Below are 115,343 nucleotides of genomic sequence, written 5' to 3' on the forward strand. Positions count from 1 at the left end.
GTGATGCTGGCGGTATCCGGCACCGGGGCTGCCGCCCTGGCTTCGTGGCGTGGCTATGGGCTCGTCGTCGCATCGTGGCTCCTGTTTGGCGTCGGCCGTGTGCTCGGCCGAGGCTCTTCGGTGCGTGCCGAACTGCTCCGAGCGCTGCAGATTCCAACCCTGGGCGTAGCGATTGCCGCCGGGGCGGCCGGCGCGATTCAGGGGGTCAGATTTGGTTTCGGTGCCGACCCGATCCTGACCGGAGGTGTGCCGCTCGTTCTGCTCTGCTTCGGAATCGGCCTGGCCGGAGCACTGCCGGCGGCCCTCGGCGCGGGCGCCATCCGCAGGGTCGCGCCGGAGGGGTCGCGGTGGGCCCGCACTCGCTGGCTCTATGCGCCCCCGGCGGCGTTCGTCGCGGTCGCCACCTGGTCATCGATCGAGCGCGATTGGTTCACAATCTGGATGATGTGGGCTCTCATGCTCGCCTACCTCGTGACCGTCGTCGTCATCGCCTGGCGGCTGCGCACCCGAACAACGAGCCTGCCACCCGTGTGGTTCGTCTTCGCCATCGCGTTCGTCACGGCGATCGTGGCGTGGAGTCCGCGAGACCTGCGCGTCGAATGGTTCTCGCTGCCGCTTGGCCTCTTTCTGCTGGCGGCCGGCGCCATGGTGCTGAATGGTGCGCGAGCGGATGCCGCGCGCGTGCATCCAGTCGATGCCAGCACGAGAGGCACCATCAGTAGCTGGCCGGCCGGCTGGAACGGCTCCTGGCCCCTGCTCGCCCCCGGAATCGTGGCCCTTCTGTCGGCTTCGGTCACGGCCACCTTCACTGACCCGCAGACCTGGCGGGCGATCCTCGTGATCATCATTGCGCTCGTCGCAATTCTGATCGGCTCGAGTCGCAGGCTCGCGGCCCCGTTCCTGATCGGAATCATCGTGCTTCCGCTCGAAAACGTTCTCGTGTTCCTAGTGCAGATCGGTCGGGGGATCGAGTCGATGCCGTGGTGGATCACCCTGGCCGTCGTCGGTGCCGTGCTTCTTATCATCGCCGTCACCTATGAGCGACGTGCGGGTGAAGAAAACAGCATCACTGATCGATTACGGGACCTGCGCTAAGAGCTGGCGCAGCGACGCTCAGCCAGCAGAGCATGCGCCGATGGTCGGGGAGTAGGCGCGCCCGTCCCGCGACCGGCAGGCGCGGCATCCGCTTGCAGGCTGGGAGCGGGCTGTCAGCCAGCCATGACTTTTCCGGGCACTGGCTGATAACTCAGCGATGCCCGTCTACGAACCTGCCGGTGGTGCCAGAGTGGTCTCGGAGGCTCTGGATGAACTCGCTGCTCTCGGACATTAACCCGCTCGATCTCAACCTCATCGACGCACCCCTCCTCGCAGCGCTCTATGGCGTCACCGGTCTTGTACTGCTGCTCGTGTTGCTCGGTCCGACGGGCGTGCGTCGCGCGGTCATGACCGTCATCGGTGCCGTCGTCGGGGCAGCCGCCGGTTGGCTTCTGGCCTGGCTGGTCAGCGACGTCTGGGATCCCTGGGGCGTGTCGCTGTCGATCGGCACCCGGCTCTGGACCGAAGCACTGGGTGCCAGCGTCGCCATTGTGCTGCTGAATCTGCGCGGCCAGGTTCGGTGGCGACGCGTCGTCGCTATGTGCGCTCTGCCGCTCTGCCTGCTCAGCGCCGCGGCTGGGATCAACGCCGACGTCGGCCAATTTCCCACGCTACGAGTAGCTCTCGGTCTGGCTAGTTTTCCGCAGCTCGACCAGGCTCTGGCGACGGCTCGCAGCGACACTCTCGCGGCCGGTACGACGACCAGCACGGGCGACGGAATCGTCGGCACCGTCACCATCCCGGCGACGGTCTCCGGGTTCGCCGCACGACCCGCCCTGGTCTATCTTCCGCCCGCAGCGACGGCAACCAACCCGCCGGCGCTTCCCGTGGTCGAGATGCTGTCCGGCCAACCCGGCAGCCCGAGCGACGTGTTCACGGCCGGCGGCCTGGCCCGCATTCTCGACCGGTATGCCCAGGCGCACTCCGGCCTCGCCCCCATCGTCGTGGTTCCCGACCAGCTCGGCGCGCCCGACAACAATCCGATGTGCGTGGACTCGAAACTGGGCAACGCGGCCAGCTACCTCACCGTCGATGTTCCCACCTGGATCCGCGCGCACCTGCACGTGGTCGGCCAGCCCCTGGGCTGGACCATCGCCGGGTTCTCCCAGGGCGGTACGTGTTCAATTCAACTCGGCGCGGCGCACCCGCAGCTCTACGGTACGATTTTGGACATCGCGGGAGAGCTCGTTCCCAGCAACGGAAGCGAGGCGCACACGGTGGCAGCCGGTTTCGACGGCAGTGCCGCTTCGTATGCCGCGGCAGCACCATCAGCCATTCTCGCCGCCCACGCACCCTATGTCGATCTCGCCGCGATTTTTGTGGTCGGTGACAGTGACCTGCGCTTTCTGCCGAGGGTTCGCGCGGTAGCGGATGCTGCCCAGCGCGCCGGCGTCGACAGTCGCCTCTTCGAATCATCGGGCACAGCCCACGACTGGCACACCGTCGACTACGCATGGACCACGGCCCTGCCCATCATCGCCGCCCGAACGGGGCTGCTCGCTCCGCACGTGGTGGCGATGACACGATGACCGGCGAACGGATCGCGCACGAACCGGCCAAGCGCATCCGGGTGGACCTGGCCACGCGCCCATCGCGAACGCGCTCGGCCGTGACCTCCTTCCGCGGGTTGGCCGCGCAGCGGCCGTTCGCGGTCGCGTTCGCGATCGTCCTTCTGCTCGTCGCGCTGGTCAGCGGGGTGATTTCGGGGCCGTCGCGGGGCATCCGTCTCCTTTTCGGAACCGGCTACGAGTCGGTCATCGACCGCGGACACTGGTGGTCGCCGCTCACCTCGGTGTTCTTCGTCGACAACGGTGCCGAGTTGTTGTTGGCGCTGGCCGGTGCGCTGGTTCTGCTGGGATTCGCCGAACGACTGATGGGAACCCGGCGCACCGTCATCGCCTTTCTGATCACGTCGATTCTCGGTGCCGGAATCGGCCTCGGCGCCCAATACCTCGGCGTGGCCGGCGGCGAGATGTGGTCGCGCGGCGTGAGCGAGTTGTGGTCGATCGACCCCTTCACTCCCATGTTCGGCAGTGCCCTGGCGGCCAGTTACTTCGCCGGGCCGCTCTGGCGGCGGCGTATTCGGGTGCTCGGCCTGTCGACGGTACTCGTGCTCGTGCTGTATTCAGGCCAGCCCTCCGACCTCTACCGGATGCTGGCCGCGGTCGTCGGGCTCGGCGTCGGCTGGCTGTGGCGCCCGCCGCTGCGTGTCACGTCGTGGCGGCGCAGCTCCGACCACGAAACTCGCACGCTGCTGTCCGCCATCGTCGGCATGGTCGCGGTCGGACCGGTCATCACCATCTTCTCCGGTGCCCGGTTCGGTCTGCTCGCGCCGCTCGGTATGCTGCTCAGCCAGGACGTACCTACGGCCGGGGAGGTCGTCGACCGCTGTCTGCTGGGTGACGTGACCCGGCAGTGCGTGCAGGAACTCAGCCTTGAACGCATCGGCGGGGCCGGCCCGGTGCTGGTCAGCCTGCTGCCGTTACTCACCCTCGTCGTTGCCGCGTTCGGGCTGTCCCGCGGACGGCGGTTCGCCGCGTGGCTGGCGATCACCATCAACACCGGGCTGGCCCTGCTCGCCGCCTGGTATTACGGGCTGCTGCCGATGTCCGGGCAGGCCTACGTCTGGCAGTGGCAATCCGGCCGGTACTGGGAGGTCACGCTCATCCTCGTGGTGTCGGTGCTCGTGCCGCTCGCCGTTGCCCTCGTTATCCTCGGCCATCTGCGCCGTTTTCCGGTTGCCTCCCGCACCGGCGTGCGACGTCGGTTCGTGCTCGTGACTTTGGGTAGCCTCGCTGCACTCGCCGCGTTCTACATCGGCATCGGATGGCTGCTCCGCGACCATTTTCGCCCAGCCGTCACGCTGCTCGACCTGCTCGCGGACGTGCCGGAGCGCTTCATTCCGGTCGGGTTCCTGCGCCTGGAGCGGGTGTCTTTTCTTCCGGCCGACCCGCTTGCCACCGCCCTGTACGACGGTGTCGGTGCGGCATTCTGGATCGTTGTCTTCGTCGGGGCGATCCTCTGCCTGCGGAGCGCGTCGGTCGGCCCGACCGCCGACGCGCCGGAGCGGCTACGCACCCTGCTCGCCGACCACGGCGGCGGATCGCTCGGGTTCATGACGACCTGGACCGGTAATTCCCTCTGGTTCACCGCGAGTGGGCGTACGGCGATCGCCTATCGCGTGGTCAACGGCATCGCCATCACCACGTCGGAACCGGTCGGACCGCCCTCCGAGGCCGCTGAGGCCGTGGCCTTCTTTGCCCGCATGTGCGACGACCACGGTTGGGTGCCGGTGTTTTACAGCCTGCATGAGAGCTGGCACCCGGTCTTCAACGCGATGGGCTGGCACACCATGCAGGTGGGGGAGGAGACACTGCTCAATCCGAGCGTCTGGAACACCACCGGAAAGAAGTGGCAGGACATCCGCTCATCCGTCAATCGGGCCGACCGCGCCGGTGTGCGGGCGGTCTGGACCAGCTACCGGGCGCTGTCGCTGGCGCAGGCAGCGCAGATCGCCGAAATCTCGGAGCAGTGGGTTCAAGAGAAAGAACTCCCCGAACTGGGGTTCACCCTCGGCGGCCTCGACGAACTGCGCGACCCCGCCGTGCGGCTCATGCTCGCCGTCGACGATGCAGAGCGCGTGCACGCCGTCACCAGCTGGCTGCCGACCTACCACGCCGGTGAAATTGTGGGCTACACCCTCGACTTCATGCGGCGCCGCCCGGACAGCATCAACGGGGTGATGGAATTTCTGATCGCCCAAACGGCCGAGCGGATGCAGCAGAGTGCGCAGATCGAGTTTCTCAGCCTGTCCATAGCGCCGCTCGCCCCGGCTGCCGGGCCCCGGCCGGGCGGAGTGGCCGATCGACTGCTCGAATACCTCGGGCGCACGCTCGAACCGGTGTACGGGTTTCGGTCGCTGCTCGCGTTCAAACGTAAGTTCCAGCCGGAGTTCGCGCCCGTTTTCATGGCTTTTCCCGACCCGGTCGCACTGCCGGAGATCGGGTTGGCCCTGGCCCGTGCCTACCTGCCGAGTCTGTCGATGCGGGAGGTCGTCACCTTGATGCGCGGGCTGAGCCAGTAGCATCCGATGGCCGAGGCGGTGCCAGTAACGGTCGTATCAGCGCTGCCAAACGGTGCTAGCCTGAAAATGTGTTGAACGGTGCGCTCCTCCTTAGCTGCCGCGACGAGTCCTAATCTAAAGGCCTCCCTCGTCGCGGCGTTCGTCGTTGGCTGTACGACACCCACGAGGAAACAGGACCATGAAGAACAATCAGACCGCATCCACACTGCCGATCCACCGCTACCGCCCGTACCACGAGCAGTTCGCCGTTGACTTGCCCGACCGTACCTGGCCGAGCAAGCACATCACGGTTGCTCCGCGCTGGTGCGCGGTCGACCTGCGTGACGGCAACCAGTCGCTCATCGACCCGATGAGCCCCGAGCGCAAGCGCATCATGTTCGATCTGCTCGTGCGCATGGGCTACAAGGAGATCGAGGTGGGCTTTCCCTCGGCGAGCCAGACCGACTTCGACTTCGTGCGCAGCCTGATCGACGAGAACGCGATCCCCGATGACGTCACCATCCAGGTGTTGACCCAGGCCCGCGAGCACCTGATCAAGCGCACCTATGAGTCGATCACCGGTGCCAAGCAGGCCATTGTGCACCTCTATAATTCCACCAGCATCCTGCAGCGCGAGGTTGTCTTTCGCGAACAGAAGCAGGGCATCGTCGACCTGGCCCTGTACGGCGCGCGCCTCTGCAAGCAGATGGAGTCGACCATTCCCGGCACGACCATCTACTACGAGTACTCGCCGGAGAGCTTCACCGGCACCGAGCTCGACTTCGCCGTCGACATCACCAACCAGGTCGTCGAAATTCTGGAGCCCACTCCGGAGCGCAAGGTCATCGTCAACCTGCCGGCCACGGTCGAAATGGCCACGCCCAACGTGTACGCCGATTCCATTGAGTGGATGGGCCGTCACCTGACCCAGCGCGAGAATATTCTCATCTCCTTGCACCCGCACAACGACCGCGGAACCGCCATCGCCGCTGCCGAGCTCGGCTACCTGGCCGGTGCCGACCGCATCGAGGGCTGCCTGTTCGGTAACGGCGAGCGCACCGGCAACGTGGACCTCGTCGCGCTCGGCGTCAACCTGTTCACGCAGGGAATCGACCCGCAGATCGACTTCAGCAACATCGACGAGATCAAGCGCACCGCCGAGTACTGCAACCAGTTGCCGGTACCCGAACGCAACCCGTGGGCTGGCGACCTGGTCTTCACCGCGTTCAGCGGCTCGCACCAGGATGCCATCAAAAAGGGCTTCGAAGCAATGGATGCCGACGCCGCCAAGCAGGGCTGCACCGTCAACGACCTGGTCTGGGCCGTTCCCTACCTGCCGATCGACCCCAAGGACCTGGGTCGCAGCTACGAGGCCGTGATTCGGGTGAACTCGCAGTCGGGCAAGGGCGGCGTCGCCTACCTGCTCAAGACCGACCACGCCCTCGACCTGCCGCGCAAGCTGCAGATCGAATTCTCCGGCGTCGTGCAGGCCAAGACCGACGCCGAAGGTGGCGAGGTCACGAGCGAGCAGATCTGGGACATCTTCAACGATGAGTACCTGCCAGCGGCGATCAAGAACCCCGAATCCAAGTGGGGTCGGTTCGAACTGCACTCCACCCGTACCTCGAGCGATCTGACCGGCACGGTGGATCTCGCCGTCGAACTGCGCGACGGCGACACCGTGGCGCAGGCCACCGGGTCCGGCAACGGCCCGATCAACGCGTTCCTCGGAGTGATGGCGGAGCGTGGCATCGCCATCACCCTGTACGACTATGTCGAGCACGCGCTTTCCGCCGGTGGCGACGCGCAGGCGGCCGCCTACGTCGAGCTCGACGTGAACGGCAAGAGGTACTGGGGCGTCGGCATCGACGCGGACATCTCCACTGCCTCGCTGAAGTCGGTGGTGTCTGCGGTCAACCGGGGAATCCGGGCCGAGATCAGCGACCTGGAGCTGGCCGCCGTTTAGCAGCATCCACTTTTCGCACCAACACGAAAGCCCAGAACCGTCAGTTCGGTTCTGGGCTATCGTTGCACCATCCGGGTGCGGCCTGGTGTTGGTCTGTGCAGGGGTTAGTGTGATCGTTTGCCCTGATCAGGCCAGGGCGGGCAGGTGCATCGCGCGATCCGTGCTACGTGCACCGAGCAGGGCGCGGCAATCGTTGATCGCGTGGTCCAACAGGGTGTACAGCCGGGCGTCCGGGTCGGCAATGCAGGCCTCACCGATACCCTGCACCGCAACGCGAATAATCGTGTCGGCCGTGCGCGGAGTGAACTTGGTGTGCGACCAGGAATGCACACCCCCGATGAAGTCACGCGCCCAACGTTCGGCATCCGGTGCTTCATCGAGAGCGGCCCGAATGAGCGGGCGCATCCGCTCGGCCAACGCCAGATCAAGACCGGATGCGTTCCGCTCGCAGGTCAGCACGCCCACCGCGAGCGCGCGCTGGCGTTCCAGACTCGCCACTGGAAGCGCTTCGCACCCGGCGCGCAGGGCAACAGCAACCTCAACGCGCTTATCGGAACCGGTCAGCCCGATGACTGACGGAATCAGCAGTGCGAGCCGCGACCTGGCGTCGTCGGAACTGCAGTCATTGACCATGCGAGCAAGCGAGGCGAGCACCGGATGGGTGCAGGCGGGGTGGTCACTCCAGGACTCGCCGGCGAGGTAGGAGGCGAATTCCATGAAGCAGGCGCCGCTCTTCGGAGTGCGGTGTTTGCCGCGTGAAAGCACGGGCATAATGTCGGGCAGGCTGCCCTGGACTGGTTTCATGAAAACCTCCATACCACGGGGGACTAGGTGACCTTAAGTGTCCCCCCGTCCGGCCCGAAAAACCAGAGCCAAGGCAGACTAGTGACAAAATTTCAGGGCTAAATGAGCATCCGTTTTGTAGGGGAGGTCAGCCGTGACCGTACTTACAGCAACGGGGTGGGATAATTACCTGTGCCTGTCTACCGAGATGAAGCCGTGGTGCTGCGCACCCACAAGCTGGGTGAAGCCGACCGCATCGTCACCATGCTCACCCGAGCGCACGGCAAGGTGCGCGCTGTCGCCAAGGGCGTGCGGCGTACCGGGTCCAAATTCGGCGCCCGGCTCGAACCGTTCATGGTCGCCGACGTGCAGCTCTACGAGGGCCGAAGCCTCGACATCATCACCCAGGCAGAGTCGCTCGGCTCCTACGGCGCCCTGATCACCGCCGACTACGGCAGTTACACCGCCGCGAGCGTCATGGTCGAAACCGCCGACAAACTCACCGAATCAGAGGGGTCGCTGCAGCAGTACCTGCTGTTGGTCGGCGCCCTGCGATCGTTGTCCCGCCAGGAACACGGCTCCCACCTCACCCTCAACTCCTATCTCTTGCGCGCCGTGTCGATGGCAGGCTGGGCGCCGAGCTTTGAGGACTGTGCCCGCTGCGGCGCCCTCGGCGAACTCGGCATCGGGGGTCAACACAGTGCCATGGTCGTGCAGATGGGCGGCCTCGTCTGCGATGACTGCGCCCCTCCCGGTTCGCCCCGGCTCGACGCTGCGACGATCGCCCTGCTCAGCGCTCTGCTCACCGGCGACTGGGAACACGCGAGCGCGAGCCCCGAACGTACCCAAAGCCAGGCGGCCGGCGTCGTCGCCGCCTACACGCAGTGGCACCTGGGCCGCGGGCTTCGCTCGCTGGAACACGTCGCCCGATGATGGCGAGCCTCTTCGGCTTCAAGGGTGCCACTCACAAAGATTCCGTTCCATTCAAACCGCTCGACTGGACCGGCCTCTACCCGCCCGATCTGGCCCGCAAGGTCGTGCCTGAGCACGTCGCCGTCGTCATGGACGGCAACGGCCGCTGGGCCAATGGCCAGGGCCTCACCCGCATCGAGGGGCACAAAGCCGGCGAGGCCGCCCTGCTCGACGTCGTGGCCGGCGCCATCCAGATCGGCGTCAAACACCTCAGCGTCTACGCCTTCTCCACCGAGAACTGGAAGCGCTCGCCCGACGAGGTGCGTTTTCTCATGGGCTTCAACCGTGACGTCCTGCATCGCCGCCGCGATCAGCTCAACGAGTGGGGCGTGCGAATTCGGTGGGCGGGGCGCAAGCCGAAGCTGTGGGCATCCGTCATCAACGAACTGCAATTCGCCGAGAAGCTCACTGCTGGCAACGACGTACTCACCCTCACCATGTGCGTGAATTACGGCGGACGCACCGAAATAGCGGATGCCGTGCGCGCGCTGGCCGAGGACGTCGCCGCCGGCAGGCTGAAGCCGTCGGGCATCACCGAGAAGGCCATCGCGAAGCAGCTCTATGTGCCCGAACTCCCCGACGTAGACCTGTTCGTGCGCAGCTCGGGGGAGCAACGCACGAGCAACTTTCTGCTCTGGCAGAGCGCCTACGCCGAGATGGTCTTTCTCGACACCTTGTGGCCGGACTTCACCCGGGTCGACCTCTGGCGAGCAGTCGAACTGTTCGCCTCGCGCAACCGACGCTACGGCGGAGCGGTCGACGCCCCAACGTCCTGAATGCCGCCTGCCAATATTCCCTGCGGGGAATACACGAGCGCAGGGCCCCGTTGGCCCGAGTGTGACTGACACAACTACTACCGACATTTCTGCCCCCACGAGCTCCGACCCGATCAAGGTCGATATCTGGAGCGATGTGCAGTGCCCCTGGTGTTACATCGGCAAACGCAAGTTTGAAGCCGGAGCGGCCCTGTTCGACGGCGCCGTCGAGGTTGAGTACCACAGCTTCGAGCTCTCACCCGACACCCCAGTCGATTTTGTCGGAAACACGGTCGACTATCTCAGCCAACACAAGGGGATGCCGGCCGATCAGGTGAAGCAGATGCTCGCCAACGTCACCGAGATCGCCGCGAGCGTCGGCCTCGACTACGACTGGGACTCGGTGCACCAGACCAACACCGTCATCTCGCACGAATTGTTGCACTACGCCAAGGCGCACGGCCGCCAGCTCGACATGATGGAACGCCTGCTCAAGGCCTACTTCATCGACGGCCGCCATGTGGGCCGGGTCGAAGACCTCGCCGACCTGGCCGCGGAGATCGGACTCGACCGGGCCGACGTCGTGCGGTCACTGACCGCCCACGAGCACCTCGCCGCGGTCAAAGCGGACGTCGCGCAGGCCGGTGCCTACGGCATCCAGGGCGTTCCGTTCTTCGTCATCGACGGCCGCTACGGCATCTCGGGCGCGCAGGACCCGACGGCGTTCGCCCAGGCCCTCGACCAGGCTCGCGCCGACCGTTCGAAGGATGCTTCCACGAATACTTCCACCGGCGCTGCTTCCGCGTAGCAACGATACTCAGCCGCATCGCGTAGCCTGACGGGTAAGACTTTCACCGATCCACCTAATTGATTCAGGAGATAACTCATGACTGACACCATCGCCACCACGCCGCCCGTCTTCACCGACGCTGCCGGCCGTCCCACCATTGAGCTCCTGGGCGCCCCCGCTGCGACCGACGAGGCCGCCGGCTCCTGCTGCGGTGGCGGCTGCTGCAGCTAATTTGAACTCATTTCAACACGAACGCAGCTGCCGCAGGCCTGGTCACCAGGCGCGACAGCTGCGTTTCTGCGTGGGCTGCGGCATCCGTTCTGCCAACGATTCGAAGCATGCCTCGCTTTCTGGGAGAATTGACGCAACATGACCTTACCCACCCGCACTGTCGGCCCACCTGTCGACCAGGTGGCGCCGACCGGACCGCTGCGAATCGGTCCGCTCACCCTCGACGTGCCCGTGGTGCTCGCTCCGATGGCCGGCATCACCAATACGGCGTTCCGCAGGCTCTGCCGCGAATACGGCGCCGGACTGTTCGTCAGCGAAATGATCACCTCACGCGCGCTCGTTGAACGCAACGCCGAGACGATGCGGCTGATCACCCACCACGAGAGTGAAACCACCCGCTCCATTCAGCTCTACGGCGTTGACCCTAAGACCGTCTCCGAAGCGGTGACCATGCTCGTCTCCGAAGACCGCGCCGATCACATCGACCTCAACTTCGGCTGCCCGGTACCCAAAGTCACCCGTAAGGGCGGGGGAGCGGCCCTGCCGTGGAAGATCGGCCTGTTTCGTCAGATCGTCGAAGCCGCTGTCACCGCCGCCGGCGCGGTTCCGTTGACCGTGAAAATGCGCAAGGGCATCGACGCCGACCACCTCACCTACATCGAGGCCGGTAAGGCTGCCGCCGGAGCCGGCGTCGCCTCCATCGCGCTGCACGGGCGAACGGCTGCGGAGTTCTACTCCGGCCACGCCGACTGGTCGGCCATCGAGAAGCTCAAGAACGCCATCAGCGACGTACCGGTGCTCGGCAACGGCGACATTTGGTCAGCCGATGACGCCCTGCGCATGGTGCGCGAGACCGGATGCGACGGCGTCGTCGTCGGGCGCGGCTGTCTCGGCCGTCCGTGGCTGTTCGGGGATCTCGCCGCGGCCTTCCGCGGGCAGGAACTCAAGGCCGAACCCGGCCTCGGCCAGGTCATCAACGCGTTCCGCCGCCACGCCGAACTCCTCACCGAATACTTCGACAGCGAAGACCGCGCCTGCCGCGACATTCGCAAGCACGTTGCCTGGTACTTCAAGGGCTACCCGGTGGGCGGCGACCTGCGGGCCAGCCTGGCCATGGTGCAGACCCTCGCGCAGCTCGACGACCTGCTCGGCACCCTTGACGCCTCGTTGCCCTACCCGGGAGCAGATGTCGAGGGCCCGCGCGGTCGGGCGGGAACACCGAAGAAGCCGTCTCTGCCGGAGCACTGGCTCGAATCGCAGGATCTTTTCGGTGCGGAGCGAGTGAATTTGACCGAGGGCGAAGGGGACACCAGCGGTGGCTAACTCAAACGGATACAGCGAGAACGACGAGGCCCGTTGGTTTCCCGAAGAGCACTACTCCAGGCGCAGCGACTTTGCCCGCGACCGGGCACGCCTACTGCACTCGAGCGCTCTGCGCCGCCTTGCGGCCAAGACGCAGGTGCTCAGCCCCACGGCGGGGCTCGACTTTGCCCGCAACCGGCTGACTCACTCGCTCGAGGTCGCCCAGGTGGGGCGGGAGATCGCCTCGCGCCTGAACGTCGACCCCGACATCGTCGATACCGCCTGCCTGGCACACGACATCGGGCATCCGCCCTTTGGCCACAACGGTGAGAAGGCACTCAGCCTGTGGTCGGAAGACATCGGCGGGTTCGAGGGAAATGCTCAGACCCTGCGCCTGCTCACCAGGCTCGAGCCCAAGGTATTCGGGCCCGACGGTCACAGCTATGGCCTCAACCTCACCCGGGCGAGCCTCGACGCCAGCTGCAAGTACCCCTGGCCGGAGGGTTCCTCGGTCTATGACCCGAGCGGGCGTGCCAAGTTCGGGTTCTACCAGGACGACATTGCCGCGTTCGAGTGGCTGCGCGAGGGAGCCCCCGACCGCCAGCTCTGCATCGAAGCGCAGGTAATGGACCTCTCCGACGACATCGCCTACAGCGTGCACGACTTCGAGGATGCCATTGTCAACGGCTACGTCGACGTCGCGGCCCTGAGCAGCCGCACCGACCACGACGAACTCCTCGCGACCATGTCGGAATGGATCGGCGACGAAACCAGTGCAGACGACCTCGCGGCGGCGTTCAACCGGCTCGACTCGCTCGATGTCTGGATGGACTCGTGGACGGCCGGGCGCCGCGACCAGGGCCACCTCAAGAACCTCACGAGCCAGCTCATCGGTCGGTTCAGCGGTGCCGCCGTGCATGCCACCAAGGAGGCGCACCCGGGCGCGAACATGCTGCGCTTCGGGGCCAATGTAATCGTGCCCCGCGAGATCCAGGCCGAAATCGCGGTACTCAAGGGCATCGTCGCGGCCTTCGTCATGACCCGCAATACCCGCAAGCCCATTTACGTGCAGCAGCGTCAGGTGCTCACCCTGCTCGCCCAGACCCTGCACGACTCCGGTGACGAACACCTCGACCCCGGCTTCCGCGAGGACTGGCACGCTGCCGCCGACGATGCCGCCCGCAAGCGTGTCATCGTCGACCAGGTGGCAAGTCTGACCGACCAATCCGCCCTGGCCTGGTACGAGCGCCTGGTCCAGGGCTAGCCCCGCCCCCGCTCCGCCTTTACTGTGGACGGGGCCCGGGCCCCGTCCCTGGGCCCAGTTTATAAACTGGGCCCAGGGTCACAACATGGGCCCGGCGCCAAACTCGTTCTGGACTGTGGCGGAGACGGGATTTCCGCGGGGTGGCGAGTTTTGAGCGTTTGCGGGGGTCGCCGCACGCTCCTCGCGGTGGTCCCCGCAAATACTCAATGTCTGAGCGCGGAGCGGATGTCCCGTCCCTGCCGCCCATCTCAGGAACAGCCACATACAAGACCCACTGGTGAACGAAGCCTGTCAGACCGAGAAGATAGAATTCAGATATGGCTGGACTGATTCGACAAAGTGACATCGAAGAGGTCAAGGCCCGCACCAATATCGCCGACATCATCGGTGACTACGTCACCCTGAAGTCTGCCGGTGTCGGCTCGATGAAGGGTCTCTGCCCCTTCCACGACGAACGCAGCCCCAGCTTTCACGTGCGCCCGCAGGTCGGTTTCTACCACTGCTTCGGCTGCGGCGAGAGCGGCGACGTCTATTCCTTTCTGCAGAAGATGGACCATGTCAGCTTCAGCGAAGCCGTCGAACGCCTGGCCGGCCGGGTCGGCCTCGACCTGCACTACGAAGACGGCTCCGGCGCCGCCCCCGACCACGGCAACCGTGCCCGCCTGCTCGCTGCCAACCAGACGGCATCCGATTTCTTCATCGAACAGCTCGGCCGCGCCGGTGCCGAGGTCGGCCGGGCCTTCCTCGGCCAGCGCGGCTTCGACGCCGCAGCGGCAACCCGGTTCGGAGTCGGCTTCGCTCCGAAGAGCTGGGACGAACTGACCAACCACCTGCGCGGTCGAGGTTTCACCACCGACGAGCTCACCCTCGCCGGCCTGGTCTCGAGCCGCGAGGGATCCAGCGGCATCTACGACCGCTTTCGGGGCCGCCTGGTCTGGCCCATTCGCGACATCACCGGGCAGACCATCGGCTTCGGCGCCCGCAAACTGCTCGACGACGATAAAGGCCCGAAATACCTCAACACCCCGGAGTCGCCGGTGTACCACAAGGCCCAGGTGCTCTACGGACTCGACCTCGCCAAGCGTGACATTTCCCGCAGCCACCAGGTCGTCGTGGTCGAGGGCTACACCGACGTCATGGCCTGCCACCTGGCCGGCATCACCACGGCCGTCGCAACCTGCGGTACGTCGTTCGGCGTTGACCACATCAAGGTGCTGCGCCGCGTGCTCGGTGACGACTCGGGCGTCGGCGAGGTCGTCTTCACCTTCGACCCAGATGCCGCCGGTCAAAAAGCCGCCATGCGCGCCTTCAGCGAGGAACAGCGCTTCTCCGCCCAGACCTACGTGGCCGTGGGGCCGGAAGGCCTCGACCCCTGCGACCTGCGCCTGCAGCGCGGTGATGACGCCGTGCGTCGCCTGGTCGACTCGAAGAAGCCCATGTTCGAGTTCATGATTCGACAGATTCTCTCCCAGTACAACCTCGACACCGTCGAGGGCCGAACGGCCGCCCTGCGCGCCGCCGCCCCCGTCGTCGGCGAGATTCGCGACCCGGTGCTGCGACCCGGCTACACCCGGGAACTCTCCCGCATGCTCGGCGTCGACATGGGCGACGTCGCCAAAGCGGTGACGAATGCCCAGTCCGGCGCACGCGCATCGGCGAGCGGCGGGCCGAACGCGCCCCGGCACGGCGGCGTGATCGAAGTCGTGCCGGAACGTCCGTTCTCGCTGGTCGAACTGCCCACCGATCCGGTCACGAGGCTCGAACGCGACGGCCTCATGGCCATGCTGCAGCGACCCACGCTGATCGGCCGGGACATTCTCGACAGTGCGGTGCAGACCTCCTTCGCTAATACCTCCCTCGCGGTCGTTCGCGATGCGATTGCCGCGAGTCTGTCGCACTTCGAGGCGGCGGACTGGCTCGAGCGGGTCGTCGCCGAGGTGCCGGACGGTTTCAAGAACCTCGTGCAGGAACTCGCCATGGCGAACCTGCCCGAGCGCACTGAGAAAGACGTCGCCCGCTACGTGCGCGATATCACGATCGTGCTCATCGACAAGGACCTACTGAGGCTCAAAGCCGAATTACTCGGTCGCCTGCAGCGAGCGGATGCCGACGACACCGAGATGTACCGCACCCTCCAGCGTGAACTCGTGCGGGTCGAAGCCGAGCGCCGAGCCCTTCGCGACGAATAGCACACCCGCTGGCGCGCACACTCGAAGCAACATCTGAGCACTGAATTTCAGACTGCAACATATGAGCCCGACTTTGTTGCAGATATGTAAAGAAGCTGCGGCTGAGCGTGGCTACCTGCGAATTCTGTGCTAATTCTTACCTAACAGCAATGAAAAGTTATGCCCATTTTTTGGGTGTTCCGGTTCATGAGACTTCTACAGGAAGAGGACGACGGATATGACATCCGCATTCACTAACGGCAAGCGTGCTCTCGTTGCCACAACCGGACTCGCGGTCGCCGCACTGGTTCTTTCCGGGTGCGCTTCCGGCGGTAACACCACACCGGCGGCCACCGGCGGCCCGATCACGATCGGCACGACCGACAAGGTAACCACGCTCGACCCGGCCGGCTCCTATGACAACGGCTCTTTTTCGGTGCAGACCCAGGTCTTCCCATTCCTCATGAGCAGCAAATTCGGAACAGCGGATGTCGAACCCGACATCGCCGTCAGCGCCGAGTTCACAGCGCCCACGGAATACACCGTCACCCTCAAGCCCGACCTCAAATGGGCCAACGGCAACGCACTCACCGCCTCTGACGTCAAGTTCAGCTTCGACCGCCAGCTGGCGATCGCGGCCGATACCGGCCCGTCGTCGCTGCTCTACAACCTCGACAGCACTGCTGCTGTGGATGACACGACCGTCGTCTTCACGCTCAAAGCCGGGAACGACCAGATCTTCCCGCAAATTCTGTCCAGCCCCGCTGGCGTGATCGTGGATGAAGACTCCTTCTCCGCAACGGAGGTCACCTCCGACGATGACATCGTTGCCGCTGAGGCCTTTGCCGGCCAGTACGTGCTGACGAGCTACGACTTCAACAACCTCCTCTCCTACAAGGCGTACGAGGGCTACGAAGGTCTGCTTGGCGCTGCCAAGACGGATGTCATCAACGTCAAGTACTACACCGACGCTTCGAATCTGAAGCTCGACGTGCAGGAAGGCAACATCGACGTCGCATGGCGCAGCCTCTCCGCGACCGACATTGACGACCTGCGCGGCAACGACGCTGTCAAGGTCGTTGACGGCCCCGGTGGAGAAATCCGCTACATCACCTTCAACTTCAATACGCAGCCTTTCGGCACGACGACCGCTGACGCCGACCCGGCCAAGGCCCTCGCCGTTCGTGCCGCAGTCGCCGACGTTGTTGATCGCGCCGAGCTCGCCGATCAGGTCTACAAGGGCACCTACACCCCGCTGTACTCCTACGTTCCCGCCGGAATGACCGGTGCCACCGAATCGCTCAAGGGTCTCTACGGAGACGGCAAGGGCGGGCCGGACGTCGAAAAGGCCAAGGCTGACCTCGCCGCAGCCGGCGTGACCACGCCGATCGCACTCAACCTTCAGTACAACGCCGACCACTACGGCCCCGGTTCGAGCGACGAATATGCGCTGATCAAAGACCAGCTGGATGCCTCCGGCCTGTTCACGGTTAGCCTGCAGTCGACCGAGTGGGTGCAGTACTCCAAGGACCGCGTAGCAGACGTGTACCCCGCTTACCAGCTCGGCTGGTTCCCGGACTACTCCGACGCTGACAACTACCTGGCCCCGTTCTTCGCCGAGGGCAACTTCCTCAAGAACCACTACGACGACGCCGACGTTACTGCCCTGATCCAGAAGCAGGCCGTCACCACCGACGCCGCAGAGCGTACCGCGCTCATCGAGGAGATCCAGGACAAGGTTGCGGCGCAGCTCTCGACCGTGCCGCTTCTCCAGGGCGCCCAGGTTGCCGTCACCGGAACAGACATCACCGGGACCGGGGACACACTTGATGCCTCCTTCAAGTTCCGTTACGGCGCGCTGGCTAAGGGCTAGACCGTACAGCGACTAGAGTTTTCTCTAGTTTGATCACCGGGGGTGTTCAGCGACACGATCGCTGGATGCCCCCGATTCTTTTTGCAATTGTGAGGTAGTAATGACCACTGTGGCGATGAAGCCGCCCGTACCGGCGGCCGGGCGTGTTCCCAAGAAGAAATCCAGCCCGGGCGGTGGAATAGGCCGTTACCTTCTCATACGCTTCCTGCTCATCTTCCCCACCATTTTCATCCTGGTGTCGATGGTGTTCTGGCTCATGCGTACGACCGGAGACCCGATCACCGCCGCTCTCGGCGGCAAGCTCGGCCCGGATCAGCTTGCCGTACTCATTCACGAAGCCGGCTACGACCGACCGATTATTATTCAATACTTCGAATACCTCGGCCAGGTCTTCACCGGCAACTTCGGCACGACCATCAGCACGAATCGTCCCGTGTCTGAAGTCCTGCTCACCTACGGATCCGCGACGGCCGAGCTCGTGTTCTACGCACTCATCGTAGCCTTCATCGTCGGAATCCCACTCGGTATGGTCGCTGCGTACTGGCGCGACAAAGCACCGGATGCCTTTCTCCGCGTGTTCGCCATCCTCTGCTACGCCACCCCGGTATTTTTCGCCGGGTTACTTCTCAAGCTCGTCTTCGCGGTTTGGCTCAAGGCCTTACCCGTTGCCGGCCGAGCCACCGTCGGTTCCGAATTGCAGATGCAGTTTCTTCCGGACAAGACCGGTATCTATCTGATCGACGCAATCAAGACGGGCGATCCCGCCGTACTGGGTGACGTTCTGCTGCACGCCGTGCTTCCCGCGTTAGCGCTCGGACTCCTGACGGCCGGAGTGTTCCTGCGACTCGTGCGCACCAACGTCATCGGAACCCTCGGCACGGACTACGTCAATGCCGCTCGCTCCCGGGGAGTGAATGAATTCCGTCTGGTCAGCAAGCACGCCTATCGGCCCGCGCTGATTCCGATCATCACCGTCATCGGATTGCAGGTGGCGCTGTTGTTGGGCGGAGCCGTGCTGACCGAAACCACCTTCGAATGGAAGGGCCTGGGTTTCATGCTCATCGAATTCATCAAGGCCCGTGACTTCGTAGCGGTGCAGGGAATTGTTGCCCTTCTCGCCGTGATCGTGGCCCTGTCCAACTTCATCGTGGACATCATCGCCGCGCTCATCGACCCGCGAGTGAGGTACTGACCATGACAACGCTCACTGAAACCACCCACGCCCCCAAAGCGCCACTGTGGACACGACTGCCCGTCATACACCAGCTCCGGCAGAGCGTTGGGCTGCAACGAGGCATGCTCGTCGTCGGCCTCGTGATCACTGGAATCTTCATCCTGACCGCGATCTTCGCCCCGCTCCTGGCGCCTTACGGCTTTAGCCAGCTCCGCGATGCGAACGGAACGTTCGGCGCCCAGCAGTCACCGGGCGGCGCTCACTTTCTGGGCACCACCGTCGGTGGTTACGACGTGCTCTCCCGTGTCATCTGGGGGTCGCAGACCGCGATCACCGTGATGGTCATCGCTGTCGTGCTGTCGATTTTCGCCGGCGTGGGCCTGGGTCTCGTCTCCGGTTACTTCGGCGGCTGGCTCGACCGGGTACTCGTGGTCATCTGCGACGCCGTCTATGCCTTTCCGGCCCTGCTGCTCGCGATCGTCATGGGCATTGTCATCTCCGGTGGCCGATCCGGTCTGTGGGGCGGAATTTTCGCCGCCGCGATCTCGATCACCGTGGTCTTCATCCCGCAGTACTTCCGGGTGATTCGTGCTGAGACCGTGCGCATCAAGGCGGAAGCCTACGTGGAGTCGGCCCGCGTTCTCGGTGCCAGCAACGGGCGTATCATGTTTCGTCACGTACTGCGTAATGCCACCCGCACCCTGCCGCTGATCTTCACGCTCAATGCCTCTGAGGCACTCCTGACCCTCGCGGGACTCGGCTTCATCGGCTTCGGCATCGAACCGTCGTCGGCCGCCGAGTGGGGCTATGACCTGAACAAGTCACTGTCCGACGTGACCAGCGGCATCTGGTGGACGAGCCTGTTCCCAGGTCTGGCAATTGTTCTCGTGGTTCTCGGCATCACCCTCGTTGGTGAAAGCCTCAACGACCTCGCCGACCCGCGCCTGCGCAGTCGACGTGCTCCTGGCAAAACCGCCGGAGTCGTCGCCGCAACGAGCGTTGTTGCCGGTGGAACCCTGTCCGCCGGCCCCGGAGGAATCGAGGGGCTCGAACCCGACGCTCCAGCCGACAACCCGCACCCGAACGACGACCCATTTGAGGCCAAATAATGAGCGCTCAGTCCCTTCCCGACGTCGTTCGCATCGACAACCTCAATGTCACGTTTGCCACCGACGGTGGTGCCGTCAAAGCAGTCGACGGGGTGACCCTGCGGGTTGCTCCGGGCGAGATTCTCGCCATCGTGGGGGAGAGCGGCAGCGGCAAGAGCGTCACGGCCAAGACCATCCTCGGGTTGCTGCCAGAAACGGCAACCGCGCACGGTACCGTCATCCTCAGCAGCAAGGACGGTTCTGATTCCAACGACGTTCTCGCGGTGAGCAAGCAAAAGTTGCGCCAACTGCGGGGAACGGATGTTTCCATGGTGTTCCAGGAGCCGTCTACGGCCCTGAACCCCGTGTTCACCGTCGGTTGGCAGATCGCCGAGGGTATTCGCGCCCACGGTGAGTTCAGCCGCAAGGAAGCCCGCGCGAAGGCCATTGAGATTCTCGGTCGCGTCGGCATCCCCGACCCGCAGAGCCGTGTCGACTACTACCCGCACCAGTTCTCCGGCGGCCAGAAGCAGCGCGTGGTTATCGCCATGGCACTCGTGCTCGACCCTGGGCTGATCGTGGCCGACGAACCGACCACCGCGTTGGATGTGACGGTGCAGGCCGAGATCCTCGACCTGCTGCGCCGTTGCCGCGATGAATTCGGCACCGCCATCGTGCTCATCACGCACAACATGGGCGTCGTCGCTGACCTCGCCGACCGCGTCGTCGTCATGTACGAGGGCAAGATCGTGGAGGAAGCGCCTGTGCACGAACTCTTCTCAACACCGCGACACGACTACACCAAGCGACTGCTCGGCTCGGTGCCCCACGTCGGCCAGGGCACCATTCGCGCGACCCAGCGCGCTCTGTCCCGCGAACCCGGCTGGGCAGCCGAACCCCCGGTCGTCGTGGCCGACAACCTGAAGATCCAGTACCCGGGCCGGTTGGGGAAACCCGGTTTCACCGCCGTCGACGGCGTGAGTTTCGTCATCCGCTCTGGCGAAGTGCTCGGTCTGGTCGGCGAGAGCGGATCGGGCAAGACCACGATTGGCCGTGCCATGGCCGGACTCACCCGGGTGACTGATGGTTCCCTGAGTGTGCTCGGGCACGAGATGAACGGATTCAAGGAACGCGCCTTCAAGAAGGTGCGCAGCGACATCGGCTTCGTCTTTCAAGACCCGGCGTCAAGCTTCAACCCGCTTCTCACGATCGCCGAGTGCGTCGCCGAACCGCTCGTCGTGCACGGGCGCGCCGCCAACGCCGGGGCCGCCCGTAAGCGGGTCAACGAACTGCTCGAGGCGGTGCAGCTGCCGCGCGCCTACGGCGACCGATACCCGCACGAGCTCAGCGGTGGTCAGCGCCAGCGTGCCAGCCTCGCCCGCGGCCTCGCGCTGGAACCGAGTCTGCTGATCGCCGACGAGCCCACCAGCGCGCTCGACGTGTCGGTGCAGGCCAAGGTGCTCGAGCTCTTCGCCGAACTCCAGAGGGAGTTCGGCTTCGCAGCCCTGTTCATTAGCCACGACCTCGCGGTCGTCGACATTCTCGCCGACCGCATTGCCGTGCTGTATAAGGGGAAACTGGTCGAGGAAGGTACCGGTGCTGAGGTGCTCGGTGCCCCGAAGGATGCCTACACCCAGCGTCTCCTCGCCTCGCTGCCGGTTCCGGATCCGGCTGCCCAGGCGCTGCGCCGGAACGAACTCCGCATTCTGCGGGCGGCGGGATAGTCCGTATGAGGCATGGCGCGGTATCCGTTCCCCCAATCCAGACCAGCGATCTGACCATCGAATACCCACCCCACGGTGCCAGCCCGGCGTTTGTCGCGGTGCACGGGTTCACCCTGCGCATCGAGCCCGGTGAGGTGGTGGGGCTGCTCGGCGAGAGCGGTTCCGGCAAGAGCACCGTGGCCCGGGTGCTCTCCGGTAACGCTTTTGTGAGCGACGTGACCGGCATCCGTCCGCAGATCACCGGGGGAGACGCGACCGTGCTGGGGTTCGGCCTGCGCCGCATCAGCAAGCGCAAGCTGGCCCGGCTCACGTTCGGGGTCGGGCTGCTGGCCCAGGACGCTGCCGATACCCTGCCGTCGACCATGACGGTGGCCGAGATCGTCGCTGAGCCCGTGCTGGAACGCGATCGACGCTACAACCGTCGCGCCCTCGGCGCCCAGGTGGCCACCATGATCGACGCGGTGCGCCTGCCCCTGACGGTTCTAGGACAATACCCTTACGAGCTCTCCAGCGGCCAGCGACAGCGTGTGGCGCTGGCCCGTGCGCTCGTGTTCGGTCCGGCGCTGTTGATCGCTGATGAGCCCACAGCAGGCGTTGACGTACTGGTGCGCGACGCGGTTATCGACCTGATCAGCGAATTACAGCAGGAACGGTCGTTCTCGGCTCTCGTCATCAGTCACGACCTGGCTGTGCTGCAGCGGGTGGCCAACCGCATCGGTGTCATGCATCAGGGCGTGCTCGTCGGCCTCGGCACCATCGACGACGTCTTTCGAGACCCGTGGCATCCCTACGTGCGCGGACTAGCCGCCGCCCTGCAGCATCCCGCAAGCGCTGCAACCGACACTGCCGCAGCCACCGCCAGCGACGATGAAACGGATGCCGCAGCCGCGAGCTGATCGCCGGTTGCGACCGATCGCATCCGCTTGATGCGCGATCGGTCGCGGCCGGCCCGACACGCCCGACCGGCTTTTGGCGCGTCAGACTGCTCATTAGTTGCAAGCGGCCCACCTTTCGGGGGATGCAGGGCCTTTGAACTGGCAAATCGGGCACGTCAGAGCCGATCGGCAGTCGACGTGGTTTGGGACAGGCAAGAAACCTTGGTAAAGTAGCAACGCTGTTCAAGCATTCCTCGATAGCTCAATTGGCAGAGCAGCGCACTGTTAATGCGCAGGTTCTTGGTTCGAGTCCAAGTCGGGGAGCGAAAGGCCACTCAGGGCTCCACCCCGGGTGGCCTTTTTTGTCGGTTCGTTTTGTGCCGACAAAAAAGGTTCTTCCAATTTCGACAGTGCGCCGGGCTTGGCACACGAGACGGCGGTCAGCAGTGGATTTCTCGCAACTTCTGGTACCAGCACTCGGCGTACTCTCCGGGGCGCTGCTCGTGCTGTGGGCCATCTCGCTAATTCGCTCACGCCGGGTACTGTTCGACCGCAATGCCGCCGAACGCGTGCGCATCGAACTGGAGCTCTCGCTCGCCGAGCAGCAGGGACGCTTGGCCATCATCCGCGAGCTGCAGGATGGCGCCGTGCTCACCATCGCCCGCCTTATCACCCGCGCCGAGGGTGCCCGCTACACCGCCGAGAGCGACCCGTCGACGGCTGTGCGCGCTGCCACGGCGCTCGTCGATGACGGCCGGGTGGCTCTCGCCGACATGCGCCGCGTGCTGACCATCGTGCGCGAGGGCGAGACCGTCGGCGCGCTCCAGCCCGGCCCGCAGTCGACCCGTGACCTGTTTCGGGTGATGCGCGACGCCGGGCTCGTGGTGAGTTTCATCGAATCGGGCGAACGCTTCGCACTCAAGGCGGGCGCCGAGCTCGCAATCTTCCGCATTCTGCAGAGTGCCCTCTCCAACGCGCTCAAGCACGGCGGCGTCGGTACCGAAGCTCGCGTGTCGTTCACCTGGACCCGCGACGGCCTGCAGCTGCTCGTCGACGACGACGGCATCCGTGCTGCAGCCCGTCGGGACGGCAAGGATTCCGGCGAGCAAGCCGCACGCACCCCGTACACGATCGAGGACGACCTCAAAGCCCTCAGCGAGAGCATTGCCGGCCCCGGCATCACGCAGATGCGGGAGCGCGCCCAGCTGTTCGGCGGCGTGTTCAACGCCGGAACGGTGCCCGGTCTGGGTTTCTCGGTTTCGGCTGTGTTCCCGTCACTTCGCTTTCACAACGGCGTGCACGGCGTCGACCTCACCCGGTGACCCCGGGCACCCCTCCTCACCGTGCCTGCGACCCACCCCGACGACGAGACACGCCAGCAACGCCTGGCCGTTCGTGAAGGTCTGGCCGTGGGGCTCGCGACCGCTGCCTATGGGGTGTCGTTCGGTGCACTTTCGGTCGCCGCGGGGCTCGACATCTGGCAGACCAGTTTCATTAGCATCGTCATGTTCTCCGGGGGCTCGCAATTCGCCCTCATCGGCGTGCTCGCTGCCGGTGGGGTCGCCGCCGGCCCGGCAGCCATCGCGAGCGCAGCGCTGCTCGGTGTGCGCAACGGCATCTACGGCATGCGTACCGCACCGATCGTCGGCACCGGCCTCTGGAAACGCCTGGCCGCCGGGTGGATCACGATTGACGAATCAACCGCGGTCGCTCTCGCCCAGCCGACACCGCACAGCCGCCGGGTCGGCTTCTGGGTCACCGGCGTGGCGGTCTTCATAGGCTGGAACGCGACCACCCTGATCGGCGCACTGATCGGCGATGCCCTCGGCGATACCCGGGCATACGGGCTCGACGCTGCAGCAGCGGCCGCGTTCGTCGGCCTGCTCTGGCCCCGCCTCAAGCGGATGCAGGCGGTCGCGGTGGCCGTCGCGGCTGCGGTCGTCGCCGCCACGCTCACCCCCGTGCTCATGCCGGGTCTGCCCGTGCTGGTCGCCGCCCTCGTGGCGGTCGTGGTCGGACTGTTCAACTGGCTGGGCGGGCCGACCGTGCCCGGCTGGGCATCCGCTCGAACGAAGTTGCGCTCATGACCCTGTGGCAGATCATTATTGCGGCTTCCATCGCCGTGCTCGCGCTCAAGCTGGCCGGCTATCTCGTGCCGCCGGCCCTGTTGCAGAAGCCCACGCCGTCGCGCATCGCCGACCTGCTGACGGTGGCGCTGCTGGCGGCGCTGATTGCCGTGCAGACGCTCGGCAGCGGGCAGGCACTCACCGTGGACGCTCGCATTCCCGCCGTGATCGTGGCGGCCGGGCTGTTCGCGATCAAAACGCCGTTCATCGTGGTCGTGATCGTGGCGGCGCTGGTCGCCGCGGGGCTGCGCGCGCTGATCTAGCTAGCCCTCGAGGTCGTCGATGCCGGGGGTCCAGCTCAGGCCGGGCACGCCCCAACTCTTCTTGCGTTCGACCTTGGCCGCCATTTTCGCGTAGACGTGCTCCAGGCGATCCACATAGAGCGTGCCGTCGAGGTGGTCGTATTCGTGCTGGAAGATGCGGGCGAGCCAGCCATCAGCTCGAATCTCGAAGGGTTGCTGCTCGGCATCAACGGCCCGCAGAATGGCGGACTGGGATCGCTTCAGGGGAAAACGCTCGCCCGGAAATGACAGGCAGCCTTCGTCTTCGTCGACATCTTCGTCATCGACGGGCGCGGCCGACACCGGCGTGATCCACAGTTCGGGGTTGATCGCAACGCCGCGCCACGATACCTCGTCGTCGTCCTGGTAGCTGTAGGTGAAAATGCGTAGCCCAACCCCCACCTGAGTGGCGGCGAGACCGACCCCCGGCGCGGCATCCATCGTCTCGAACATGTCTCGAACCAATTCGCGCAAACTATCGTCGAAATCGACGACGGGAGCTGCGGGGGAGTGGAGAACGGGGTCACCTGAAATTACTATCGCGCGTACGGCCATTTCTCCAGAATATCGGCAAGCTTGTCGATAGGGTCATCAAGTGACCTCCGACCTAACCGATCTGGCGACAGAAATCGCTATCGATCCACGTCAGGCCATCGGAATTCCGCTGGCCTTGGTCGGTGCGGTTTTTCTCTCCCTCGGCGCTCAATTCCAGCACCGTGGCGTCACCAAAGTCGAGGCGCGCACCGAAGAGGTCACCGGCGGACTCAACGCACGCCAGCTGACCCTGCTGCTGGCTCGGCCGTCGTGGGTATTCGGTTCGCTCATGCTCGGCCTGGCCATCGTGTTCCAACTGACCAGCCTCGCCTTCGCCCCCATCATCGTCGTGCAGCCGCTCGGGGCAGTCGCCCTCGTGATCACCGCCGTGCTGAACGCGAGAGTCAGCAAAGTCAAACTCAATCGGGCCAGCATTATCGCCATCTCGATGTGCGTGGGCGGGGTCGGCCTGTTCGTCACCGTTGCCGCGTTCACCGCAGTCGACAAGCCGGTCACCGACCAAAACCTGGTGACCATCCTCTTCGTGCTAGCGGCCGTACTGCTGGCCTTTGGGCTCGCCTTTGGGTTTCTGCGCCGACGGTCCCAGGCGATCTTTTACATTCTCGGCGCCGGTGTGCTGTACGGATTCGTCGCCACCCTCGCAAAGGTCGTGATCAACCGCACCCAGCACGGCAACTTCGAGTGGCTGACCCTCACCTGTGTGCTCGGCCTGCTGTTGGCCGCAGCGCTCGGGGCCTACTTCGTGCAAAACGCCTACGCGTCCGGACCGCCCGATCTGGTCATTGCCGGGCTCACCGTCGTCGACCCGCTCGTCGCGGTGGGAATCGGAATCGTTGTGCTGGGTGAAGCCAGCCAAGCCCCACCCGCAGCCGCAATCGCCTTCGTCGTTGCCGGCGCGATCGCCATTTGGGGCGTCTTCCTGCTCGCGCGCTACCACCCACAACTCGATCGCTGACTTCCTGCGAATTTCGGCCGCCACGGTGCGGGGCGCCGCGCGGGTGGCACGGTTTAGAATAGGGTTCGAGTGCGCAGCGTCATTTCTTGCCGCGCGCACCCGAGATATCCTGCCGGACGATGATCCCCGGCCCAACAACGTAGGGACCACTCCACTTGTCAGATTCGACCGACTTGCTGAGCAGCCCGACTCCGGGCGATGCGCCCGAGAGCGCGACGGATGCGCCGACCGAGAAACCTCGGATTCGCGTGCTCATTGCGGCCGACACGTTTGCACCCGATGTGAACGGTGCGGCACGATTTGCCGAGCGGCTCGCTGCTGGCCTCGTCGCCCGCGGCCACGAAGTGCAGATTATGGCGCCGGCCGCGTCGCGCAAGCACGGCAGCTGGACTGAGATGCACGAGGGCCAGGCCATGGTGGTGCACCGCCTGCACAGCTGGCGCTGGTACCCGCACGACTGGCTGCGATTCGCCCTGCCTTGGCTGATTCGCGGCGAAAGCCGGCGCATTCTCGATTCGTTCCACCCCGATGTCGTGCACTTTCAGTCGCATATCAACGTGGGGCGTGGTGTGTCCATCGAGGCGGCGAAGCGCAACATCCGCTTGGTCGGCACCAACCACTTCATGCCGGAGAACATGGTGAAGTTCTCCCTCGTTCCGGTCGGTTTGCAGGATCGAGTCATCAAGGCTGCGTGGCGGGCAGCCCGCCGCACCTTCGGGCGCGCCGCAGCGGTCACGACTCCGACCCGCCGCGCCGCCCAGTTTCTTGAGAAATACACCGGCCTCACCGGGGTATACGCCATCTCCTGCGGGATCGATGCCGACAACTACGCACCGAATTTTGAGCCGCGCACCGAGAACCGCATCCTCTTCGTCGGTCGCGTCACCGGTGAGAAGCAGATCGACGTCCTACTTCAGGCTGCAGCGCTGCTGTCCGCCGATCTCGATGCTCAAATTGAAATCGTCGGCGGGGGCGATCAGAAACGCAACCTGGAGCACCTGGCCGACACCCTCGGCATCCGCTCGCGTGTCACGTTCACCGGTTACGTGACGGATGACGAGCTGCGCGCCGCCTATTCGCGCGCCACGGTGTTTGCCATGCCCTCTGTCGCCGAGCTGCAGAGTATCGCCACGATGGAGGCGATGGCCTCCGGACTGCCCATTGTCGCGGCGGATGCCATGGCGCTGCCGCACCTCGTGCACGATGAGGCGAACGGGTACCTATTCAAGCCGAGCGACGCGCAGGATCTGGCCGACAAGCTGACCGTGGTTCTCACCGCGCCGCCGGATCGCCTGGCGGAGCTCAAGCGAGAGTCACTCAAGCTCATTGCCGCGCACGACATCAAGCGAACGTTGAACACATTCGAATGCCTGTATCGTGGGGAGCCGGTGAGCGATCTGGTCCCCAATGGGGCCTCGTCGCAGTCGCCCGAGTAATATGTGTTGGTACAACCGTTGGTTGTGCCTTTTGGGGCGGTAGCTCAGCTGGTTAGAGCAGCGGACTCATAATCCGTCGGTCCCGGGTTCAAGTCCCGGCCGCCCTACTGTAAATTTGATCTGATCAGGGCTTCTTGTCTGTACCGAAAGGGCAAGACTTGACGCACTATCCGTATATTAACCGTTTATTCAAAAATTTCCGCCTTTTCCGGGTGTTCACAGAGAAGGTGCACGACCCAATTCGAGTCATCTGGAGTGACCTCGATTACCTATGGGTTATGGACAGCGAACGACACTTCGGGCTCGGTCTTGAGCCGGTTTTAACGACAAGCGAGCTCGCCGAATATCTCGGTGTGCAAGCGCAGGCAATCTACGACCTGCGTGCCGGCGGCCGTGGCCCCTCTGGAATTCGAGTCGGCCGAGAGATCCGCTACCGCGTTTCCGACGTGGTGCGATGGCTGGACGGCCTCCACGAGCCCGAACCATCCACCGCCCACGGGGACAGACGCTGATGGCCGGACGCCCTCGGCTCCCGATCAGCACGTTCGGTGCCATTACGACTCAACAGGTCAGTCTTGGGATTTTTCGCTCCGTGACTCGATTCCGCGACTGGGACGGTCAGACGCGCAAGGTGACCGCGACCGGCTCGAGTCGTAACGCCGCACAGGCAGCACTCAAGTCGGACCTAGCGGCGCGCCTACGAGCCGGCGGTAGCGGCGACTTGCTCACGGCGAGCTCACCATTCCTGGCGCTGGCTGCGGCCTGGATGGAGGACGTGATGCTCGACGTTGACCGCTCGCAGGGTACGAAAGACACCTACCTGCGCGTACTGGTCTTGCCCTTCTTCGAGAACTTCACGATTCGAGAAGTGACCGTTGGGAGGATCGAGCTCTTCCTGAGGCAGCAGCGAGCGCAGTCGTACCCGAGAGCGAAGCACTCCCGGACGCTGCTCGGTATGATCCTGGCCTTCGCGGTGCGGCGGGAGATCATTCCGCGCAATCCCATGAAAGAGACGTCGCGGATGAAGAAGCCCCCACACACTCCGAAGGCGCTCACGACAGAGCAGATCGCTGCGATTCGTCTCGCAGCGCGCGAATGGCGCACGGAGGACGGCCGAATGGGGCCGCGGTCCGACGGCCAGGTGCGAGACATCATCGAGGTGATGCTCGGCACCGCCACCCGCATCGGAGAGGCGCTCGCCATTCGCCAGTGCGACGTCGACCTGGACGCCGACCCGCCGCGGGTGCACATCAGCGGCACGCTCGTCGTGCACAACAAGGCCGGCGTGCACCGTCAGGAGCATCCCAAGACCCACGAGTCGAACCGCGTGATTGGCATGCCGCCTTTTGCGGTCGAGGTAATCCGCCAGCGTTTGGCACTGCTCGATCCGGAGGACGCGGAGCACCTGATCTTCTACTCGAGGGTGGGCACCCCACTCGCGCCATACAACGTCAGGCGCACGTTCCGGGAGATCCTCCGAAATGCCGGACTCGAGGGCCTGAACATCACGCCGCACTCCTTTCGCCGAACGGGCGCGACGTTGCTCGCCAACGAGCTGGGAATGCAGGCGGCGGCCGACATGCTCGGACACACCTCCACGTCGACGACGAAGGCGCACTATGCCGAGCCGGACCGTAGGGTGAAGTCGGAGCCGGCCGAGGTTATGCAGCGGTTGGCTCCGCCTTCATAACGTCATGATGTTGGCTGGCATCGGAGCGCAGCCTTTCAACGACCTTCTAATTGGTCGCACGGGCGGTGCAACCGCGGACACGAGTATCCTGCCGAAGTCTCAAGAACCCCCGATCTTCCTAAGCTAACGGGAATTGCTGACCGCGCGGAGCAGAGCTCGTAGAGCGAGTCTACCCCTGAACGCGGGGTATCCGACCCCATTGAAGATGACACCGGGTCGTAGGCGCGCCCGTAAACTGGGCCTGATCAAGTGAATGGACTTGCCGGGGGAATATTGACCATGTTTGAAGCACTCGATGATTCTGCGGGGGGTGCCCGTCCCCTCGACTTCTTGAAAACGGGGGACGTGACCGGTGCCCTAATCTCCGTCTTGCCCCTTGTGTCAGTCGTGACTCTTGTCGCGTTTTCACTCGTCCTAATCGTGGCTTTGCTCGTCCTCAGGCGACGGCGACTTGTGAGCGGGGCGAGTGAGGCGCTAGTGCAGCTCGATGACTTGAACTCGCGCTTTCGGCCGTCAATCATCACGTACTCTCCCATAGGCCTCAACTACAGGGTGTCGGTAGATTCCAAGACCAAGTTTGATCGATTTGATCTGTCTGCACTTATGAGTTCGAACGTCCTGGATGACGAATTGTGGATTGAGCAGGAGATCCGCTTGCGGATTGAGGCGACAAAATTGTTCGCCACCTACCGTCACGACTTCGAAGCGCTGGAGTACAGGCTCCTGGGCAGGAGCAGCGATCCGCGCGTTAGCGAGGAGCGATTCGCGGCGATCGAGCGGAAATTGTTTAATCATATGAAATTGAACTTTCCAACTCCGGCGGCAAACGTTGGCACGACGGTGAGGTACACGAGTCCCAAGGGGGAGAAGACCTATGCCCGTCGTCTCGAGTGGGATTTCGATCAACTTCGGCAGGGACTTGCGGCCGCTCAGGACACCTGATCGCGCCAGTCGACAACCGCAGCGTTGCGTCAGCGTGAGCGAACCCTGATGACTCCCGGACTCAGGACGAAAATCTTGAAACGCGATGGTTTTCGGTGCCGTATGTGCGGGGCGTCGGCGGCAGATGCGACATTGCACATCGATCACATCCTCCCGGTGAGTCTTGATGGCCGCACGGTAGTGGAGAATCTTCAAACTCTCTGCCAATCGTGCAACCTAGGTAAGGGCAACAGGTTCATCGGTTGAGGACTCGCAAGCCCGGCACGCACCACCAGCGAGAATAGACCCATGGCATCTGAGCTCGCTCGAATCATTCGATCCGTCGTCGACGGCACCACGGTCGATCCCGAGGAGATCCGGGTCGTCTTAGCCGGAGATGGCGAAGCGGCGATTGCATTGACCGATCTCGCGCTGCGGGTCGATGCCCTTCGCCAGCGAAGTGCCGAACTTCGCGGTGTGATGTCGTCAACGCGTGACCTTCTTGCCATCCCCGACGCCGACCTCATGCTTCAACGCATCGTCGACCGCGCTCACGAGCTTATGAAGGTCGACGTCACCTATCTTTCCGTCTACGAACCAGTCCGAGACGAGTTGTATGTGCGCGCGGCGACGGGCACGATTTCACCGCGATTCTTTGGAATGGTGGTGCCCGCAGGCGTCGGAGTTGCGAGCCTGGCCGTACGTACGCAGCACCCGCAATGGGTTGAAGACTATTCAACTCATACCGCTGTGCCGCACGACCCCACGATCGACGAGGTCGTCGGTGAGGAACAGCTGCGTGGGCTGCTCGGTGCGCCTCTGGTCGTTAAGGGCAAGGTTCTGGGCGTGCTCTTTGCGGCCACCCGTTCGCCGCACGCGTTTCGACTTGACGAGATCGCGCTCCTGTCCGCGTTCGCTGCACATGCGGCTCTAGTTCTACACCTCGCGCAACTGCTGCGGCAGGCGACGGATGCCACGGCTGAAGCCGCATCGCGTCAGAGAGAGGCCGAGTGGGCTGCGAGCTTGCACGGAGAGCTAACGCAACTCGTCGTGGATGGTCATGATTCGGAAGCCGTTGTGGGCGCGCTCACGGAGGCGCTCGGGCGTGACGTCACTCTTGTCTCCGATGGGGGAGTGTTGCGATCTGTGGAAAACGATCCGTTCGCTGATCCAATTTTGCGGGCTGCGGCCGCTGAGGCAGCGGTAAGCGGGCGCAGCGTCGTCATACCAACCGGGGGGATCGAACTCGTCGTCTCTATTATCGCCGCGACTTCGCGATCGGAATCCATGCTTATTGCGCGAGGTGAGCATCCGCTCACGCCGGTTGAACGTCGCACGGTGGAGCGGTCGGCACTCACGGCTGCGCTCGTCATGCTGCGCCGTAACGCCCTCGCCGATGCTGAGGAATGGGTGCGAGGCGAGGTTGCCACGGAAGTCCTGGAGGGGTCGGCAAATCGCGTTACGGGCCTGCGTCGTGCTGCTGCGCGTGGTTACCCGGTCGACCGATCGTGGGTGATGGTGGCCCTTCCTTGCGATCCTGACGAGCGTCCTCGCCTTCTCGCTCGCCTGCGTATTCGTACCGACTGGCTGGTGGCAACGGCTCCCCTCGGCGTCACAGTGCTGGCCCCCAGGCTGACCGTGCGGGAGGCTGAAGGAACCGAAGCGCTGGCGACGGCGCGAGAGGTTGGGGACTTCGCTGGTCCTGGATCGGGGTTGGTTGTTGCATCGGGTCGGGCATCGTTGGAAGAAGCGGCCGTCGCGGCTCCCGCGGTTTGGCAGACGGTCCAGCTCGCCCGCGGCCTTGGCCTCAACAGCGGCGTGATCGATGCGGCAACCCTGGCACCGTACAGTCTTCTTTTTGAAGGCGACGGCGGTCGAATCGCTGCATTCGTCGACAGCATGCTCGCGCCGGTAATCGCGTGGGACAGTACGCACGGTTCGGCCTTGCTGGACACCCTCGCGGTGCTGTTCGATGAGCGCTGGTCACTGGCCTCGGCAGCACGCACTTTGCACGTCCATCTGAATACTGTTAAGCAGCGGATGCAGCGCCTTCGCGCGCTCCTCGATGAGGACCCCGACCGACCCGAGGCACGGTTCCGACTGGAGCTGGCCGTGCGGATTGAGCGCGCCCGGCAAGTTGCCCGGCAGGCCTCAGAAAGCTGATTGGCCGCAGCCAAGACGGCTGCAAGTCATGAATTGGACATGAGCAAAGGGTGAAATATGTCTGATACGGACCTCGCCGGGGTTTTCGCCGGATGGTTAGCTTGCTGAATTGGTGACGAAGTCGTCACCCGGAAGGACAGCAACGTGGCTAGTACATCTCGACTCAGCGGACTCCGCAATATCAGCGTCGACGAGCGGCGGGCAGCCGTCGCCGAGGCGATCGGCGGTGATATCGACTTGTCGCCTCTGGCGTGCGATGGCCTCAGCATTGAGCAAGCAGACCGGATGATTGAAAATGTCATCGGTCAGATCGGGATCCCGGTCGGAGTGGCGACCAACGTTATTGTCAACGGCCGCGACGTGCTCGTGCCGATGGCCACGGAGGAGCCCTCCGTCGTCGCTGCGGTTTCAAACATTGCCCGGATGGCACGGCGTTTCGGCGGCATCGTCACCACTTCAACCGAGCCGCTCATGCAAGCCCAGGTGCAGCTGCTCGACATCGCCGACCCGCAGGGTGCGCGTGCACGTATTCTCGAGGCGAGGGATGAGATCCTTGCCCTTGCGAACGAGCAAGATCCCATGCTCGTCCAGGTGGGTGGTGGTGCGCGAGACCTCCTCGTTCGCACGATTCACGGCATTCTTGACGACCACCTCGTCGTACACCTCGTCGTAAATGTCGGCGACGCCATGGGCGCAAACGCCGTCAACACGATGGCCGAGGCCATCGCGCCGCGCCTCGCGGAGATCGCGCGGGGCCGATCGCTACTGCGCATCTTGACCAATCTTGCTGACCTGCGCATTACCCGTGCGCGTGTAGCCATCCACCCTTATGAGATCGGCGGATCGGAGGTCGTGGCGAACATGGTCACCGGCGCCAATCTTGCCTACGACGACCCGTACCGTGCGGCTACGCATAACAAGGGGATCATGAACGGCATCTCCGCCGTCGCGCTAGCGACCGGCAATGACACGCGCGCCGTTGAGGCCGGAGCTCACTCCTACGCTGCACGCGATGGGCAGTATCGTGCCTTGTCGCGCTTTGAGCAAGACGCCGATGGAAACCTCGTGGCCACATTGGAGCTTCCGATGGCGGTTGGCCTCGTCGGGGGAGCGACCAAATCGCATCCCGCCGCCCGGGCTGCTGTCGCAATGACAGAAGTGTCCACTGCGCGCGAACTCGCCGAGATCATTACCGCCGTGGGGTTGTTGCAGAACGTTGCCGCGGTTCGTGCTCTCGCCGCTGAAGGCATCCAGCGCGGTCACATGGGCCTGCACGCGCGCAACGTTGCAGTCGCCGCCGGTGCAGTGGGTGCGGAAGTGGATGCTGTCGCTGCTGCTCTGGTCGCGCGGCGTGCGGTTCGCTCCGATATCGCGGTCACGGTGCTCGCTGAGCTTCGTGCCTCAGAATGACCACCGCACGTGAGTTAGGCCTGCCAACAGTTTCCCGGCTGGAGGGGCTGACAGACGAGGTTGAGATCTGGGAAGTCGCCCCGCGCGATGGGCTCCAGGCCGAGAAGACTCTTGTCGATGTCGACACGAAGGTTGAGCTCATCCAGCGCCTCGCTCGAGCTGGCGCGTCGGTCATCGAGGTCGGTAGTTTTGTGCGCACCGATCGCGTGCCGCAAATGGCCGATTCGGCAGAGGTCTTCGAGCGCGTGAAGGATCTGCCCGTTCGCACACCGGTCCTCGTGCCCAACGTGCGCGGATACGAACTCGCCCGCGAAGCTGGGGCATCTGACATCGCGGTCTTCCTCAGCGTTACCGAGTCGTTCTCGCAAGGGAACCTCGGCGCGTCACGCGAGCGGATGGAGCAGTCCGTCCAGAATGTCGTCGCGCGGGCAAAGGCCGACGGCGTTCGCGTCCGCGGCTACTTGTCCATGGTGTTCGGAGATCCATGGGAGGGATCTGTTCCCGTCGAAGATGTCCTGCGGCTTGCGGTCGCAATGCGATCATGGGGTATCGAAGACCTTTCCCTCGGCGACACCATCGGTGTGGCTACGCCGGGGCAGGTCAAGCATCTCGTCAGGTCACTCGTTGGTGCGGGTGTACTAACGTCCTCGCTCGCCTTGCATTTGCATGACACCTACGGCATGGCTCTCGCGAACGTCTATGCGGGACTTGAGGAAGGTGTGCGCATCTTTGACGCCGCTGCGGGCGGCGTGGGTGGATGCCCCTTCGCAAAGTCCGCGACCGGAAATCTCGCAACTGACGATCTTGTCTGGATGCTGAACGGGCTCGGCATCCGGTCGGGCATCGATCTCGATGCACTAACTGAGACGAGCGCATGGTTGTCACATGCTCTCGCAAAGCCCACAACGTCTCGAGTCGCAATGGCGCTGACGCGATAACGAAAGGAACCTTAGCAATGGCACAACACTATTTGGAGGTGTGGGGGGACACAGTGGACAGCCGACATTTGGTCGGCTCCATCGGTCTGGGTATCGGCATTGCCGTCCCCATCTACCTCCTGGCGGACTGGGGATTCGATGTCTTGACCGGAGGTGACGTACTTGCGCACTCCTACGCCCTCGTCGCCGGGCTCGGCGCCTGCGTGCTCGCAGCCGTGGTCGCAGCTCGTCTGTTCAAACCCAAGCGCATCATTCAGATCGGCACAGCTCACACGGGGTCCCGCGAGGCGGCGATGGACGCAATCGAAGAGGAGATGGGTTTGCTCGGCAATCCCGACGAGCTTTCACCGTCGGCCTTGGCTGAGGTGAAGGAGCTCGGTCTGTATGAGGACCTCCGCGCCCAGCACGAGAAGAACCAGCGCAATGCAACCAAAGTCGAGGCTCAGTAATGGAGAGCTTTCTTGAACCTGCGCTCTGGGCGCTCGGCATGGCGGTCATTGGTGCGGTTGTCTTCGGCCTCCTCGGACTGGTTTCCGGCACCGATGAAACGGCGACCATCGCGCCACTGACCCTCCTGGTCATTCTCGTTGGCGTCCCACCGGAAGGTGTCTTCGCCTTCTTCATGGCGGCGATCTCGGCAAAGCACATCACGCATGCGATTCCAACCACGCTCCTCGGCATACCAGGCGACACCATGGCGGCGCCACTGCTGCGCGATGCGCAAATGCTCCGTGAACTCGGAGTTCCGCACATCGCACTGCGCAAAGCGATTTCCGGCGGCGCGGTAGCAGCCGTCATCGCAGTCCCGATGGCCGTCTTCTTCGCCTGGGTGATCACGCCGTTCTCGGGTCAGATCGGTGCCGTTGCTCCTTGGCTGTTCTTCGCGGCCGCCGGGCTCATCGCTGTACTGTCGAAGGGCCGTTGGGCAGCACTGATCGCCCTTCTCCCTTTTGTTCTCATCGTGGTCGGTTTGCAGAACTTTGCGATCGACGCGCTCGGCAAGGGGCTGTCGATCAGCTTCTTCCTGGGCATTGCCATCGGGCCCCTGATCGCAGACCTTTTTCTCGCAGCGAGCCCCGCCGGTCGCGCGACGCTCAAGCGGGACGCGCCGCGTACATTTGAGCTGGCAGCGGATGTGCGCACCTGGAAGGGACGGATGCCCAATCCGTTGCGAGTTCTGGATCGCGCCCAGCTGGGCAGTACTGCCGGAGCCGCCGTAGTTTCAAGCGCGACGTTCGTGTTCTCGCCCGTAGCGATGACCGTGATGATGGGTGAGCTGTTTGGCCGTCGGATCAAGAATGGCTACCAGCGCCTCACGACCATGATGGCAGTGAAGAACGGAACGACAGAGTCGACCTACATTGCCGAAACCCTCATCCCGCTCATTGCGATCGGCCTTCCGCTGTCACCGATGGCTGCAGGACCGGCAAACCCGTTGTTCAATGCACCACCGGTTTTCACCCTCAACGCCGAGACCGGTGCGACGAACAACCTGCACGACATGCTGGACCCGTGGCAGTTCCTGGTCATTGGTTTAGCAGCAGTTCTCATCGGACTAGTCGTTACATATCCGTTCGCGATGACGCAAGCGCACCGCGCGGCATCGTGGATCATGCGGAAGGTTTCGCACGAAGCGATCATCGGAGCCTTCGCTGGGCTCATCGCTGTGATCTGCCTCTACGAAGGCGGGATTATTGCGTTGTTCGTTGCGATCACCATTGGTCTCGTTGGTGGATTGCTGAACAAAATTTTCAGTATGCACACGGGCGTGCAGTTCATGGGCTACTACGTTGCGGTGCTGACTGTGCCGGCCATTACAGCCCTGTTCGCAGGCTGATTCGACAGACGGAGCCGCCATGCTCAGATGGGTGGCGGCTCCTTAGCATCCTCGCAATTGTGCTGCGAGTCGTTCGCGCCGATGTAGGCTCCGTGCGCCTCCTAAACGCCGTCCCTGCTTTTCAGACGACAGCATCCGTGGACGATTCTGCCTGCGCCGGTCGGAGCTCTTTAAGTCAGCCGGAATCAACGGGGGCATAAAAGCTGGCCTCGGCCTTACGCCGCTTGGCGACGTCGTCGACGACGAACTGCACGAAGTCCTCGTTGCGGTCGCCGATGACCAGGTCTTCGACCGTGCCGACCGGCGGTTCGCCCGGCCAAGCGGTCTGCCGAGTCGGCCGGTCGCGCTCCAGCCGCGTGCCCGAGATTGCGACCCAGTCGCGGAGCCGCTGGCGGGCATCAGCGAAGTCGCGATGCCAGCCGAACGGGGCGGAGCCGTGCTGGTCGGGTCGTAGGCGCCGAGCCAGTGCAGGTGGAGCGCGCTGAGTTCCCAGACGAGTTCGGGGTGTCGATGCCAGAACGGTGGTACGACGGATGCTGGCAGGCCGTAGGTGCGTCGCAGCCAGTTCACCCAGCGGTTGAGTTCGATCCATTCGGCTTCGGCGTCGTCGGCGCTGAGCAGGTTCCAATTGATTGGATGCGGCGGCTCGGCCGTGAGAGGGCCGTCGAGGTCGTCCAACGAGTTCGCTCCGAAAGCGTCGTCGTGATCACCGGATGCCCACTCCACCAGGGACCGTACCATTGCTGCTTCACCGCCCTGATCCGGCGTGAGCCGCTTCTGTCTCGTGGACGAGTGCCGTGTGCGCGGCCTGTGCGCTGTCCGAAGCATAGCGATGAGCTCGGTCCACCTGATAGTTAGTGCGCGCGAGGTCATGGCCGATCTTCTTGGCGACGAACTCTTCGCGCAGGATGGCGTCACCGTCGCGCAGGACTTGAAAGGTGCGCACGTAGCCTTCGGCGACGAAGCTGTCACCCTTAGCAAAAAGGGTGAGCGCCCGATCGGCGGTGGCACGGTAGGCGACGAGGTCGTGGAAGGTCGGCTCAAGCGCGGTGAAGTTGCCGTTGTCTTCGCGGAGGAAGTAAGGCTGGCCGATGCGCGCGTAGAAGCGGGTGTCGCCGTTTTCGGTCAGGGATTGCTGCGGATCTGAAGCGATGAACCCGGACAGCGATTGCTGGGTGTGAAGTGCCATGGGACTTGACCTCCTGTTGGGTGGACCTCGGTGGTCCGCGCTCACTGGGAGGTGCACCCAGCACACCACCATTTATGCAAAAATCCTTGCATACTTACTTTATTCACTGTAAAAAGTAAGTATGTCGTTTCTGCTGCAGGCTCCCGCCCCGTCTGGCCGCGACGCCCTCCGCCAGATTCGGGTAGAAGCCATCTTTGCCACCCTGCTGGCGAAAGGCCCCCTGGCACGCACCGAACTAGCAGCACTGACCGGCTACAGCCCCTCAACGGTCACCGGCATTATTCACGACCTCTCAGCGGCCGGCTTTGTGCGCGTTGTGGGCCAGGTTGAGTCCAACGGCGGTCGCCCGCGCACCCTCATTGAATTTGACCGCACCTCCATCACCATTGCCGTGGTGGGCGTGCGCGCCAACCGGGTGTGGGCCCAGCTCGTCGACCTCAATGCCACCCTCATCGACAGCGTAGAACGCGATTTTAATGCGGAGCAGCCGCTGATTGACGCCACGGCGGCCATCGCCGAACTCACCGCACGGGCCAAGCTCCCACCCTCGCGCGTGGTGCTCGCCCTCCCCGGTGTGGTGGGGCGAGACGGCTCAGCCACGCTGGCACCTGCCTTCGGCGCGGTTTCCCACGTTGTTCTCGCCGATGCGATCGCCGAGCTGGTGCTCCTGCCGGTGACGGTGGAAAACGACGTAAACCTCATTGCCCTCGGCGAGCGCCAGGCTGGCGCCGGCAATGGCGTAGACGACCTGACGGTCATCCATATTGAGGAAGGTATTGGCGCAACGATAGTTATTGGCGCTCGCGTACTCGATGGCTCCTCACGTTCGGCGGGAGAAATTGGTTTTCTGCCCTACGGCCCCGGATCGGCACACCGCAGCGAACGCGGCGAGTTCGAGGCCCGGTGGAGCACCGGTGGAATAGAACTGCAAGCGCGTGAGCGCGGACATGCCCTCGACCCCGGCAACCCTATAGCCGACCTCTGCTCGCGCACCGACGCGCCCGCCGTCGCCCTGTTGCACGAGGCAGTCAGCGCCTGGGCCTACGCCGCCGTGGTGTGTGTGTGCGTGACGAACCCGCAACGAGTGATCTTCTCGGGAGATGCCGTTCACCTTGATGAGCCGGCGCGAACGCTACTCATCGAACGCGTTCTCACCGGTGTGCCCTCTCCCACCGACGTAAAATTTGCCACCCTCGGCGAGCGATCCATGCTGCACGGCGCCGTGGCCACGGTGCTGACCAAAGCCGCCGATCTTTTGTCCTCTGCACTGTCAGCAGCACCGTCTCGCGGAGAACTCCAGCGTTAACCGACCACCTGATTTCTGCACCGAATGTTTACCAAAGGAGATAATCATGCATTCACCTCGACTTCGCACCGCCATTTTTGCCGGTGGTGTTGCCCTTACGCTGGGGCTCACCGGCTGTGGACTCGGCGCCACACCGCAAGACGACTCGGGTGATTCGGCGGGCGGCAACACGCTCACCATTTACACCGCACGTGACAAGGGCCTGGCCGACTCGGTCGTGGCCGATTTTGTGGCCGCTAACCCCGATTTTGAGGGCAACGTTGAGGTGCTCACCCTGGGCGCCCAAGAAGCTCTCGAGCGTATTCGAGCCGAAAAGACCAACCCGCGGGGTGATATCTGGTGGGGTGGCACGAGCCAGCAGATGCAGCAGGCGGCCTCCGACGGGGTGCTCTCGGCAGCACCGCAGTCTGTGATCGATGCCGTACCCGCGGCGTCTCGCGACGCCGACGGACTCTGGGTGGGAGAGATGAAACTTGCCGAGGTGATCGTGTACAACCACGACATGCTCAGCGCCGCCGACGCCCCCAAAGACTGGGACGATCTCATTGCCCCGGCGCTGAACGACCAGATTGCTATTCGCGATGTGGCCGCCAGCGGAACCATGCGCAGCATCTACTCCGCCATGATCGATCAGAGATTTGATGAGGCCGGCAGCCCCGAGGCCGGCTACGACTGGCTGCGCGCCCTCGACGCCAACACCAAGGTGTACGCGGCCAACCCCACCGACCTGTACCTGCGCCTCACTCGCCAAGAAGCAGCGGTGACAGCGTGGAACCTGCAGGATGTGATGCTGCAGATTGAACAGCAAAACGCCCCATACACCGCTGTTGTTCCCACCTCGGGTGCGCCCATGCTGGTAGACGGCGTGGCCAAAATCGCCGACGGCCCGTCATCGGCTGGCGCAGACGCCTTTCTGGAGTTTCTGCTGAGTGAACCCACCCAGACCACGCTGGCGGAAACCTACTTTCAGATTCCCTCGATTGAGTTGGCCACCGAGCCCTCCTGGCTGGCCGACCTCAACCTGAAGGAAATGGATGTGGACTGGTCTCGCGTAGCGGAAAACGAGACCGCCTGGATTGACTACTGGGCCACCAACATTAAGGGCCAGAACTAACAACCGATAGCGCTGGGCGACACTCTCGCCCATCGCACTGCCACCAACGACGCCGGCGGAGCCGAAATGACACGCGTTTTACTCGACAACATCAGCAAGACCTACCCCGGGGTAGCGCCGTCGGTTGCCGGACTCACCCTAAACATTGCGGAAGGGGAACTTTTCACCCTGCTCGGCCCCTCGGGCTGCGGCAAGTCGACCACACTGCGTATGGTGGCTGGTTTTGTGCAGCCAACTGGTGGCCGCATCCTTTTTGACGATACCGACGTAACCAACGCCGCGCCCAACCGAAGAAACACCGGCATGGTATTTCAGAACTACGCTCTCTTTCCCCACCTCACCGTGGCCGGTAACGTGTCGTATGGCTTGAACGCACGAAAGGTGACCGCGGCCCAAAAACACTCTCGCATTGACACAGCGCTCAGCCAGGTAGGCCTCGACGGTTACGGTGACCGCCGTATCGACATGCTCTCAGGGGGCCAACAGCAGCGCGTGGCCCTGGCCCGGGCGCTTGTTATTCGCCCCTCGGTGTTATTGCTCGACGAACCCCTCTCTAACCTCGACGCCAAACTGCGCGAAGAAACCCGCACTGAGATTCGTGCCACGCAGAAAGAGGCCGGAATTACCTGCCTGTACGTTACTCACGATCAAGCCGAAGCGATGTCAATGAGCGACCGCATTGCTGTGCTTGAGGCCGGCGAAGTTCACCAGGTTGCCAGCCCACGAGACGTGTACCATCGCCCCGCCACGGCCTTTGTGGCCCGGTTCATTGGCCGCTCCAACGTCTTCACGAGTGAGGTCGTGGCGATTGAAAGCGACACAGTAGTGGTTCGCCTCGGCGACGGCACCATACTCAAGGCGCCCATTGTGGCCGATACGGCCTCAGCCAGCGCCACGGTAGGTATGACCACCGCCGTGTCCCTGCGGCCTGAAGCCATCAGCCTCACCGTGAACCCGGTAACTGTGGGGAGCCATGAGCTCACCGGGCGCGTACTCACCGCCGAGTTCACTGGTGCTGTAAATATTTACGAAGTGGACTGGCACGGTCAGACTCTGGTGGTCTCGGTGCCCGGCGCCCTCAACCGCGCCGACCCGGGAGATAAAGTAGCGATGGCACCGGCCCAGGGCCTGGTGTGGATGGTGCACCCATGACGCTGATGCAGCGCCTCTCCCAGCGCCGCTCGGGGCTCACCTCCTCAGACCGGTTTGTGTACTGGATCTCAATACCACTCATTCTGGTTCTGCTCGTATACATTGTCTTTCCCATGCTGGCCACAGCCATAACCAGCGCCGAGGGCGGCGGCGAAGCCTACGGCGGCTTTATTAGCGGCAGCTCGGGCAAAGCGCTCGGCCTCTCGGTGGGCATCTCTCTGGTCTCCGTGTTCACCACCTGCGTTATTGGCACTGGACTGGCCGTACTGCTCACCCGGTTCGACTTTCCGGGCCGCCAGGTGCTACGCATCTTCGCCCTGCTGCCCATGGCGTTGCCGCCACTAATTGGCGCAGTGTCTTTCTACTTTCTCTACGCCGAAAGCGGCATCATTCCGCGCTTTCTTGCCGCCTATTTTGGAGCGGATGCCGCAGCCGTCTCGGCCAACGGTGTAGCCGGCGTGATTTTGGTGCACAGCCTCACCATGTATCCCTACTTCTATCTGGCCGTGTCATCGGCGTTGAGCGGCTCCGATGCCTCGCTGGAAGAAGCCTCCCTCAACCTCGGCGCCTCCCGCATTCGCATGTGGCGAACCGTTATTTTACCCATGCTCACACCGGCGCTGGTCTCGGGCGCGCTGCTCACATTTATGGTGTCGATGGCCTCCTTTACCGCGCCCCAGTTTTACAACGTGCAAACGCTCACCATGCAAATCGTCGCCTCCCGCACGAGTGGTGCCTACTCCACCGCCGCAGCACAATCGGTGGTGCTGTCGGTCGTCTCCATCTTGTTTTTGCTCATTATGCGCTGGTACCAAAACCGTCGCGTGTACCGCAGCCTTTCCAAGGGCACCCCGCAGTCGCTGACCCTTATTCAAGGCTTTATCCCGCGGTCGGTGGCCGCCATCGGCTCGCTGATTATCGTGGTCATCCTCATGGCCCCGGCCGCCACCATCGCCCTGCTGGCCTTTACAGTAGACGGCAGCTGGACCATCCAAATTTTGCCGCCGGAGTACACGCTCGGTAACTTTGCCAAAATTTTTGCCGACCCCGAGTCACTGCATCCCATTTTGGTCAGCACCCAGATGGCGCTGTTGGGAATGGTGGGCTGCGTGTTGGTGGGGGTTCTTGCCGCCTTCGTCGTCACCCGCTGGAGCGGGCCGGGCAAGGGCCTGCTCGATGTGATGGTGATGATTCCCTGGGCGCTGCCCGGCACGGTTATTGGCGTGAACCTGGTGACCGCCTTCGCCAGCCCCACCCCGTTTAACCTCGGGCAGGTGCTCATCGGTTCGCTGTGGATCTTGCCGGTCGCCTACTTCGTGCGCTTTCTCCCGCTGGTGTTTCGATCGGCCAACGCCGCCCTGGCCCAAATTGATCCATCGCTTGAGGAGGCCGCCCGCAACCTTGGCGCCGATACCCTGCGCGCTATTCGCACAATCACCGTGCCGCTCATGTCTCGCGGAATTCTGGCTGGCGCCCTGATGGCGTTCATTCAGGGTTTTGGCGAGTATGTTGCATCCGTTGTGATCTACCCCGCACGATTTGCACCCGTCTCGGTCGAGATTTACAACCGCATCTACTCCAATGAGTTTGGTACTGCGGCCGCCTACGGAACGCTGCAAATGGTACTTATCGTGATCGTATTGATCATCGCCCAGCGACTGGAGAAACCACGCGGCCAACGCGGTCTGCGACAGAAAGTGGCGACCAGAACAGCGCTTCCACTTCCCGTAATGAATACGTAGCAGTTGATACCCCTCAACACGTATGACGACACAGAAAGCTCATGACTGACATGACTACTACTCACCGAACTGCCCTCAAAGATAACGCCGACCTGTCGATCTACTGGGACAACCACTTGCGTGATGCATTTATGGAATCGGCGCAATTCATTTATCCACCCATGGTGGAAGCGAGCCTCGCCCACGTGTTCATGCTGTCGCGGCAGGGCGTCTTACCAAAGGAGCGGGGGGTGCAGCTTCTTACCGGGCTTCTCGAACTGTGGAAGCAAACCACGACCGAAACGCAGGAGTTCGTCTTCGACGGCAGCGTTGAGGACCCCTACTATTACTTCGAGCAGCAGCTAGCCATCGCCTGCGACATCTCAACAGCCGAGCTTGATGTGCAGCTCGCCCGCAGTCGTAACGACCTCGATGCGGGTGCCTTTCGCATGGTCCTGCGCCGTCAACTACTCGACCAGATTGATCTCGTCGTGCAGACCGCAGCGGATGCCGCCCGACTCGCAGCTGACACCGCGGACGCCGTGATCATTGGCTTCACCCACCGCCGCCCAGCGCAGCCCACGACGATTGGGCACGTTCTGGCCGGCCTCTCTGAAGCCCTGCTGAGCCAGGCCGACGAGATGCTGAGTGTGTACGACGAACTGAACATTTCACCGCTGGGTTCCGCAGCTTTCGCTGGAACCGACCTCAACATTGATTCTGCACTGGTGGGTGAACTTCTCGGATTCGACCGGTCATTCACCTCGAGCTATGAGGCCGTCGCCGGCGCGGAACACTTTATGCGTCTGGCCGCCGTGCACGGTCGCGTCACTGCTACCGGAGCACGCTGGGCGCGCGTACTTCTGGAGTGGATGACGTTTCGTTGGGTGGAAACACCCACCGCGTTCACGCAAGGGTCATCGATTATGCCGCAGAAAAAGAACCCGGTGGTGCTCGAACATCTCGTGTCAATGGCTGGGGCGACTGCGGCCGATATGGCCGCGACCTATGCCAATATCGGTTCCTCCTGGTACGAAGACTCCAACAATGCCACCACAGATGTGCAGAAGCACCTCTGGCGGTCCGGAGAACGCGTGGTTCGCTTTGTTCGTTTGGTAGACGGGCTCTTCGAAAGCTTTCGCGTGCTGGAACTGCCAAGTGCCGAACAAATCGTTAAGTCGGGCGCAACAACGACCGCGGTTGCCGAGGCTCTCGCCGCTGAGGGTATTGCGTGGCGTAGCGCTCACCACGTTGTGGGGGACCTTGTAGCGGCCGCCGACCCCATTACGTGGACGACCACTGACGTGACGGCGGCATTTGAGCGGGCCAACATCCCCGTTACCGACGCCCTAGTCGACCTCACCCTGAAAGCGGGTGTCAACCCCAATTCCGTGTTGAACCGTTCCCAGCTTGGGGGCCCCGGCCGTGAGGCGGTTATGGCGACCGCAAAGGAGTCATCGCTTCGCGCCGCTTCCGCCTCTGCCGAGAGCGCCGAGCGCCGAACCCACATTGACGCCGCACGCCGGAGACTTCTCGACTTGGTGCAGGCCGCCGTCAGATCAGACACGTGGTGAACTCACGTTTTGCCGTGATCGGTAACACCAACCTCGACATCATGGTCGCAGATACACGCGACCTTCCCGCGCCGGGTACGGAACGTATCGTGCCGAGCATCACCATGCGAGTGGGCGGGTCGGCAGGCAACCTCGCCATCCGCTGTGCAGGTCTGGGCCAGAAAACCACCCTGGTGAGCCGAGTCGGAAACGATGCTTCGACCACCCTGCTCGAAACAGAGTTGTGTGACCCCAACCTGCAGCTTGTGTTCATTCGTGATGATCTGGAACCCAGCGCGATCACTGTGGCGGTCGAGTCGGTCGGACAAGATCGTGCCTTTCTCTCGTCGATGGGCGCAATGAAAAACATGACGACCGTCGATGTGCCCTCCGACGTACTCAATGCCCGCTTTGTTGTTCTCGCCGGCTATTTTCTGCTCCCTGGCCTGCGCGGCCAGGCGGTCACCGCACTCTTTGAGCGCGCTCGAACGAGGGGTGCCGAAACCGTTCTCGACACGGGTTGGCCGCCACAAGGCTGGACGAACGACGTATGCGCCGAAGTGGTTGAGGCCTTGGCCGGCGTAGATGTGTTTCTGCCTAATGAAGATGAATTGCTCGGGTTGACTGGCGAAGCTGAAGTGCGGCCGGCGGCCCTGCAACTTGCAGCACAGACGAACACAATTGTTGCTGTCAAATGTGGAGCTCGAGGAGCGTCATTGGCGACCCCGGCTGGCCTGTGGATTGAAGAGGTCGCGTTGCCAACAGCAGTGGTCGATTCAACCGGTGCCGGCGACGGGTTCAATGCGGCCTTTTTGATCTCCATCGCCGGCGGCAGCGACCTGCAGCAGTCCCTTCGACAAGCCGTTCGTTATGCCACGCAGTTAGTGGGCAGCACGGAGACAGACCGAGCACTGATTCAACTGGAACCCACTATTGCGTGAACCGGAGCGTGTTATGAAACCCACCGAGCTGTCTGGGCGGCCCACCGTGCAGGGCCTTTCGGTGGTGGATTTTCACGTGCACTTTCGCATGAATCACGATGAACTCACCCGAAGCCTGGCGGGAGGACAGTTTTCTGATTGCGGCGAGGGCGATAGCGCTGGGCAGCGTGCCGTGACGACGGCGACCGCCGCGACCTCAGCACGGTGGCGACGTTCGTGGGATTTTGCAGACCCCGAGGGTGCCGAACACGATCACGGTTGGCAGGCTGAGGCTGATCGCTGGGTGGCCGAACTGAGTGCGCACTCGGTGGAACACGCCAATTTCGTGACCGCTGGCGGAGACGCCAAAATGCACGAACTTGTGGCGCACGCGCCCCATCGATTTACTGGAATGGCGGCCATGAAAGATCCGTACGCCCCCGGGGCAGCCCAGGCTTTTGAAACCGCCATTGTGGAGCACGGTTTGGTCGGTTTGAAACTCTTCGCTCCCCTGATGTCTGAGCGCATCGACTCCACCGACGACGCGGTATGGCGGGTTGCAGCCCGGAACGGTGTTCCGATCGTCATTCACTTCGGGCACTGCGGCTCGGCAGGCGGTATCGCCCACAATGAGTTCAGCAATCCGGCATGGCTCGAGGCTGTCGCCAAGCGGTACCCCGAAATTACGTTCGTCATCCCGCATTTCGGCATTCAACATGTGCAAGAAGTGTTGTTTCTCATGTGGGCATGCCCCAACGTAGTCGTCGATACTTCGGGGTCGAACCAGTGGGTGCGCTACATGGCGAGCAAGCTCACCCTCGACGATCTGTTTCGACGCTTTTATGAAACTATGGGCTCGGAGCGCATCGTCTTCGGCTCGGACTCCTCGTGGTTTCCGCGAGGCTTCGCCAGGCGCTACCTCGTCGATCAGCTCAGGATCTGCTGGGAGATGGGTATGACACCGAGCGATCTGCAGAACATCTTTGGTGCCAATGCTGCACGCCTGCTCAAAATCGATGGCTGGATGCCCGCCGACCCGAGCCTGTCGGCATAGGCGCGACGTCCGCTGTGCGGTGCAAGCACGGTCGAGAGAACCCTCTGGGTATCGTGCCTCCAGTCTGCATCTGCGAAAGAGACACTCTCGGCATTCACTTCGCGAAGCGTGGGAGCTGCGCCCCAGCGGAATTTGTCAAGGTGACGGAGGCTAGCCTGCGTTCAGGCGGCTAGTTTCGTCCCCGTTCTTGCCTCGACTTCTTCGGCGGGTTTGTTGATCCAGCCGGTCTCGTGAAGAGTGAGGATCTTGGGGTCCCGAGCTTTGCTGAATCGCTTCGGATGCTGAGCGCGGGCCGCAGCGAGGATCCCTGAGCGTTCGAGGGCTTTGCCTGCGGCGAGGCCGTAGTGGACGTCGGCCGGGGTGTTCAGCCCGATGCCGGTATGGCGGTGGTTCTCTGGGGTTACTGGGTTTCGAGAGACCTTCTGGGTTTACTTCTCTTGGTCAGAGGCTTATTTGTCGTCGTAACGTGTGCGGCTACGTGAGTCGTGCTAACCGACCCCGAGGGAAATGAGTTCTGCGTCCTGACCCCGGGCTAAGCTGCGATCAACCGTCGACAAGAACGTCTGCGTGAGGCGACTGTTCAGGAAGCCTCGCAATTTCCGTGGCCGCAGGACTGTCCTCGTAGAACGGTCCAGCGCGTGTCAACCAGCGACGGGTTACACGGACGGGACTGTCGTCGTCTCCTGTGCTCGAGTGCCGTTCTTCACATTTCTCGTGAATATCCTCGCGAGGTCCGCGAGTTGATCGGCATCGTCGAGATCGAGCTTGCCTATGAAAATTCGCTCCGTTGTGATGCGCCAACTCTCGCCAAGCACAGCTGTAATTGTGGCGGCAACGCCGGCCGAGATAACTAGACCAACGCCCGGCACGAGCTTGAACAAGTTTGCCGCAGCAACCTTTCCGCCGGCGGCCGCCAGTACGGTCGTGGAGCCGACCAGTTTGGCCGCCTTGGCTTTCGGAATGCCGTAGATTGAGGCAATCTTGGCCATCATCGCGGCTTGCGCCGGGACGAGCAGCGCCGCGTCCGCGAGCGGGATCGGCGATGCGCCGACACCACCTGCGAACGCAACGGCCCCGGCTATCCAGGACCGCGCGTATCGGGCTTTGATCGAGAGATCGAACCGCTGTGCCGCTGCGAGTGCGATTTTCTGCGCCGCCGGGACAACACGATAGGTGGTGTCCAGAAGGGTGTCGAGCCCGTACTGGTCCACGCTGTTGAATTTATCCACCACAGCGGCGGTCGCTATTGGTCGACCTGTAACGATTGGAAGCTCCATCGCTTCGATCGCGTCCGCGAGCTCGACCGCTGCTGGATCGACGACTCCTTCGCGGACGCTTACTTTGGTCAAGACGAGAACGACGGGAATTCCCAGCGCCGCCACGTCCTCAATGATGCGCCGCTGACCTTTCTCTAGTCGACCGGTTTGGCTGTTCACGCAGTACCAGGCGACGTGAATAGCGGCGTCAATATCTCCCCTGCGGTTACGGGAGATGCGTCGGCCTATGTCACGGAAGGGAGATCTCTCGCCGATCTCGACACCGGCACCGTCATAGATTGCAAGAGTCCCTGCCTCATTCACGAACAGCTCGGTGGTCACCGTAACCGGGTCGCCGACGCCCGTCTTAGCCATAGGCGCTCCGAAGATTGCGTTGAGCAGCGTCGATTTCCCTGCACCAGTCGCGCCAAACAGCGCGATATTTGCCCGGTCCGTCGGGGCTTCTGCATCTAATGCTGTTTCAAGGTCGCCGTTATCTCTCATAGAACATACTTACCTCACGATTTGCGACGAATCATTTAGGCTCGCTCGCACCTATCAATGAAGATATCCGTGCCGCGCCGGAATTGGGCCAATCTTCTTTCTAATACCGGGCCTGGGCGACCGTGATTTGTAGGGCACAATCTCACGCAGAAGGGTTGACCTGCTCGGGTTCGGGCACATGCCGAGTGGGCGCCCGCATCAACCCTTCGATTTCCTCACGGTTCGTGCGCAGCTCCTTCGCGTCGGCGCGGGTGGTCCACATCTGCAGGCTCGCGATGATCGGCGGGGCGGCGCGGAGCATTATCAAACCGGTGCCGAACGGCAGAGTGCGGATCGTGTCGGGCGGCATGATCGGCACTCGTCGGATCGAGCGCTGCGAGGACCGTGAGCCGCGATCGCCGATCGTCGTCGAGTCGGTCAGCTCGTCGCGGTCACCGATCAAAGTCGAGAGATCGTGCAGGTCCCGAGAATTGGATCCACCCCCGAGCACGATCTTGACGATCGAGGAGTCCCAGATTGTGCCAGCGGCGTTGTCGCTCCACTTCGTGCGCGCCTGGGCGAGTGACTGCAGCACGGGCATGGTGGTAATGCCGGTGCCGCCGCCCTCAGCCATAAGCGTGGGGAGCGAGGGGAGTGGCGCGAGGTTGCCGATCTCATCGAGCGCCAGCAGCAGCGGCGGGTCGAGCCGCGCACCGGCGCTTCGGGCGGCGAGGCGGCGGGCAGTCTCGACGAGGTCCTCGACGAAGGCCGACACGAGAGCGGCGGAGTTGTTCGATCCCGCGCCGGTCGCTAGAAGAAACAGCGTCCCGTTGCTGCGTAGGAACCCTTCGGGGTCGAAGCCCTCGCCCTCCGGCGGTGACACTGCATCCAATACGCGTGGGTCGGCCAAAGCGCCCAGTGAAAGAGAGACTCCCTGCCAGATGAGTCGCGTGTGCGCGGGTCGGCTTCGAGCGTGGCGCGGAGGGAGTCGCCCCAGCCGGTGGCCGCGCCCGGCGTGCTCAACAGTATGGAGACTGCATCGTGGGCGGCGGCCGGGTCGAGGGTCCACCGAAAGAGGTCAGCTGGCGAGCAGTGGTCGAGCGCGGCCGTGTGCAGCATCGACTGCAGGGCCGTGCGGGTCTTGGCTTCCCAGAATCCGCCGCCGTCGACACCACCCGCGGCCAGTCCGGTCCCTGCGGCGAGCCCGGCCGCGCGGATCATCGCCGTGAGCGGATCCTCGCAGCCCCGAATCGGCGACCACCGCAGCCCTACCGGCACGCCCGCGGCCAACTGCTGCGGATCAAATACCGCAACGGGTCCCATCCGTTGCCGCGCACGTAGCGTGGTCGTGAGATTGTCTGGGCGGGTGGAGGTAGTCACCACCGGACCAGGAGCGTCGAGAATGGCATTGATCACGATATGCGCCCCCTTCCCGGAACGCGGTGGGCCGATGACCAGGATCGAGTCCTCGACGCTCGCCCACACCGCAGTATTGCGCGATCGCCCGATCCGGTAACCGACATCGCTCGGGCTGGCCTTCGCGAGCGACGGTCGAAGGTGCACCGCACGTTTCATGATGGCCGAATGCGACGCGGCACGCGCGACCTCGGCCCGGGTCGCTATGCCCGCGATGCGGTACGGGTCGGCCTTCGTCGTGACGCCCCTGAACATATGCCACAACGCAAACGCCAAGGCGGATGCCAGCCCCACCAGCAAAATCGTCGTCACCCAGTATGCGACCGGGTTCAGATTCGATGCCCGCAGCGCTGCGGCCGGGTTGCCTGGGTCGAGGAGCACGGCGAGCCCGGTCTCCGCTCCGCCGGTGGGCTGCGCGGTCCCAGTTGCCCAGGCCGCGACAGCACCCGAGCCACGAAGTAGCAGGGACAACACTGCCGCACCGATCAGGAGTCCAATACCGAGGTTGGTCAGCTCATCACCGAGGTCGGACTGAGGTCTTTGAGTGGTCATCCGCTTATCAATTCAGATGGCTGAGGCGTCGCGTAGGGGTGGGAGCGGAGGCCGGAGGAAAAGGAGGCGCACACGGCGCGGGGACGGGTAGTCCGGCGAGCATCATTCGCGTCTCTCGTTCCATGACCAGGTTTCTTCAATCACTACAAAGTGCGCAGCTATTGCCCAGACGTCATCCGGGCCGTGGTATCAAACGCCGCGAGCTCATCAGGATGCAGCTGATGCTGAACCACAAAGCTGCGATCTTTCACCCGCCACAGCCCCTGCCCGGTGCCGAGTGCGGGCAACAGTTTCTGCTCGGTCCGGCTCAAGCCGAGCGCGCTCACCGTGGATCCGAGCTGGTCCGGTTCCTGCCGGTACACGATGCGTGTTTCCGCGTTGGCCAGCAGTGACGACGCGAGCGCGCGCATGGCGGATCCGGAGTCGCCGACGTTGTCGAGGTCGCTGAGCTTGTGGAAGATCAGCATGTTGGCGATGCCGAAGTGGCGGGCGAGCCGCCATTGGGCATCCATTCGGCGCAGCAGGGCCGGATACGCCATGAGCCGCCAGGCCTCGTCGTAGATGACCCAGCGCTGGCCGCCCGCCGGATCGGCGAGGGCGGATTCCATCCATGCCGATGAGCACGTCATAAGCACGGAAATAAGGGTCGAGTTCTCAGCGACCCGTGACAGGTCGAGCGAGACCATCGGCAGCGACGGGTCGAAACGCACGGTGGAGGGTCCGTCGAAGAGCCCGGCCAGGTCGCCAGCGACCAACCGGCGCAGCGCGTGCCCGACGAGGCGTCCGTCGGCGGCGAGGCGGCCCTCGTCGTCCTCGGGATTGGGGGAGAGGATGCGATCGACCACCATCGGCAGGATCGGTACCTCGGCGCTGCGAACGGCATCGGCCAGAGCGAGGTCGATCGCGGTGTGCTCGAGCGGGCTGAGCGGTCGATCGAGCACGGTCTCGGCGAGGGCTCCGATCAGGTCGCGACGCCGGGCGGCCAGCTGCGCCGACCACTCAGCATCCGAAACGGATGCTGCCCGGTGGCCTTCGTCGAGCGGGTTCAGCCGGTTGCGCAGTCCGTGGCCGAGGATGATCGCCTTGCCACCGACGGCCTCGGCCACGGCGGTGTGCTCGCCCTTCGGATCGCCCGGCACGTACACGCGGCGGCCGAAGGGGAGTGAGCGCGTGTAGAGCGACTTCGCCAGTGATGATTTTCCGGAGCCGACGATGCCGGCCAGCACGATGTTCGGCGCGGTGATCATCCCCTGTTGGTAGAGCACCCACGGATCGTAGACGAAGGGGTTTGCCTGCACTCGAATCACGGATGAATCGCGGGGGAGAGGACCACCGCAGCAAAACTGTACCCTCCCCGGCGGCGTGGCTCACTACGTTGATTGGTGCGTCTGCGCGAGCCACTCATGGTCCAACGTTACGCAGAGATACCGGGTGTCCAAGATCTCGTCAGCTTGGAATGGTTGTTGCGTAAGAGCCAGGCGGGATTCTAATGGACGGGGCAAACGCGACTTTCTTGTCAACGCGGGCCGCTAAGCCCCGTCTTCGCGGGGCCATTCCCGTAGGAGGTCCGTCAAACGAGATGCTCGGGATGCTCTCTCCTGGCCAGGCACTCGACGGCGTACTGCCTCGAACGACAACCCGGGCCTAGGGTCGCGCTGGGTAGGGCGCTCAGGTGTCCGCGAATCGAGGGGTGGTCGAAATGGAATTCAGTGCTCTTTTTTGGTGGATCTTCTGGGTGGTGGTCCAGGTTCTCGTTGTGGTTGGGATCGTCGTGGCTCTGGGGCTTTTCATCCGCTGGGGACGGCGCAAGAGTGCGATTCTGGAGTCAAGCAATCCACCGGAGGGTCACGGGCCCGCTGCCACCGGAAAGTAGCGAGCGCATGGCTGGGCGCGATAAATGCACGCTTCCGATCTGGACAGGCATCATCGTTGCCACCTCGCGGTTTTACTCGACTACGACCGCCTTTCGCTGACCTGCTCTAGCAGCGCAGGCAGTGTTCTGGCAATATAGGGGGACTCGGAGAAGTTCGACTCGGTATACCCGTCGAGAAGCCAAGCTTCAAAGGATCGCTCCCAGGTGTCGAGAATCACACCAACACCTTTCGGGGTGAACGCTGAAACCCCACCTCGAAGTCGTTGCGCACACTCCTCAACGAGGAGATCATTCACCGCATCCAACAGCACATCATCGGTAGGGAACAGGGAACGGAATGCGTGCGGATGAAGCCCAATCTGTTCGCAAACATCGCTGACCAGCCTCTCATTCGCGCCACCGCCGGTCGCGAGGGAGACTCTCGCCGCGACCGTGATCCTGCGCCGGGTGGATGCGCGCTGCCGCGCGATCCTCGCCGCCGGACTCACCTCAATGAACTGAAGCCGCTTCCACTCTGGTCGGCACCGATGCGCGCAGAAGATCGGCCGCCTTCTCTCCGATGATGATGGATGGAGCATTCGTGTGCCCCCGGATGATCTCCGGAATGATAGACGCGTCGGCGATGCGAAGTCCCTGCACGCCGCGCACACGCAACTCCGGGTCGACCACCGATCCAGCATCCGATCCCATGCGAGCGGTGCTCGTCGGGTGGTAGAGCGTCTGCGAGAACTCATTGATCACCGTGGCATCACGCTCGGCCGCGGTCTGAGCATCCGACCCGGCGGGTTGGATGAACTTGCCGTCAGTCCGCGTTGGAGCGAACGCCGTGGCGGCAAGAATGCGCTCGCACACGCCGAGGCCCGCGAGCAAGGTGTCACGATCTTCTCCGTTCGGATCGCCCAGGTAATTCGGATCGATCAGCGGTTTCGCGAGCGGATCGGCGGAGGCGAGTCGCACGGTTCCGAGGCTCTTGGGCCGCAGCAGAATAGCGCCGACACTGACGCCGTGCCGCGGCGCGGCCACAAGCCCCTCACCGATATACGGCACGGCGGCGAAGAGCACCTCGATGTCGGGGAAGGCGAGCGATGGGTCGGTCTTGACGAAACCGTACGCCTCCGCAACGTTGGAGGTGAGCATGCCGCGCTGCTGCGAGACGAAGTCGTTGAGCTGCTCCTCGGTCTCGGCACCGAAGAGGGTGTCATCGTCGGTCTCGACTGCCAGCGCCGCGAACAGGTGGTCGCGCATGTTCAATCCGACCTCGGGAGCATCGACGAGCACGGTGATTCCGAGGGAGCGGAGGTGCGTCGCATCGCCGATGCCCGACAGCATGAGCAACTGCGGTGTGTTCACCGCTCCGCCGCTCAGCACGATCTCGCGGCGCGCGAAGACCGAGGTCGGGGTGCCCTCGCTGAGGTACTCGACACCGACAGCCCGGGTTCCGTCGAACAGCACGCGAGTGGCGTGTGCCCCGGTACGAACGAGCAGGTTGGAGCGCTCGGCTGCCGGCGCAAGGTAGGCGGCCGACGTGTTGTGCCGCATGCCGCCACGCTGGCTCACCATCGTTTGACTGACCCCTTCCGGGTTTGCCGAGTTCGGCGCGACGAGGGGCATTCCGACCTCGGCGGCAGCCTCAAGAAAGGTTGCGGTATGCGATCGAGGGCTGCGTTGGTGCGAGATCGAATTCGCGCCGTCCGTGCCCTGGTCGGGATCGCTGTTGCCCTCCACTGCCTCCGCCTTGCGGAAATACGGCAGGAGCGCCTCGTACGACCAGCCGTCCCCGGCGAGCCTTGCCCAGTTGTCATAGTCGGCAGCGAATCCGCGCACCCACATCATGGCGTTCAGGGAGGATGAGCCGCCGAGCACCTTGCCACGTGGCCAGTAGATCGACCTCCCCGTTAGCTCGGCCTGCGGCTCGGTCTGGTAGTTCCAGTCGGCATCGGACTTGAACAGCTTCGGGAACGCGGCCGGGATGACGATTTCCTGCTTATCGTCGACACCACCGGCTTCGAGCAGCAGAACGGAGATGCTCGCGTCTTCGGTGAGTCGAGCTGCGACAGCTGCTCCGGCCGATCCGGCACCGACGACGATGTAGTCGAATTCTTCAGTGTTGGTACTCATACGAGCGCTCCTTTTGACCGCAGATCCTTGCGCAGGATCTTGCCTGACGCCGACTTCGGGATGAAGTCGATCATTTCCACCTGTCGAACCTTCTTATGCGGGGCTACCCGATCGGCGACCCAGATCATGATGTCCTCCCCGGTGAGCGTGGCCTCCGGTTGCAGTCTCAGGAATGCTTTCGGCACCTCTTCACCATCCGCGTCGATCACACCGATGACTGCGGCGTCGGCGATTTGGGGATGCCCCAGCAACAACGACTCAAGCTCTGCGGGCGCGACCTGATATCCCTTGTATTTGATGAGCTCTTTGAGTCGGTCAACGACAGTCACGTACCCCTCGGAGCTCACCGTTGCGATATCGCCGGTTTGCAGAAAACCGTCGGCGTCGATGGTCGCCCGGGTTGCTTCATCGTTTCCGAGGTAGCCCACCATGATGTTCGGGCCGCGGCACAGCAATTCGCCGGGCTCACTCACGCCCACGGCCGGGATCTCGATGTCGTCTCCGGTGAGCGGGTCAACGATACGGCACTGCACGTTTGGCACCGTCAGACCGACCGAGTTCAGGGGAATATCGGTTCGACCTCGGGGTGAAGCATGCGATACCGGGCTCATCTCGGTCATTCCATAACCTTGGAGAACCTCGCAGTTCAGCCGCTCGGCAACAGCGCCGCCGACGATGCCGTCCAGGGGCGCCGCCCCCGAGAACACCGTGCGCAGGCTCGACAGGTCAAATTCGCTCACCAGCGGATGCTTCGCAAGCGCCACCGCGATGGGAGGAGCGATGAAGACGTAGGTGATGCGCTCGGACTGGATGAGACTGAGGAAATCAGTCAGATCGAATCGTGCCATGGTCACGAGGGTGCTTCGTTGTGCCAGAGAGATGTTGAGCAACACCGTCATGCCGTAGATGTGGAAGAACGGCAGCACAGCCAGAACGCGATCATCGGCGCTCACGCCGATGATGGGTGCCGACTGCGCAACATTGGCCACGAGATTGCGGTGGGTGAGCATGACGCCCTTGGCCTTGCCCGTCGTGCCCGAACTGTATGGCAGCACGGCCAGGTGCGTTGCCGGATCGAAATGTACCTCGGGCGCGGGATGCGCCTCGGCGATCAGCTCGGCCAGACTCGTGCTCCCGCTGACCTCCCCGATACTGATGATGTTGTCTGCTGCCACACCGGCGAGATCGCCGGCTTCCGCAGAGACGGCGAACAGCATATCCGCTGCGATGATGGCTACCGCTTTGGAGTCGGCCAGCTGCGTGGCCATCTCACCGGCCGTCGACAGTGCGTTGACGGTCGTCGCCGTGGCGCCAGCTCGCAGAATGCCATGGAACGCCACGGCGAAAGCGGGTCGGTTCGGGGAGTGCAGCGCCACGACGCTACCCACACCGATGCCACGAGCGGCGAGTGCCCCCGCAACTGCTTCGATCTGGCGCACCAACTCGCCGTACGTGGTGGTCTCACGGGTCGCCCCGTCGACGAGGGCAATGTGGTTCGCGGATGCGACTTCGAGTGAACCGAAGAGATGGTCAAAGACGCTGAGATTGGGGATTTCGACGTCGGGAAAGGGACTGGTGAACACGGCGGCTCGCCTTCTGGCTGGGGATGAGTATGGGGGAGCGTGCGGGATGACCGGAGGGTCAGGCCCGGAATGCCGCCAGGAAGATGGCGGGCATCTTCAGCCATGACGGCTTGGCCGCGAAACCCGCGAGACGACGTCCGGTCGTCGCGGCGGAACGCGCCTGCACGAACCACGGCGGCTTCGGGAACAGAGTGAATTCTCCGTGTGCGAACGATCGCGGAAACGGCCGGAACGGGCCGCGAACGATCGTGCGCTCGGGCCGATCGATGAGCAGCGCGTTGTGCACGGTTCCAATGCCACTCTGCACGTTGTCGATGGTGGCACCGGGGAAGGCGCCCCACGACGCGGTTGCTGTGAGGAAGCCGAGGCCGGTCCACGCATTGATGGCGATCGTGCCGTAGCGCAGGCGTGCAATGGACTCGAGGAACCCGGTTCCGAGCTGCCGGATGACCTTGGGCTCGACAATGAGATTCGCACCGAGGGTGCCGACGAACTCGTCATTGGCCAGCGTGACGGCGGCGTCGAGGAAGGCTTGCCCCGTGCCCGGCACTTCGACAACGCCCAGCACCGGGGAGAAATATTCCGTGGTGATCACGTTCGATGCGTCGTCTTCGGCTGTGACATCGATCAGCAGGCGGCAGCCGTCTTGGCCCATCCGCTCGGCGGTCGGATACGCGGCCGATGCGGCTCTCATGCGCCCATCGCTGCCGGGGTACCAGGCGGGGCGTTGAGGTGCTGCCGCCAGTGCCCGTCGGAGTTCGGCGAGGAACGCTTCCTTCTGGGGCCAGTTGCTGCTGACGACAACCACTTGGCCGGCAATGCAGTTGTATCCGCCGTTGTGCAGGCGCTGAGTAACGACATGCTCGGCCTGATAGCGCAGGTCATGCTTCGTCCATGCGCTCGGAAGCACAATGATGGGCGATACTCCGCCGAGTTCGCTGGTGATCGGTTTGCCTAGTAACGGGGTGCCCGTTGCTTTGCGGCTCGCGGCATCCGCGCCCGTTCCCCAGACGATGGCATCGTGTGTTGCCGCACTCCCGGTGATGTGCACGTGCGCGATGCCATCGTGCTGCGTGAGATACGCACCGACGTCGCCGGCGCCCTGCACGATACGAAGCACTCCGATTTTGATCAGGGGGGCGAGAGCCTTATTGAAAACGGATTTCATTCCAGCCATGACCGGGTTGAGTTTGAGCAGCACCGACCGGTTGTTCGCGACGATCTCGTACAGCACGTCGAGCGGCGGAATCGACGTGATATTGCCGGCGCCGAGCACGAGTCCCACTCCGCCCGACGTTGTCGGCGTGAGCTCACCGAGGCCAGCGCTGGCCCGTACCTCCTCGGGAGAGCGGCCAGGAGCCATCCAGATCTCAGCGCTGAATCCGTGCAGCAGCAACCACTCGTACCCGTTGGTCGGAAGTACCGGGACGATGACGCGACCGCCGGGAGCCGTTCCGAAGCGGCTGCTGGCAAGGGGGCTCCTCCCCGCAGCGAGGGCTGCGATGGACTGAGCGAGGGTACCGGCGCCTGAAAGGCTGGCATACGGGCCGGAGATCCACTCTTCCCCGACGAGCTGTGATGACGGGTCTAGTCCCTTGATCGCAGCGGCAGTCTCCGCCCATTCCTGAGCGGCCCCCGTCATGGCTGCGTGCACAGCTCCCAGTAATGCGGCTCGTTCGGAAAGTGGGGTGCTGGCCCAGCGCTTGGCACCCGAGGCCAGTTCGATGATGGCGGCGTCGAGTTGGTCGCGCTGCTGCTGGTCGAGGGCCCGAATGGGCTGTGTCCTCGACATCGGATCGGTGGTAGTCATCAATCTCCTTTGATTGTTGCCTGACGGCGACCCGGATTCCGGGTTGCGGTGTCAGGCTAGTCTCGGCTCCACCGTCAGCGATAGCGATGGGCCGCCGCCGCGATTTCGGAACTGTGCATTGTGCGGCCGCACAACCAAACGCAAGAGTCACCGGATTACACTGTGCAAATGGAACGCAATGAAGCGCCGCTGAGCATGCCGACCCAGGATGTCATGGTGGACGGCGCTCGCGAGCTCTTCTCGGGCATGATCGACTCGGTCGGCGAGTTATCAGACAGCATCGTTGCCCAGATCATCAACGGCGAGCACGACTACGCCGAGAGCGTGCTCGGCGCCGGTGTGCTCGAAGGTATCGTGCATGACAACCTCGAGGCGATCCTGCAGTGCCTCCTCGGCATCAACGACTCGCTCGCCGCACCCCGCCATGCCGGCCGCGTGAAAGCGGAGCACGGCATCCCCATGGCGAGTCTCCTGCACGCATACCGGCTTGCCGGTCTGCACCTGTGGGACGCGTTGATGGCGAAGGCGACGACGCCCGAACACGCTACAGCGCTGCTCACCGCGTCATCCGGAGTATGGGGCATTATCGACCGGTACTCGAACGCCGCCGCGGAGACGTACCGAGAGGTCGTCGACGAACGGGAACGCAAAGACCAGCAGAGCAAGAACGTCGTGCTGCTCGCGATTCTGGAAGGCGAGTTCTCGGGGGATGCCGGTCGAGCGGTTCGTGCTCTTGGCCTTCCCAAGGAGGCAACATTCGTCGTTCTTGCCGTTGAGATGCGGCACTCAGACGATGACCCAATTCCCGCCATAACCGACCGACTGCGGGGGATGGGGGTCAGCTCCGCCTGGGCTCCGTGGAAAGGTGAGTATCTGGGCCTGCTCGGAAGTGTGGCGGGTGCGCACCCTTCCGCCGCCGCGCACGCACTGGTCGGAACCGTCAGTTCACGAATCGGGGTGAGCCTGCCGATACAAGCCCTCGAGCGCGCGCCTGTCGCGGTGCGACAAGCGCTTTTGGCCATGCGTTGCATCGCCCCCGCCGCGGTGGGAGTGCATCTCTACGGCGCGGCCCCGATCGATACCATTCTCGTGTCTCAACCCGCATACGCTGCCGAACTCCGCGATGGCGTTCTCGGCGGGCTGGCTGACCTTGATCCAGACGATGCCCGCGTGCTTCTGGACACGCTTGAATGCTGGTTCACCACCGACGGTTCGACCGCCGAGTGCGGCAAGCAACTTCATTGCCACCGAAATACGGTACTTCACCGACTGGGGCGGATAACCGAGATGACCGGGCGTTCCGTAGCCAAACCCGTGCAGGCGGCCGAACTTTTCACCGCCCTTCGAGCGGTACGACTGGCCGGTTTGTGGGCGACCCCCGTGCGCGCGCCCTTGCGGGCAGCCCCCCGGAGCGCTTGAGCGGACTCACGTCTGATGGTGTTGTCGCTCGCTGGGTACTGCAACGGTCGTCGCAGCTTTCGCCGTCGTCGTGGTCGCGATGAACGTTGGTCCTAGGGGAAAAGAACCATGGCTCTCCCCGGTCTGGGCGGCGGCGCGGGTGCATATTTTCGGGCCACAGGGCCACAGGGCCACAGGGCCACAGGGCCGCTGGGTGCGGCTGGGTCTATTTCAAGGCGGCTCAAGAGGAGAGGGCGGGTTACCACGCAGACCGTGTTGTGGATGATCCGGGCCATGATCGCGCCTGTATGAACTCCGGGGCCGAGGCGCTGGTGTCAGCCCTTCTGCTGATACTGAGTGCAGAAGCCCGTCGACCCAGCAGCGTGTCGCGTTTCGATTCCACTGGCCAGTCCAGCCGCTACTCGTCAATGACCAACAGCGTGAAGGCCGAATATTCACACAGGAACGTGCCGGCGCAGCCAGGAGTGTTGTGGGCTGCGACCCAGGCTTTCTCGAAGTCGGGCATCCCGACGCCATTCGCGCCGATGCGGTGCAAGCTGTTAACGCGATTGAAAATCGTCAGCAATGAATATAGTAACGCGGAGGTTTTCTAAGAGTCAACGTGCACTCTTGACGACATTCGGGCGGTCTTTTAGAATTTCGGCCGTGCTTGATCTCGGAAATTCGCCGGGTCGCGATGGCCGTTCGCGGTGAGATTTGACGCACGCACGTTTATTCAACGTTTATTGCCTCGAAACAGGCCGAAGTCAGTCCTGCTATTTCGAGAGAACGGAGGCCTCTAGACCGAAGAAGTCCTCGTCAGGTCGAGAATACTCGAGCTGCGCGCGGTCGGTACGAGCCAGACCATAGCCTGGCTATCGGTGGAGCCGTAGGGCGATCACCCTTGGAGTAGATTGCACCCCCTGGGGCCGCAGGCTATTCAACGCCATTGAGGTTCTTCACCCCTTTTAGGGGATGGATCTGGTTCGAATCGACACGGAAAGACGGTCACAATGAGATATGGACTCAAAGCAGGAGAAGAATGCGGTCGACGATGTGGTGCGTCGGCTCGAGGTCAGGTACGCCGATCTTCCGACAGGTCGGGTCAAATCCGTCGTGTCGGCGTGCCACGCCTCGCTCGACGATAAGCCCATCCGGGACTTCATTCCCGTGCTCGTGGAACACGCAGCGCGGTCCCAGCTGCGCGCCGAACGACGCCCAGCGCCATACACAGCCCCGCACGTGGCGTAATGTCAGGGTGAGCGACCGCGGTTCGCGGCTAAGAAATCCTCAGCGATTCATCGGGTGCAGTTCACCCGCGGATTACCTTGATCGCCGAGGATATGGTCCTGTTCTCGATGACAGGAACCGTTCGTCCCGCTGAAGCCCCGCGGATGTCCGCGTTGCTCGGTCAGAGTCTGCGCCGCAACTTTTGTGGGACGGACCGGCGCTGGTGTCGGCAGGGCCGGACGGTTCGATTTTTTTATGGTCGAGGCCTGTTCCCGGGCTGTTTCTGTGGCGGCGGCAATCTTGCCTGCTGCTTTTTCCTGTTTCGTCGCTAACTTCTGCGTCTGCTTCGACAAGGCCTGCGCCTCTTTGCGCAACTTCGCGCTGGCGTGGGCGACGGCTTCGCGGGCGGCCTGCACCGATTTCTCGGCGCGTACTAAGGCCTTCTTGGCTTGCTTCTGCATGCTGTTGGTCGAAACGGACGTTGTTTTGTTCTTCTCAGTCTGGGCCATCTCCGCACCTCCCCTAGGTCGCGGCAGTCCGCCGTTTCTCCACAATGCTGATTACACGGCGATGTGCACGGCGATTCATACATTCGGCGCTGCACGAGAGCATCTCGATGCGCGCTTGGCTGTGATGTTAGCGCGCACGCAATTTTGACGGTGCTGCCCGTTTGACCTTGGACGAGGTGCGAACATACTCCCAAAGTTCCGCGAACACGCGGGCCGCCTCGGTGTCGGGAGCGTACGATCCGACCGGGGCGCGCTCTGAACCCATCCGCTCGATCACAACGGTCGCGGGGACCACGAGGTCGATCACCTGCGGATATTCACGCGGCAGAGTCTCGGCAGCAGCGCGGTGCGAAAGTTTGCGGCGGTCCACCATCGACAGGAATGCAAAGACCTTGGGGGGACTGTCGGAATCCGCGATGATCTCGTTGACTTGGGCCAGTGACCGAAGCGAGAGCGGCGACGGAACGAGGGGCAAAACGACGAGGTCGGCGGCGTGCAGCGCGTTCTCGGCGACACGGGATTCCCCGGGCGGGCAGTCCAGGATCACGACGTCATATTCTCTTGCGACCGATTCAAGCGCCTTGGCAATACGGTGCGTGGACTTCTTCGCCGCGTCCAGGACCAGATCCAAATCTCGGTAAGTTTCGTCTGCTGGCAGTACGGCGAGATTTTCGTAGACGGTAGATCGGATCGCGGCATCCATCTCGGTCTTCCCTCGAATGAGGGAGTTCACGCCGCCCTTGACCCTCGGCTTTACATTGAGCACATAGGTTGAGGCACCCTGCGGGTCGAGATCCCAGAGCAGTACCCGGCACTCCCGAGACGCCTCCCAGGCCAGATTGACGGCTGCCGTTGTTTTGCCGACCCCGCCCTTGGTGCTGTACACCGCAACCGTCTTCATGCCCCCATCCTAGGAGCACGCGGCATTGGGGGCCGTCGCCGCAGCTGCCCGCGGCCGATATGGTGCTGCGTCGGAGATCCTCGACCGGATCGACGAGCTGGTGCCCTTGGCGTCACGACCAACCCCGCGACAACAGCTACGGGGCCAGCGGGAGCAACTGCTCTGAAATGGTCTGCGCGGCTCTTTTGCCTGCGGGCATCCGGTTCTACAGTCTTGGTAGACAACCTCTATTACGCGCTGTCTCTCGTTGCGATGGCACGACGTTCAGTCCTTTCAGGTTCTTGTTGCCGAACGTCTCAAAGGCCGCACCATGTTTGAATGCATTCTGGCCGCCACGGCCCGCAGCTACTTCTTCTTGCGCCGGCTACGAGAACTTCGCGGTCCATGGCGGTGACCTCGGCGCCACCATCTCCCCAGAAATCGTCCGCGTTGCACCCGACCGGGTGATCGGCGTTCACGTCAGCGAAGCATTAGCTTCCCGGGCCAGATCGTCAACACGGCGCGGAATGCGATGAGCCAGCTTGACCAGGACTGGCTGAAGCGCGTCGGCACGTTCATGAACGACGAGTGCGGCTACATCGCCATCCAATCAACCCGGCCCGGTCTCCTCGGCATAGCCCTAACCGACTCACCAGTTGCGCAGTTGGCCTGGATGTTCGACAAATTCCGGGCTTGGACCTGGCCGGTCGAGAAGCTGCCCGATGAGATCCTCGGACGCGAGTGGATCCTGGCAAACGCCTCGCTGTACTGGTTCACCGGTAGTGGGGGCTCGTCCGCGTACGTCGGCTACGCCCAGAACTCTTGGGGTGCCGCGCCAGCGAACTCCGGAGTCCCGACAGCTGCGATCCAATTCGCTCACGATGTCGGCATCGCTCAGAATAGATTTAAGCCTACACAATCGTGCGCTGGACCGACATCGAAGACCGCGGCGGCCGCTTCGCCGCCCTCGAAGAGCCAGAACTCCTCATCGACGACCTCCGATATTTCCTGCGCGTACTGACTCAGCGGCCTAAGAACGTTATAAATTAACGTTTGCGTGCCAGGAGGAAGGCTTGGGGAGTTTTCTCCGATTGGTCCGGTGCGCGTACGAGCTGACTCTGCACGGCCAGTCCCGCCGCGGCCAACAGGTCGACGATGCGATCAGGCGGCAACCGATACGCCATGAGATCGATGTCGTGGCCATAAGCGTGCGCTAGGTGCCGTGGCTCGTCGCCGGCTTGGAACGCGAGCAGCAGGTACCCGCCGGCGACGAGTACGCGAGCAAATTCGGCGAACACCAGAGGCAGTCGTTCTGGCGGCGTGTGAATGATTGAGTACCACGCAACAATGCCGCCTAGAGTGTCGTCGGCGAGATCGAGCGCTTCCATCGTTCCCTCTAAGAACTGAAGCGAGGGGTGAGCCTGTCGCGCGACCGCGATCATTTCCGGCGAGAGGTCAATCCCAAACACCTGAAGACCGAGATCGTGAAGATGCGCCGTTATCCGACCGGGGCCACACCCGATGTCGGCAACAGACCCGTTTCCGTCGGCCTGGACGAGTTCAGCAAAGGCCGCGAGCTGGGCGCGATCATGGGGCTTGCCCGCCAGCTCGTCTCGGAGCAGTTCGTCGTAGTCCACCGCAACGGTGTCGTATGCCGCGCGGGCAGCGCTCGTGTCGTCAGGCTCGATCATGCTCTGAAGCCTATGGGCGGGTCCGGGTCAGCGGCTTCGATACGCTGGCGTAATGGCAAGTCTGGAATGGAAACTGTAGTGGGCGTCACCGCGTGCGGCGCCTATCGCTTGCCCCCATCTGGCCGGAAATCCCTCCCGGATGGGCCGCACGCATACGACCACCCGTCGCTTCAGGTGGGTTGGCCGCAAACCTCGTTCAGATTGCTGGCCGCGCCTCCCTGCAATTTGCGGCGCGCGCTTTGGAAGCTGCCCGTGCGGCACTGTTCACCGGCCTGGATCACGTTCTCCGCCTATCGTTGTAGCCATGAACCGCTCCGGAGCGCCAACGACCGTTCGGCCCGCAACGGGGCATGACTTGGTCGCCTTGGTACTGCTGGAGCTCGGTATTCAGAAGATGCATGCGGCTGGCCGACCGGACTTGTTCGTCGAACCATCCGGCGACGCATTGCACGATTTCTTTCGCGCCCGCTTTTCAGATGGCAGTCATATCCTCCTCGCAGAAACGGATGCCCATGTCGCGGTCGGCTATCTCCTCGCCGAACACGCCACTCGTGCTGCCAACCCGTTCAAGGTGGCTTCCTCAATCCTGTACATCCACCACATCGCTGTCGAGTTGGAGCAACAATCCTCCGGTGTAGGTCGACAGCTCATGCACGCTGCCGTGAAACTCGCTGGCGAATTGGCCGTTACGACGCTCCGCCTTGATTCTTGGCAATTCAACACGCACGCTCATGGATTCTTCGAGGCAGAGGGGTTCACCCCGGTCAATATCGTTTTCGAGAAGCTGCTTCAGTAGATCGTGAGTAAGCCTTAAAGGCGTTGTTCCGAGGCACCGCTCGCTGTGCGTAGGAGCTTCGTCTGCCGCCTGATGTCTAGCCGATAGGCTCGTTCCATGGAAATTGACCTGGTCCCCATGAATCTGCCGGGGGACCGGGATGAGCTGATTCGCTTCCTGACAGGAAACGATTTTCCGTTCCACGGCGGCGGCAGACTGACTATTGGCGAGGTCGAGGATCGAATTTCTGGGGGACGCTTCGAGGGGCCGGACCACGCCGGTTTCTGGATCAACGTCGACACGCTGGGCCGCGTCGGATACGCGGTTCTCGATGACCTGACCGACGGAGCGCCGCTGTTCGATCTGCGTCTGGCAGCCAAATATCGCCGGCGCAGCCTCGGGTCGCCGGTCCTCAACGCGCTGACGACTCACGTCTTCTCGTCGATGCCCGAGGTCAATCGATTCGAGGGAAACACCCGCTCCGACAACATCGCGATGCGAAGGACCTTCATACGTGCCGGCTTTATTCAGGAAGCTTGCTACCGCGACGGGTGGCCGGTTGCGGGTCGCGTCCCCATGGCCTCCTTCGGCTACGCAATTTTGCGACGGGATTGGGAGTCGGGAACGACGACCCCGCTCGAGTGGGATGACATCAGCGCCTGACGCCTCAGGTACTGCGATGTCGAACAGACCGCAAACGGGTTCCTAAATCGGCGGCATGGTCAACCGATAGTGTGGAAAATGGACAAGTTCAAACTCAGTACCGATCGGCTGATTTTGCAGGCGCCGACACTGGCTGATGTCAATGTCATCACCGCCGCCTGCCAGGATCCGGAACTTCAGCGCCGCGTGCCGATACCCGTTCCTTACGGAGTGGTTGCCATCCGTGATTCCAGGCGGCCATGTCGGCGGCCGTGAAATCCACCGCTTTCGACCGTGCCTGATGTACCTGAACAGTCTGAATCTCAACAACCGACGCGGAATCATCACGGGCGCCGGGCAGGGCATTGGTCGGGCACTTGCGCTCGAATTCGGACGACGAGGAGGACATCTCCTTTTAGTTGGGCGCCAGCTCGCTACATTGACCGAAACCGCACGTCTCGTTGCCGCCGAAGGCGGAACCACCGAGATCCTCGTCGAGGACCTCACTCAGAGCGGCGCTGTTGAACGAATCGCACACGCAGTCGCTTCGTGGAGCACCGTCGACCTCCTCGTCAATAACGCCGGGAATGTGTGGGCGGGCCGGCTCGAATTGACCAGCAATGCGGACGTCCACTCGATGATCGATCTGAACCTCACCGCCCCGATTCTGTTGACCAAGACCTTGCTTCCCGCGCTTCGACAGAGCGCGACGGAGAGCGGGAGCATCATTTTGAACATTTCCAGCGGAATTGCGCTCGTGGGGATGCCGTTCTATTCGGTCTGTGCGGCAACGAAATCGGGTATTTCACAGTTCGGCGAGTCACTCCGCCGCGAGTTGACCGGAACGGGCGTACATGTTGCGACCGTGTACCCCGGCGCTACCGACACCGCGATGATGACCTCGCAGACCGCCGGCGCCGAACTCGGTTGGGGACGCCGACCACTCGACGACGTCATCACCGACCTGATAACTGCCCTCGAGGCCGGCGAGCACGAAATCAACACGGCACCAGAAGGTCGTCGCGAGATGCAACAACTCAACATCACCGACCCGATGGCCGTGGATGCCGCCCTCGCACCAGGCCTCGAATCCCTGGAACTCGCGGTCCGCGACCACCGCAGCATCTAGCACCACAGAACACAGCAGACACCATCTCGCGCGGCTCACGCATCAATGTTGCCTAGATATGCAGTTTGGCCCAGAAGGTGGAGAGATTCTCTTCGAGTACGAAGACGGCAGCATTGTACGGACTCACTAGCTGAAGGGTCGCGTTTGGGTCGGCACACGGCACGATCGGCAACTGAACGGTCTTTACCGCGTCGGCTGAGGATTTCGTCTATGTGTCAGCCGATGCGAATGAGTTTCTTGTTCACGAACTCGCTGGCACCGAAGCGTCCGAGTTCGCGCCCGAAGCCGCTTCTTTTCACTCCGCCGAACGGTAGCTCTGCGCTGCCGGCATCGACGAGGTTGACGAAGACCATGCCAGCTTCGATGCGGTCGGCGACCCGAAGGGCCTGCTCGGGATCGGTCGTGAACAGATAGGAGCCCAGCCCAAAGGGAGTGTCGTTTGCGAGGGCGACAGCTTCATTTTCTGAGGCTGCCCGGTAGACGAACGCTACGGGGCCGAAGAACTCCTCGTGGTAGGTGTCGTTGTCTCGCGTGACGTCGGTGAGCACAGCCGATGGGTAGAAGGTGCCAGACCGTTTGCCCGTGGTCGCCAGGGTCGCTCCCTGCGCGACTGCGCGCTCGACCTGCTCCTCGAGATGCTCCGCCGCGGCGAGGGACGAAATGGGTCCGTAGTCTGCCCCGGGGACGGTCGGATCGCTGGGAGAGCACGCCAGGATAGCGGCGGTGAACTTCTCCGTGAACTCATCGTAAAGTCCATCGATCACGATGAATCGTTTGGCGGCGTCGCAGGCCTGTCCGCCATTGCGGAGGCGACCGGCGACGGCGGCATCCACTGCGGCGGCCATGTCGTCGGTGCTCAGCAAAATGAACGGGTCTGACCCGCCCAGCTCCAGCACGACCTTCTTGAGGTGGCGACCGGCGACCTCGGCAACGGCCGCGCCGGCGCCCTCCGAACCGGTGAGGGAGACGCCCTGTACCCGCGGGTCGGCGATGATCGTGGCGACCTGCTCGCTGTCCGCGTACACATTGGTATAGGCGCCGACCGGGAAGCCTGCGTCGTGAAAGATTTGCTCAATCGCCGCGGCCGACTCCGGGCACTGCGACGCATGCTTGAGGATGATCGTGTTGCCCGTCATGAGGTTCGGTGCAGCGAAGCGCGCAACCTGGTAATACGGGAAATTCCACGGCATGACGCCAATGAGCACACCCACAGAACTGGAGCGCATGAACGCGGAACCCTCTCCGCCGAGCAGGGTGATTGGTTCGTCCTTCAGAAATTCCTGCGCGTTGTCGGCGTAGTACCGGTAAATGTTGGCGGCATAGTCGACCTCGCCGAGCGCTTGATCGACGGGCTTGCCCATCTCGCGCACGATTACGGCCGCCAGTTGATCGCGGCGTTCCTCATGCAATTCACCGACCTTCCGCAGGAGTGCGGCTCGCTCGTCGACGGAAGAGTTCCGAGACCAGCCGTAGTGAGCCTCATCCGCCGTTGCGATGACCTGCTCGAGTTCATCACTCGAAATCTGGGGGTACGTCTTGATAGTCTCACCTGTGGCGGGGTTGATCACGGCGTGGTGGCTCACGAGCCACCTCCTTTCACGGTCGAACTCTGTGCCGGAAATTGTCACGTACTACGAGCCAATCATGTTCGCTGAATTTGTCAAGGCGAATCAAACCAGCGGTGTCGTTACGGGCCTTGAATGCGCTGACCCACCGGCCCGGCGATGCCTCGTTGATGCCGAGTTCGCGGGCCACGGTCGCTATCGCCCTGCCGGTGTTGATCACGAGCTTTACGGCCTCGTCTTTGTACCCAGGAGCGAACTCCCTGCGTGTCTTTCCCATGTGAACATTCTCTCTTGTGAGGTGTCCACTCAATGGGGGGCAGGGCCAACTGATCGGCTACGCGCGCGTCTCGACGCGTCAGCAATCCACCGACCGACAGCAAGTCGATATCCTCGCCGCTGGCGTCCGGCGTGATGACGTCTACGTCGACCATGAGATCTCAGGAGCTCGCACATCGCGGCCCTGCTTCGATCGCGCGCTTGACGCCCTCGAGGCGGGCGACACTCTCGTCATCACGGCTCTGGACCGGCTCGGGCGATCGACGCAGAACATGCTCGCTTTCGCCGAAGAGCTCCGCGCCCGCGGTGCCGGCCTGAGGGTGCTCAACCTGGGCGGCGACGACGTCGACACCGCGACACCGCGACACCGATGGGGTCCATGCTGTTCACGATCATGGCGGCGCCCGGTCAAATGGATCACGAAATCAAGCGAGAGCGCGTAGTCGACTCGATCATCAAGCGCCGCGCCGCCGGAAAAAATCTGGGCGGGCGACCGAGACTCATTACCGACAGTGAAATCCGAAACGCCCACCGGCTCATAAACGGTGGAGAGACAGCGGCGCAGGTCGCGCTCGATCTTAGAATGTCCGGAGCGACCTTCTACCGCCGGGCGCGCGTCCTCGGGTTACTGCCAGATCAACCTGCTGACGAGACTCTGGGACGTGACGACGCCACCAAGCGCTAGCCGTTAGGTCACGTCCCGCACGATGTTAAGAAACTCCACCACTCAGCGGGACGTGACCGTGCCTGGGTTCTCTTGGTCGTTTCGCATGGCCGCGAACAGATGATGACAGAGTCTCACCTCCACGACATTCTGGAAAAACACAGTGGTCAGAGATCGAGCGGGGGTACGTTCGCTTTAACAGATCGAAAACCGCTGTGGGCGTACGGCCCGTCGGCGCTGAATGAAATGGAGCAGCACCATGGCAACAATTCTCTGGATCATTGCGGTAGTCCTTGTTATTGCAGGCATTGTCGCGCTATTTCGACGCCAGATTCTCTGGGGTATTGTGCTCATCGTCGTGGGACTGTTGGTTGGTCCAGGTGGCGTGAGTGTCTTCACTTGAGACTGCGGATCGAGTAGCCGTTTCGGGGCGTGGCGGAGCTCCGGAACGGTTTCGGCGTGAATGATCCACTGACGCTCTTCGTTGTCTGAGGGCTGCATGACGTCGAGGAGGTCGTAGCTTTTCCTGATACTTGCGATCGTCTCGCGGATTGGACCGGCATGGACGGGTCTAACCGAGCCTTCACCAAACCCGGGGCTCGACAAAGCCAGATGGACGCGCGGGTGGGCTGGACTGCTCTCGCGAGTGCGGTTCCTATGCTTCACCCTTTTCTTGTCGGCTGCGGAGCTCAGCACAATCCCCGCGATGATGATCGCGTACACATACGTATAGGCGAGTCGGGCGAGTCAGCCGGGCTTCGATACCGACGCGATGGCCCTGCTCCCGACGCGCTCGCCGTGATCCAAGTACAGCCACCTCATGGTGACGGCGGTGACGAAGGCGACGAGCAGGCCGAGGACGCCGTCACGTCATATGTCCTGGTCGATGAATGCGAAACCGGTGAAGAGGAAGGACTCCCCGAGGGCGAGGATTACTCATAGGACGCTCCGCTCGGCGATGTGGGCGCCGGAGATGTCCCAGTCGTCTGCGGTGGATTTTCCCAGACCGGGCGCGCGGACACTTAGGCTGGCGGAGAGGTATTCGGTGGCCAGGGCGATGCCCCAGAGCGGTAGTCGCCATTCGAGCGAACGAAGGGCGCCGATACTCCATAAGTTCCCGGCGACCGGGATCCAGACGAATATCCGCAGGTGGGTGTGATGCAGCGCCCTGTCGTGCCGGGCGACCGCCAGCAACACGAACCCGGTGCGTTCGAGCTGCAAGGTGACATAGGAGACGGTTAAGACCAGCGCCCCGGTCACCGAACGACTCGTAGATGGACGGACTCATCACGAGGCCGATGATCGCGCCGCGTACGGGCAATCGCACCGGGTCGAGCCAGTTGGTCGCCCAGGTCGTGTAGATCCAAATCCACCAGAAGCGAGCTCGAGCACGGCGGATTCAAGGGCAACCGATCAACGACTGGTTGTCAAAGAGATGCCGGGAGAGCTGGGTCAGCGCGAGGATGGAGATGAGGTCGAAGAAAATCTCGATGTAGGCGACAGAGTGCGCACTCTGAATCGTCGGGCCGTAGGAGGTTCCGACGGATGCCGAAAGCTGCGGGGCCGTTTCTTTCGGTGCGGTCACGGGCTCATTCTCCCGTGCTGGGGGCGAGCTGAGCGGTGCGGTTCGAGAATTCGCAGATATTTGTTGTCAACCGACCTACAACGATGACCGGGCAACTCGAACGGAGTGCATTGCCGGGAAATTCTCCGGTTCGGTCAGTACCGTAACGAAGCAACATACGCCCGGTGGGCACCGTGATTGAATGGAACTATAATGACAGGCACCACGCTGGCATCAGTTACACACACGGCGTGGCAGCTGAAATCGCAGATAACCAGGTCGCGCATGTTGCAGGCCGGCAAAGCCGCAGTAGCCGTCGGCATTTCATGGTCAATCGCTCCGCACTTGCCCGGGGTCGCCGACAATTACCCCTACTACGCACCGCTCGGCGCCCTTGTGAGCATGTATCCCACGCTCATGGGTTCGGTTCGGAATGCTCTGCAGACCCTCGGCAGTCTCGCAGTCGGAATCGTGCTCGCCGCGGCTGTGCTCGTTCTCAGCCAGCCGAACGTGGTGACGATTTCGGTCGCCGTCGGCATTGGCGCGCTGATCGCCGCGACAGGGTGGTTCGGCAACAACCGCGAATACATACCGGTGACGGTTTTATTCGTGCTGATAGTGGGCGGCCCCGACGCGGACTCCTACTCCATTGGCTACATCGTGCAAATCAGCCTCGGCATCGTCATCGGGCTCCTGGTCAACATGTTGGTCTTTCCCGCGCTAAACCTCAATGGCGTGGGCCAGAAGCTCTCGAACTATCGCTCAGCGCTGGCCGATCACCTATCCGAGGTCGCCGAAGCCCTCGCCGAGCACTGGCCACCGGAGCGGGACGGCTGGGCGTCGCGCAAAGACTCGCTCATCAACCTTTCCAGCGGGCTGCGAACTGCGCTGCAGCAGGCCGACGAAAGCCGCAAAGTCAATCCGCGGGCTCGAATCCACCGCCACCGAAACCTGAGCGCCGACTACGAGGACCTGGCCGCGCTCGAAACCATCGCCTTTCACGTGAGGGATCTCACGGAGGTATTGGCCGGGGCAGTGTGGGGCACCCCGATCAAGGTGGAACTGAGAGAGGACTTGCGCCCGTCGGTGAGCCTGGCCCTTGACGCGATGGCTGCGGCGCTGCGTGATTGGGATTCGGGAAATACGGATCTGACGGCGCACTCCGCCGCCGCGGATGCGCTTGCGTCCCTCATGGCCGAGCTTGACGACAGAAAGGACTCCACTCCGGCGACGTCGATGGGCGCCGCGATATCCATCGCGATGGATATCGCCCGGGCGCTCGCAGCCCTCCTCTCCCGCCTCGAAAGTCCGGCGACGGATGACTAGTTGCGATGCCCTGATGCCAGGACATTGTGACTTTCGCATCGTTGCCCCAGACCCACGTAGCGTCGCTGTTTCTCACCACGCTAAAGGAGCATTACATGAAAATTTTCGTCATCGTCGCCATTAGCTGCTGCTGGTCGTTGGTTTCATTCAGGCCTTGCAGTTCCTGCTCTGGGTAGGCGCCGTCCTCCTGGTCATCGCAGTCATCGCATGGGCTATCCGCAGCCGCTGACGCGTGCGACCGACATGGACGAGTGGGAGGACGAGGTGGCCGAAACCCCACGCGAAGAATTGCGGCGGACAAGACCCAGCTAAGGCCATCCGGAATAGCCCCGCGTGGGTTCGCATCTCGAAAAGGTATTTGGGCCCGAAGAGGTGGCCTCGATCGTGGTCAGTGGTCTCTCCTCAAGTCCCACTCCAGGTTCGACGAATTCATCCCTTCGTTAAGACGACTGCTGGAATTCGCCGAACCTTGATCAACGCAGATTGGGGAGCAGATTGAGAGTCAGGGGTAGCGCGCTCAATGTTTCATAAGGTAAGGGTGAGCGGAACAGGTTAACGTCGCATTGACGAGTCACAGGGTGGCTCGCCAGCTGCGTAGCAACGGAACAGCGGAGGACCTAAGCTGCCAGCACGACGGATACCGATGAGCAGGGTCGATCCCTACCGAAGCAACGAGGAACGGTCGGTATTGAGCGCGCTCAGCGCCTGCCGTTCGACATTTTCGGCCTGTCAGTGACTGGTCTGGTCATCATCTGCGAACTCGGTGAACCGGTTCCAGAAAACGTCAGGCCAACCATGACCATGACGCTGGCGACCATCTCTTGGCTGGCGCGCGGCACGATCGAGAGAATATTTCGCATTTGGTGCACGCGGCAGCGTTGCCAGCTGGCGCCTTGGAACACGGTGCCGATGGCCTTTTTCAATCCGGTGTGAACGTCGGAGATGACGAGTTTGACGCCGTCGAGGCCGCGGGTCTTCAACGACCGGAGGAAGCTGGTCCAGAACGCCTCGGTCTCGCTATCACCGACGTCGAAGCCGAGAACCTCGCGGCGCCCGTCGGCGGCCACGCCGATGGCGACGACCATAGCCTGGGAGATGACGCGGTGGTTGACGCGGGCCTTGCAATACGTGGCGTCGAGGAGCACGCAGGGGTATCCGGTCAGGTACTCAGGGCCTTCACAAGTCCCGGTCAGGGGTCGTGTTCCGGAACAGGAATGAGGGTCGTCAATCGGTAGGAAAGTGAACCTGCCCCCAATTTCCGCTGCGTTGTTCGGATCTAGCGGGCCACTGTCATCCGTTGAATTCAGCCACTGGATAGAACTTCGCCTCATCGGTCAGGGTAGCGACAAGATCCGATGCGCAATCAGCGTTCACGTAGGTCCACTCGGTGATCGCTTCAGAGGCAGATTTGATGACCACACTGAAACACGTGTAGATCGAAGATGGCCCAAAATAATTCTCTGAGTCGGCGAATCTGTCGCCGCCGGGGTTGCGTGTGCCAGAACTGATGAGGGCGTCGAAGATTACGCTGTTTGCGTTCTCTCGAACGTTTGAAAAGGCAAGGCCGCCAGTGGCGAGGCCGAGTAGGGCCGGATCAGCAGCACCATCCCAATAGGTGCCGGGGAGCGCGTCTGCGTCGCTCCTGAGGGCGTCCGCGAACGCACTGCTCTGCGTGCCTACGGCGCTGGCGAGGCCGTCACCGAGTGGATCTTTGAAGGGACGGGTATCGGCCCTCGCGACAAGCGACAGCTCGATATTCCGTGACGCTGTCTGCTTTCTCCTGATGCGCGCCTTTGGCCGAGTCGGGTTCTCTTGATCCGGCCAACGCACTGCCGGCCACCCCGTACGAACGCACAGTGGCGGGTCAAGCGCGATCGTGATAGACCAAAGCCATGCAGACTTTCCGCGCGGTCTAAGACTGTCCGGACAATCATCGATTGAACACCTCCGAAAGTGAAGACGGACCGTCCGTGTTCACGGTCATGAAATTCAGGGAGTGAAGAGAAATGAAGGCAGGCGTTTACAAGGGGCCCAACTCGGTCAAGGTTGAAGATGTTCCGGATGCCAAGATCGAACGTCCCACTGACGTTCTGGTACGCATTACGGCGACAAATATTTGCGGTTCAGATTTGCACATGTACGAGGGACGTACCGATTTCGAGGTGGGACGCACGTTTGGTCACGAGAACATGGGCGAGGTCATCGAGATCGGTAACGGCGTCGACGCCGTCAAGATCGGCGATCGGGTCGTGCTGCCGTTCAATATTTCCTGCGGGTTTTGCAAGAATTGCGAACGCGGTTTCACCAACTATTGCATGACCACTCAACCGGACCCGGTCGGCGCGGGCGCCGCTTACGGCTTCGCGGGAATGGGTCCGTATCCCGGCGGGCAGGCCCAAATGCTGCGTGTGCCCTACGGCGACAATAACTGCCTGCGCCTGGGTGAAGACGCCATAGAAAAGCAAAACGATTATGTGATGCTGTCGGACATCTTCCCTACCGGCTACCACGCTACCGAAATGGCCGGCGTTATCCCCGGTGACACAGTGGTGATTTACGGTGCGGGTCCGGTCGGGCTCATGGCCGCCCTATCTGCCACGATCAAGGGCGCGAGTAAAGTCTGGGTTGTGGACCGACGCCCGGACCGGCTGGCCCTCGCCGAGCAGATCGGTGCAATCGCCGTTGATGACTCAAAAACGGACCCGGTTCAGTTCGTACTGGACCAGACCAAGGGTATCGGCGCGGACCGTGGTTGTGAATGCGTGGGCTATCAGGCCCACGATCCACAGGGCACCGAAGATCCCGCTATGACTCTGAATCGGCTGATTCAGTCCGTGCGCATCACCGGGGGCATTGGCGTTGTCGGCGTCTTTCTGCCGGCAGATCCCGGCGGCTTCGACGAGAACGCCAAGCAGGGCAAGCTGGCCATTGACTATGGCCTGCAGTGGCTCAAGGGGCAAAGCATGGGCAGCGGCCAATGCCCGGTGAAGAAATACAACCGGCAATTGCGTGACCTGATTGCCGTGGGCAAGGCCAAGCCATCGTGGATCGTTTCCCACGAGATCCCCCTCAGCAAAGCCGTGGACGCCTACAAGAACTTCGGCGACCGCACGAAGGGTTGGACGAAGGTCATCCTCAAGCCCGAGTAGGCCACTGCTGAACGAACTCGCCGCGGCGCGGTCACCGCCCGACTCGACCATTGAGGCGGTGAATTCGACGTCTTCCAGTGTAGCTTTCGGAAGTATATGAGGGGTTATATCGACGAACTGGACGGCGTTGGCGTCAAGCAACGGGCGGGCGGATCCCTCTTCCTGTGGCAGAGGTATCTGGGCGGTACTTGTCCCTGGAGGAGCGACTGCGGATCGCGGACTTGCATTTGGGTGGCACCGGCGTGCGTGCGATCGCTGCTCTGGTGGGCCGTTTTGGACTGCTGCCCTGACCGAACCGCGGTACCAACAGAACATTGCCGCCGCCGCTTTGCAGGATGGCAAGCCGATCGGCATCGCAATGTCAGGACCCTCGCTCAGTGACACCGACGAGCCGTGGCAACTGTACGATATGTACTTCTATGCCGCCTTCCGGCTATCTCCCTGTGGGTTGCTGACCCGAATCCCCCGCGCAAGCCCTTTATCAAAAGCACGGAATTGTCGCGGACGGTACCCTGAGCTTCGAATGGTTCGGGTCCTTGATACCGTTGAGGCCCGATGGTGGCGCCAGAGATTTACTTCGCGACGCCCTCGCTGACGCCGAGTGCTGTGATTCTCAGTTGACGGCGTTGGGCTGGCTGCCGGCGATCTGAGCGAGGGCGGCCAGGTGGCCCTCGAGCGTTTTTCGCCCATCGACCGTGGGCAATACCCAGGTGAGCCGCCGTGAATCCTTTCGTTCGGGTGAACTCTCCTTCCACCGCGACGATGCCCGCATCGGTAAGCACCTTGAGGTTCTTGGACAGGTTTGCGTCGTAGTTCCCGGGTGTCCCGGATGACCGCGAATTTCCAGTTCCGATGTGAAATGTGACGATCGCAGGCCCAATCTTTAGTGGACGACTGCGCGATGGTCTGCCGCGAGTTTAGGGGACTTACTCAGGACGCCCACGCACACTGGAATTTCGATCCAAAACGAAGGACCTTTGTGAGCAATCTCCAGCGCATTTTAAACATGGCATCGAAGGCCCTCGACAAGAAAGGACAGGCCGTTTCGAATGGTGGCGGCAAGGCGGATTGGCGGGAAATGGTGCGGACCGCCGCCGATAAGGTAACCGGCGATAGCCGGACCCCGGCGAACGTTGCGCCGCAGGCATCGGTCAACGCTCCGCGCGTGTCTAGATCCGAGCGGGCGGTGAGTGCTGAAGACCGTGCGGTGATCGGCCGCTATGAATACTTGCTGAATACCGCGCAGCCACAGCAGCTCGAACAGGTTCATCGGGAGGCGTTCGCGCGGCTCACGCCGGCGCAACGCGACGAAGTAAATACGCAACTGCGCGCCGAACTGCCGGCTGGCGAATACCCGACGTCGAGTAGCCCGGATGATCTGGCCCGGTCGGCCACGCGCGGTGAAGCAAAGAACCCCGGTTTTCTCCGCAAGTTGTTTGCCAAGTCGGGTCGCCGTGGCGGCATTGCTGGTGTGGGCATGGGTGCTGTCGCCGGTGCCGGGCTTGGTGCAGCAGGCGGGTTGCTCGCAGCTGTTGCCGGCGGGGCCGTGCTCAGCAGTGTTGCCGCCCCTCTGCTGGAACAAGCCGCCGGGTTGGGCGTTGATTTTGAGTCCCTCGCGGGGAGATTCGAGGGTGGCCTGACTGATCTCACCGGAGGGCTTGATGGAGTCTCGGGTGGACTCGAAGGAGTCGCCAGCGGAGCTGGCGAGTACACATCGGGGCTCGGCGATCAGCTGTCCGAACTGGGATCAAATTTTGAGATACCGGGACTCTCCGGTCTCGGCAACTTCTTCGGGCGCGAGTAGAAGCGCCACCGGACGCGGCGATTCGGAAGGCTCGTCAAGACGATGTAACGACAAGCTAAAAATTCACAGTCGTACTTGGTGGCTGAGACAGGGCCCAGGCGTGACACTTTCGGTCCCTGCGGACTCGATGTGACCCCAACACCGGCACCACTGGGTCAGGTGGTGGAGAGGCGCACCTTCTCGGCTTCCACGTCGAAGTCGGCCGTCGGCCAGGTGAGAACCATGCTCTTCAGCGCTTCGGTGAGCAGGTGTTGCACGACGAGGCGGGCGTACCATTTGCGGTCGGCTGGCACGACATACCAAGGTGCCGCCGCCGTTGACGTGCGCTCCAAGGCAATCTGGAAAGCCTCCTGATACGCCGACCAGTGCATCCGCTCGTCGACGTCGACCGTGTGGTAATTCCAGTATTTGTCTGGTCGGTCGAGGCGCTCGCCGAGGCGTGACTTTTGCTCGGTGGAGCTGATCTGCAGCATGACCTTGATCACGGTGGTGTCGTCGTCAACGAGTTCCTGCTCGAACGCGTTGATCTGGTTGTAGCGTTTTTTGATCTCGACCGGAGGCGCGAGCTCGTGAACCCTCGCGATGAGCACGTCTTCATAGTGGGAGCGGTCGAACACGCCAATCATTCCTGCCGCTGGAACGCGCTTGCGAATACGCCACAGAAAGTCGTGCGTCAGTTCCGCTTTGGTCGGGGCTTTGAACGCATAATGGCTGACTCCCTGCGGATCGAGGTCACCGATCACGTGCCGCACGATGCCACCCTTGCCCGCCGTGTCCATGGCTTGTAGCACGAGCAGAACCTTGCGATTATCGCCGGATTTGCTGTTGGCAAAGAGTTTCTCTTGCAGTTGCGACAGGATGCCGGCGGCTTGCTTGGCCGCCCCGGCCGCGTGTTTCTTTCTTCCGTAAAACCCCGGCGTCGCCCGGGTGTCTACACCGGCCAGGGCGAACCCGGGGGGTCACCCGCAGCTGGTTGATCGAATCGTCGCTCCAATAGTTTCTGCTGGACATGGTGCACCCTTCGCTGCCGCTTATTCTGTACCGGGTCCAGCGCCGATGCTAGAGCCAGCGGGGGCGGGGCTGTGCGAGTAGACTCCCTTCATCTCGTCGATTTCCCATCCGCGGGCCTGATCCGATCGAGCCAAGGCGGCCACCCACCAAGCCAAAGGCTGCGCTCATGACGGAGCACCGAGCGACATCTGGCCCCCCCTTCCCACCGGGTGGCTGCCGTCGTCTACAACCCCGTGAAGGTGGACCTGGCCGCTGTTAAGGCCGAGATTGCTTCCGCAGAGAAATCTGCCGGGTGGGCACCGACACTATGGTTCGAGACCACGAAAGACGACCCGGGCCAGGGGCCGACGGCCGAAGCGCTCCAGGCCGTCGCCATCATGGTCATCGCGGCCGGGGGAGACGGCACCGTGCGGGCCGTGGCCGAGGCCATGTATGACAGCGACGCTTCGTTGGCGTTACTGCCGTCGGTAACCGGCAACCTACTGGCGCGAAATCTGAATCTTCCCCTGGACGACCTAGCAAGTTCGGCGCGCACGGCCTTCGCTGGTCTGGACCGCCGAATCGACCTGCCCCTGATCGATATTCGACGCGATGATCAGTCGATTTCTCGGCACGCCTACCTGGTCATGGCCGGGCTCGGCCTCGATGCCACGATGCTCGCGAACACGAACGATGCCGCCAAGGACAAGGTGGGGTGGCTGGCCTACGTCGGCGCTCTCGGCGGCGCAATGCTCGACCAGAACCAGCTGCACCTGCACTACAACGTCGATGGGACGGGTAACCGTTCCGTTCACGCTCACACGATCATCATCGGCAATTGCGGGTCTCTCCCGGGAAATGTGCTCCTCCTTCCCGACGCAGCCATTGATGACGAGATGTTCGAGATGGTTCTCCTGCGCCCGCGGGGCCTCGTTGGCTGGGTGCAAATCACGACCAAGATCCTCTGGGAGAATGGGCTGCTACGCCGCACCGAAGTCGGCCGCAAATTCATGGGCCTTGCCAAGGAAGTCCGGGCACTGCGCTATATCAAGGGCCGCGAAGTCGTCCTCCGGCTGGAGCGGCCGCACGAAATCGAGCTCGACGGCGATACCTTTGGCTCGGCCCTCGCGCTGAAAATCTGGATCGAACCGGGGGCGCTCACGGTGCGCGTTCCCTTTCCGGGTTCACCCTCGTAGTCTTGCTACGGACGATCTACCATTACCTCATGGACGCCCACGGGAATCCGGAAGTTGCTGCCACACCACCGGCGAAACGTGTCACCCGCCGCTGGCCGCTGATCAGCGGTGTCGTCGCCCTACTACTGTGTGTCGGCTTGGGCGCTTACATTGTGTTCCGCGACAACGGTGCGCCCTTCAGTATCGACACCGGGTGGATGAACTTCATCGATCTGCACCGAGCGCCTGCCTTCACCGTCGTCGCGCTGGCACTGAACTTCATTGGCGGCGGCTGGCCGGGCACGCTGATTATTCCGGTGTTGATCATTGTTCTGCTGGTGTTGCTGAAACGCCCGTGGGGTGCGGGATATTTTTTGGTAGCGACGGCGCTGACCGGTGGTCTGGTGCAGGTGCTCAAGCACCTGTTTGGGCGGGCTCGGCCGGGAGAAATCATCGTCACCGTGGATTTTGGATCGTTCCCGTCTGGCCACGCGGCCAATGCGGCGGTCATGGCCGTGCTCTTGTCGATTCTCTTCCCGTTCTGGTGGATGCGGGTGGCTGGCACCATCTACACAATCGGAATGATGCTCAGCCGCACCTACGTCGGTGCGCACTGGCTGTCCGATACCGTCGGAGCGATGCTGCTCGGAATCGGTGTGGCGATCGTGCTCTGGGCGCCGGTTGCGGCCAAACTTGATGGCGAACGTGAACTCGCGCGCCTGCATCCGTCTGGGCGAGGGCACGCCCACCCGCCTGGTCGAGTCTCAGCGTGGCGGGTATGGTTCGAGAAATACGTGGTCGAGAGACGATATCTGGAGGCAGATTATCGCCGCCGATGCACAGCTTTGTCGCTGCTTCTGATCGGAGTGGGGACGCTGGTATTCGCCGCCCTCCTCGTGTCGGTGATCCAACGAAACGGACTGACTTCGCTGGATGCGCCGGTGCAGGACTGGTTGGCATCGTTGCGCTCGCCGGGACTCACCGCGGTGATGATCGTTCTGGCCGTTCTGTTTGGGCCCATCGCGCTCCCGATTATTCTGCTGGTCGTGACCGTGACCTGGGGTTTCGTGACACGGCATGCCTGGCGGCCGCTGGTGCTGGCCGGCGCGATGCTCATCGGCGTCGTTCTGGCGCAGATCATCGGACATCTCGTCGATCGCAGCCGACCGCCGACCGATCTCATGCTGTTCGGAGCGGACCCATCGTTTTCGTTTCCGTCCGGCCACGTATTGGGCGCCTCGGATTTCGTGCTGCTCACCGCCTACCTGGTGTTTTCACGTCGGAAGGGCAGTCTCGGTACAGCCCTGGTTGGTGCCTTCGCCGTGCTCTGCATCGTTGCTGCAGCGGTCAGCCGGGTCTATCTGGGCTACCACTGGGCTAGCGATGTTCTGGCCTCGGTGTCGCTCTCGCTGATCATTGTCGGCTGCGTGATCGCCTTCGACAGCCGGCACACCGTTCCGGTTCCGCACACAGGGGGCGTTCCGACGCGAACATCGACCCCGACCCTGGACAACGGTTAAAGTCGGGCGCGCCACGCCCTGGCGACACAGTAGACGCCATAGGCAATCAGGCCGATGCCGATGGCCACCAAAATGATGCTCCCAAACGGCAAGCCGGCCAGCGTTTTCAACGACCCGTCGAGGCCGCTGGATTTGCTCGGGTCCAGGGTGAGGGCCGCGACCAGGATGAGAACGGCGACGACGCCCAGCACAATTCCCTTGGCGATGTAACCAACGACTCCGAGGGTGATCACGGCCTGTCCGGCCGGGCCGCTCGGCATGGCAAGGTCCGCTGTGAATTTCTTGGCGGCACCCTTGTAGACGAAGTAGCCGCCGATGGCGAGCACGAGCAGCCCGGCGACGAATAAAATGAACACGCCACCTGGAGAGGAGAGCAGTTTCGCGCTGGCATCACTGGTGCTGCTGGCCGAACTGGTAGCGCCACCTTGAGCAAAGGTGACGGAGGTGGCGGCGAGAAAGAAGTACGCGGCAGCTTTGCCGATATTCGCGGCGCGCTGGCCCCACTTGTGTTTCGGGTCGCCGTGCACCAGAAAGGCCGAGATCAGCAGCCACAGGCCGAGGGCGAACAGGCCCACCACGACCGTCCACAGCAGGAATGCTCCACCCGGAGTGGCGGCCAGCTGTGCCAGAGCGCCGGATTGGTCGGCCGAACCGCCGGCGGCCCCGAACACCACGCTGATGGCCAGAAAACCGATCAGAATGTGCAGCAGGCCGTTGACCGCGAATCCCAATCGAGCCAACATGCGCAGGGGCGCGCTGCTTTGCGCTTTGCGGGCAACTCCGGATGGCGATGCAGCGTTCACGGGGCCATAGTATGCCCGGACGGTCAATTGCGGGTCACAAAGATGGGGTCGAAATGCATGCTGACCCAAAAGTATCGGCAAATCCGTCTCTGACCGTTGTCTCCTGCCACCAGTCGGGTGGATGCGCAGGGCTTATAAGCCCTAACGAAAACCGCGCCGCCTCGCTAGCGTGGCGAGATGGGAAGCATGCCTTTTCTCCTCCTGCTCATTATCTTTCTGGGCGCGGCGGCTGCTACCTGGATCGCGGGCGTGCAGCTGACTAAGCACACCGATGTGATCGCGGAACGCCTGCACCTTGGCGCTGCCCTCGGCGGCCTCATTCTGCTCGCCGTCGCAACGAATCTTCCTGAGCTGGCCATCACGATCAGCGCAGCCGTGTCCGGCGACCTGTCTATAGCTGTTGGAAACATTCTCGGTGGGATTGCTCTGCAGACCGTCGTTCTCGTGATTCTCGACGTGTTCGGAGTGAAGGGAAACCGTTCGCTGACGTACCGGGCCGCGTCGCTCTCGCTCGTCGTTGAGGCGACGGCCGTCATTGCCGTGCTCGGGATTGTCATTGCCGGAACCCAGATGCCGCAAGGGCTCGTCATCGCCCGGATGACTCCCGCCGTTGTGCTGATCGCTGTGGTTTGGGTAGTGAGTCTCGCTCTCGTGAACCGAGCGGGCAAGAACATGCCGTGGCACGAAAACGGCTCAGCTCCGGATGCCCAACTCGAGCCTCGCGGGCACAGCCGAACCAAGCGGGTCGCCGCCGCCACCCAGGCCGGAACGAGCACAGTGAAGTCCGCAGTCATCTTCGGTATCGCCGCCCTGGCGACCCTGATCGCGGGCGTTCTTCTGGAACAGAGTGGCAGCGCAATGGCAGATCAGATCGGGCTCTCTGGCGTGCTCTTTGGTGCCACGGTGCTCGCGCTTGCCACGTCGCTGCCCGAGATTTCCACCGGGCTTACCGCTGTTCGGCAGGGTGATTACAAGCTCGCCATCAGCGATATTTTTGGCGGCAACGCATTCCTCCCCGTGCTGTTCCTCGTCGCGACCCTCATCTCCGGAAAATCCGTGCTCCCGTCCGCACAGTCCTCCGACATCTACCTCACCGCAATCGCCATCGTGCTGACGCTCATCTACCTGCTCGGCATCCTGTTCCGCCCCAAACGTAAAATCCTCGGGATGGGCGCCGACTCGGTTCTGGTGCTCATCGTATATGCCCTGAGTGTTGTCGGACTGTTTGCTATTTCGGCCGCGGACTAAACCGAGCTAAAGGTTCCCGGCGAGTGACCGCGAATCACGTGGTGGACTCGTGCGGGCCCCTAGATGCTGCGGTGGTCGCGCACCGCGAGTTCGAGGGCCTCGAGGCCGGGTGCGAGGGCGGCATCCACGGCCAAAGGATCGGTGAGGTTGAGTTCCTGCATGGCTCGGCGGTCTTGTGGCGCGGTATTGATCTCATGCTCGCCTGCTTCCAGAGCTGCAATCAAGTCGGTGATGACGTCGGCCAGGCTGCGGCGGCCCCAGCCGAGTTCGGCGCCAGCGTTCTGCGAGGTCATCATGGCGGTATCGGTCGCCCCGGGGTAGACGGTCGCAACGTGCACGCCCGTTCCGATCAATTCTCGGCGCAAGGATTCTCCGAACTGGGCCAATCCTGATTTCGTGGCCGCGTAAATCGAGTAGAACGGCATCCCGACTAGGGCTATCCCACTGGATACGTTCAAGAGGATACTTCCGCGTTCCTTGCCGCTCTGACGAAGCGCCGGCAGCAGTGCTTTGGTGAGCAGGATCGGGGCGGTGAGGTTCAGATCGATCATTGAATGGACATCCGCATCGCCGATGATTTCTAGCCGGCCCGCGCGTACATTTCCGGCATTGTTGACGAGCAGATCAACAGTGGTCCACGGTGCGACGGTTGCGGCGATCCGTTCAACGGCGCCAGGCTGGGTCAGGTCTGTGACCAAGATCGCTGTTGTTCCGCCCGCGGCGGCGACGAGGCGGGCGGTTTCGGTGAGTGTGGCCAGTTGGCGGCCGACCAGAAGGAGGTGACCACCGCGTCGACCAAACTCGAGGGCGATGGCCCGGCCAATGCCTTGTCCCGCGCCCGTGATAATTCCGCGGCGATTGGTGAGATCCAGATTGTTGAGGTCCATGGGCGATCTTCTTTCCGTTGAGTTCAGCGTCGGTCATTCGGACGGCATTGCACCCGCCGATTCCGATGCGTCTAAAAGACAACCATGAGGCACGGGAGGAATTCCCGGCGGTGCGTCCCACGCCTCACAGGATCAGCTCTAGGGCGTGGGCGAGACTTTCGTAGACTGGATGAGGGCGGATCGGTGGATCGCATCGTGTTCGCTGCCGGAAGCGTATGGGAAAGCACGAACAACTCTTTTGTCCGATTTCAGGTTTGGGTCGATGCAAGACCGGCGTGAACCAGTCGCTATCGGTCGTTTCCCACTATCCGGCGCGTTGACCAATCTTGAGGACTCCACCATGAATGCAGCCACAGCAGTGATCGTTTTCGATGTCAATGAAACTCTCTCGGACATGTTACCGATGGAGAGTCGTTTCGTGGAGGTCGGTGCCCCGGGCTATCTGGCCCACATTTGGTTCGCAGCCTTGCTTCGGGATGGATTCGCCCTCGCCGCGTCTGGCGGCAGTGCGAAATTCTCCGTGATAGGCACCGAGATGCTCCATCATCTGTTCCGCGGCGTCGCCCTGACGTGCACTCTCGATGAGGCCGTATCCCATGTCTTGGAGGGCCTCAGCACGCTGAAACTGCACCCCGACGTCGCAGACGGGGTCAGGGCATTGAAGGACTCGGGATACCGCCTTGCGACTTTGTCCAACGGGTCGGCACGGTTGGCACAAGCCATGCTGACCGAGGCGGGGATTCGAGACAACTTTGACACCCTTCTCACTGTCGAGGACGCACCGGCGTGGAAACCCGTTGGTTCCGCCTATCACTACGCCGCGAAAGCACTCGGGGTTCAAACGGCGGAGATGCTCCTGGTCGCCGTGCACCCCTGGGACACCCACGGGGCAGCCCAAGCGGGACTCCGCACCGCTTGGATCAACCGAGGCGATGCCCCTTATCCGAGCTACTTCGCGCAACCGGACTACACCGTTCCCACCCTCCACGAGTTGGCTGCACGCCTGAACGCTTAGGCAGCTGTGCGCCAGCGGCGAAAGCAAGCAGGCGAACGTCGAGAACGATGTCGCGCGGCTTCGATAAGCAGGACGACATTCGCCTTTGCGAACAACTCGTCGCGGCTCTGCCCGTAGTCTCCGACGGCGGACCTCGCAAATTCAGCGAATCTGAATTGGGAGCGGACTAAGAAACGTGATGAATGAGCGCAGTAGGCTTCGAGCATGACACGTCTTGACCGCGCTGAGTCCGAAGCAGAGTCGAAGGGCACCAGCACCGCCTATCTCGGCGGCGCCATCGCTATTATTAGCTTCTCGATACTCACTTTTGGGAATGCGTCGGAATGGTTCGACTACGTTTTCGGCGTTGCCCTCCTTTGCCTCGCAGGCACTCTTGCATACAAGGGAATACAGTCCATTACCAAAAGGCGCCGCTCTGCTGATTAGCAGTCATACCAGTAGCTTCCCGGCGCAAGTGGCTGGCTCAATTCGCCAATTCAATTCCTTGCGTTACCGCACGGAACCGGCAGACGACGATACCTACTTAAAAGACTGGCCCGCGAAGCTGGGCAACCCAGTCCTGGTTACCGAAGGACGGGTGACAGTCATCGACGGTCTCCTCGCTTGCGCTGTACTTCTCGGCTTGGTGCTCAATCTGGCACTCGGATAGTGGTGGGACATCCCTCTCGCGGGTTACGTTATCGTCTATTACGCGGCTCGCGAGGCCGTCAGTATCTTTCGTTCGAACGGGGCAGCTCATGACGACCTGGTGGGCCACGGCTCTGAGCGTGCTCGGCGGATTGCTGGTGCTGTGGCTGGCCCTTGTTCTGGTTCTCTGGATCGAACAACGCCGGCATCCTGGCGGTGCGTCACTTCGTGATCTGCTGCGCCTCGCGCCCGAGGTCGCCCGGTTACTCAAACGCCTGGCCTCCGATCGAACCGTGTCGATCGAGGCTCGAATCTGGCTCGCGGTCCTTTTGCTCTACTTGCTGTCGCCGATCGACCTCATTCCGGATTTCGTACCCGTTCTCGGTTACGCCGACGATGCCATCGTTGTCGCGATCGCTCTGCGATTCGCGACTTGCTATCGCGGCGCGAGTGATGTTTGCCATGCCCGTCATTGTGGACGCCAACAGGCTGTTGGTCGCGCGTTGAGTCCGAATCTCAGTACTTTGGTAGGTCGCGCAGTTGCCCGGCCGCGGTCGCTGTGCGAGAGCGCAACGTGCGATCCGCCGGGCCTACGCTTTGACGGCATGGCGATGTCCGTGACCCCGCGCCACCGGGAGTGGATAAGCTGCGGGCATGTCCCGTCTGTTGGTCATCGAAGACGACGTGACCATCGCCACGACCTTGGAGTTGGCTCTGCGTGCCGGTGGCCACACGGTCTTCTGGGCTTCGACCGGCCGTGCGGGGATCAACGCCGCGATCGCGCACAAGCCCCAGCTGGTGTTGCTTGACCTGGGTCTTCCCGATCTCGACGGGTTAAGTGTGTGCCGGGAGATTCGCAGTCTGCTGCCGGCCACGATCATCGTTCTGCTGACCGCTCATCGGGAAGAGCTGGATGTGGTGTCTGGGCTGGAGTCGGGAGCGGATGACTACCTCACGAAACCGTTCCGGGTCATTGAGGTGCTGGCCCGCGTGGGCGCGCATTTACGCCGGGCCAACGGAGACTCCGGCTTGGTCCAGTAGGTTCCGGCCGACGACGTACGCGTGCTCGGTTCGTTGAGCGTGAACGCCGCCGCGCGCACCGTGCAGGTCAACGGCTCTAACGTTGCCCTGCCGGGTCGGGAGTATGACCTGCAGCCCGAAATCGGTGCACCCGTACCGGGTGAGCAGCTGGGCTTCTATACGGCCGGCACCCTCCTTGTTGGCTTGGGGCCGGCGCAAGCGGATGCCGCCGTGCGCGCCGCCTTTGCGGGTAAACCGGCCGAGACGGCCGAGGGGGGCTGGATTTCCGTCGTCGTTCCGGTGGCGTCGGCCGAAACCGTGACCGGTGCCGTGCGTGCGGCCCTGCCGATCAGCGTGCTCTGGCAACGCGTGGGGCTGACCTGGCTGGTGCTGCTGGTCGCGGCCGCAGCCGCATTGCTGGTCGGGATCGGCACGGCACGTCGGCTCGCCCGCATGATCACCGATCCGATGGAGGGCCTTACCCGCGCTTCCCTAGCCCTCGGCGGTGGTGACTTCTTCGTGCGCACCCACCCCTCGGGGCTGCCCGAGATCGATCAGGCCTATGCCGCGCTGAACGTGACCGCCGAGCGGCTGGGCGAGCTGGTCCGCAGGGAACGGCACCTGTCCGCGCAGACCTAGCATCAGCTGCGCACACCCTTGACCGGGCTGCGCGCGTTACTGGAGAACGGGTTGGCCGACCCGGCCTCGGACCTGCGTCAAATCATCCACTCGGCCATCGAACGGGCCGACTACCTGGAAGACACTATCAACGACATCATCGGCCTCAGTCGTCACCGACAACCGGGAGCGCCCGTCGATGCGGCCGAACAACTCGATGCGGCCGCCGACCGGTGGCGCGGACCGTTAGCGCGCGACGCTCGCCGGCTCTACGTCATCATCGACGCTGACCTTCCCACGGTCATCCTGGTGGCGTCAGCGCTGGAGCAGGTGCTCGATGCGCTGATCGAAAACGCCCTGCAGCACGGCGCGGGCACCGTGGCCCTCCGTGCCCCGGCTGCGCACGGTGCACTCGCGATCGACGTTGACGATGAGGGAACCGGCATCGCTGCCACCGACCAGATCTTCGACCATGGTGTCTCGTACGACGGGGGCAGTTGGATCGGTCTGGCCTTCGCACAACAGCTCACCGCCGATCAGGGTGGACGACTGCTGCTGGCACGCCGCCAGCCGAGCACCCGCTTCACCCTGATCTTCCCGTCCACCCCGTAGCCGGGCGGTATAAGAATCCGCTAAGACGGGCGAGCCCGGCAAAATGATTCTTAGACGGTTCTGTGACGCCCCGGGCAACTCTAGGGGGATGAGCACAGACCTTCGACCACTCCGACGGTTCGCCCGAACCGCTGTTCCCGCCGCCGGAGTCATCCTCGCCGTCATCCTCACCGGGCTGCTGCTGAGCGCTTCAGTCGGGTGGACGGCCGGAGAGATGGGCCTGCTCCGTCAAGTGAACATTGCCCACACGGCGCCGCTGGACGCGGTGGCTCTCAGCATTGACTGGCTGTTCAGCCCCGCAGCAGGCGCGGTGCTCGTGCTGCTGGCAGCCGGATCGGTGCTGCTGGTGACCCGACGCCCCGGGCCGGCGATTCGCTTCGTGCTGGTGGTGATGATTCCCACGGTGGGGGCCGACGTGATCAAGCTGCTGGTGCATCGGGCTCGGCCCGACATTCCGTCGCTGCCGCACATTCTGCTTCTTGAACCGGGCGGTCTCAGCTTTCCTAGCGGACACACCAGCTTCGCCGCCTGCTTCCTCCTCGGGGTCATCCTCGTCACAGCTGGCCACCGCTGGCATCCGTTTGTGATCGGAACTGCCGCGGTGGTGGTGCTCGCCACGGCTGCGTCCCGGGTGTATTTGGGGGTGCATTACCCGTCGGATGTGGTGGCGTCGATCGTGTACTCGCTTGCCGCGGTGGCGTTGGTGAACGCCGCCTGGACGCTTCTACTGGCACACTGGAGCCAACGTCGATCCTTCCTCCCGGCCGGACGCGTGCACGAAGGAGTCAGGCATGCCCGCTGAAACTACGGTCCGCGCCCGACTGCTGCTGATCGAAGACGACGCCAAGCTCGGCCCAATGATCCGGGACGTGCTCACGGAAATCTACAACGTCACCCTGGTCGCCGACGGCTCAGACGGCCTGGCTGCCGGCCTGGCTGGCGAGTTCGAGGTGATGGTCATCGACCGGCGCCTGCCCACGCTGGACGGCCTCGGAGTGGTGGAAGCGTTCCGCCGCAAACTGGTCACTACGCCCATCCTGCTTCTGACCGCCCTCGGAACGACCAGCGACAAGGTAGCTGGGCTTGACATCGGCGCCAACGACTACCTGGTCAAGCCGTTCGAATTCGACGAGCTTTTCGCCCGGCTCCGCGCCATCCGCCGAGTGTTCACCGGCGAGGGCCGCACCGTGCTGGTCGGCGGGTGGGAGTACTACCCCGACAGTCGCACCATCTATTCCCCTTATGACGGGCGCATCCTGCTCACCGTGAAAGAGAACGAACTGCTCAAACTGTTAGCGGATGCGCCACAGCGCACGTTCTCCCGCCAGCAGATTCTGCAGGCCGTCTTCAGCGCCGCGGACACCGCTGGAACGGTGGACACCTACGTGCACTATCTTCGGCGCAAGACCGACACCGACATTGTCCTCACCGTGCGCGGTGAGGGTTACCGCCTGGGACAACCATGACCCGCAGCAACCGCGTCGTCGACAGCGACACCCTCGCCATCCGCCGGGCCTCCCGACTCGTCGGCACGCGCATCGCGATCGCGTGTGCCGCGGTCGTCGCGGTGGTCATCGTGGCCGTGTTCGTGTACATCCTGTCCGAGATCTCGCCCGGTGAGTTGTTCGAACCGGTGCCCGACACCGAGAATCTGCAGGTCAGCGCGTTCAAGCTGCTGCGCGCTGCCGCCGTGTTGGGCGTGGCCTTGATCGTTCTGGCCGGGGTGTTGAGCTGGCTGGTCACCCACCGGGCCGTGCAACCTCTCGGTGACGTGCTGCGCATCCAACGGGCGTTCGTCGCTGACGCCAGCCATGAACTCCGCACCCCGCTCGCGGTGCTCGATGCCCGCCTGCAGATTCTGCAGCGCGCCCTCCCCGCCGACGACCCGTCGGCCTCGGTTGTCGCGGAGCTCCGCAGTGATGCGAGGGACCTCATCCACATTGTCAACGACCTGCTCGAATCGGCCGAAATCGGCGGCGCGGCCGGGCCGGACACGACCGTCGGCGATCTGGTCGGTGCCGTCGACGCCGCTGTGCAGTCGATGGCACTCATCGCCGTCGACAAACACATCACCATCGAACTGGATGCCCCGCAGCCCGCGCCTGTGCGCGTGCCCTCCTCCAGCATCACCCGGTGCGTGGTCGCCCTGCTCGATAACGCGGTGCGCTTCGCCCCCACCGGCTCGATCATCACGGTCGGCGTGAGCGTGACCAGGAAAACGGTGGCGGTCACCGTACGCGATCGCGGACCCGGTATCCAGGGCATCGATCCCGCCCGCATTTTCGATCGGTTCGCGCGCTCCGGCACGGCCGTGGACGGCGGCGGAGAGGCCCGCACCGGGTTCGGTATCGGACTGTCCCTCGTGCGGGAGATCGCGGTGCGCTACGGCGGAGCCGTGCACGTCGTCGACAGCTCAGGCGCGGGCACCGCGATCAGCCTCACCCTCCCGCGGGCCAAGCCAGCCGCATCCTGATCCTTTGCCGTCGATCGGGTTACCGCGCACCGGGAAGAAGGGTGTCGATTGTTCGGTTCTGTGAGAAGTCTTAGACGGAGCCGTGTTCGCTAGTGCTACCGACCCCACTCAAGGAGGAACACTTGTCCACGACCTCAACGCTCTCCACGACCGTTTCGCCCATCCGGCACATCCTGACCAAGGTGCCCGAAGTGACCCTCATCTTCTGGGTGATCAAGGTGCTCGCGACGACCGTGGGGGAGACCACCGCGGACTTTCTCAACGTCGACCTCGGCTTGGGCCTTTCGATCACGTCGGTCATCATGGCCGTACTGCTGGTCGCCGCATTGATCGTGCAATTCAGATTGCACAAATACACCCCGGCTGTGTATTGGCTGGCCGTGGTGCTCATCAGCGTTGTGGGAACTCTCATCACCGATAACCTCACCGACAGTCTCGGCGTTCCCCTGTGGGTAACGACGGTCGTTTTCGCCATCGCATTGGCTGCGACCTTCACCGTCTGGGCGATCTCGGAGAAGACCCTGTCCATCCACTCCATCTTCACGACCCGGCGGGAGACGTTCTACTGGCTGGCCGTGTTGTTCACGTTCGCCCTCGGCACCGCGGCCGGTGACCTCGTCGCCGAAGGACTCAACCTGGGCTTCCTCGTCGCCCTGCTCGTCTTCGCCGCCGCCATCGCGCTGGTCGCTGTGACGTACTTCGTCTTCCACTTGAACGCTGTGCTGGTCTTCTGGATCGCCTACATCCTGACCCGCCCGCTGGGCGCATCCACCGGCGATCTGCTGTCTCAGCCTGTCGCTGATGGCGGCCTGGGGCTGGGGACCACGGGAACGAGTGTGCTGTTCCTGACGGTGATTCTCATCTTGGTGGTCGTACTCACCCGCCGCGCCCGCACCACGAACGCCCAACTGACGGCCACCGCCTAAACACCTCGCGCAGCAGCGGATGCCCGGCTCGTCGTCAGTCAACTCAGAGAAAGGACTTGCAGCATGAACACTATGACCGTCACCGCACTCCCTACTTCTGGTTTTCTGGATCCGCAGGCGGTGATCGCAGGGGCCGGCGTCTGGGGCCTCGTCGTCGTGTGTGCGATCGTGTTCGTGGAGACAGGCTTGCTTGTGGGGTTCTTCCTGCCCGGCGATACCCTTCTGGTCTTCACCGGCGTGCTCACCCTCAGCGGGGTGATCAGCCAGCCGCTCTGGATCGTCATCCCGGCCATCGCCGTCTCAGCCGCGCTGGGCGACCAGCTCGGCTACCGCATCGGGCGCACGACGGGCCGCCGCATTTTCGACCGGCGCGACTCCGGCCTGTTCAGCCGGTCGAGCGTCACCCGAACGCAGGGCTTCTTCGATCGGTTCGGACCGGCGGCCGTCACCATCGCCCGCTTCGTGCCGGTCGTGCGTACCTTTGCCCCCGTCGCGGCGGGCGTGGGCAAAATGCCGCGACGGGTGTTCACGATATTCAACGTCATCGGCGCCGTGCTCTGGACGACCGGGGTTGTGCTCCTGGGCTTCGGGCTGGCCCATATCCCGGGCGTCGCCGAATTCGCCGCACGCTACATCGATCTCGTGCTGATCGGCATCGTGGTGCTCTCCGTGGTTCCCGTCGTCATCCGTGCCATCGTTTCACGCCGCCAGAATGCTCGGGTGTGACCATTAGCCCACGACGTCCTGCCAAATCACTTCTTCAATCGGTTGGCCGGCCCGATCGACGATCTGCATCGGCCAGACGTGCAGGTGCATGGGGTGGTCGAGTGTGCTGGTATTTCTGAGCATCCACTCTTCGACGCTGCCGAATTGCACGGTTGTGTCGACGCGGGAGGAATCAAATGCGTGGCCGTTGATTGTGGCGGACATCATTTCGCCGCTCATGCCGCCGCCGGTGACCGTGAACGTCGCCAGAGCGATTTCGTCGGAATTGGACGCAGTGAGAGACTCCGAGGAATGAGTTCATCAAGTTTCCTTCAGTCGACGAGGTGGAGGTTGGTCGTATGGCTGGTGTCGGCAGATGGTGGGTGTCAGTCAGCCAATGAAATCAATGAGGTCCACGTGACACCACCATCGTCGCTGGCGGCGATGCCGGCGGCATCCGCGACGAGGAGCCAGGGGGAGGGGCCGCCGACAACGGTGAACGCTTCGGATATGCGGCCGGTGGTGCCGGTTTGTGTCCACGTATCGGCGGTCTGCCGCCAAACCGCACCGTTCGGATCGATACCGACCAATTGGGTGTCGGTGTCGGTTTCGACAACATCCAGGAGGAGGAGCGCTGGCGCGCCGACGATTAGGGCGAACGTTCGGCCTGCATCGGTGCTCATCATGAGACCGTCTGCTGTTGTCGCGTAGAGTCGATCGGCCTGGGACGGATCCGCAGCCAGGTCGCGCAGCGCGAGGACCGCTCCAGAGGACCAAGTGAGGCCGGAATCGTCGCTGACAGCGATCGCCCCGGCACCCGCGTCGTAGCCGTAGACGCGCAGGGTGCCGTCTTCGAGAGCGACGGCATCTAGATCGTGAAAATCTGTTTCGCCCGCCAGTGAGAGCGCCGTCCAGGACTTCGCGCCATCGGTGCTGGAAATGAGTCCCAAATTCGGAAGCGCCAAGTCGCTCGGTTTGGTTGGATCGGGATGACCAGACGCCAGCAATTGACCGGGCCCAGCGACGGTAAAGCCCATCGTGTCTTGCGCCAGACCGGCTATCTGAATCGGTTGCGTCGTATCGGGTCGGGGCGCCCCCGCCAGATAGCTATCCGCAAGAACTCCGGTTGGGACGAGCCATACCCCATGGTGCGTGGCCGCATAGGTCTCTCCTGTCAGTGGATCGGCTCCGAGGCCGTGCACGTGCTCGAAGGCGTTCGGAACCGGAGCGGTGACGAGCGACCCCGCTGCCGAGTTCGAAGCGCTGGCCGAACAACCGGTGATGGCAACCAGGCCAACGAGCAGCAGGGTTAGGGCGAGGAACCGGCGTGGAGAACGGGGCAATCTAACCAAGGGAGACTCCCCGATCGCTCATAAAGGTTTGCGGATTGACGCGGGCACCATTGACTCGTGTTTCAAAATGCACGTGGCAGCCCGAGGACGCACCTGTCGTGCCCACGAGCGCAATGGTGGCGCCGGTGGAAACCTGCTGTCCGGCGCTGACCAAGAGGGAACTGTTGTGTGCGTAGCCGGTTTGGGTGCCGTCACCGTGGTCGATGAGAACCCAATTGCCGTAGGAGCCGAGCCAGCCTGCGTAGACGACCGTTCCAGCGGATGCGGCATAAACGTTGCTCCCGCAGCCTGCGGCGATGTCGGTTCCATAATGGAACGCACCGACCCCGGCTACCGGTTTGTTGGGGCGAGCTCCGTATGCCGAGCTAATCCATCCCGACACGGGCAAGGTCCAGCCCTGTCCGTTGGGTGTGCTGCCACCGCCCGCAGGCCTGCTCGCTGTTGCGGCCGCGGCCGCGGCCGCAACCTGTTCAGCTCGCGCTTTGGCGGCAGCAGCTTCGGCCGCTCGGCGAATTACTTCGCCCGCGGTATAGTCGGCCTCTGTCGCGGCTCGATCCTCCGTCAGCACTGCAAGCTGAGCCTGCAGGGTTCCGGCTACTTCTTGCTGGTCGGCCAGCGCCGTCTCAACGCGAATGCTCGAGGCCATCGCCTCAGCCAGCGCGGTCTGGGCCGTCTCGGCCAGCTCGCCCAGCGCTTGCTGGGCGATCTGGGCCTGATCGGTAAGTGATCGGGCAGAATTTCGGTCGGCCGCCGCGGAATCATAGACCAGACTCATTCGCTCCGTCAGCTTGCTCATCGAGCCAAGTTGATTCAGGAGGTCGCTGGCGCTGGACCCATCCACGAACAGGGACAGCGACAGATCGCTGTTCCCCGTGCGAGCGAGCATCGCCGCCAGTCGGCCGGCCTGCTCTCCGGAGACGACGGCAGCGGCCGAGGCCTCATCGGCTTGATTCTGCAAGTTGGTCGCCCTCAAGGTTGCCCCGTCGAACGCGCTTTGGGCGGCTTCATAGTCGGTCGCGCGCCGATCTGCTTCCGCACGGGCGGCATCCACTTCGGTCGTGAGACCCGAGATCAGCACGGTTAACTCCGTGACCTGCGCTTGTTTGCTGGCTTCGGACGATCGAGCACTTTCCACATCAGACCAGCTCGGATACTCAACCGCCTGGGCAGGCCCGGCGATTCCGAGTAACGACAATACCGTCACCGCGACAACTGCGACCCTCGTGAAAGTCCTGTGCTTAGCCAAGAGAGACCCCCCGAGCGTTCATGAATGGTTCCGCATCGATGCGTTCACCGTCGACGCGTGTTTCAAAATGTACGTGGCAACCGCTGGATGCACCGGTTGATCCCACGATCGCGATGATCTCACCGGCCACAACCAGCTGACCGGAGTCCACGAGAAGCTGACTGTTGTGGGCATATCCCGTCTCGACACCGTTGCCGTGGTCGATGAGAATCCAGTTGCCGTAGGAGCCCTGGTAGCCCGAGGTGACAACTTTGCCTCCTGTAGCCGCGAAGACGGGCTGGCCGCAGGGTGCCGCTATGTCGGTTCCGTTGTGGAAGTCGCCGACACCATCAACAGGCTTGTTCGGGCGAGAACCGAACGGGCTCGATATCCGGCCCAAAACCGGTAAGGCCCAGCCTTCATCGCTGATCTGGCCCGGGCTCAGGCTCGCCCACTCCCCATTGCTGGCGTGGTCGGTGTACGAGGCCGGTTCGGGCGCTTCCGTGATGGTGTATCCGTCGCGTTCGATGAGAACGGATGCTGCCCCAGCGGCGCTGACGCTTTGCAGATCGTCCGTCGGGGCGGCGCTGCTGGCTGCGGCGGCCTGTGGCGTGTTCGTCTTGACCACGAGCGCGGGCAGGGACGTGCTGATCGCGAAGAGTGCGATCATCGCCATGGCGCTGCCGGCCGCAGCACGTTGGCGAAGCGGGATCTGCCGAGGAACAACCTTCGCGGGTGGGGCAGCTTCCGATGGGCCGGATCGGCCCGTCCGCAGCATGGCTTCCATGGCGCGCAGATCGCGTCGCGCCATGGGTGGAGTGGCGCCGGAGATGTGGGGCGCCGTAGCGACGTGACCGGTGCTATCCACGGATCACCGCGCTAGCGAGGTGAGCCAGAGGGGGAGTGTGACGGTGATGCATACTTATGTCCTTGCGGGTCATTCGGGAAACGAAGGCTGGGCTCCACGGGCGCTCTCTTCCAAAGAAGAGCGCGCCCCGAACGTGTCGCTTTAGAGCGACGCGAGGAGCTCGGCCATGACGGCAATTTCAGCCGTCTGCGACTTGACAATGTTGGCGGCCATCGCCTGGGCGTCCGCATTCTCACCATCATCGACTTCGAGCTGCGCCATCGCGACAGCGCCCTCATGGTGCACCGTCATCTGTTCGAGGAACAGGGTGGCGGCCTCGATTCCTGAGGCGTCCTGCAAGGCCATCATGTCGTCGTCAGACATCATTCCGTCGGAGCCGCCACCCATGCCGGACATGCCGTCCATGCCCGACATGCTGCTGTCATCCTCGCCCCACGCCGTCAACCAGTCTTTCAGCTGCGTGATCTCGGGTTCCTGGGCAGCCTTGATCTCGGTTGCGAGATCGGTGACGCTTTGGTCGATACCGTCCTTGGCGAGGAGGTCATCGCTCATTTGAACGGCCTGCTCGTGATGGGGGATCATCATCTGCGCGAAGGTTACGTCCGCTGAATTGAAGGCCGCTGTGGTTTGGCTGGCCGAGGGGCTTACTGAATCGGTGGCGGGACTGCCACCGGCACAGGAGCTGAGAGTCAGTGTGGCCGCGAGTGCCACAGCCGCATACAGAAAAGTTCGTGGTTTGAGCATCGTTCATCCATTCGTCGATAAGTTGTAGACATCGAGTGGCCGTGGGCACGGCGTAGTTCCGAGGCCATGTGCTGGCTCGGAACTACCTCTCGGTTTAAACGCGACAGATGGAGAGACGGGTGAGGCTGGGGCGCTGAGCCGGCAGAGCGCTGGTGCGCCAGGAGTTCAAGAGGTGGCTGCCGGCATCGAGCAGGCGCCGATACGTGGCCGGAAGCCGAGTCAGAAAAACCATGACGACGAGGGTCAGTAGCAGGACGCACGTCATTGCCAGCAGAGCGCAATCAAGCATTCCGTTCAGGCTTCCGGACGTGATAGCCGCGACCACGGGAGCGGCCATGACAGCAGTCATTCCCATCACTGAAGATTGCTCAGTGGTAGCCGATGAAGCAGCAACATTTGATGACGCGGTGGCTGGCGTGTGCATGGAATGCCCGGTCGCCTCGGAATGAATGGCAAAAACAGCAAAAAGCAGCGCGGCCAAAGCAAGCAACGAGACGAAAGGCGACACAGAGACGGGTGCAAACAGCCGTCCTACCGCACGCTTCAGCGTCATTTCACCTACTTCTCTGCACTCAGTCCATGACTGAACTGCCAATGTCTTCCTTCGCAGAGTACCCCACCGTGAGCAGCGAATCCTGAATGCCAGTTTTACCAAAGCACTGCCACGGATCTGGACACCCCCTTCCGCGGGCAGCACGACACGCAGCGCGCCCTTCTCTCAGACCGCGATTGGCGCGTCCATCGGTGATGAGGTTGTTGCCTGAGCTGTCCACGCACGAAGCGCGATGATGCCTGCGACTATTCCGATGCCGGCGAGTACCGCTGCAGTGGGTGCCAATCCGAGCAGGGCGCCGAGGATCCCGGCGAGAGGGTAGGTGACGATGAAGCAGGCGTGCGAGAGCGAGAACTGTGCAGCAAAGACGGCCGGTCGATTCGGTTCGTCGGACGAGCGGCGCAACAGTCGTGCCGACGGAGTCAGAATGAGCGCGGTCGCGGCGCCGAGCACGAACCAGATCAGGAGAAGACCAGACCAGGTCAAGGTGGTTGTTGGCAAAGAAACAACGCCGGCGAGGGCCAGAAGCCCCACTGGTAAGACAGAGCAGCCGAGCAGCATGACGGTTCGGTCGGCGAAGCGCTCGAGTACCCGGGGCAGCGCGAGCGCGACGAGCATGGACCCGAATCCGTAGCAGGCCAGGGCGATCGCGAAGTCGGACTGAGCGCGGCCGAAGTGGCTTTGCACAAGCACGACGGTGTTGACGATGACCATGCCGGTCGACGTCGCGACGACCATGTTCATAGCGAGTAGAGCGCGCAATTGCGGTGTGCGCCAGAAAACGCGTGCGCCGCGGGTGAGGCGCTCCCAGAACGGTGTCGGAGAGGAGACATGGTGTGCCGGCAGGGTTGCTGTGAGCACAAGCAGGGCGGAGCCGACGAAGCCTACGACAGTTCCCACGAACAGGGAGTGGTAGCTGATCACGGTCAACAGAGCGGCGGCCAGAATCGGGCTCAGGAGGGATTCGAGGTCGTAGGCCAAACGAGACAACGACAGCGCCCGGGTGTAGTCGCTCTCTTTCGGAAGTACGGCCGGGATGAGGGCCTGAAATGCCGGGGTGAACGTGGCCGAGGCGGCCTGCAGCACGAAGATGAGCACATAAATCTGCCAGGCCTCAGTGACGAACGGCAGACAGAGCGCGACGATCGCGCGCAGCACATCCGCTGACACCAGCAGAGTCTTGCGCGGCACGTGCGCTGTCAGGGCGGAGATCACCGGCGCGATTCCGACATAGGCGACCATTTTGATGGTCAGTGCGATGCCGAGCACGATGCCGGCGTCGCCGCCGGCCAGGTCGAAGGCGAGCAGGCCCAAAGCTACGGTGAGCAGTCCGGTGCCGACCAACGCCACGATCTGCGCGCTGAACAACCGGCGATACGTTCGGTTGCGCAGAACCTCAAGCATGAGCGCCCGCATCGTGGGCCGCAGCCGACGTCTCAAGCGGAAGCCGGTGGTGCGCCGGTGTGCCCTCGACCGCATGTTCAGCCTGGAAAATCGCATCCGCGACGAGCTGGCGGGCATGCTCATCGGCCAGACGGTAGAACACCCGCGTGCCCTCGCGGCGGGTCGCCACGATACGCCCCAGCCGCAGCTTCGCGAGGTGCTGGGATACGGCCGCTTGAGACTTGTTGACTGTCTCGGCGAGCTCGTTGACCGACAACTCCGTGTCGCGGAGGGCAAGAATGATGCGGATACGTGTGGCATCGGCGAGCATCGCAAAGACTTCCACGGCCAGCTCGACGTACTCTCCATCAGAATCAAGCGCACACATCTTCTTATCTGCATTCATACGCAGATTATTGCACAGTATCCGCTGTCAGGACAGTGGCGTTGGCCGGATGGGATCGACGGTCCAAGCCACAGATGAGACCCGAACGACTCGGAGCCCGCCCTGGTTGTCACGTCTTCCGTAGACCCGAATGCGCGGTATGGCGTTCATGCACATGGCGGCTTTGGCCGAGATATACCTGACCATCAAACGCGAGATTTAAGGTTGCGGAATTGACCATATTGTTTCGAGAGATAGTTACAAGAAACTTCAAGCCGCACAAGCCAAGCCGAGTGTTGGAGTAGACCGCGGCGGCATCGCGCCGCGTCATAGCGGGAATGAGACAGTCATCCCCGTGTCGAATCTCATTCAAGGGGGGGGCGCTAACGTCGTTGGAGCCGGGATCGCTATCTGTTTAAAGCATTTCTTCGGGCAGAAGAGTAAGCACTATCCCGCCGACAGCACCGACGCCTACGACAGCCCAAGCCGGTATGCGCCACGCGATGAGCAGCACGAAACACAAGAGAGCCAGGACGAATGGGGCAGGACCCGTGATCGAATTTGTAAAAACTGGGTCATACAAGGCTGCGGCGAGGATACCGACAACTGCAGCGTTCGCGCCGCGCATGAGCGCTTGCGCCCATGCTCGCAATCGAAACGCATTCCAGAACGGTAATACCCCGATGAAGACAAGTAATCCTGGCAGGAACACACCAATTAAGGCGAGAGTGGCACCTGCGGTACCGCCCGGGCCCACGGCTGAGACGGTGCCGAGATACGCAGCGAATGTGAACAAAGGGCCGGGTAGCGCCTGCGCCGCGCTGTATCCGGTGAGAAATTGATCCGGAGAAACCCATCCCGGATCCAGGACTCCGGCTTGCAACAACGGCAAAACGACGTGACCGCCGCCAAACACCAGCGCCCCGGCCCGGTAGAACGCGTCGAACACTTCAATCGTCTCCCATTCGGTCGCGGCAGCCGCAACCGGTAACGCGACCAGCAAGATTGCGAAGAGCGACAGGCAAACCCATCCGACGGCACGGGAGACCGGGAATCGGATCATTTCAGTCACGGTGCCGGAGCCAGCACGGCACCAGATCAGGCCAGCACACGCGCCCGCCACAAGAGCGATGATCTGACCCATTGGTCCCGCGAGCAGAAGCGCGATGAGAACAGCAATCACTGCGATGGAAGCGCGAGCAGGATCGGGGGTAAGCATACGTGCCATTCCCCAGACAGCCTGAGCGACAATCGCTACGGCGACGATCGTGAGTCCAAGGATGATCCCGGAACCAATCTCGCCGTGAAATACGCTCGCACCGTAGCCGAAAGCCACCATCAGGACGGCAGAGGGGAGAGTGAAAGCGAGGAACGCGGCGATAGCCCCCAGCGGCCCTGCTCGGTACAGGCCCAGACCGAATCCGACCTGGCTCGACGCAGGGCCCGGGAGGAACTGCCCGAGCGCGACGAGATCTGAGTAATCGCTATCGCTTAGCCATCTGCGGCGTTGGACCAACTCCTCACGGAAATATGCGAGATGTGCCACCGGGCCCCCGAAGGATGTTAATCCCATTCTCAAAAATACCCAGAAGACCTCCCAGGCGCTCTTACGCACGCGAGGTTCAACCATGCGGCCTTCCGAGGCTATTGTTTGGCCCACTCCCCACGCGTTCGGCCTGATGTTCCGCTTGTGAGTTACTTTTCTGGACACAAATGAAGTGTCGCACGCTCCGGTTAACGAGCGGATACCCCCTGCACCGCAGGGAGATCGCCAAGATACGTGACGTGCTGGACCAAGGTCCAGAGGTTAGGGGTTAGGGGTTAGAGGTTAGAGGTTAGAGGTGAGAAAGTAGAACAAGAAACCGAGAGGAAACGCCACTCCGGCGAGGACGATGAGCTCTCCATCGCAGTCGTGTGCCCCAGCCGGTGCGGGGCGTCATTCTGTTCGGCCTTGATCAGGACTCTCGTTAAGAGCCATGGCGACAGCCCGGCCAATGATCGGGTTCGATCACCTCTGCCGAAAATTTGACGGTCATATAGCCATCGGTAGCTTCGACGGCGATAATACCGCCAGCCAGGCTGAAGGGTTTAAGAACGTCGGAAGGAGTTTGTCCTGGCTGCACGTGGAGAAGTGAAGGGCCCAGAGGGTCTCGGTCGAATGCTGCAGCGGGGCCGTCTCGTAAGCGGTCTGACGCAGCGCGATCTCGCGGAGAGGTTGGACACCGACCAGAAGTACATCTGGGGTTTGGAGTCCGGCAAGAACACCATCGTGATCGAGCGCATCTTTGCGATCATGCGGGAGACCGGTATTCGCATGTACATGGAGGTCGATCCAGGCACCGACGGGCCCCAAGACGATGTTGTGGACGAGCCCCATGGGTGACTTGCGCGTCGAGCAATACGGCGAGTTGGTCGGGCATCTGGTCGGTGCGCACGCTGTGATTCTCAGTTGACGGCGTCGGGCTGGCTGCCGGCGATCTGAGCGAGGGCGGCCAAGTGGCCTTCGAGCGTTTTTCGCCCATCGACCGTGAGCGTGTGTGTTGAAGACGCTCGGGCGCAGCCATTTCGTGAAGCTGCTTTCCGGCTGAGAGCCGATTGCGGCATCCGCTCCTGGTGGCCATTCGTTCGGTGCGGCTCAATCACGGGCAGGAAGGCAGCTAACGGCGGTGCGACGCCTTCGCCCTGGAGTTCGCGTGCACCCCCAGGTCGGGCAGGACTCAGCTTTCTCCTAGCAAACTCGGATTACGCCCCGCAACTATCCCGACTACGTTCGGGGCACCATACCAATTTCAAGGAGAGACCATGCCCTTCATCACCGTTCCCGCGCCAAATGAAACCGATGTCGAACTGCATTACGAGGACGCAGGCGCCGGTAAGCCCGTCGTGCTGATTCACGGCTGGCCACTCAGTGGCAGGTCGTGGGAGGGCCAGGTGCCCGCACTCGTGGACGCCGGCTACCGGGTGATCACCTATGACCGTCGCGGGTTCGGCCAGTCGTCCCAGCCTTGGAACGGATACGACTACGACACGTTCGCTGCGGACCTGAAGGTCGTGCTCGACACCCTCGACCTGCACGAGGTCACCCTCATCGGATTCTCGATGGGCGGCGGTGAGCTCGCCCGCTACGTCGGCACTCATGGCACCGACCGCGTGGCGAAACTCGTCTTCGCCAGCGCAGTAACTCCGTATCTCTGGAAGTCGGAGGACAACCCCGAGGGCGGTGTCGACGCCGGCCTGGCTCAGTGGTTCCACGACGGCCTGACTGGCGACCGGCCGGCATTTCTGCACGAATTTCTTGAAATGTTCTTCACGGCCGGTAAGCCCTCGTTGGTCAACAAGCCTAAGGTCAGCTCCGAGCAGATTGCCTACAACCGCGACATCGCAGAAATAGCGTCACCGAAGGGCACGCTCGACTGTACGACCGCGTTTGCGACGACGGATTTTCGCGACGACCTGACGAAAATCACCGTGCCTACTCTGGTCATCCACGGCGACTCCGACACGATCGTGCCGTTTGAGGTCAGCGGTAAGCGTACTCACGAGGCCATCGCCGGCAGTGAACTCGTGCTGATCGAAGGTGCTCCGCACGGTCTCACCGTGTCGCACACGGACGAATGGAACCGGCACGTTCTCGAGTTTCTCGCGAAGTAGAGACTCGAGGAGAGCCCGTCGCTGATCGGTGGCGGGCTCTCCTCCGCCCGGGGTCGGACTCGACTCGGCCCGCGCGCAAAATCACCGTGGCACGTCGAGCTGCAACCGGTTGCGGAGTCGAATTGACTGATGCCGTCGCCGCCAGCTGCGCCAGTGGCCTTCCGTACCGAATCGACGATATCCGCTACATCGACGGCGGCTACCGATCGAACGCCGAGAATGCTCATCTGGCCGCCGGATACGGACGGGTGCTGGTGCTGTCACCGTTCGGCGGCAAATCATTGACGCCGCTGCCCTGGGGAGTGCATCTCGCCACTCAGATCGCCGAGCTCCGCGCCGAGGGCAGCACGGTCGAAACGATCTTTCCAGAAGAGGGCTCCGAGCACCTGTTCGGTGTTCACGCGATGAATCTGTCGCTTCGGCCGCTCGCTGCTCGGGCTGGATACGAGCAGGGCACAGCAAGCGCTGACTACCTCGCCGAATTCTGGCGGCGTCGTGGACCCTACGGTTCGAGTTCAGATCTGCTACCAACTGTTGTGGAGGTGACGATGACCGGCGAGCCCAAACCATTCGATGTCTACGAACCCGGTGTTCTGTTGCATGGGACAAAAGCAGACTTGGCGCTGGGCGACCTGTTAGTTGCTGGTCGCGACTCGAATTTCGAAGCCGGGAGGCGAGCGAACCATGTCTACCTGACGGAAACGCTGGACGCCGCAACCGGGGGCGCTGAACTGGCAGTTCCCCGGCAATCCGACTCACTCTTACCGCACCCGCGAACCGGTGGAAGTGGTCGGTGAACTCCTCGATTGGATTGGGAACTCGCCGGTTCAGGTGCAGTCGATGCGAGATAGTCTCGCCGCTCTCACCCGGAAAGGCCGCGCGGTCATCGACGACTAGGCCATTCGGTGATATCGCAGGTGGATCAATCGGTTGATCGACGGGCGCTCTCCTAGTCGATGGCAACGAAAGGATTGAGCAAACCGGGCTCTTCCGAATACCAGTGCTGGACTGGGGGAACCACGCCTGGCGACTGTTTAAGCTCGTAAGGCGTACACGCACCATGGGCGCCAAAGGACCGACCTCTGATGCGTTGCCCCTCGCGTTCATGGCGCTCGCCCGGCCGTGAACAGATACGCAATCATGGGTAGGCTCGATGAGGTGCGTTTGCAGAACCTGTTGACGTGCCGCTCTGCGGGCACTGTCCCGTCGCGCTCGGCTTGAATGTGAAGGAAACACCGTGTCTGATCACGCAAGAATCAAGGGGCACACAGTGACCCGCACCGTGCACATCGGAGCCTCGCGCGTGCACGTGTGGAAGGCGCTGACCGACCCCGAGGTGATGGTCAAGTGGTTTGGCGACGGTGTGGGGTTCGCCGCGCTCGAGCCCGGTGCAACGGGCAGCATCGACTGGGATGACTACGGCAGTTTCCCGATCGAAATCACCGAGGTCGTGCCCGACGGCTCGTTCGGCTTCCGTTGGTCGGGAATCCCCGCCGAACAGCTCGACGAGTACTCGACGCACGTGCGCTTCACCCTCGCCGATGCTGGTTCCGGGACGGATGTCACGGTGATCGAATCGGGCTTCGACACACTCCCCGGCGGCACCCGCTACCGTCGCGAACGACTTGAGCAGAACCGAGAGGGCTGGGACGTCGAACTCGACGAACTCGCGCTCCTATTCGAGGTTGTCTCGGAGTAGTTAACGATTACAGGGGAGTCGCTTGACGAGTGGGTCACGTTGCTCGGCCTCTCCCGTTTCGTCAATCTGCCCTTGGTGAGCGTTTCAGGACTAACAGTCAGTACCGTCATTCCACCAGGACGCTATGCGACTTGGTTATGACAATCACGGCGCCGCGAGATTCGGGCGATTTGGAAAGGCGAAAAGGGGGACTGGTGACACGTCCCATAGTCCTAGGGCGGTTTCGAGACACGATGAATGAGCGCAGTAGGCTTCGAGCATGACGCGTCTTGACCAAGCTGAGTCCGATGCAGAGTCCAAGGGCACCAGCACCGCCTATCTCGGCGGCGCCATCGTCACGTCCCGCTGAGTGGTGGAGTTTCTCGACACCGTGCAGGTCAGTGGTTCTGATTATGCCGCAGTGAGTTCGGGAACGGGAATCCCCCTGTGAGGATGCTGGCGTCGACGGTTGCGAGGGCGTCGTGGAGCATCTGGGCGACCTTGGGGGTGGGAGTGTTCGAGCATGCGGGTGACCTCGTCGAACTGGGCCTGAACGTGCTTGGCGTCCGGCTGGGCGAAGATCGTGCGGATGACGCTGGCGACCATTTCCTGGCTGGCCCGCGGGACGATCGAGAGAATATTTCGCATTTGATGGACACGGCAGCGTTGCCAACTGGCGCCTTGGAATACGGTGCCGATGGCTTTCTTCAATCCGGTGTGGGCGTCGGAGATGACGAGCTTCACGCCGTCGAGACCGCTGGTCTTCAACGACCGGAGGAAGCTGGTCCAGAACGCCTCGGTCTCGCTATCACCGACATCGAAGCCGAGGACCTCGCGGCGCATCGGCGGCCACGCCGATGGCGACGACCAAAGCCTGGGAGATGACACAGTGGTTGACGCGGGCCTTGCAATACGTGGCGTCGAGAAACACGTAGGGGTACCCGGTCACGCCGAGGTACCGGTCACGAAACACAGCGACTTCCCGTCGAGATCGGCGCAAATCCGGAACACTTCGGACTTGGAGATGCCGGTATCGGCGTCGTGAGCGCCGATCACGCCAATGTCCCATCGTCCCGGGTGCGCTGAGACGTCTGGACGGAGTTCCAGAACGGTGTTCGCGCTGATCGCGAGCACGATCAGCCCGGCCCTGAACAAAAGGACCACGCCGCCGGGGGAGGCGAGCAGCGTCGCGCTGAAGTCCCTGGTGCTGTATTTCTCTGCGGATGCGACGTGGTTCGGTTTCAGGAAGGCTCGAGACGTGTGCGTGGCCGCGCAGTGTCGGCTCCGGACTATCGACAGACTGCCATCACCTGATGGCCGCTTCGGCACACGAGTCGTCCTGCGCCGTTTGGCCGGTAAGACCGTCCAGCGGCTGAACGGTCGGTACTGGTGCAGGGACGGCGGTTTCGCCCGGTTCCGGCGTTGACGTTTCGACCGGCACTGCGGAATCCGTTGTCGGTTCTGGAGTGGAGGTCGTTCCCGGGAGAGTGAAGGGCTGATCGGCTGCGAGTTTGGTGAACATCTCAGCGGCCACGGATTCCACCGGAACGACCTTGCCCGGAAAATCGGGATCCTCGGTGGTGCCGGGATATTGCACGAACAGCAGTCGGTCCAGATCGATGTCCTTAAGCGCCAGGGCCATCGATACCATCGTGTCGATGTCGGCCAACGAGGTCGACAACTGAATGTTGGTGGCTGCAGCATTGGCTAGTCTGACCAGGGTGGGGATGCTGGTCAGGGTTCCGTTGCCCTGCACGGTGCGCATGAGTGAGGCCATGTAGATTTGCTGCGAGGAGATTCGTGCCAGATCGCTGCGGTCGCCGACGCCCTTGCGGCTGCGCAGGAACGCGAGCGCGGTGTCTCCGGCGACGATGCTGGTGCCCGAGGGCAGGTCCAGTCCCGCAGCGGGGTCGTTGATGGCTGCATTCAGGCAGATGGGAACGCCGCCGACGGCGTCGCTCATCTGCACGACCCCGTCGAACGAGATCAGCCCGGCGTAGGGGATGGTCAGCCCGGTCAACTCGGACACTGTTTTGACCACGCAGGGGAGTCCGCCACGAGACATCGCCTCGTTGACGGGCCGTGCGGCCATCGCCGAAAACTCGGTGCCGCTCGCGGCATCCGTGCAGGCGGGGTGCGCCACGATGAGATCGCGGGGGATGCTCACAACGACCGCGTTGCTGTGGTCGGCAGACACGTGCACGAGAATGTTCACATCGTTGAGAGTGCCGTCACGTTCACCGTACGCCGCGCTTTGCGTTGCATCGTTGTCGATGCCGACCAGGAGAATGTTGAAACCGTTTTCGTAGCTTTCGAGCTGTGGCACGGGCGCGGCCGTGTCACCCGTGGTGATGTCGATCGCGTTGTCGTCGACCGTCTTGCTGAAGCTCCACACCGCCACCGTAACCACCGCTGACGTGCTCGCTACGACAACGGCCAGCACGGTCGCCACCAGTCTGAGGGCGGCAGCATATGGATTCGAGCGTGTCAGCCGCCCGTGACGTGCTACTCCGACGATCCGCTTGCTTCGCCTGCCCGCGTCAACCACAGAGCTCCGTTCGTTGTATCCGATCAAGCCCCTCGACGTTGCGCTGGACCATTCCGAGGGTATCGCGCCTCCCGGGGATGACCGTGTTCACGCCCGCCCGGACTTCTGTGCGTCATGATTCCGCTGTAGGCTCCCTTCGTCTGTGCAGAAAGAACATCTGGAGGCTGCCCATGCCGCGAATCAAGCGGTTCGATCATGTTGGTGTGACCGTTCAGGATCTCGACCAGATGACGGCGTTCTTTGTTGGACTGGGCCTCGAGATCGAGGGCCGCACCTTCGTGGAGGGCAACTTTATATACATCGTCACCGCGATTCCCAACTCACGTTCAGAAATGGTCATGCTGAAGACGCCTGAGTGGGGACGGCGGTAGAGCTTTCCAGTTTTGTTCGACCGCATCCCGTACCGGGATCGCCCGACGCCATGGCCAACGAGCTCGGGCTCCGCAGCCTGTCGTTCGAAGTCGAGAATCTTCAAGCGCTGGTCGACCGGCTGGCCACGGAAGGGTACAGTCTGGTCGGCGGCATCGGCGAGTATGAGGGTGTCTGGCGCTTGGCGTACGTGCGAGGCCCGGAGGGAATCATTGTGGCTTTGGCGGAGCGGATGCGCTGACGCAGACGCGGCGTACCGGTTTACCGCGATAGCCAGCCAGCGGGCAGCTTGACTACGGTGCGACGTAGGCGGACACTGTTGGCACGTGCGGCGAGGTACTAGACATGACCATGCCGTCGGCCAACCATGTTGCCGTCAGATCGAGAAGCACGCGTGGCCCGGTCGCCTCGGGGTCGAGGGTACCCAAAACCACGGCGTTGAGGCGCAGGCCGTTCTCGGCAATCTCGCTGGCAGCCGCGCAGATACTCGTCGCGGTGAGGTCGACCTGTTGCACCACGAGGCAGTACGGGCCGGAACCGAGCCGGGCCAGGTAAATTCCGTAGGAGCCTCGAGGCGTGAGTCCGGAGGGTCGCACCATGCTGTAAGACGGTCCGAGGTCGGCCAATTCACCGGCCGAGGGGTCGACCGGTTGGTCGAAAAGCCCGGCAATGGCGCCGACCGCCGCTTCGTTCGGCAGCACGCCGGGTGTGTTCTCAGCTGAGCTGGGGCCGGCAGTGGCCGAAGAGCCGTTCTCGAACGTGGCCATGATGCCCTGCTGCAGCGCCTGGGCACCGAGCGTGCCCAAGACGCCAGCGGCCACCCCTGCGGCCAGCAAGATTGAACGCCAACGCACTCGGCCGGCCAGCGGCCGGTCATCGGTGACCGCGTTCGTGGATCCGTCGGCGGGTGGGGGAGCGGCGACACCGGACGCGAGATCCTTGGTGACCGCCATCGTGGTGGCACCCGCATCAGTCAGATCGGTACCGAACCGTTCCAGCAACTGGGCGACGGCATCCGCGCGCGCAGCGAGGTGCACGGTGAGCTGCCGCAGTCGGTGCTCGCTGGCTGTCGCACGCACGGTCGATCCAGCCTCCGTGCGTTCGAGCTGCGGCTCGGGCATTGCTGCGCGGGAGAAAACACTGGACTGCAGCTCCACCAGGTGCACTGCCGGGTCGATCTCGCCGGCGGGTGTCGGCTGTAACGGATGCGCGGCCCACCACAGCGCGTCCATCACGTCGTGTGCGTCCCGGTTGGTACCGATCAGGGTGGCAAATTCCTGGTCGAGATCCGCTCGCAGGGCATCGTTTCTTTCCGCGGCCGCTCGTAACTGGAGCGCCAGATTGTTCACTCGTCCCCGCATCGTTTACTTCACCCTATCGCTCGGCCGCCTGCCCCTTGGTAGCTCGGCACTGCCGTCCAGGCGCTACGTGGCGTGCTGTACGGATGAAGGCTAGATATTCGGGGTGGAGACTTCCTTGGTCGTAACGGGAGGTTTACTGCGTTTTAGGAGACCCGACAGTGCGAAAGTGATCCCGGCGATGATGAGCCCGAGAGTCAGGCCGAACACGGCCGACAAGCCAGTGTCGGTGAGCCAGACGACAGCCGGGCCGGCGGATTCGACCGAGTGCGTGACGACATGGAGCAGGTCGTAGGGGCCGTGCCAGAACGTCTCTGCGAGGTTTGCGATGACCAAGTGGCCGCCGACCCAGAGCATGGCGACCGTTCCAATGATGCCGATCACACGGAACACGGTGGGCATCGATGCCACGATGCGTGCGCCGGTACGTCGCACCTGGCGGGCGGGGTTCTCCATCAAAGCCAGGCCAATGTCGTCGATCTTGACCAATAGTGCGACGGCACCGTAGACGAGCGCGGTCATGCCGAGACCGATGACCACCAGGGCGCCGAGGGTCATCCAGATGCCGAAGTCGGGGTCGAGGCTGGCCAGCGCGATCAGCATGATCTCGGTGCTGAGGATGAGGTCGGTGCGGATTGCGCCGAAAATGAGCTTGCCCTCATCGCGGGATTCCGTCTCGTCGGCGACGTGATGGGTGCCGAACCATTCGGTGACTTTCTCCGCACCTTCGAAGCATAGGTAGGTCCCGCCGAAGATCAGCAGAAACGGCAACACCCACGGTGCGAACGCGGACAGAAGAAGCGCGAGCGGGATGATAATGACGAACTTGTTGAACAGGCTGCCCAGCGCGATGCGCCAGACAACATGGAGTTCGCGTGCCGGCGAGAGCCCCTGCACATACTGCGGCGTGACGGCCGCATCGTCGATGACGACGCCCGCGGTCTTTGCGCTCGCCTTGAGGGCGGCCGTGAGTATGTCATCGACGACAGCAAGCAGGCCGACAGACATGTGGTACTCCTCGGGTGGGGCATCGCGCTCGCACGATGCAATGGCGGTGAGGTCCAGATTACCGTGGGGAGGTGAGCGAGAGTCGTCAGGGTGGATTCAGGCGAGCGGATGCTCACGCTCGGCACCGCTCGCCGCCGCCAAGTGGTGGTCACCCGACCTGCTTGCGGGGTCAGAAGTCGAGTCGGCGGCCGAAGCTCCGTTGGCTCGGGGGCGGGCAGAGCAGAAGGCCTCACGGCCGAGCTGCACCATCTCATGGGGCTGGAGCCCGGCTGAATGCGCGGATGCGTCCTCGAGCACCGCTCGACACGGAAACATCCCTCTTTGCCGACGAACTGCGCAGGGCCGGGCATGTCGTTCACACACCCGACCTGTTCGATGGCCGTACCTTTGAAACCATAGACGAGGGCGTTGGCTACGCCGAGCAGGTCGGCTTCGGCGACCTGATTGACCGCGGCGCACAGGCGGTCGCGGGCCTACCCGGAGACCTGATCTATGCGGGATTCTCCCTCGGGGTGCTCCCCGCCCAGAAGCTGGCGCAGACGCGCTCGGGCGCACGCGGGGCGCTGCTGTACTATTCCTGCGTTCCAGTATCCGAATTCAGCGCAGCCTGGCCGGATGACGTTCCGGTACAAGTGCACGGCATGGACGCCGACCCGATCTTCGTTGGCGAGGGTGACATCGATGCTGCCCGTGCGCTCGTCGAGTCGACGGACGCGGCGGAACTATTTCTCTACCCCGGAGACCAGCACTATTTCGCCGACAGCTCGTTGCCGTCGTATGACGCGGAGGCCGCCGCGCTGTCGCTGCACCGCACGCTCGTGTTTCTTCACTCAACCGCATAAAACGGATGTCCGAGACGCCGCCTACACTAAATGGCGTAGATCGGCCCCTGGAAAGGAACAAACCATGAGCACCACCTTCAGCAAAGAGGAAAAGGCAGCCATGCGGGCGGCTGTGGCCGAGGAGAAGGCCGCCAAGGCCGGTGCCGACCTGGCGGCAGCCTGCCTCGCTGCAATCGCCGACTTGACCGGCACAGACAAGGAGTTGGCCGAGACCCTGCACACGCTGGTTACGAGCCACACGAATCTGGCCGGGAAGACCTGGTACGGCATGCCGGCCTACGCCGATGGCGATGGCAAGGTGGTGGTGTTCTTTCAGAGCGCCGCGAAGTTCAAGGTGCGCTACGCCACCATCGGCTTTCAGCCAGACGCGCACCTTGACGACGGCGATTTCTGGCCGACCTCCTACGCCGTCACCAAGCTGACCAACGCCGATCAGGATCGGCTGGTGGCATTGCTCAAGAAAGCCGTTGGCTAGCGCGACTTCACGCGCGCCCAGATCTGCGCCGTCCCGCGCAGGTCAGGCATCAAGCTTGACGCCGCGCGCGAGTCGGCAGACGGCCAGCATCGACAGAAAGGTTGCCTGATCGCCCAGGAACCGATCGTCAGAGGGCTCAGGACACCCCGCGAAGGTCGGCGATCGTCTTCCCGACGCGACGCGCGCGGGTGTCGTCACCCTTCGCATCCGCGATGGCCCGAGCATATTCTTTGCGGCGGCTGTAGGACAGCCTGTTCCAGGCGGCAGTAGCGTCGGAATCCTCCGCGAGCGCCAGTGCGAGCGGCGGCGGCACCTCGACCTCCCGCGGCTCGTCGTCACGCACAATAGTGACCTCCACGGCGTCTCCGCCGCCGAGTCCAGAGGCAGCCCGGTGTTCAGCACTCAGTCCCACGAGATTGAGCCCGCCCATGACAGCGGTCGTGTTGCGATAGCTGTACGTGCAGTTGAGCGTGATCAACACGGGAACGCGTTTGCCGCCGAGTTCTGCGACGACCGCGTCCGGGATCACGATGCCGATGTTGTTGCCGTTTTGCAATAAATTCGTGGTGAATCGAGGCATCAGTTGCGTACCGTTCCCTTCTCAGCGCCGACCCCGCCTCTCCGCGCGGCCGCACGGCGGGAACATTTTTGGGGTCGCTATCGTTGTCGCCAGTATGACAACTATTGGAATCATCGGTGCAGGAAACATTGGCAGCCAGGTCGCGCGAAAGGCGATTGAGAGTGGCTATGACGTCGTAATCAGCAATTCCCGAGGACCGGAAACCCTGGCAGACCTCGTGGCGGAACTGGGTCCGAAGGCGAGCGCCGGGTCCGCAGCGCAGGCCGCCGAGGCCGCCGACGTGGCGGTCGTCACCGTGCCGCTGAAGGCCTACGCGAACGTGCCCGTCGAACCCCTATCCGGCAAGATCGTCATCGACACCAATAACTACTATTTCGAACGCGATGGACACATCGACGCCCTCGACAATGGCCAGGCGACCGTGACGGGCATGTTGCAGAAGCACCTGCCAACGTCTCGCGTGGCCAAGGGATTTAACCACATCACGGCCGCCGACATCACCGCGGATTCCTTCCCGACCGGGGACTCCGAGCGGCGCGCGCTGGCCACGTCCTCTGACTTTGCGGATGCCTCTGCCTTCGTTACCAAGCTCTACGACGAATTCGGCTTCGACACCGTCAATATCGGCCCCCTCGCCGAAAGCTGGCGCGTCGAGCGTGACCGCCCCGCCTATGGCGTGCGTCAGAACATCGCAGAGCTCGAGGCCAACCTGGCGAAGGCGCCGCGCACCGTCTGACCCAGCCCGGTGAACGGAGAAGTCACCTGGATCCGCACACGTCCGCCGACGAAGATTCCCACACTTGGTGGACCCACAGTGTTGGCGAGCGGCCTGTTTCTGCCGCTCAGTCTGGGCGTCGGGGCGGGCGGCACAGCCTATGTCTCGCAGAACGCACTGGGGGTGCTCACCAAGGTCAGTCCCGAAGGCACGACGTTGCGAGTGCCAACCCCGGCGGTGAACTCGGGGCCGTCTCCGTGCGTAACGGCACCGTCTACTACTCGACCAACACGCACCGCATCGGCGCTGTACTCGATGCCGGCGGGCGGTGTGGCCGCACCGTTGGCCGATCTCTTCGCCTATGAGAGCACGGCGAACCCGGCCGAGGTCAACACCTATGGGTTCGTCGACCTGCCGCAGTCCTGCCTCGACCAGTTCGATCCAGCGGCACCTACCGGCCCAGCCACCTATGCCGGAATCGTCGATACCCACCCCTACGCCAGCCTTCCTTTGGATGACGGCGTGTATGTAGCGGATGCCGGTGCTAACGCCGTTCTCAAGGTCGGTTACGACGGAACGGTGAGCACGGCCGCCGTACTCCCGGCCGGTGACCCGATCGTGGTTACTCCCGAGATCGCTGCCGGAGTCGGCTTCCCCGCCGGCACCGCCTCGAGTTTCTTGCGCAGCTGCGCAACGCAGAGCCGCAGATAGCCGGAGTCGTTGGTGTGGTGGGGCCCCCACACCTCGCTCAGCAGGAGCTCGCGAGTGACCAGCTTGCCGGGGTTGCGCAGCAGAACTTCTAGAATGCGCCACTCGGTTGGGGCGAGTCGAATGACCTCCGATGCCGCACCGGTCACCCGCTTGGCGGCGAGATCGACGGTGACGGCGCCGAACTGCACCACCGGTTCGTCGCCGACCGACGGCACGCGCCGGGTGAGAGCGCGGATTCGGGCGAGCAGTTCCTCGATGGAGAACGGTTTCGTAACGTAATCGTCGGCGCCGAGGTCGAGGGCGTCGACCTTGTCGGCGGCCCCGGTGCGGCCGGAGACCACGAGAATCGGCACCTGACTCCACCCCCGCACCGCCTCGATCACGGCCAGACCGTCGAGGCGCGGCATTCCGAGGTCGAGCATGACCAGGTCGGGGTGCTGTTCGATGACGGCATTGAGCGCGTCGGCGCCATCGCCGGCCGTGATGATCTCGTAGCCGCGCGCGCCGAGCGTGATGCGCAGAGCGCGCAGAATTTGCGGATCGTCGTCGGCGATGAGAATCTTCATTTGGGTTCCTCCCCGGCCGGGCCGTCCGGAATAGCCGTCAGGTTGTCGGTGTCGCCCAGTCTCTGGAACGGTACGAAGACATCCGCTCGCCGCCCGGCGGGAATTCCCGGTCCGTGGTCGGTCACTCGAATTTCCACCTGACCGGCGAACTCGCTGGCCGAGATCCGCACGCGCGTTCCGGCGGGAGCAAAGCGGATGCCGTTGGCCACGACGTTCACGATGGCCCGCTGCAACAGCCCCGCGTCGGCTAGAACCATGCTGAGCTGGGGGCCGAGGTCCAGGTCGACCTGCTCGGGACCGAGTTCGAGCTCGTCGAGGGCCGGAAGAACCACGACGGCCACATCGACCGGGCCCCGCCGCACGGCCAGCGCGCCGGCCTGCAGTCGGCTCACATCGAGCAGGTTCGTGATGAGCGCCGAGAGCGATTCCAGACTTTCGTCGGCGGTCGCGAGCAACTCGGCGCGGTCGTCGGCGCTCAGCGCAACGTCGGTGGCGCGCAGCCCGCTCACGGCCGCGGTGGCCGACGCGAACGGGCGACGCAGGTCATGTCCGACGGCAGCGAGCAGGGCGCTCCGCACCCGGTCGGCCTCGGCTAGCGGCGCGATCGCATCGCCTCCTGTGAAGCGACCGGCCCACCGGGCAGCGACTGGGTCGCGCCGCTCAGGGTCGTGATGGTTGTGAAGCCGCTCACGTTCTGAATCATGCCGGCAGCGATGAGCACGATCGCGGCCACAATGGACAACGGCAACAGCAGGCGCAGGATGCCGCGGGTCAGGTCCACCCAGAAATTGCCGATCGTGCCGGCCCGTACGGCAGCGAACGCCCGCACGAGGGCTATGGCCACGCACAGGCCGACCGCGGCCGAAACGAAGTTCTGCACGGCCAGGCCGAGAAGCTGCACCGAATACCCCATGGTGACGTCGGGGGAGTAGGACTGCCAGTTGGCGTTGGTGACAAACGAGATGGCGGTATTGAACGAGAGCCCTTCCGGGATAGCCGGAAAGCCGAGGGCGTAGGGCAATACGGCCTGCAGCCGCTGGAGGCCGTAGAGCAGCAGTACTCCGACGAAGGAGATCGCCAGCGCACTGCGCAGATAGGATTGCCAGGTCTGTTCGGAGCGCGGATCGACACCGATCAGTCGGTAGAAGCCGCGCTCGATGCGCAGGTTCCGCCGGCTGGTGTAGATGAGCGCTATGTAGTCACCGAGCGGGCGATAGATGAGGGCGAGAACCAGAGCCACGGTTGCCGCCTGCAGGGCAACCAACCAGTTATCCATTAGAACGACTCCGGCTTTATTAGGGCAACGAGCAGGTAGACGATGGCGGCCACGGTCAGACCGGCGGCAATGACCGAGAACACGATCACAGTTTCTCGACCCCCCAGGCGACAAACGCGACGAGGGCGAACAGGGCACAGACGCCCAGGAGATAGACAAGGTCGAGCATGAAAGCTCCTTCTGCGGCGGCGAGAGATAGACGTGGCGGCGCGGGTTGTGTGCTGCACCGGAGAAAGTAGACACCCGCCGGGAACGGGACGGGACGATCCTCACGACTTCCATACGCCGCACGCCGCAAAGCTAACGACATTGCCGCGGGCAAAGGTCGTCGGACAAATCCTTCTGGCCACTGAACCATTCCCCGTGGTAACTCGTGGTAGCTCCAAGGACCCCTCTGCCTCGCACCACAGCACCGATACCACTCATCGAATAGCAACACTTCATCACGCACCAATTCGAAAAGCGTGCACCGAGAGAAGGAAGCAATCATGAACAGCAGAATTTGGCTCAAGGTCGGGCCCGTCGTCGGGGCGGTTGCGCTCAGCGTTCTTGCGCTGACCGCATGCTCGCAGGGAACGACGGCACCGGCTGCCGACACATCAAGTTCATCCAGTGCGACGAGTGACGCCGCCGACAAGCCGGCTCTGGCCACCGCGGACAGTTCGCTCGGCACGATCGTCGTCGATACCGCCGGGATGACCCTGTATGTGTTCGACAAGGACGTCGCCGACTCCGGCAAGAGTACCTGCGAGGGCGAATGCCTCGTCAAATGGCCAGCCGTCATCGCCGAATCCGACACCCCCACCGTTGACGGTGTGACCGGCACGGTCGGTGTCATCACCCGCACCGACGGCACCAAGCAAGTCACCCTCAATGGGCTTCCGCTCTACTACTGGGCGGGCGACGCTGCTGCCGGTGACACCACCGGCGAGGGTGTTGGCGGCGTTTGGTGGGTTGTCGCTCCCAACGGCGACAAGATCGCTGGATAACGTCCTCAATCAGGCGTCGTCTCGCAGACCCCGTACCTGTCGGCACCGCGAAGCCGAGGGGTACGGGTGCTCCGGCACCGGGCAGAATAGACGAGTGTATGTTCTGGTGCGGCAAGCGAGCGGGGGCGACGTGCTCGTCGACCCGCTGGACGATGCCGGCTTCCCGCTCGAGACTGCCCGCCGACTCACCATGAGCGAGTTTCACTCGTTCGTGAAGTCCCGCGAGCCGACAACGCGCGTGCCAGCGGGGCAAAACGCCGCTGCGCCCCGCTGGGTCTGGGAAGACACCGCCCGAATCTATCCCGTTCTGCTCGCGGCCGGGATCCGTGTGGACCGTTGCCATGATCTCCGCCTCTGCCACGTGATCCTGAAGAATTCCGCCCTCACGATGACGAGCCCACTCGCGCTGGCCGCACCAGGTCGCTGGGATGTGGCGAGCTTGGGACCGATCGACGAGGCGGAACCTCGGGCGACGCTGTTCGACCTCGACGTCGACGGTGACGCGGCCGATGAATTTGACGCTGACGGCTCCGGTGGTGCCGCTGCCGATGACTCCGGCGCAGCGCGCGAGTTTCGACGCCAGCTCGACGCCGTGGCATCCGCTGGCGAACCGGGACGACTGCGGCTGCTGCTGGCGGCCGAATCCGCCGGTGCCCTCGTAGCCGCGGAGATGCGTTATGCCGGACTGCCCTGGCGCACCGACGTGCACGATGTGCTCCTCACCCGGGAACTGGGGCCGCGGGTCGCGCCCGGGGTACGGCCGGAGCGTCTGGAGCTGCTGGCCCAGCGCATCCGTTTCGAACTGGATGATCCGGACCTCAACCCTGACTCCCCGCAGGATTTGTTCAAGGCGCTGCAGCGAGTGGGCCTCAACGTCACGTCCACGCGCGGGTGGGAGCTGCAGAAGCTGGAGCATCCGGTCATCGAACCGTTGCTGCAGTATAAGAAACTGGCTCGGCTGCTCAGCGCCAACGGCTGGACCTGGATGGAATCCTGGGTCATCGACGGCCGATTCCACCCCGACTACGTACCCGGAGGTGTCGTGACCGGTCGCTGGGCCACCCGCGGTGGGGGAGCGCTGCAGTTGCCCAAACAGATTCGCGGTGCCGTGGTCGCCGACGACGGCTGGAAACTCGTCGTCGCCGATGCCGCCCAACTCGAGCCGCGAATCCTCGCGGCGCTCGCACAGGACACGAGCATGGCCACGGCCGGGCGCGGAACCGACCTGTATGCCGGAATTGTGTCGAGCGGCGTCGTCGAAACTCGAGACCACGCCAAGGTCGCCATGCTCGGCGCCATGTACGGCGCCAC

The 115,343-nt window shown here is 63.1% G+C and carries 108 protein-coding genes, 2 tRNA genes and 12 pseudogenes (2 of these 122 only partly in view); 78 read left to right on the forward strand and 44 right to left on the reverse strand.

Annotation, left to right across the window (positions count from 1 at the left end; genetic code table 11):
- The 4 genes from CXY77_RS18520 to leuA all read left to right on the forward strand — a co-directional run.
- Positions 1-1,095, forward strand: partial view of an SCO7613 C-terminal domain-containing membrane protein gene (locus tag CXY77_RS18520; RefSeq protein WP_140425580.1) — the end only. 2,655 nt of this gene lie to the left of the window's left edge; the window shows 1,095 of its 3,750 coding nt (coding positions 2,656-3,750); its start codon lies beyond the left edge, outside the window; it ends in the stop codon at positions 1,093-1,095.
- Positions 1,096-1,304: 209 nt separating this feature from the next.
- Positions 1,305-2,624, forward strand: a complete 1,320-nt coding sequence (locus CXY77_RS18525; RefSeq protein ID WP_158252885.1) for an esterase family protein — start codon at positions 1,305-1,307, stop codon at positions 2,622-2,624.
- Positions 2,621-5,179 (forward strand): DUF2156 domain-containing protein, encoded by a 2,559-nt coding sequence (locus tag CXY77_RS18530; RefSeq protein ID WP_104090773.1) that lies wholly within the window; start codon positions 2,621-2,623, stop codon positions 5,177-5,179. Before CXY77_RS18525 ends, CXY77_RS18530 begins: the two co-directional genes overlap by 4 nt.
- A 178-nt stretch (positions 5,180-5,357) precedes the next feature.
- Complete coding sequence (leuA, locus tag CXY77_RS18535) at positions 5,358-7,124, forward strand: 2-isopropylmalate synthase (RefSeq protein WP_092339819.1); 1,767 nt, start codon at positions 5,358-5,360, stop codon at positions 7,122-7,124.
- 126 nt (positions 7,125-7,250) lie between these two features.
- On the opposite strand, the gene CXY77_RS18540 is transcribed toward leuA, so the two are convergent.
- A complete protein-coding gene (locus tag CXY77_RS18540; protein ID WP_198412839.1) occupies positions 7,251-7,928 on the reverse strand; it encodes a hypothetical protein in 678 nt (225 codons plus the stop codon).
- A gap of 171 nt (positions 7,929-8,099) precedes the next feature.
- Here CXY77_RS18540 and recO point away from each other — a divergent pair, with 171 nt between their 5' ends.
- From recO to CXY77_RS18615, 16 genes are all read left to right on the forward strand, one after another.
- Complete coding sequence (gene recO, locus CXY77_RS18545) at positions 8,100-8,840, forward strand: DNA repair protein RecO (protein ID WP_104090775.1); 741 nt, start codon at positions 8,100-8,102, stop codon at positions 8,838-8,840.
- Positions 8,837-9,655, forward strand: coding sequence for an isoprenyl transferase (locus tag CXY77_RS18550; RefSeq protein WP_233197513.1), 819 nt, complete (start codon positions 8,837-8,839; stop codon positions 9,653-9,655). Before recO ends, CXY77_RS18550 begins: the two co-directional genes overlap by 4 nt.
- A 61-nt stretch (positions 9,656-9,716) precedes the next feature.
- On the forward strand, positions 9,717-10,442 hold the full coding sequence (locus CXY77_RS18555) for a DsbA family protein (RefSeq protein ID WP_199181949.1): 726 nt from the start codon (positions 9,717-9,719) through the stop codon (positions 10,440-10,442).
- Positions 10,443-10,520: 78 nt separating this feature from the next.
- On the forward strand, positions 10,521-10,655 hold the full coding sequence (locus tag CXY77_RS20900) for a hypothetical protein (protein WP_255410059.1): 135 nt from the start codon (positions 10,521-10,523) through the stop codon (positions 10,653-10,655).
- 138 nt (positions 10,656-10,793) lie between these two features.
- The gene (gene dusB, locus CXY77_RS18560) at positions 10,794-11,978 is read left to right on the forward strand and encodes a tRNA dihydrouridine synthase DusB (RefSeq protein WP_104130693.1); all 1,185 of its coding nucleotides are present in this window, start codon (positions 10,794-10,796) and stop codon (positions 11,976-11,978) included.
- Complete coding sequence (locus CXY77_RS18565; protein WP_092339823.1) at positions 11,971-13,221, forward strand: deoxyguanosinetriphosphate triphosphohydrolase; 1,251 nt, start codon at positions 11,971-11,973, stop codon at positions 13,219-13,221. The genes dusB and CXY77_RS18565 overlap by 8 nt, the downstream gene beginning before the upstream one ends.
- 317 nt (positions 13,222-13,538) lie before the next feature.
- Positions 13,539-15,410: a DNA primase gene (gene dnaG, locus CXY77_RS18570; RefSeq protein WP_104130694.1), complete on the forward strand. Its 1,872-nt coding sequence runs from the start codon at positions 13,539-13,541 to the stop codon at positions 15,408-15,410.
- 217 nt (positions 15,411-15,627) lie between these two features.
- Complete coding sequence (locus CXY77_RS18575; protein ID WP_092339825.1) at positions 15,628-17,262, forward strand: ABC transporter substrate-binding protein; 1,635 nt, start codon at positions 15,628-15,630, stop codon at positions 17,260-17,262.
- Between the two features lie 100 nt (positions 17,263-17,362).
- Positions 17,363-18,454, forward strand: a complete 1,092-nt coding sequence (locus CXY77_RS18580) for an ABC transporter permease (protein WP_092339826.1) — start codon at positions 17,363-17,365, stop codon at positions 18,452-18,454.
- Positions 18,455-18,456: 2 nt separating this feature from the next.
- A complete protein-coding gene (locus CXY77_RS18585) occupies positions 18,457-19,545 on the forward strand; it encodes an ABC transporter permease (protein ID WP_104130695.1) in 1,089 nt (362 codons plus the stop codon).
- Positions 19,545-21,248, forward strand: a complete 1,704-nt coding sequence (locus CXY77_RS18590) for an ABC transporter ATP-binding protein (protein ID WP_092339828.1) — start codon at positions 19,545-19,547, stop codon at positions 21,246-21,248. Before CXY77_RS18585 ends, CXY77_RS18590 begins: the two co-directional genes overlap by 1 nt.
- 5 nt (positions 21,249-21,253) lie before the next feature.
- Positions 21,254-22,144, forward strand: a complete 891-nt coding sequence (locus CXY77_RS18595) for an ATP-binding cassette domain-containing protein (protein ID WP_104130696.1) — start codon at positions 21,254-21,256, stop codon at positions 22,142-22,144.
- A gap of 230 nt (positions 22,145-22,374) precedes the next feature.
- Positions 22,375-22,447 (forward strand) — tRNA-Asn (locus tag CXY77_RS18600).
- A gap of 122 nt (positions 22,448-22,569) precedes the next feature.
- On the forward strand, positions 22,570-23,445 hold the full coding sequence (locus tag CXY77_RS18605; protein ID WP_092339830.1) for a sensor histidine kinase: 876 nt from the start codon (positions 22,570-22,572) through the stop codon (positions 23,443-23,445).
- Between the two features lie 21 nt (positions 23,446-23,466).
- The gene (locus CXY77_RS18610; RefSeq protein WP_104130697.1) at positions 23,467-24,210 is read left to right on the forward strand and encodes an AzlC family ABC transporter permease; all 744 of its coding nucleotides are present in this window, start codon (positions 23,467-23,469) and stop codon (positions 24,208-24,210) included.
- Complete coding sequence (locus tag CXY77_RS18615; RefSeq protein ID WP_092339832.1) at positions 24,207-24,512, forward strand: AzlD domain-containing protein; 306 nt, start codon at positions 24,207-24,209, stop codon at positions 24,510-24,512. The genes CXY77_RS18610 and CXY77_RS18615 overlap by 4 nt, the downstream gene beginning before the upstream one ends.
- Here CXY77_RS18615 and def read toward each other — a convergent pair whose 3' ends face one another.
- The gene (def, locus tag CXY77_RS18620) at positions 24,513-25,085 is read right to left on the reverse strand and encodes a peptide deformylase (protein ID WP_104130698.1); all 573 of its coding nucleotides are present in this window, start codon (positions 25,083-25,085) and stop codon (positions 24,513-24,515) included.
- A gap of 40 nt (positions 25,086-25,125) precedes the next feature.
- Here def and CXY77_RS18625 point away from each other — a divergent pair, with 40 nt between their 5' ends.
- From CXY77_RS18625 to CXY77_RS18680, 12 genes are all read left to right on the forward strand, one after another.
- Positions 25,126-26,040 (forward strand): DMT family transporter, encoded by a 915-nt coding sequence (locus CXY77_RS18625; protein WP_104130699.1) that lies wholly within the window; start codon positions 25,126-25,128, stop codon positions 26,038-26,040.
- 155 nt (positions 26,041-26,195) lie between these two features.
- Positions 26,196-27,476: a glycosyltransferase gene (locus CXY77_RS18630; protein ID WP_092339835.1), complete on the forward strand. Its 1,281-nt coding sequence runs from the start codon at positions 26,196-26,198 to the stop codon at positions 27,474-27,476.
- A gap of 33 nt (positions 27,477-27,509) precedes the next feature.
- Positions 27,510-27,583, forward strand: a tRNA-Ile gene (locus tag CXY77_RS18635).
- Positions 27,584-27,634: 51 nt separating this feature from the next.
- Positions 27,635-27,988 (forward strand): AlpA family transcriptional regulator, encoded by a 354-nt coding sequence (locus tag CXY77_RS18640; protein WP_233197514.1) that lies wholly within the window; start codon positions 27,635-27,637, stop codon positions 27,986-27,988.
- 80 nt (positions 27,989-28,068) lie between these two features.
- Entirely contained in the window at positions 28,069-29,166 is a 1,098-nt protein-coding gene (locus tag CXY77_RS18645) for a site-specific integrase (protein WP_158252886.1), read from the forward strand.
- A gap of 477 nt (positions 29,167-29,643) precedes the next feature.
- Positions 29,644-30,108 (forward strand): hypothetical protein, encoded by a 465-nt coding sequence (locus CXY77_RS18650; protein ID WP_140425581.1) that lies wholly within the window; start codon positions 29,644-29,646, stop codon positions 30,106-30,108.
- A 102-nt stretch (positions 30,109-30,210) separates the two neighbouring features.
- Positions 30,211-30,354 (forward strand): HNH endonuclease, encoded by a 144-nt coding sequence (locus tag CXY77_RS21155; RefSeq protein WP_369831323.1) that lies wholly within the window; start codon positions 30,211-30,213, stop codon positions 30,352-30,354.
- A 42-nt stretch (positions 30,355-30,396) separates the two neighbouring features.
- Positions 30,397-32,250 (forward strand): helix-turn-helix domain-containing protein, encoded by a 1,854-nt coding sequence (locus tag CXY77_RS18660; protein ID WP_104130703.1) that lies wholly within the window; start codon positions 30,397-30,399, stop codon positions 32,248-32,250.
- A gap of 144 nt (positions 32,251-32,394) precedes the next feature.
- Positions 32,395-33,660 carry a hydroxymethylglutaryl-CoA reductase, degradative gene (locus CXY77_RS18665; protein WP_104130704.1) on the forward strand — a complete coding sequence of 422 codons (1,266 nt, stop codon included), beginning with the start codon at positions 32,395-32,397 and terminating at the stop codon, positions 33,658-33,660.
- Entirely contained in the window at positions 33,657-34,598 is a 942-nt protein-coding gene (locus tag CXY77_RS18670) for a hydroxymethylglutaryl-CoA lyase (protein ID WP_104130705.1), read from the forward strand. The genes CXY77_RS18665 and CXY77_RS18670 overlap by 4 nt, the downstream gene beginning before the upstream one ends.
- Positions 34,599-34,615: 17 nt before the next feature.
- The gene (locus CXY77_RS18675; protein ID WP_140425582.1) at positions 34,616-35,047 is read left to right on the forward strand and encodes a hypothetical protein; all 432 of its coding nucleotides are present in this window, start codon (positions 34,616-34,618) and stop codon (positions 35,045-35,047) included.
- Complete coding sequence (locus tag CXY77_RS18680) at positions 35,047-36,435, forward strand: tripartite tricarboxylate transporter permease (protein ID WP_104130707.1); 1,389 nt, start codon at positions 35,047-35,049, stop codon at positions 36,433-36,435. Before CXY77_RS18675 ends, CXY77_RS18680 begins: the two co-directional genes overlap by 1 nt.
- 175 nt (positions 36,436-36,610) lie before the next feature.
- Here CXY77_RS18680 and CXY77_RS18685 read toward each other — a convergent pair.
- Positions 36,611-37,176 (reverse strand): annotated as a pseudogene (locus CXY77_RS18685) (hypothetical protein).
- 7 nt (positions 37,177-37,183) lie between these two features.
- The gene (locus CXY77_RS18690; protein ID WP_140425583.1) at positions 37,184-37,624 is read right to left on the reverse strand and encodes a single-stranded DNA-binding protein; all 441 of its coding nucleotides are present in this window, start codon (positions 37,622-37,624) and stop codon (positions 37,184-37,186) included.
- A 121-nt stretch (positions 37,625-37,745) separates the two neighbouring features.
- Here CXY77_RS18690 and CXY77_RS18695 point away from each other — a divergent pair, with 121 nt between their 5' ends.
- From CXY77_RS18695 to CXY77_RS18725, 7 genes are all read left to right on the forward strand, one after another.
- Positions 37,746-38,930 (forward strand): ROK family protein, encoded by a 1,185-nt coding sequence (locus CXY77_RS18695; RefSeq protein WP_104130708.1) that lies wholly within the window; start codon positions 37,746-37,748, stop codon positions 38,928-38,930.
- A 46-nt stretch (positions 38,931-38,976) separates the two neighbouring features.
- Positions 38,977-40,044 (forward strand): extracellular solute-binding protein, encoded by a 1,068-nt coding sequence (locus tag CXY77_RS18700; protein WP_104130709.1) that lies wholly within the window; start codon positions 38,977-38,979, stop codon positions 40,042-40,044.
- A 66-nt stretch (positions 40,045-40,110) separates the two neighbouring features.
- Positions 40,111-41,196, forward strand: coding sequence for an ABC transporter ATP-binding protein (locus tag CXY77_RS18705; protein WP_104130710.1), 1,086 nt, complete (start codon positions 40,111-40,113; stop codon positions 41,194-41,196).
- Positions 41,193-42,938: an iron ABC transporter permease gene (locus CXY77_RS18710; protein ID WP_104130711.1), complete on the forward strand. Its 1,746-nt coding sequence runs from the start codon at positions 41,193-41,195 to the stop codon at positions 42,936-42,938. The genes CXY77_RS18705 and CXY77_RS18710 overlap by 4 nt, the downstream gene beginning before the upstream one ends.
- Positions 42,939-42,979: 41 nt before the next feature.
- Positions 42,980-44,491 (forward strand): lyase family protein, encoded by a 1,512-nt coding sequence (locus CXY77_RS18715; protein ID WP_199181950.1) that lies wholly within the window; start codon positions 42,980-42,982, stop codon positions 44,489-44,491.
- Positions 44,485-45,411 (forward strand): carbohydrate kinase family protein, encoded by a 927-nt coding sequence (locus tag CXY77_RS18720; RefSeq protein WP_104130712.1) that lies wholly within the window; start codon positions 44,485-44,487, stop codon positions 45,409-45,411. Before CXY77_RS18715 ends, CXY77_RS18720 begins: the two co-directional genes overlap by 7 nt.
- A gap of 13 nt (positions 45,412-45,424) precedes the next feature.
- The gene (locus CXY77_RS18725) at positions 45,425-46,444 is read left to right on the forward strand and encodes an amidohydrolase family protein (protein WP_199181951.1); all 1,020 of its coding nucleotides are present in this window, start codon (positions 45,425-45,427) and stop codon (positions 46,442-46,444) included.
- A gap of 161 nt (positions 46,445-46,605) precedes the next feature.
- Here CXY77_RS18725 and CXY77_RS20795 read toward each other — a convergent pair.
- From CXY77_RS20795 to CXY77_RS18765, 7 genes and pseudogenes are all read right to left on the reverse strand, one after another.
- Positions 46,606-46,833, reverse strand: a pseudogene (locus CXY77_RS20795) (IS3 family transposase); the annotation flags it as partial.
- Positions 46,834-47,100: 267 nt separating this feature from the next.
- A complete protein-coding gene (locus CXY77_RS18730; RefSeq protein WP_104130713.1) occupies positions 47,101-48,204 on the reverse strand; it encodes a GTPase in 1,104 nt (367 codons plus the stop codon).
- Between the two features lie 142 nt (positions 48,205-48,346).
- Positions 48,347-50,151 (reverse strand): annotated as a pseudogene (locus CXY77_RS18735) (type IV secretory system conjugative DNA transfer family protein).
- A 158-nt stretch (positions 50,152-50,309) separates the two neighbouring features.
- Positions 50,310-51,437: pseudogene (locus tag CXY77_RS18740) on the reverse strand (ATP-binding protein); the annotation flags it as partial.
- A gap of 1,076 nt (positions 51,438-52,513) precedes the next feature.
- The gene (locus tag CXY77_RS18755) at positions 52,514-54,142 is read right to left on the reverse strand and encodes a GMC family oxidoreductase (protein WP_104130715.1); all 1,629 of its coding nucleotides are present in this window, start codon (positions 54,140-54,142) and stop codon (positions 52,514-52,516) included.
- Positions 54,139-55,725 carry an AMP-binding protein gene (locus tag CXY77_RS18760; protein ID WP_104130716.1) on the reverse strand — a complete coding sequence of 529 codons (1,587 nt, stop codon included), beginning with the start codon at positions 55,723-55,725 and terminating at the stop codon, positions 54,139-54,141. Before CXY77_RS18760 ends, CXY77_RS18755 begins: the two co-directional genes overlap by 4 nt.
- 58 nt (positions 55,726-55,783) lie before the next feature.
- Entirely contained in the window at positions 55,784-57,535 is a 1,752-nt protein-coding gene (locus CXY77_RS18765; protein WP_199181952.1) for an aldehyde dehydrogenase family protein, read from the reverse strand.
- Positions 57,536-57,703: 168 nt separating this feature from the next.
- On the opposite strand from CXY77_RS18765, the gene CXY77_RS18770 reads away from it, so the two are divergent.
- Positions 57,704-58,954: a CdaR family transcriptional regulator gene (locus tag CXY77_RS18770; protein WP_092342165.1), complete on the forward strand. Its 1,251-nt coding sequence runs from the start codon at positions 57,704-57,706 to the stop codon at positions 58,952-58,954.
- Positions 58,955-59,351: 397 nt separating this feature from the next.
- Here the strand turns inward: CXY77_RS18770 and CXY77_RS20385 are convergent, their stop codons facing one another.
- Positions 59,352-59,519, reverse strand: coding sequence for a hypothetical protein (locus tag CXY77_RS20385; protein WP_174775002.1), 168 nt, complete (start codon positions 59,517-59,519; stop codon positions 59,352-59,354).
- Between the two features lie 434 nt (positions 59,520-59,953).
- On the opposite strand from CXY77_RS20385, the gene CXY77_RS18780 reads away from it, so the two are divergent.
- Positions 59,954-60,184, forward strand: a complete 231-nt coding sequence (locus CXY77_RS18780; protein ID WP_092342163.1) for a three-helix bundle dimerization domain-containing protein — start codon at positions 59,954-59,956, stop codon at positions 60,182-60,184.
- 47 nt (positions 60,185-60,231) lie between these two features.
- Here the strand turns inward: CXY77_RS18780 and CXY77_RS18785 are convergent, their stop codons facing one another.
- Both CXY77_RS18785 and CXY77_RS18790 read right to left on the reverse strand, forming a co-directional pair.
- Complete coding sequence (locus CXY77_RS18785) at positions 60,232-60,672, reverse strand: hypothetical protein (protein ID WP_104130717.1); 441 nt, start codon at positions 60,670-60,672, stop codon at positions 60,232-60,234.
- Positions 60,673-60,799: 127 nt separating this feature from the next.
- Positions 60,800-61,573, reverse strand: coding sequence for a ParA family protein (locus CXY77_RS18790; RefSeq protein WP_092342159.1), 774 nt, complete (start codon positions 61,571-61,573; stop codon positions 60,800-60,802).
- A 511-nt stretch (positions 61,574-62,084) separates the two neighbouring features.
- Between CXY77_RS18790 and CXY77_RS18795 the strand changes: the two genes are divergently transcribed.
- Entirely contained in the window at positions 62,085-62,573 is a 489-nt protein-coding gene (locus tag CXY77_RS18795) for a hypothetical protein (RefSeq protein ID WP_092342157.1), read from the forward strand.
- A gap of 25 nt (positions 62,574-62,598) precedes the next feature.
- Here the strand turns inward: CXY77_RS18795 and CXY77_RS18800 are convergent, their stop codons facing one another.
- The gene (locus tag CXY77_RS18800) at positions 62,599-63,243 is read right to left on the reverse strand and encodes a class I SAM-dependent methyltransferase (protein ID WP_092342155.1); all 645 of its coding nucleotides are present in this window, start codon (positions 63,241-63,243) and stop codon (positions 62,599-62,601) included.
- 304 nt (positions 63,244-63,547) lie between these two features.
- Between CXY77_RS18800 and CXY77_RS18805 the strand changes: the two genes are divergently transcribed.
- The 4 genes from CXY77_RS18805 to CXY77_RS18815 all read left to right on the forward strand — a co-directional run bounded on the left by CXY77_RS18805 (position 63,548) and on the right by CXY77_RS18815 (position 65,789).
- Complete coding sequence (locus CXY77_RS18805; RefSeq protein WP_158252887.1) at positions 63,548-64,039, forward strand: GNAT family N-acetyltransferase; 492 nt, start codon at positions 63,548-63,550, stop codon at positions 64,037-64,039.
- A 96-nt stretch (positions 64,040-64,135) separates the two neighbouring features.
- Positions 64,136-64,681: a GNAT family N-acetyltransferase gene (locus tag CXY77_RS18810; RefSeq protein WP_104130718.1), complete on the forward strand. Its 546-nt coding sequence runs from the start codon at positions 64,136-64,138 to the stop codon at positions 64,679-64,681.
- A gap of 78 nt (positions 64,682-64,759) precedes the next feature.
- A complete protein-coding gene (locus tag CXY77_RS20250) occupies positions 64,760-64,936 on the forward strand; it encodes a hypothetical protein (RefSeq protein WP_158252888.1) in 177 nt (58 codons plus the stop codon).
- Positions 64,937-64,961: 25 nt separating this feature from the next.
- Entirely contained in the window at positions 64,962-65,789 is an 828-nt protein-coding gene (locus tag CXY77_RS18815; protein WP_199181953.1) for an SDR family oxidoreductase, read from the forward strand.
- Positions 65,790-66,004: 215 nt separating this feature from the next.
- On the opposite strand, the gene CXY77_RS18820 is transcribed toward CXY77_RS18815, so the two are convergent.
- Positions 66,005-67,372, reverse strand: coding sequence for an NAD-dependent succinate-semialdehyde dehydrogenase (locus CXY77_RS18820; RefSeq protein ID WP_092342149.1), 1,368 nt, complete (start codon positions 67,370-67,372; stop codon positions 66,005-66,007).
- A gap of 13 nt (positions 67,373-67,385) precedes the next feature.
- Complete coding sequence (locus CXY77_RS18825; protein ID WP_104130719.1) at positions 67,386-67,631, reverse strand: transposase; 246 nt, start codon at positions 67,629-67,631, stop codon at positions 67,386-67,388.
- Positions 67,632-67,647: 16 nt separating this feature from the next.
- Between CXY77_RS18825 and CXY77_RS18830 the strand changes: the two are divergent.
- Both CXY77_RS18830 and CXY77_RS20390 read left to right on the forward strand, forming a co-directional pair.
- Positions 67,648-68,315 (forward strand): annotated as a pseudogene (locus CXY77_RS18830) (recombinase family protein).
- 238 nt (positions 68,316-68,553) lie between these two features.
- Positions 68,554-68,697 (forward strand): GPGG-motif small membrane protein, encoded by a 144-nt coding sequence (locus CXY77_RS20390; protein WP_166789862.1) that lies wholly within the window; start codon positions 68,554-68,556, stop codon positions 68,695-68,697.
- Positions 68,698-69,230: 533 nt separating this feature from the next.
- Here the strand turns inward: CXY77_RS20390 and CXY77_RS18840 are convergent.
- On the reverse strand, positions 69,231-69,554 hold the full coding sequence (locus CXY77_RS18840) for a low temperature requirement protein A (protein WP_104090210.1): 324 nt from the start codon (positions 69,552-69,554) through the stop codon (positions 69,231-69,233).
- Positions 69,555-69,693: 139 nt separating this feature from the next.
- Positions 69,694-69,879, reverse strand: a complete 186-nt coding sequence (locus tag CXY77_RS18845) for a hypothetical protein (RefSeq protein ID WP_092342139.1) — start codon at positions 69,877-69,879, stop codon at positions 69,694-69,696.
- Positions 69,880-70,071: 192 nt separating this feature from the next.
- On the opposite strand from CXY77_RS18845, the gene CXY77_RS18850 reads away from it, so the two are divergent.
- Positions 70,072-71,184 carry an aromatic acid exporter family protein gene (locus CXY77_RS18850; RefSeq protein ID WP_104130720.1) on the forward strand — a complete coding sequence of 371 codons (1,113 nt, stop codon included), beginning with the start codon at positions 70,072-70,074 and terminating at the stop codon, positions 71,182-71,184.
- Between the two features lie 800 nt (positions 71,185-71,984).
- On the opposite strand, the pseudogene CXY77_RS18855 reads toward CXY77_RS18850, so the two are convergent.
- Positions 71,985-72,338 (reverse strand): annotated as a pseudogene (locus tag CXY77_RS18855) (transposase); the annotation flags it as partial.
- 136 nt (positions 72,339-72,474) lie between these two features.
- Positions 72,475-73,014, reverse strand: a complete 540-nt coding sequence (locus CXY77_RS18860) for a hypothetical protein (protein ID WP_104130721.1) — start codon at positions 73,012-73,014, stop codon at positions 72,475-72,477.
- A gap of 176 nt (positions 73,015-73,190) precedes the next feature.
- On the opposite strand from CXY77_RS18860, the gene CXY77_RS18865 reads away from it, so the two are divergent.
- Together CXY77_RS18865 and CXY77_RS18870 are read left to right on the forward strand one after the other, a co-directional pair.
- The gene (locus tag CXY77_RS18865) at positions 73,191-74,333 is read left to right on the forward strand and encodes a glutathione-independent formaldehyde dehydrogenase (RefSeq protein WP_104130722.1); all 1,143 of its coding nucleotides are present in this window, start codon (positions 73,191-73,193) and stop codon (positions 74,331-74,333) included.
- Positions 74,334-74,497: 164 nt separating this feature from the next.
- Entirely contained in the window at positions 74,498-74,623 is a 126-nt protein-coding gene (locus CXY77_RS18870; protein WP_158252889.1) for a helix-turn-helix domain-containing protein, read from the forward strand.
- Positions 74,624-74,946: 323 nt separating this feature from the next.
- Here CXY77_RS18870 and CXY77_RS20255 read toward each other — a convergent pair whose 3' ends face one another.
- Entirely contained in the window at positions 74,947-75,105 is a 159-nt protein-coding gene (locus CXY77_RS20255; RefSeq protein WP_158252890.1) for a hypothetical protein, read from the reverse strand.
- Positions 75,106-75,312: 207 nt separating this feature from the next.
- On the opposite strand from CXY77_RS20255, the gene CXY77_RS18875 reads away from it, so the two are divergent.
- Positions 75,313-76,137: a hypothetical protein gene (locus tag CXY77_RS18875; RefSeq protein ID WP_104130723.1), complete on the forward strand. Its 825-nt coding sequence runs from the start codon at positions 75,313-75,315 to the stop codon at positions 76,135-76,137.
- A gap of 155 nt (positions 76,138-76,292) precedes the next feature.
- Here the strand turns inward: CXY77_RS18875 and CXY77_RS18880 are convergent.
- Positions 76,293-77,148, reverse strand: a pseudogene (locus tag CXY77_RS18880) (PPK2 family polyphosphate kinase).
- A gap of 209 nt (positions 77,149-77,357) precedes the next feature.
- Between CXY77_RS18880 and CXY77_RS18885 the strand changes: the two are divergent.
- Together CXY77_RS18885 and CXY77_RS20260 are read left to right on the forward strand one after the other, a co-directional pair.
- Positions 77,358-78,323: a diacylglycerol kinase family protein gene (locus CXY77_RS18885; RefSeq protein ID WP_233197515.1), complete on the forward strand. Its 966-nt coding sequence runs from the start codon at positions 77,358-77,360 to the stop codon at positions 78,321-78,323.
- A gap of 29 nt (positions 78,324-78,352) precedes the next feature.
- The gene (locus CXY77_RS20260) at positions 78,353-79,822 is read left to right on the forward strand and encodes a phosphatase PAP2 family protein (protein ID WP_158252891.1); all 1,470 of its coding nucleotides are present in this window, start codon (positions 78,353-78,355) and stop codon (positions 79,820-79,822) included.
- Here the strand turns inward: CXY77_RS20260 and CXY77_RS18895 are convergent.
- A complete protein-coding gene (locus CXY77_RS18895) occupies positions 79,819-80,625 on the reverse strand; it encodes a DUF1206 domain-containing protein (RefSeq protein ID WP_233197516.1) in 807 nt (268 codons plus the stop codon). The genes CXY77_RS20260 and CXY77_RS18895 overlap by 4 nt on opposite strands.
- 186 nt (positions 80,626-80,811) lie before the next feature.
- On the opposite strand from CXY77_RS18895, the gene CXY77_RS18900 reads away from it, so the two are divergent.
- The gene (locus CXY77_RS18900; protein ID WP_233197517.1) at positions 80,812-81,873 is read left to right on the forward strand and encodes a sodium:calcium antiporter; all 1,062 of its coding nucleotides are present in this window, start codon (positions 80,812-80,814) and stop codon (positions 81,871-81,873) included.
- A 59-nt stretch (positions 81,874-81,932) separates the two neighbouring features.
- Here the strand turns inward: CXY77_RS18900 and CXY77_RS18905 are convergent, their stop codons facing one another.
- The gene (locus tag CXY77_RS18905) at positions 81,933-82,760 is read right to left on the reverse strand and encodes an SDR family oxidoreductase (RefSeq protein WP_092342121.1); all 828 of its coding nucleotides are present in this window, start codon (positions 82,758-82,760) and stop codon (positions 81,933-81,935) included.
- 340 nt (positions 82,761-83,100) lie between these two features.
- Here CXY77_RS18905 and CXY77_RS18910 point away from each other — a divergent pair, with 340 nt between their 5' ends.
- From CXY77_RS18910 to CXY77_RS21160, 3 genes and pseudogenes are all read left to right on the forward strand, one after another.
- A complete protein-coding gene (locus tag CXY77_RS18910) occupies positions 83,101-83,775 on the forward strand; it encodes a haloacid dehalogenase type II (RefSeq protein WP_092342119.1) in 675 nt (224 codons plus the stop codon).
- Between the two features lie 204 nt (positions 83,776-83,979).
- Positions 83,980-84,201 (forward strand): hypothetical protein, encoded by a 222-nt coding sequence (locus CXY77_RS18915; RefSeq protein WP_092342117.1) that lies wholly within the window; start codon positions 83,980-83,982, stop codon positions 84,199-84,201.
- A 311-nt stretch (positions 84,202-84,512) separates the two neighbouring features.
- Positions 84,513-84,764 (forward strand): annotated as a pseudogene (locus CXY77_RS21160) (hypothetical protein); the annotation flags it as partial.
- Here CXY77_RS21160 and CXY77_RS20395 read toward each other — a convergent pair.
- Positions 84,666-84,866 carry a hypothetical protein gene (locus CXY77_RS20395; RefSeq protein ID WP_199181964.1) on the reverse strand — a complete coding sequence of 67 codons (201 nt, stop codon included), beginning with the start codon at positions 84,864-84,866 and terminating at the stop codon, positions 84,666-84,668. The pseudogene CXY77_RS21160 and the gene CXY77_RS20395 sit on opposite strands and share 99 nt — an antisense overlap.
- Positions 84,867-85,056: 190 nt before the next feature.
- On the opposite strand from CXY77_RS20395, the gene CXY77_RS18930 reads away from it, so the two are divergent.
- The 8 genes from CXY77_RS18930 to CXY77_RS18965 all read left to right on the forward strand — a co-directional run bounded on the left by CXY77_RS18930 (position 85,057) and on the right by CXY77_RS18965 (position 90,777).
- Complete coding sequence (locus tag CXY77_RS18930; protein WP_104130727.1) at positions 85,057-85,443, forward strand: response regulator transcription factor; 387 nt, start codon at positions 85,057-85,059, stop codon at positions 85,441-85,443.
- 21 nt (positions 85,444-85,464) lie between these two features.
- Positions 85,465-86,061 (forward strand): HAMP domain-containing protein, encoded by a 597-nt coding sequence (locus CXY77_RS18935; RefSeq protein WP_104130728.1) that lies wholly within the window; start codon positions 85,465-85,467, stop codon positions 86,059-86,061.
- Positions 86,062-86,067: 6 nt separating this feature from the next.
- Positions 86,068-86,652, forward strand: coding sequence for a sensor histidine kinase KdpD (locus CXY77_RS18940; protein ID WP_104130729.1), 585 nt, complete (start codon positions 86,068-86,070; stop codon positions 86,650-86,652).
- Positions 86,653-86,740: 88 nt separating this feature from the next.
- Entirely contained in the window at positions 86,741-87,454 is a 714-nt protein-coding gene (locus tag CXY77_RS18945) for a phosphatase PAP2 family protein (protein ID WP_158252893.1), read from the forward strand.
- A complete protein-coding gene (locus CXY77_RS18950) occupies positions 87,444-88,118 on the forward strand; it encodes a response regulator transcription factor (protein WP_104130730.1) in 675 nt (224 codons plus the stop codon). Before CXY77_RS18945 ends, CXY77_RS18950 begins: the two co-directional genes overlap by 11 nt.
- Positions 88,115-89,125, forward strand: a complete 1,011-nt coding sequence (locus CXY77_RS18955) for a sensor histidine kinase KdpD (protein WP_104090224.1) — start codon at positions 88,115-88,117, stop codon at positions 89,123-89,125. Before CXY77_RS18950 ends, CXY77_RS18955 begins: the two co-directional genes overlap by 4 nt.
- Positions 89,126-89,247: 122 nt before the next feature.
- Positions 89,248-90,051: a hypothetical protein gene (locus CXY77_RS18960; RefSeq protein ID WP_233197518.1), complete on the forward strand. Its 804-nt coding sequence runs from the start codon at positions 89,248-89,250 to the stop codon at positions 90,049-90,051.
- Between the two features lie 63 nt (positions 90,052-90,114).
- Positions 90,115-90,777 carry a DedA family protein gene (locus tag CXY77_RS18965; RefSeq protein WP_104130732.1) on the forward strand — a complete coding sequence of 221 codons (663 nt, stop codon included), beginning with the start codon at positions 90,115-90,117 and terminating at the stop codon, positions 90,775-90,777.
- Between the two features lie 3 nt (positions 90,778-90,780).
- Here the strand turns inward: CXY77_RS18965 and CXY77_RS18970 are convergent, their stop codons facing one another.
- The 9 genes from CXY77_RS18970 to chrA all read right to left on the reverse strand — a co-directional run bounded on the left by CXY77_RS18970 (position 90,781) and on the right by chrA (position 98,896).
- Positions 90,781-91,032, reverse strand: a complete 252-nt coding sequence (locus CXY77_RS18970) for a multicopper oxidase domain-containing protein (RefSeq protein ID WP_369831324.1) — start codon at positions 91,030-91,032, stop codon at positions 90,781-90,783.
- 110 nt (positions 91,033-91,142) lie between these two features.
- Positions 91,143-92,108 carry a F510_1955 family glycosylhydrolase gene (locus CXY77_RS18975; RefSeq protein ID WP_158252894.1) on the reverse strand — a complete coding sequence of 322 codons (966 nt, stop codon included), beginning with the start codon at positions 92,106-92,108 and terminating at the stop codon, positions 91,143-91,145.
- Positions 92,101-93,186 (reverse strand): M23 family metallopeptidase, encoded by a 1,086-nt coding sequence (locus CXY77_RS18980; RefSeq protein WP_140425586.1) that lies wholly within the window; start codon positions 93,184-93,186, stop codon positions 92,101-92,103. Before CXY77_RS18980 ends, CXY77_RS18975 begins: the two co-directional genes overlap by 8 nt.
- 160 nt (positions 93,187-93,346) lie before the next feature.
- Positions 93,347-94,144: a M23 family metallopeptidase gene (locus tag CXY77_RS18985; protein ID WP_092342094.1), complete on the reverse strand. Its 798-nt coding sequence runs from the start codon at positions 94,142-94,144 to the stop codon at positions 93,347-93,349.
- Between the two features lie 198 nt (positions 94,145-94,342).
- Entirely contained in the window at positions 94,343-94,945 is a 603-nt protein-coding gene (locus tag CXY77_RS18990) for a DUF305 domain-containing protein (protein ID WP_104090235.1), read from the reverse strand.
- Positions 94,946-95,039: 94 nt separating this feature from the next.
- The gene (locus CXY77_RS20010; RefSeq protein ID WP_134505341.1) at positions 95,040-95,498 is read right to left on the reverse strand and encodes a hypothetical protein; all 459 of its coding nucleotides are present in this window, start codon (positions 95,496-95,498) and stop codon (positions 95,040-95,042) included.
- Positions 95,499-95,663: 165 nt separating this feature from the next.
- A complete protein-coding gene (locus CXY77_RS19000; protein WP_092342183.1) occupies positions 95,664-96,902 on the reverse strand; it encodes an MFS transporter in 1,239 nt (412 codons plus the stop codon).
- Positions 96,895-97,287 carry a metalloregulator ArsR/SmtB family transcription factor gene (locus CXY77_RS19005; RefSeq protein WP_092342088.1) on the reverse strand — a complete coding sequence of 131 codons (393 nt, stop codon included), beginning with the start codon at positions 97,285-97,287 and terminating at the stop codon, positions 96,895-96,897. Before CXY77_RS19005 ends, CXY77_RS19000 begins: the two co-directional genes overlap by 8 nt.
- A gap of 394 nt (positions 97,288-97,681) precedes the next feature.
- Positions 97,682-98,896: a chromate efflux transporter gene (gene chrA / locus CXY77_RS19010; RefSeq protein WP_092342087.1), complete on the reverse strand. Its 1,215-nt coding sequence runs from the start codon at positions 98,894-98,896 to the stop codon at positions 97,682-97,684.
- Positions 98,897-99,397: 501 nt separating this feature from the next.
- On the opposite strand from chrA, the gene CXY77_RS19015 reads away from it, so the two are divergent.
- The 5 genes and pseudogenes from CXY77_RS19015 (at position 99,398) to CXY77_RS19035 (ending at position 102,616) form a co-directional block, all read left to right on the forward strand.
- On the forward strand, positions 99,398-99,649 hold the full coding sequence (locus tag CXY77_RS19015; protein WP_233197520.1) for a helix-turn-helix domain-containing protein: 252 nt from the start codon (positions 99,398-99,400) through the stop codon (positions 99,647-99,649).
- 419 nt (positions 99,650-100,068) lie between these two features.
- Positions 100,069-100,917 (forward strand): alpha/beta fold hydrolase, encoded by an 849-nt coding sequence (locus CXY77_RS19020; protein ID WP_092342083.1) that lies wholly within the window; start codon positions 100,069-100,071, stop codon positions 100,915-100,917.
- Positions 100,918-101,030: 113 nt separating this feature from the next.
- A pseudogene (locus CXY77_RS20800) lies at positions 101,031-101,408 on the forward strand (patatin-like phospholipase family protein); the annotation flags it as partial.
- A 51-nt stretch (positions 101,409-101,459) separates the two neighbouring features.
- Positions 101,460-101,814, forward strand: a pseudogene (locus tag CXY77_RS19030) (NAD(+)--rifampin ADP-ribosyltransferase).
- A gap of 340 nt (positions 101,815-102,154) precedes the next feature.
- Positions 102,155-102,616 carry an SRPBCC domain-containing protein gene (locus CXY77_RS19035; protein ID WP_134505340.1) on the forward strand — a complete coding sequence of 154 codons (462 nt, stop codon included), beginning with the start codon at positions 102,155-102,157 and terminating at the stop codon, positions 102,614-102,616.
- 437 nt (positions 102,617-103,053) lie between these two features.
- Here the strand turns inward: CXY77_RS19035 and CXY77_RS19040 are convergent.
- Both CXY77_RS19040 and CXY77_RS19045 read right to left on the reverse strand, forming a co-directional pair.
- Positions 103,054-103,651 (reverse strand): annotated as a pseudogene (locus CXY77_RS19040) (transposase); the annotation flags it as partial.
- Between the two features lie 250 nt (positions 103,652-103,901).
- Entirely contained in the window at positions 103,902-105,038 is a 1,137-nt protein-coding gene (locus tag CXY77_RS19045) for an LCP family protein (protein WP_233197521.1), read from the reverse strand.
- Positions 105,039-105,346: 308 nt separating this feature from the next.
- On the opposite strand from CXY77_RS19045, the gene CXY77_RS21165 reads away from it, so the two are divergent.
- A complete protein-coding gene (locus CXY77_RS21165) occupies positions 105,347-105,514 on the forward strand; it encodes a hypothetical protein (RefSeq protein ID WP_369831318.1) in 168 nt (55 codons plus the stop codon).
- A gap of 50 nt (positions 105,515-105,564) precedes the next feature.
- Positions 105,565-105,753, forward strand: coding sequence for a hypothetical protein (locus CXY77_RS21170; RefSeq protein WP_338061607.1), 189 nt, complete (start codon positions 105,565-105,567; stop codon positions 105,751-105,753).
- A 52-nt stretch (positions 105,754-105,805) separates the two neighbouring features.
- Here CXY77_RS21170 and CXY77_RS19055 read toward each other — a convergent pair whose 3' ends face one another.
- Both CXY77_RS19055 and CXY77_RS19060 read right to left on the reverse strand, forming a co-directional pair.
- Entirely contained in the window at positions 105,806-106,861 is a 1,056-nt protein-coding gene (locus CXY77_RS19055) for a hypothetical protein (protein WP_092342259.1), read from the reverse strand.
- A 102-nt stretch (positions 106,862-106,963) separates the two neighbouring features.
- A complete protein-coding gene (locus tag CXY77_RS19060; RefSeq protein WP_092342257.1) occupies positions 106,964-107,878 on the reverse strand; it encodes a DUF808 domain-containing protein in 915 nt (304 codons plus the stop codon).
- A 281-nt stretch (positions 107,879-108,159) separates the two neighbouring features.
- Between CXY77_RS19060 and CXY77_RS19065 the strand changes: the two genes are divergently transcribed.
- Complete coding sequence (locus CXY77_RS19065; protein ID WP_199181954.1) at positions 108,160-108,720, forward strand: dienelactone hydrolase family protein; 561 nt, start codon at positions 108,160-108,162, stop codon at positions 108,718-108,720.
- A 64-nt stretch (positions 108,721-108,784) separates the two neighbouring features.
- On the forward strand, positions 108,785-109,195 hold the full coding sequence (locus CXY77_RS19070) for a hypothetical protein (RefSeq protein ID WP_092342255.1): 411 nt from the start codon (positions 108,785-108,787) through the stop codon (positions 109,193-109,195).
- 136 nt (positions 109,196-109,331) lie between these two features.
- Here CXY77_RS19070 and CXY77_RS19075 read toward each other — a convergent pair whose 3' ends face one another.
- Entirely contained in the window at positions 109,332-109,775 is a 444-nt protein-coding gene (locus CXY77_RS19075; protein ID WP_104130735.1) for a YdeI/OmpD-associated family protein, read from the reverse strand.
- A 94-nt stretch (positions 109,776-109,869) separates the two neighbouring features.
- Between CXY77_RS19075 and CXY77_RS19080 the strand changes: the two genes are divergently transcribed.
- Positions 109,870-110,511 (forward strand): NADPH-dependent F420 reductase, encoded by a 642-nt coding sequence (locus CXY77_RS19080; protein WP_092342251.1) that lies wholly within the window; start codon positions 109,870-109,872, stop codon positions 110,509-110,511.
- A 545-nt stretch (positions 110,512-111,056) separates the two neighbouring features.
- On the opposite strand, the gene CXY77_RS19085 is transcribed toward CXY77_RS19080, so the two are convergent.
- From CXY77_RS19085 to CXY77_RS19100, 4 genes and pseudogenes are all read right to left on the reverse strand, one after another.
- Positions 111,057-111,767, reverse strand: coding sequence for a response regulator transcription factor (locus CXY77_RS19085; protein ID WP_092342249.1), 711 nt, complete (start codon positions 111,765-111,767; stop codon positions 111,057-111,059).
- Positions 111,764-112,345: a sensor histidine kinase KdpD gene (locus tag CXY77_RS19090; RefSeq protein WP_233197522.1), complete on the reverse strand. Its 582-nt coding sequence runs from the start codon at positions 112,343-112,345 to the stop codon at positions 111,764-111,766. The genes CXY77_RS19085 and CXY77_RS19090 overlap by 4 nt, the downstream gene beginning before the upstream one ends.
- 26 nt (positions 112,346-112,371) lie before the next feature.
- Positions 112,372-113,043: pseudogene (locus CXY77_RS19095) on the reverse strand (potassium-transporting ATPase subunit KdpA); the annotation flags it as partial.
- Complete coding sequence (locus CXY77_RS19100; protein ID WP_092342245.1) at positions 113,043-113,132, reverse strand: potassium-transporting ATPase subunit F; 90 nt, start codon at positions 113,130-113,132, stop codon at positions 113,043-113,045. The pseudogene CXY77_RS19095 and the gene CXY77_RS19100, both read right to left, overlap by 1 nt.
- Positions 113,133-113,531: 399 nt before the next feature.
- Here CXY77_RS19100 and CXY77_RS19105 point away from each other — a divergent pair, with 399 nt between their 5' ends.
- Entirely contained in the window at positions 113,532-114,032 is a 501-nt protein-coding gene (locus tag CXY77_RS19105) for a hypothetical protein (protein ID WP_092342267.1), read from the forward strand.
- Positions 114,033-114,126: 94 nt separating this feature from the next.
- Positions 114,127-115,343, forward strand: partial view of a bifunctional 3'-5' exonuclease/DNA polymerase gene (locus tag CXY77_RS19110; RefSeq protein WP_233197523.1) — the 5' portion only. It continues 649 nt past the right edge of the window; the window shows 1,217 of its 1,866 coding nt (coding positions 1-1,217); the start codon lies at positions 114,127-114,129; its stop codon lies off the right edge, out of view.

Source organism: Cryobacterium sp. N21 (assembly GCF_002929575.1).
Lineage (GTDB): Bacteria > Actinomycetota > Actinomycetes > Actinomycetales > Microbacteriaceae > Cryobacterium > Cryobacterium flavum.

Coding starts and splice junctions, on each gene's coding strand:
- CXY77_RS18525 (WP_158252885.1), top strand. CDS start 1,305: ATGAACTCGCTGCTCTCGGACATTAACCCGCTCGATCTCAACCTCATC.
- CXY77_RS18530 (WP_104090773.1), top strand. CDS start 2,621: ATGACCGGCGAACGGATCGCGCACGAACCGGCCAAGCGCATCCGGGTG.
- leuA (WP_092339819.1), top strand. CDS start 5,358: ATGAAGAACAATCAGACCGCATCCACACTGCCGATCCACCGCTACCGC.
- CXY77_RS18540 (WP_198412839.1), bottom strand. CDS start 7,928: ATGAAACCAGTCCAGGGCAGCCTGCCCGACATTATGCCCGTGCTTTCA.
- CXY77_RS18550 (WP_233197513.1), top strand. CDS start 8,837: ATGATGGCGAGCCTCTTCGGCTTCAAGGGTGCCACTCACAAAGATTCC.
- CXY77_RS20900 (WP_255410059.1), top strand. CDS start 10,521: ATGACTGACACCATCGCCACCACGCCGCCCGTCTTCACCGACGCTGCC.
- dusB (WP_104130693.1), top strand. CDS start 10,794: ATGACCTTACCCACCCGCACTGTCGGCCCACCTGTCGACCAGGTGGCG.
- dnaG (WP_104130694.1), top strand. CDS start 13,539: ATGGCTGGACTGATTCGACAAAGTGACATCGAAGAGGTCAAGGCCCGC.
- CXY77_RS18575 (WP_092339825.1), top strand. CDS start 15,628: ATGACATCCGCATTCACTAACGGCAAGCGTGCTCTCGTTGCCACAACC.
- CXY77_RS18580 (WP_092339826.1), top strand. CDS start 17,363: ATGACCACTGTGGCGATGAAGCCGCCCGTACCGGCGGCCGGGCGTGTT.
- CXY77_RS18585 (WP_104130695.1), top strand. CDS start 18,457: ATGACAACGCTCACTGAAACCACCCACGCCCCCAAAGCGCCACTGTGG.
- CXY77_RS18590 (WP_092339828.1), top strand. CDS start 19,545: ATGAGCGCTCAGTCCCTTCCCGACGTCGTTCGCATCGACAACCTCAAT.
- CXY77_RS18595 (WP_104130696.1), top strand. CDS start 21,254: ATGAGGCATGGCGCGGTATCCGTTCCCCCAATCCAGACCAGCGATCTG.
- CXY77_RS18615 (WP_092339832.1), top strand. CDS start 24,207: ATGACCCTGTGGCAGATCATTATTGCGGCTTCCATCGCCGTGCTCGCG.
- def (WP_104130698.1), bottom strand. CDS start 25,085: ATGGCCGTACGCGCGATAGTAATTTCAGGTGACCCCGTTCTCCACTCC.
- CXY77_RS21155 (WP_369831323.1), top strand. CDS start 30,211: ATGTGCGGGGCGTCGGCGGCAGATGCGACATTGCACATCGATCACATC.
- CXY77_RS18660 (WP_104130703.1), top strand. CDS start 30,397: ATGGCATCTGAGCTCGCTCGAATCATTCGATCCGTCGTCGACGGCACC.
- CXY77_RS18670 (WP_104130705.1), top strand. CDS start 33,657: ATGACCACCGCACGTGAGTTAGGCCTGCCAACAGTTTCCCGGCTGGAG.
- CXY77_RS18675 (WP_140425582.1), top strand. CDS start 34,616: ATGGCACAACACTATTTGGAGGTGTGGGGGGACACAGTGGACAGCCGA.
- CXY77_RS18680 (WP_104130707.1), top strand. CDS start 35,047: ATGGAGAGCTTTCTTGAACCTGCGCTCTGGGCGCTCGGCATGGCGGTC.
- CXY77_RS18690 (WP_140425583.1), bottom strand. CDS start 37,624: ATGGCACTTCACACCCAGCAATCGCTGTCCGGGTTCATCGCTTCAGAT.
- CXY77_RS18695 (WP_104130708.1), top strand. CDS start 37,746: ATGTCGTTTCTGCTGCAGGCTCCCGCCCCGTCTGGCCGCGACGCCCTC.
- CXY77_RS18700 (WP_104130709.1), top strand. CDS start 38,977: ATGCATTCACCTCGACTTCGCACCGCCATTTTTGCCGGTGGTGTTGCC.
- CXY77_RS18705 (WP_104130710.1), top strand. CDS start 40,111: ATGACACGCGTTTTACTCGACAACATCAGCAAGACCTACCCCGGGGTA.
- CXY77_RS18710 (WP_104130711.1), top strand. CDS start 41,193: ATGACGCTGATGCAGCGCCTCTCCCAGCGCCGCTCGGGGCTCACCTCC.
- CXY77_RS18715 (WP_199181950.1), top strand. CDS start 42,980: ATGACTGACATGACTACTACTCACCGAACTGCCCTCAAAGATAACGCC.
- CXY77_RS18725 (WP_199181951.1), top strand. CDS start 45,425: ATGAAACCCACCGAGCTGTCTGGGCGGCCCACCGTGCAGGGCCTTTCG.
- CXY77_RS18730 (WP_104130713.1), bottom strand. CDS start 48,204: ATGAGAGATAACGGCGACCTTGAAACAGCATTAGATGCAGAAGCCCCG.
- CXY77_RS18755 (WP_104130715.1), bottom strand. CDS start 54,142: ATGAGTACCAACACTGAAGAATTCGACTACATCGTCGTCGGTGCCGGA.
- CXY77_RS18765 (WP_199181952.1), bottom strand. CDS start 57,535: ATGACTACCACCGATCCGATGTCGAGGACACAGCCCATTCGGGCCCTC.
- CXY77_RS18770 (WP_092342165.1), top strand. CDS start 57,704: ATGGAACGCAATGAAGCGCCGCTGAGCATGCCGACCCAGGATGTCATG.
- CXY77_RS18780 (WP_092342163.1), top strand. CDS start 59,954: ATGGACTCAAAGCAGGAGAAGAATGCGGTCGACGATGTGGTGCGTCGG.
- CXY77_RS18785 (WP_104130717.1), bottom strand. CDS start 60,672: ATGGCCCAGACTGAGAAGAACAAAACAACGTCCGTTTCGACCAACAGC.
- CXY77_RS18790 (WP_092342159.1), bottom strand. CDS start 61,573: ATGAAGACGGTTGCGGTGTACAGCACCAAGGGCGGGGTCGGCAAAACA.
- CXY77_RS18795 (WP_092342157.1), top strand. CDS start 62,085: ATGAGCCAGCTTGACCAGGACTGGCTGAAGCGCGTCGGCACGTTCATG.
- CXY77_RS18800 (WP_092342155.1), bottom strand. CDS start 63,243: ATGATCGAGCCTGACGACACGAGCGCTGCCCGCGCGGCATACGACACC.
- CXY77_RS18805 (WP_158252887.1), top strand. CDS start 63,548: ATGAACCGCTCCGGAGCGCCAACGACCGTTCGGCCCGCAACGGGGCAT.
- CXY77_RS18810 (WP_104130718.1), top strand. CDS start 64,136: ATGGAAATTGACCTGGTCCCCATGAATCTGCCGGGGGACCGGGATGAG.
- CXY77_RS20250 (WP_158252888.1), top strand. CDS start 64,760: ATGGACAAGTTCAAACTCAGTACCGATCGGCTGATTTTGCAGGCGCCG.
- CXY77_RS18815 (WP_199181953.1), top strand. CDS start 64,962: ATGTACCTGAACAGTCTGAATCTCAACAACCGACGCGGAATCATCACG.
- CXY77_RS18825 (WP_104130719.1), bottom strand. CDS start 67,631: ATGGGAAAGACACGCAGGGAGTTCGCTCCTGGGTACAAAGACGAGGCC.
- CXY77_RS20390 (WP_166789862.1), top strand. CDS start 68,554: ATGGCAACAATTCTCTGGATCATTGCGGTAGTCCTTGTTATTGCAGGC.
- CXY77_RS18850 (WP_104130720.1), top strand. CDS start 70,072: ATGACAGGCACCACGCTGGCATCAGTTACACACACGGCGTGGCAGCTG.
- CXY77_RS18865 (WP_104130722.1), top strand. CDS start 73,191: ATGAAGGCAGGCGTTTACAAGGGGCCCAACTCGGTCAAGGTTGAAGAT.
- CXY77_RS20255 (WP_158252890.1), bottom strand. CDS start 75,105: ATGCGGGCATCGTCGCGGTGGAAGGAGAGTTCACCCGAACGAAAGGAT.
- CXY77_RS20260 (WP_158252891.1), top strand. CDS start 78,353: ATGGACGCCCACGGGAATCCGGAAGTTGCTGCCACACCACCGGCGAAA.
- CXY77_RS18900 (WP_233197517.1), top strand. CDS start 80,812: ATGCCTTTTCTCCTCCTGCTCATTATCTTTCTGGGCGCGGCGGCTGCT.
- CXY77_RS18905 (WP_092342121.1), bottom strand. CDS start 82,760: ATGGACCTCAACAATCTGGATCTCACCAATCGCCGCGGAATTATCACG.
- CXY77_RS18910 (WP_092342119.1), top strand. CDS start 83,101: ATGAATGCAGCCACAGCAGTGATCGTTTTCGATGTCAATGAAACTCTC.
- CXY77_RS18915 (WP_092342117.1), top strand. CDS start 83,980: ATGACACGTCTTGACCGCGCTGAGTCCGAAGCAGAGTCGAAGGGCACC.
- CXY77_RS20395 (WP_199181964.1), bottom strand. CDS start 84,866: ATGGCAAACATCACTCGCGCCGCGATAGCAAGTCGCGAATCGCAGAGC.
- CXY77_RS18930 (WP_104130727.1), top strand. CDS start 85,057: ATGTCCCGTCTGTTGGTCATCGAAGACGACGTGACCATCGCCACGACC.
- CXY77_RS18945 (WP_158252893.1), top strand. CDS start 86,741: ATGAGCACAGACCTTCGACCACTCCGACGGTTCGCCCGAACCGCTGTT.
- CXY77_RS18950 (WP_104130730.1), top strand. CDS start 87,444: ATGCCCGCTGAAACTACGGTCCGCGCCCGACTGCTGCTGATCGAAGAC.
- CXY77_RS18955 (WP_104090224.1), top strand. CDS start 88,115: ATGACCCGCAGCAACCGCGTCGTCGACAGCGACACCCTCGCCATCCGC.
- CXY77_RS18965 (WP_104130732.1), top strand. CDS start 90,115: ATGAACACTATGACCGTCACCGCACTCCCTACTTCTGGTTTTCTGGAT.
- CXY77_RS18985 (WP_092342094.1), bottom strand. CDS start 94,144: ATGGCGCGACGCGATCTGCGCGCCATGGAAGCCATGCTGCGGACGGGC.
- CXY77_RS18990 (WP_104090235.1), bottom strand. CDS start 94,945: ATGCTCAAACCACGAACTTTTCTGTATGCGGCTGTGGCACTCGCGGCC.
- CXY77_RS20010 (WP_134505341.1), bottom strand. CDS start 95,498: ATGACGCTGAAGCGTGCGGTAGGACGGCTGTTTGCACCCGTCTCTGTG.
- CXY77_RS19000 (WP_092342183.1), bottom strand. CDS start 96,902: ATGCTTGAGGTTCTGCGCAACCGAACGTATCGCCGGTTGTTCAGCGCG.
- CXY77_RS19005 (WP_092342088.1), bottom strand. CDS start 97,287: ATGAATGCAGATAAGAAGATGTGTGCGCTTGATTCTGATGGAGAGTAC.
- chrA (WP_092342087.1), bottom strand. CDS start 98,896: ATGGTTGAACCTCGCGTGCGTAAGAGCGCCTGGGAGGTCTTCTGGGTA.
- CXY77_RS19020 (WP_092342083.1), top strand. CDS start 100,069: ATGCCCTTCATCACCGTTCCCGCGCCAAATGAAACCGATGTCGAACTG.
- CXY77_RS21170 (WP_338061607.1), top strand. CDS start 105,565: ATGGCCAACGAGCTCGGGCTCCGCAGCCTGTCGTTCGAAGTCGAGAAT.
- CXY77_RS19060 (WP_092342257.1), bottom strand. CDS start 107,878: ATGTCTGTCGGCCTGCTTGCTGTCGTCGATGACATACTCACGGCCGCC.
- CXY77_RS19065 (WP_199181954.1), top strand. CDS start 108,160: ATGCGTCCTCGAGCACCGCTCGACACGGAAACATCCCTCTTTGCCGAC.
- CXY77_RS19070 (WP_092342255.1), top strand. CDS start 108,785: ATGAGCACCACCTTCAGCAAAGAGGAAAAGGCAGCCATGCGGGCGGCT.
- CXY77_RS19075 (WP_104130735.1), bottom strand. CDS start 109,775: ATGCCTCGATTCACCACGAATTTATTGCAAAACGGCAACAACATCGGC.
- CXY77_RS19080 (WP_092342251.1), top strand. CDS start 109,870: ATGACAACTATTGGAATCATCGGTGCAGGAAACATTGGCAGCCAGGTC.
- CXY77_RS19085 (WP_092342249.1), bottom strand. CDS start 111,767: ATGAAGATTCTCATCGCCGACGACGATCCGCAAATTCTGCGCGCTCTG.
- CXY77_RS19105 (WP_092342267.1), top strand. CDS start 113,532: ATGAACAGCAGAATTTGGCTCAAGGTCGGGCCCGTCGTCGGGGCGGTT.